The organism is Agrobacterium sp. 22-209-1, from assembly GCF_053522485.1.
In genome coordinates this window covers 624,712-735,782 of record NZ_JBNWCH010000001.1, presented here as the reverse complement: position 1 = coordinate 735,782, position 111,071 = coordinate 624,712, and the positions used below count along the sequence as shown (strand labels likewise).

General features: G+C 58.8%; 115 protein-coding genes, 3 tRNA genes, 1 other RNA gene and 1 pseudogene (2 of these 120 only partly in view). 79 read left to right on the top strand and 41 right to left on the bottom strand.

The annotated features are described in order from the left end of the window. Positions 1-1,547, bottom strand: the 5' portion of a protein-coding gene (tkt, locus tag ACQZ48_RS03465) for a transketolase (RefSeq protein ID WP_077985291.1). The gene continues 436 nt to the left of window position 1, outside the view; only the first 1,547 of its 1,983 coding nucleotides appear in the window; the start codon lies at positions 1,545-1,547; the stop codon falls past the left edge of the window. A gap of 324 nt (positions 1,548-1,871) precedes the next feature. Between tkt and ACQZ48_RS03460 the strand changes: the two genes are divergently transcribed. The 7 genes from ACQZ48_RS03460 to ACQZ48_RS03430 all read left to right on the top strand — a co-directional run bounded on the left by ACQZ48_RS03460 (position 1,872) and on the right by ACQZ48_RS03430 (position 6,736). Continuing rightward, positions 1,872-2,144 carry a DUF4164 domain-containing protein gene (locus ACQZ48_RS03460; RefSeq protein WP_035263131.1) on the top strand — a complete coding sequence of 91 codons (273 nt, stop codon included), beginning with the start codon at positions 1,872-1,874 and terminating at the stop codon, positions 2,142-2,144. Positions 2,145-2,154: 10 nt separating this feature from the next. Next, the gene (locus tag ACQZ48_RS03455; RefSeq protein WP_077985290.1) at positions 2,155-2,532 is read left to right on the top strand and encodes a cell division protein ZapA; all 378 of its coding nucleotides are present in this window, start codon (positions 2,155-2,157) and stop codon (positions 2,530-2,532) included. A gap of 79 nt (positions 2,533-2,611) precedes the next feature. Further along, positions 2,612-2,770: non-coding RNA, 6S RNA (ssrS, locus tag ACQZ48_RS03450), on the top strand. Between the two features lie 230 nt (positions 2,771-3,000). Beyond that, entirely contained in the window at positions 3,001-4,263 is a 1,263-nt protein-coding gene (locus tag ACQZ48_RS03445; RefSeq protein WP_162520614.1) for a hemolysin family protein, read from the top strand. Continuing rightward, the gene (locus tag ACQZ48_RS03440) at positions 4,263-4,880 is read left to right on the top strand and encodes a 5-formyltetrahydrofolate cyclo-ligase (RefSeq protein WP_269834075.1); all 618 of its coding nucleotides are present in this window, start codon (positions 4,263-4,265) and stop codon (positions 4,878-4,880) included. The genes ACQZ48_RS03445 and ACQZ48_RS03440 overlap by 1 nt, the downstream gene beginning before the upstream one ends. A 73-nt stretch (positions 4,881-4,953) precedes the next feature. Further along, positions 4,954-5,778: a TIGR00282 family metallophosphoesterase gene (locus ACQZ48_RS03435; RefSeq protein ID WP_077985287.1), complete on the top strand. Its 825-nt coding sequence runs from the start codon at positions 4,954-4,956 to the stop codon at positions 5,776-5,778. A 115-nt stretch (positions 5,779-5,893) separates the two neighbouring features. Next, complete coding sequence (locus ACQZ48_RS03430; protein ID WP_448728536.1) at positions 5,894-6,736, top strand: MBL fold metallo-hydrolase; 843 nt, start codon at positions 5,894-5,896, stop codon at positions 6,734-6,736. 37 nt (positions 6,737-6,773) lie between these two features. Here ACQZ48_RS03430 and ACQZ48_RS03425 read toward each other — a convergent pair whose 3' ends face one another. Further along, positions 6,774-7,277, bottom strand: coding sequence for a pyridoxamine 5'-phosphate oxidase family protein (locus ACQZ48_RS03425; protein ID WP_077985286.1), 504 nt, complete (start codon positions 7,275-7,277; stop codon positions 6,774-6,776). A 196-nt stretch (positions 7,278-7,473) separates the two neighbouring features. On the opposite strand from ACQZ48_RS03425, the gene ACQZ48_RS03420 reads away from it, so the two are divergent. Further along, the gene (locus ACQZ48_RS03420) at positions 7,474-8,220 is read left to right on the top strand and encodes a YebC/PmpR family DNA-binding transcriptional regulator (RefSeq protein ID WP_003523214.1); all 747 of its coding nucleotides are present in this window, start codon (positions 7,474-7,476) and stop codon (positions 8,218-8,220) included. A 53-nt stretch (positions 8,221-8,273) separates the two neighbouring features. Here the strand turns inward: ACQZ48_RS03420 and ACQZ48_RS03415 are convergent, their stop codons facing one another. Together ACQZ48_RS03415 and ACQZ48_RS03410 are read right to left on the bottom strand one after the other, a co-directional pair. Then, the gene (locus ACQZ48_RS03415) at positions 8,274-9,275 is read right to left on the bottom strand and encodes an LLM class flavin-dependent oxidoreductase (protein ID WP_080795015.1); all 1,002 of its coding nucleotides are present in this window, start codon (positions 9,273-9,275) and stop codon (positions 8,274-8,276) included. A gap of 143 nt (positions 9,276-9,418) precedes the next feature. Beyond that, positions 9,419-11,728, bottom strand: coding sequence for a methyl-accepting chemotaxis protein (locus ACQZ48_RS03410; RefSeq protein WP_191216817.1), 2,310 nt, complete (start codon positions 11,726-11,728; stop codon positions 9,419-9,421). Positions 11,729-11,976: 248 nt separating this feature from the next. Here ACQZ48_RS03410 and ruvC point away from each other — a divergent pair, with 248 nt between their 5' ends. The 17 genes from ruvC to glmM all read left to right on the top strand — a co-directional run bounded on the left by ruvC (position 11,977) and on the right by glmM (position 27,613). Next, complete coding sequence (gene ruvC / locus ACQZ48_RS03405) at positions 11,977-12,489, top strand: crossover junction endodeoxyribonuclease RuvC (RefSeq protein ID WP_191216816.1); 513 nt, start codon at positions 11,977-11,979, stop codon at positions 12,487-12,489. A 31-nt stretch (positions 12,490-12,520) separates the two neighbouring features. Then, a complete protein-coding gene (ruvA, locus tag ACQZ48_RS03400) occupies positions 12,521-13,138 on the top strand; it encodes a Holliday junction branch migration protein RuvA (protein ID WP_077985283.1) in 618 nt (205 codons plus the stop codon). Between the two features lie 126 nt (positions 13,139-13,264). After that, positions 13,265-14,305 carry a Holliday junction branch migration DNA helicase RuvB gene (gene ruvB, locus ACQZ48_RS03395; protein WP_080795023.1) on the top strand — a complete coding sequence of 347 codons (1,041 nt, stop codon included), beginning with the start codon at positions 13,265-13,267 and terminating at the stop codon, positions 14,303-14,305. Positions 14,306-14,356: 51 nt separating this feature from the next. After that, entirely contained in the window at positions 14,357-14,575 is a 219-nt protein-coding gene (locus tag ACQZ48_RS03390; protein WP_137411402.1) for a hypervirulence associated TUDOR domain-containing protein, read from the top strand. 36 nt (positions 14,576-14,611) lie between these two features. Next, positions 14,612-15,193 carry a DinB family protein gene (locus ACQZ48_RS03385; protein WP_191216815.1) on the top strand — a complete coding sequence of 194 codons (582 nt, stop codon included), beginning with the start codon at positions 14,612-14,614 and terminating at the stop codon, positions 15,191-15,193. After that, entirely contained in the window at positions 15,190-15,714 is a 525-nt protein-coding gene (locus ACQZ48_RS03380; protein WP_077985280.1) for an NUDIX hydrolase, read from the top strand. Before ACQZ48_RS03385 ends, ACQZ48_RS03380 begins: the two co-directional genes overlap by 4 nt. Further along, positions 15,711-16,247: an NUDIX hydrolase gene (locus ACQZ48_RS03375; protein ID WP_142914104.1), complete on the top strand. Its 537-nt coding sequence runs from the start codon at positions 15,711-15,713 to the stop codon at positions 16,245-16,247. The genes ACQZ48_RS03380 and ACQZ48_RS03375 overlap by 4 nt, the downstream gene beginning before the upstream one ends. Further along, on the top strand, positions 16,244-16,684 hold the full coding sequence (gene ybgC / locus ACQZ48_RS03370) for a tol-pal system-associated acyl-CoA thioesterase (RefSeq protein ID WP_077985278.1): 441 nt from the start codon (positions 16,244-16,246) through the stop codon (positions 16,682-16,684). Before ACQZ48_RS03375 ends, ybgC begins: the two co-directional genes overlap by 4 nt. A 261-nt stretch (positions 16,685-16,945) precedes the next feature. After that, entirely contained in the window at positions 16,946-17,665 is a 720-nt protein-coding gene (tolQ, locus tag ACQZ48_RS03365) for a protein TolQ (RefSeq protein ID WP_003497570.1), read from the top strand. 52 nt (positions 17,666-17,717) lie between these two features. After that, positions 17,718-18,173, top strand: coding sequence for a protein TolR (gene tolR / locus ACQZ48_RS03360; RefSeq protein ID WP_077985277.1), 456 nt, complete (start codon positions 17,718-17,720; stop codon positions 18,171-18,173). Positions 18,174-18,182: 9 nt separating this feature from the next. Then, entirely contained in the window at positions 18,183-19,352 is a 1,170-nt protein-coding gene (locus ACQZ48_RS03355) for a hypothetical protein (protein WP_077985276.1), read from the top strand. A 20-nt stretch (positions 19,353-19,372) separates the two neighbouring features. Beyond that, entirely contained in the window at positions 19,373-20,680 is a 1,308-nt protein-coding gene (gene tolB, locus ACQZ48_RS03350) for a Tol-Pal system beta propeller repeat protein TolB (RefSeq protein ID WP_137411405.1), read from the top strand. Positions 20,681-20,889: 209 nt separating this feature from the next. Next, positions 20,890-21,423, top strand: coding sequence for a peptidoglycan-associated lipoprotein Pal (gene pal, locus ACQZ48_RS03345; protein WP_077985275.1), 534 nt, complete (start codon positions 20,890-20,892; stop codon positions 21,421-21,423). 158 nt (positions 21,424-21,581) lie between these two features. Further along, positions 21,582-22,586: a tol-pal system protein YbgF gene (gene ybgF / locus ACQZ48_RS03340; protein WP_162520608.1), complete on the top strand. Its 1,005-nt coding sequence runs from the start codon at positions 21,582-21,584 to the stop codon at positions 22,584-22,586. 27 nt (positions 22,587-22,613) lie between these two features. Next, positions 22,614-23,951, top strand: a complete 1,338-nt coding sequence (gene tilS, locus ACQZ48_RS03335) for a tRNA lysidine(34) synthetase TilS (protein WP_191216814.1) — start codon at positions 22,614-22,616, stop codon at positions 23,949-23,951. A 154-nt stretch (positions 23,952-24,105) separates the two neighbouring features. Beyond that, positions 24,106-26,070, top strand: a complete 1,965-nt coding sequence (gene ftsH, locus ACQZ48_RS03330; RefSeq protein WP_137411406.1) for an ATP-dependent zinc metalloprotease FtsH — start codon at positions 24,106-24,108, stop codon at positions 26,068-26,070. A 190-nt stretch (positions 26,071-26,260) separates the two neighbouring features. Further along, positions 26,261-27,613, top strand: a complete 1,353-nt coding sequence (gene glmM / locus ACQZ48_RS03325; protein WP_077985273.1) for a phosphoglucosamine mutase — start codon at positions 26,261-26,263, stop codon at positions 27,611-27,613. A gap of 126 nt (positions 27,614-27,739) precedes the next feature. Here glmM and ACQZ48_RS03320 read toward each other — a convergent pair. The 3 genes and pseudogenes from ACQZ48_RS03320 to ACQZ48_RS03310 form a co-directional block, all read right to left on the bottom strand. Continuing rightward, positions 27,740-27,858, bottom strand: a pseudogene (locus ACQZ48_RS03320) (IS3 family transposase); the annotation flags it as partial. Positions 27,859-27,913: 55 nt separating this feature from the next. After that, on the bottom strand, positions 27,914-29,194 hold the full coding sequence (locus tag ACQZ48_RS03315) for a Zn-dependent hydrolase (RefSeq protein ID WP_191216813.1): 1,281 nt from the start codon (positions 29,192-29,194) through the stop codon (positions 27,914-27,916). Positions 29,195-29,207: 13 nt separating this feature from the next. Next, positions 29,208-30,050, bottom strand: coding sequence for a BtpA/SgcQ family protein (locus ACQZ48_RS03310; RefSeq protein ID WP_077985271.1), 843 nt, complete (start codon positions 30,048-30,050; stop codon positions 29,208-29,210). A gap of 24 nt (positions 30,051-30,074) precedes the next feature. Here ACQZ48_RS03310 and ACQZ48_RS03305 point away from each other — a divergent pair, with 24 nt between their 5' ends. Continuing rightward, the gene (locus tag ACQZ48_RS03305; RefSeq protein WP_191216812.1) at positions 30,075-30,971 is read left to right on the top strand and encodes a ribokinase; all 897 of its coding nucleotides are present in this window, start codon (positions 30,075-30,077) and stop codon (positions 30,969-30,971) included. A 9-nt stretch (positions 30,972-30,980) separates the two neighbouring features. Here the strand turns inward: ACQZ48_RS03305 and ACQZ48_RS03300 are convergent, their stop codons facing one another. From ACQZ48_RS03300 to ACQZ48_RS03225, 16 genes are all read right to left on the bottom strand, one after another. Further along, positions 30,981-31,751: a glutamine amidotransferase gene (locus tag ACQZ48_RS03300; protein WP_191216811.1), complete on the bottom strand. Its 771-nt coding sequence runs from the start codon at positions 31,749-31,751 to the stop codon at positions 30,981-30,983. 24 nt (positions 31,752-31,775) lie between these two features. Continuing rightward, a complete protein-coding gene (locus ACQZ48_RS03295; RefSeq protein ID WP_077985268.1) occupies positions 31,776-32,843 on the bottom strand; it encodes a phosphotriesterase family protein in 1,068 nt (355 codons plus the stop codon). Between the two features lie 4 nt (positions 32,844-32,847). Then, entirely contained in the window at positions 32,848-33,852 is a 1,005-nt protein-coding gene (locus ACQZ48_RS03290; protein WP_191216810.1) for an ABC transporter permease, read from the bottom strand. Beyond that, on the bottom strand, positions 33,849-34,652 hold the full coding sequence (locus ACQZ48_RS03285) for an ATP-binding cassette domain-containing protein (RefSeq protein ID WP_137411410.1): 804 nt from the start codon (positions 34,650-34,652) through the stop codon (positions 33,849-33,851). Before ACQZ48_RS03285 ends, ACQZ48_RS03290 begins: the two co-directional genes overlap by 4 nt. Beyond that, positions 34,649-35,602, bottom strand: a complete 954-nt coding sequence (locus ACQZ48_RS03280) for an ABC transporter substrate-binding protein (protein ID WP_173991062.1) — start codon at positions 35,600-35,602, stop codon at positions 34,649-34,651. The genes ACQZ48_RS03285 and ACQZ48_RS03280 overlap by 4 nt, the downstream gene beginning before the upstream one ends. A 32-nt stretch (positions 35,603-35,634) precedes the next feature. Beyond that, on the bottom strand, positions 35,635-36,663 hold the full coding sequence (locus ACQZ48_RS03275) for a LacI family DNA-binding transcriptional regulator (RefSeq protein WP_173991060.1): 1,029 nt from the start codon (positions 36,661-36,663) through the stop codon (positions 35,635-35,637). Between the two features lie 197 nt (positions 36,664-36,860). After that, positions 36,861-37,253 (bottom strand): GFA family protein, encoded by a 393-nt coding sequence (locus tag ACQZ48_RS03270; protein WP_077985350.1) that lies wholly within the window; start codon positions 37,251-37,253, stop codon positions 36,861-36,863. 156 nt (positions 37,254-37,409) lie between these two features. Next, positions 37,410-38,564, bottom strand: a complete 1,155-nt coding sequence (locus ACQZ48_RS03265; RefSeq protein ID WP_137411413.1) for an iron-containing alcohol dehydrogenase — start codon at positions 38,562-38,564, stop codon at positions 37,410-37,412. A 12-nt stretch (positions 38,565-38,576) separates the two neighbouring features. Next, a complete protein-coding gene (locus ACQZ48_RS03260) occupies positions 38,577-38,831 on the bottom strand; it encodes a carbon-nitrogen hydrolase family protein (protein ID WP_077985262.1) in 255 nt (84 codons plus the stop codon). An 88-nt stretch (positions 38,832-38,919) separates the two neighbouring features. Continuing rightward, positions 38,920-39,630 (bottom strand): anti-sigma factor, encoded by a 711-nt coding sequence (locus tag ACQZ48_RS03255; protein WP_191216809.1) that lies wholly within the window; start codon positions 39,628-39,630, stop codon positions 38,920-38,922. Further along, positions 39,627-40,169, bottom strand: coding sequence for a sigma-70 family RNA polymerase sigma factor (locus ACQZ48_RS03250; protein WP_077985260.1), 543 nt, complete (start codon positions 40,167-40,169; stop codon positions 39,627-39,629). Before ACQZ48_RS03250 ends, ACQZ48_RS03255 begins: the two co-directional genes overlap by 4 nt. A 134-nt stretch (positions 40,170-40,303) precedes the next feature. Then, the gene (locus ACQZ48_RS03245; RefSeq protein ID WP_137411416.1) at positions 40,304-40,732 is read right to left on the bottom strand and encodes a DUF2177 family protein; all 429 of its coding nucleotides are present in this window, start codon (positions 40,730-40,732) and stop codon (positions 40,304-40,306) included. Between the two features lie 69 nt (positions 40,733-40,801). Next, positions 40,802-41,179, bottom strand: coding sequence for a DUF2147 domain-containing protein (locus tag ACQZ48_RS03240; protein ID WP_142914094.1), 378 nt, complete (start codon positions 41,177-41,179; stop codon positions 40,802-40,804). A gap of 27 nt (positions 41,180-41,206) precedes the next feature. Continuing rightward, positions 41,207-42,439, bottom strand: a complete 1,233-nt coding sequence (locus ACQZ48_RS03235) for a class I SAM-dependent methyltransferase (protein WP_374637256.1) — start codon at positions 42,437-42,439, stop codon at positions 41,207-41,209. Next, entirely contained in the window at positions 42,426-43,244 is an 819-nt protein-coding gene (locus ACQZ48_RS03230; protein ID WP_448728535.1) for a DUF1365 domain-containing protein, read from the bottom strand. The genes ACQZ48_RS03235 and ACQZ48_RS03230 overlap by 14 nt, the downstream gene beginning before the upstream one ends. Continuing rightward, on the bottom strand, positions 43,241-44,614 hold the full coding sequence (locus ACQZ48_RS03225; RefSeq protein ID WP_448728534.1) for an NAD(P)/FAD-dependent oxidoreductase: 1,374 nt from the start codon (positions 44,612-44,614) through the stop codon (positions 43,241-43,243). Before ACQZ48_RS03225 ends, ACQZ48_RS03230 begins: the two co-directional genes overlap by 4 nt. Before the next feature lie 192 nt (positions 44,615-44,806). Between ACQZ48_RS03225 and ACQZ48_RS03220 the strand changes: the two genes are divergently transcribed. From ACQZ48_RS03220 to ACQZ48_RS03200, 5 genes are all read left to right on the top strand, one after another. Then, the gene (locus ACQZ48_RS03220) at positions 44,807-45,595 is read left to right on the top strand and encodes a DUF1295 domain-containing protein (RefSeq protein ID WP_142914123.1); all 789 of its coding nucleotides are present in this window, start codon (positions 44,807-44,809) and stop codon (positions 45,593-45,595) included. Further along, positions 45,592-46,617 (top strand): SAM-dependent methyltransferase, encoded by a 1,026-nt coding sequence (locus ACQZ48_RS03215; RefSeq protein ID WP_448728533.1) that lies wholly within the window; start codon positions 45,592-45,594, stop codon positions 46,615-46,617. The genes ACQZ48_RS03220 and ACQZ48_RS03215 overlap by 4 nt, the downstream gene beginning before the upstream one ends. A gap of 154 nt (positions 46,618-46,771) precedes the next feature. Beyond that, positions 46,772-48,982 (top strand): sensor histidine kinase, encoded by a 2,211-nt coding sequence (locus tag ACQZ48_RS03210; protein ID WP_191216805.1) that lies wholly within the window; start codon positions 46,772-46,774, stop codon positions 48,980-48,982. Continuing rightward, complete coding sequence (locus ACQZ48_RS03205; protein WP_077985254.1) at positions 48,975-49,430, top strand: response regulator; 456 nt, start codon at positions 48,975-48,977, stop codon at positions 49,428-49,430. The genes ACQZ48_RS03210 and ACQZ48_RS03205 overlap by 8 nt, the downstream gene beginning before the upstream one ends. Continuing rightward, a complete protein-coding gene (locus ACQZ48_RS03200; RefSeq protein WP_244634986.1) occupies positions 49,420-50,436 on the top strand; it encodes a sensor histidine kinase in 1,017 nt (338 codons plus the stop codon). Before ACQZ48_RS03205 ends, ACQZ48_RS03200 begins: the two co-directional genes overlap by 11 nt. Before the next feature lie 67 nt (positions 50,437-50,503). Here ACQZ48_RS03200 and ACQZ48_RS03195 read toward each other — a convergent pair whose 3' ends face one another. Further along, entirely contained in the window at positions 50,504-50,878 is a 375-nt protein-coding gene (locus ACQZ48_RS03195; protein WP_448728532.1) for a response regulator, read from the bottom strand. Positions 50,879-51,087: 209 nt separating this feature from the next. Between ACQZ48_RS03195 and ACQZ48_RS03190 the strand changes: the two genes are divergently transcribed. The 10 genes from ACQZ48_RS03190 to ACQZ48_RS03145 all read left to right on the top strand — a co-directional run bounded on the left by ACQZ48_RS03190 (position 51,088) and on the right by ACQZ48_RS03145 (position 62,937). Next, positions 51,088-52,542 (top strand): sensor histidine kinase, encoded by a 1,455-nt coding sequence (locus ACQZ48_RS03190; protein WP_077985251.1) that lies wholly within the window; start codon positions 51,088-51,090, stop codon positions 52,540-52,542. Next, a complete protein-coding gene (locus tag ACQZ48_RS03185; RefSeq protein ID WP_077985250.1) occupies positions 52,539-52,976 on the top strand; it encodes a response regulator in 438 nt (145 codons plus the stop codon). Before ACQZ48_RS03190 ends, ACQZ48_RS03185 begins: the two co-directional genes overlap by 4 nt. Positions 52,977-52,983: 7 nt before the next feature. Further along, entirely contained in the window at positions 52,984-54,018 is a 1,035-nt protein-coding gene (locus ACQZ48_RS03180) for a sensor histidine kinase (protein WP_142914090.1), read from the top strand. 413 nt (positions 54,019-54,431) lie between these two features. Beyond that, complete coding sequence (locus ACQZ48_RS03175) at positions 54,432-55,277, top strand: outer membrane protein (RefSeq protein WP_374637268.1); 846 nt, start codon at positions 54,432-54,434, stop codon at positions 55,275-55,277. Between the two features lie 212 nt (positions 55,278-55,489). Beyond that, complete coding sequence (locus ACQZ48_RS03170; protein WP_448728531.1) at positions 55,490-56,668, top strand: phosphoserine transaminase; 1,179 nt, start codon at positions 55,490-55,492, stop codon at positions 56,666-56,668. Positions 56,669-56,752: 84 nt separating this feature from the next. Next, on the top strand, positions 56,753-58,348 hold the full coding sequence (serA, locus tag ACQZ48_RS03165) for a phosphoglycerate dehydrogenase (protein WP_046799887.1): 1,596 nt from the start codon (positions 56,753-56,755) through the stop codon (positions 58,346-58,348). Positions 58,349-58,569: 221 nt separating this feature from the next. Continuing rightward, the gene (locus ACQZ48_RS03160; RefSeq protein ID WP_448728530.1) at positions 58,570-59,658 is read left to right on the top strand and encodes a Tim44 domain-containing protein; all 1,089 of its coding nucleotides are present in this window, start codon (positions 58,570-58,572) and stop codon (positions 59,656-59,658) included. 473 nt (positions 59,659-60,131) lie between these two features. After that, positions 60,132-61,322 (top strand): OpgC family protein, encoded by a 1,191-nt coding sequence (locus ACQZ48_RS03155; RefSeq protein ID WP_077985247.1) that lies wholly within the window; start codon positions 60,132-60,134, stop codon positions 61,320-61,322. Positions 61,323-61,528: 206 nt separating this feature from the next. Continuing rightward, a complete protein-coding gene (gene mnmA / locus ACQZ48_RS03150) occupies positions 61,529-62,725 on the top strand; it encodes a tRNA 2-thiouridine(34) synthase MnmA (RefSeq protein ID WP_077985344.1) in 1,197 nt (398 codons plus the stop codon). Positions 62,726-62,860: 135 nt separating this feature from the next. Then, a tRNA-Met gene (locus tag ACQZ48_RS03145) sits at positions 62,861-62,937 on the top strand. Between the two features lie 797 nt (positions 62,938-63,734). Here the strand turns inward: ACQZ48_RS03145 and ACQZ48_RS03140 are convergent. After that, positions 63,735-63,809, bottom strand: a tRNA-Gly gene (locus tag ACQZ48_RS03140). Between the two features lie 253 nt (positions 63,810-64,062). On the opposite strand from ACQZ48_RS03140, the gene ACQZ48_RS03135 reads away from it, so the two are divergent. The 6 genes from ACQZ48_RS03135 (at position 64,063) to pbpC (ending at position 74,186) form a co-directional block, all read left to right on the top strand. Continuing rightward, a complete protein-coding gene (locus ACQZ48_RS03135; protein WP_077985246.1) occupies positions 64,063-64,572 on the top strand; it encodes a prolyl-tRNA synthetase associated domain-containing protein in 510 nt (169 codons plus the stop codon). 54 nt (positions 64,573-64,626) lie between these two features. Then, positions 64,627-65,595: a thioredoxin gene (gene trxA / locus ACQZ48_RS03130; RefSeq protein ID WP_077985245.1), complete on the top strand. Its 969-nt coding sequence runs from the start codon at positions 64,627-64,629 to the stop codon at positions 65,593-65,595. A 70-nt stretch (positions 65,596-65,665) separates the two neighbouring features. Beyond that, complete coding sequence (locus tag ACQZ48_RS03125; RefSeq protein WP_162520637.1) at positions 65,666-66,337, top strand: LON peptidase substrate-binding domain-containing protein; 672 nt, start codon at positions 65,666-65,668, stop codon at positions 66,335-66,337. Positions 66,338-66,347: 10 nt separating this feature from the next. After that, positions 66,348-66,536, top strand: a complete 189-nt coding sequence (locus tag ACQZ48_RS03120) for a Trm112 family protein (protein WP_191216752.1) — start codon at positions 66,348-66,350, stop codon at positions 66,534-66,536. A gap of 118 nt (positions 66,537-66,654) precedes the next feature. Next, entirely contained in the window at positions 66,655-72,111 is a 5,457-nt protein-coding gene (locus ACQZ48_RS03115; RefSeq protein WP_191216751.1) for an alpha-2-macroglobulin family protein, read from the top strand. Beyond that, entirely contained in the window at positions 72,108-74,186 is a 2,079-nt protein-coding gene (pbpC, locus tag ACQZ48_RS03110) for a penicillin-binding protein 1C (protein WP_191216750.1), read from the top strand. The genes ACQZ48_RS03115 and pbpC overlap by 4 nt, the downstream gene beginning before the upstream one ends. Before the next feature lie 39 nt (positions 74,187-74,225). Here the strand turns inward: pbpC and ACQZ48_RS03105 are convergent, their stop codons facing one another. The 16 genes from ACQZ48_RS03105 to ACQZ48_RS03030 all read right to left on the bottom strand — a co-directional run bounded on the left by ACQZ48_RS03105 (position 74,226) and on the right by ACQZ48_RS03030 (position 85,527). Continuing rightward, on the bottom strand, positions 74,226-75,317 hold the full coding sequence (locus tag ACQZ48_RS03105; RefSeq protein WP_448728529.1) for a tyrosine-type recombinase/integrase: 1,092 nt from the start codon (positions 75,315-75,317) through the stop codon (positions 74,226-74,228). 177 nt (positions 75,318-75,494) lie between these two features. After that, positions 75,495-76,319: a hypothetical protein gene (locus ACQZ48_RS03100; protein WP_448728528.1), complete on the bottom strand. Its 825-nt coding sequence runs from the start codon at positions 76,317-76,319 to the stop codon at positions 75,495-75,497. Continuing rightward, positions 76,319-76,726: a Lar family restriction alleviation protein gene (locus ACQZ48_RS03095; protein WP_448728527.1), complete on the bottom strand. Its 408-nt coding sequence runs from the start codon at positions 76,724-76,726 to the stop codon at positions 76,319-76,321. Before ACQZ48_RS03095 ends, ACQZ48_RS03100 begins: the two co-directional genes overlap by 1 nt. After that, entirely contained in the window at positions 76,726-76,911 is a 186-nt protein-coding gene (locus tag ACQZ48_RS03090) for a hypothetical protein (RefSeq protein WP_448728526.1), read from the bottom strand. Before ACQZ48_RS03090 ends, ACQZ48_RS03095 begins: the two co-directional genes overlap by 1 nt. Then, entirely contained in the window at positions 76,908-77,630 is a 723-nt protein-coding gene (locus tag ACQZ48_RS03085) for a hypothetical protein (protein ID WP_448728525.1), read from the bottom strand. The genes ACQZ48_RS03090 and ACQZ48_RS03085 overlap by 4 nt, the downstream gene beginning before the upstream one ends. Continuing rightward, a complete protein-coding gene (locus ACQZ48_RS03080) occupies positions 77,627-78,214 on the bottom strand; it encodes a hypothetical protein (RefSeq protein ID WP_448728524.1) in 588 nt (195 codons plus the stop codon). The genes ACQZ48_RS03085 and ACQZ48_RS03080 overlap by 4 nt, the downstream gene beginning before the upstream one ends. After that, the gene (gene dnaN / locus ACQZ48_RS03075; RefSeq protein WP_448728523.1) at positions 78,214-79,347 is read right to left on the bottom strand and encodes a DNA polymerase III subunit beta; all 1,134 of its coding nucleotides are present in this window, start codon (positions 79,345-79,347) and stop codon (positions 78,214-78,216) included. Before dnaN ends, ACQZ48_RS03080 begins: the two co-directional genes overlap by 1 nt. A gap of 7 nt (positions 79,348-79,354) precedes the next feature. Next, positions 79,355-79,705, bottom strand: a complete 351-nt coding sequence (locus ACQZ48_RS03070) for a hypothetical protein (protein WP_448728522.1) — start codon at positions 79,703-79,705, stop codon at positions 79,355-79,357. After that, complete coding sequence (locus tag ACQZ48_RS03065; RefSeq protein WP_448728521.1) at positions 79,696-79,989, bottom strand: hypothetical protein; 294 nt, start codon at positions 79,987-79,989, stop codon at positions 79,696-79,698. Before ACQZ48_RS03065 ends, ACQZ48_RS03070 begins: the two co-directional genes overlap by 10 nt. Beyond that, positions 79,973-81,058 carry a reverse transcriptase domain-containing protein gene (locus ACQZ48_RS03060; RefSeq protein ID WP_448728520.1) on the bottom strand — a complete coding sequence of 362 codons (1,086 nt, stop codon included), beginning with the start codon at positions 81,056-81,058 and terminating at the stop codon, positions 79,973-79,975. The genes ACQZ48_RS03065 and ACQZ48_RS03060 overlap by 17 nt, the downstream gene beginning before the upstream one ends. Positions 81,059-81,303: 245 nt before the next feature. Next, positions 81,304-81,681: a diversity-generating retroelement protein Avd gene (gene avd / locus ACQZ48_RS03055; RefSeq protein WP_448728519.1), complete on the bottom strand. Its 378-nt coding sequence runs from the start codon at positions 81,679-81,681 to the stop codon at positions 81,304-81,306. 44 nt (positions 81,682-81,725) lie between these two features. Continuing rightward, entirely contained in the window at positions 81,726-82,655 is a 930-nt protein-coding gene (locus tag ACQZ48_RS03050) for a hypothetical protein (protein ID WP_448728518.1), read from the bottom strand. 51 nt (positions 82,656-82,706) lie between these two features. Further along, entirely contained in the window at positions 82,707-83,582 is an 876-nt protein-coding gene (locus ACQZ48_RS03045; RefSeq protein ID WP_448728517.1) for a phage major tropism determinant, read from the bottom strand. Positions 83,583-83,879: 297 nt separating this feature from the next. Next, positions 83,880-84,143 (bottom strand): hypothetical protein, encoded by a 264-nt coding sequence (locus tag ACQZ48_RS03040; RefSeq protein ID WP_448728516.1) that lies wholly within the window; start codon positions 84,141-84,143, stop codon positions 83,880-83,882. A 58-nt stretch (positions 84,144-84,201) separates the two neighbouring features. Continuing rightward, positions 84,202-84,396 (bottom strand): hypothetical protein, encoded by a 195-nt coding sequence (locus ACQZ48_RS03035; RefSeq protein WP_334154260.1) that lies wholly within the window; start codon positions 84,394-84,396, stop codon positions 84,202-84,204. 273 nt (positions 84,397-84,669) lie between these two features. Continuing rightward, on the bottom strand, positions 84,670-85,527 hold the full coding sequence (locus ACQZ48_RS03030; RefSeq protein ID WP_448728515.1) for an XRE family transcriptional regulator: 858 nt from the start codon (positions 85,525-85,527) through the stop codon (positions 84,670-84,672). 162 nt (positions 85,528-85,689) lie between these two features. On the opposite strand from ACQZ48_RS03030, the gene ACQZ48_RS03025 reads away from it, so the two are divergent. The 32 genes from ACQZ48_RS03025 to ACQZ48_RS02870 all read left to right on the top strand — a co-directional run. Further along, positions 85,690-85,765, top strand: a tRNA-Met gene (locus ACQZ48_RS03025). 324 nt (positions 85,766-86,089) lie between these two features. Next, positions 86,090-86,566 (top strand): phage regulatory CII family protein, encoded by a 477-nt coding sequence (locus ACQZ48_RS03020; protein ID WP_448728514.1) that lies wholly within the window; start codon positions 86,090-86,092, stop codon positions 86,564-86,566. Next, entirely contained in the window at positions 86,563-86,730 is a 168-nt protein-coding gene (locus ACQZ48_RS03015; protein ID WP_448728513.1) for a hypothetical protein, read from the top strand. The genes ACQZ48_RS03020 and ACQZ48_RS03015 overlap by 4 nt, the downstream gene beginning before the upstream one ends. Beyond that, on the top strand, positions 86,727-86,954 hold the full coding sequence (locus ACQZ48_RS03010; RefSeq protein ID WP_448728512.1) for a hypothetical protein: 228 nt from the start codon (positions 86,727-86,729) through the stop codon (positions 86,952-86,954). The genes ACQZ48_RS03015 and ACQZ48_RS03010 overlap by 4 nt, the downstream gene beginning before the upstream one ends. Continuing rightward, entirely contained in the window at positions 86,954-87,130 is a 177-nt protein-coding gene (locus tag ACQZ48_RS03005; protein ID WP_448728511.1) for a hypothetical protein, read from the top strand. The genes ACQZ48_RS03010 and ACQZ48_RS03005 overlap by 1 nt, the downstream gene beginning before the upstream one ends. Further along, positions 87,127-88,548, top strand: a complete 1,422-nt coding sequence (locus ACQZ48_RS03000; protein ID WP_448728510.1) for an MT-A70 family methyltransferase — start codon at positions 87,127-87,129, stop codon at positions 88,546-88,548. Before ACQZ48_RS03005 ends, ACQZ48_RS03000 begins: the two co-directional genes overlap by 4 nt. Further along, on the top strand, positions 88,538-90,775 hold the full coding sequence (locus tag ACQZ48_RS02995) for a DNA cytosine methyltransferase (protein ID WP_448728509.1): 2,238 nt from the start codon (positions 88,538-88,540) through the stop codon (positions 90,773-90,775). The genes ACQZ48_RS03000 and ACQZ48_RS02995 overlap by 11 nt, the downstream gene beginning before the upstream one ends. Then, complete coding sequence (locus ACQZ48_RS02990; RefSeq protein ID WP_448728508.1) at positions 90,772-91,335, top strand: hypothetical protein; 564 nt, start codon at positions 90,772-90,774, stop codon at positions 91,333-91,335. Before ACQZ48_RS02995 ends, ACQZ48_RS02990 begins: the two co-directional genes overlap by 4 nt. After that, positions 91,332-91,625: a hypothetical protein gene (locus tag ACQZ48_RS02985; RefSeq protein WP_448728507.1), complete on the top strand. Its 294-nt coding sequence runs from the start codon at positions 91,332-91,334 to the stop codon at positions 91,623-91,625. Before ACQZ48_RS02990 ends, ACQZ48_RS02985 begins: the two co-directional genes overlap by 4 nt. Further along, on the top strand, positions 91,622-92,836 hold the full coding sequence (locus tag ACQZ48_RS02980; RefSeq protein WP_448728506.1) for a helix-turn-helix domain-containing protein: 1,215 nt from the start codon (positions 91,622-91,624) through the stop codon (positions 92,834-92,836). The genes ACQZ48_RS02985 and ACQZ48_RS02980 overlap by 4 nt, the downstream gene beginning before the upstream one ends. Continuing rightward, positions 92,823-93,473 (top strand): transcription termination/antitermination protein NusG, encoded by a 651-nt coding sequence (gene nusG, locus ACQZ48_RS02975; RefSeq protein WP_448728505.1) that lies wholly within the window; start codon positions 92,823-92,825, stop codon positions 93,471-93,473. The genes ACQZ48_RS02980 and nusG overlap by 14 nt, the downstream gene beginning before the upstream one ends. A gap of 365 nt (positions 93,474-93,838) precedes the next feature. Continuing rightward, positions 93,839-94,462 carry a winged helix-turn-helix domain-containing protein gene (locus ACQZ48_RS02970; protein ID WP_448728504.1) on the top strand — a complete coding sequence of 208 codons (624 nt, stop codon included), beginning with the start codon at positions 93,839-93,841 and terminating at the stop codon, positions 94,460-94,462. Beyond that, complete coding sequence (locus ACQZ48_RS02965; protein WP_448728503.1) at positions 94,462-96,480, top strand: phage terminase large subunit family protein; 2,019 nt, start codon at positions 94,462-94,464, stop codon at positions 96,478-96,480. The genes ACQZ48_RS02970 and ACQZ48_RS02965 overlap by 1 nt, the downstream gene beginning before the upstream one ends. A 5-nt stretch (positions 96,481-96,485) precedes the next feature. After that, on the top strand, positions 96,486-96,686 hold the full coding sequence (locus ACQZ48_RS02960) for a phage head-tail joining protein (protein WP_077987822.1): 201 nt from the start codon (positions 96,486-96,488) through the stop codon (positions 96,684-96,686). After that, complete coding sequence (locus ACQZ48_RS02955) at positions 96,686-98,182, top strand: phage portal protein (protein WP_448728502.1); 1,497 nt, start codon at positions 96,686-96,688, stop codon at positions 98,180-98,182. Before ACQZ48_RS02960 ends, ACQZ48_RS02955 begins: the two co-directional genes overlap by 1 nt. Continuing rightward, entirely contained in the window at positions 98,175-98,804 is a 630-nt protein-coding gene (locus ACQZ48_RS02950; protein WP_448728501.1) for an HK97 family phage prohead protease, read from the top strand. The genes ACQZ48_RS02955 and ACQZ48_RS02950 overlap by 8 nt, the downstream gene beginning before the upstream one ends. An 83-nt stretch (positions 98,805-98,887) precedes the next feature. After that, complete coding sequence (locus tag ACQZ48_RS02945; protein WP_448728500.1) at positions 98,888-100,522, top strand: phage major capsid protein; 1,635 nt, start codon at positions 98,888-98,890, stop codon at positions 100,520-100,522. A gap of 65 nt (positions 100,523-100,587) precedes the next feature. Then, a complete protein-coding gene (locus tag ACQZ48_RS02940; protein ID WP_279657682.1) occupies positions 100,588-100,923 on the top strand; it encodes a DUF2190 family protein in 336 nt (111 codons plus the stop codon). A 4-nt stretch (positions 100,924-100,927) separates the two neighbouring features. Further along, positions 100,928-101,329, top strand: a complete 402-nt coding sequence (locus ACQZ48_RS02935; protein WP_448728499.1) for a hypothetical protein — start codon at positions 100,928-100,930, stop codon at positions 101,327-101,329. 15 nt (positions 101,330-101,344) lie between these two features. Further along, complete coding sequence (locus ACQZ48_RS02930) at positions 101,345-102,076, top strand: hypothetical protein (RefSeq protein WP_448728498.1); 732 nt, start codon at positions 101,345-101,347, stop codon at positions 102,074-102,076. A gap of 13 nt (positions 102,077-102,089) precedes the next feature. Further along, positions 102,090-102,272: a hypothetical protein gene (locus ACQZ48_RS02925; RefSeq protein WP_448728497.1), complete on the top strand. Its 183-nt coding sequence runs from the start codon at positions 102,090-102,092 to the stop codon at positions 102,270-102,272. 5 nt (positions 102,273-102,277) lie between these two features. Continuing rightward, entirely contained in the window at positions 102,278-103,756 is a 1,479-nt protein-coding gene (locus tag ACQZ48_RS02920) for a hypothetical protein (protein ID WP_448728496.1), read from the top strand. 49 nt (positions 103,757-103,805) lie between these two features. After that, positions 103,806-104,177, top strand: a complete 372-nt coding sequence (locus tag ACQZ48_RS02915; RefSeq protein WP_080819379.1) for a phage tail tube protein — start codon at positions 103,806-103,808, stop codon at positions 104,175-104,177. 9 nt (positions 104,178-104,186) lie between these two features. Next, on the top strand, positions 104,187-104,507 hold the full coding sequence (locus ACQZ48_RS02910; protein ID WP_448728495.1) for a hypothetical protein: 321 nt from the start codon (positions 104,187-104,189) through the stop codon (positions 104,505-104,507). Between the two features lie 112 nt (positions 104,508-104,619). Continuing rightward, entirely contained in the window at positions 104,620-105,174 is a 555-nt protein-coding gene (locus tag ACQZ48_RS02905) for a hypothetical protein (RefSeq protein WP_448728494.1), read from the top strand. A 9-nt stretch (positions 105,175-105,183) separates the two neighbouring features. Further along, the gene (locus ACQZ48_RS02900; protein ID WP_448728493.1) at positions 105,184-107,109 is read left to right on the top strand and encodes a phage tail tape measure protein; all 1,926 of its coding nucleotides are present in this window, start codon (positions 105,184-105,186) and stop codon (positions 107,107-107,109) included. Positions 107,110-107,124: 15 nt separating this feature from the next. Then, positions 107,125-107,583: a DNA circularization N-terminal domain-containing protein gene (locus ACQZ48_RS02895; protein ID WP_448728492.1), complete on the top strand. Its 459-nt coding sequence runs from the start codon at positions 107,125-107,127 to the stop codon at positions 107,581-107,583. Next, complete coding sequence (locus ACQZ48_RS02890) at positions 107,583-108,206, top strand: hypothetical protein (protein ID WP_448728491.1); 624 nt, start codon at positions 107,583-107,585, stop codon at positions 108,204-108,206. Before ACQZ48_RS02895 ends, ACQZ48_RS02890 begins: the two co-directional genes overlap by 1 nt. After that, the gene (locus ACQZ48_RS02885) at positions 108,206-109,270 is read left to right on the top strand and encodes a phage baseplate assembly protein (RefSeq protein WP_448728490.1); all 1,065 of its coding nucleotides are present in this window, start codon (positions 108,206-108,208) and stop codon (positions 109,268-109,270) included. Before ACQZ48_RS02890 ends, ACQZ48_RS02885 begins: the two co-directional genes overlap by 1 nt. Beyond that, a complete protein-coding gene (locus ACQZ48_RS02880; RefSeq protein WP_448728489.1) occupies positions 109,267-109,755 on the top strand; it encodes a phage baseplate assembly protein domain-containing protein in 489 nt (162 codons plus the stop codon). Before ACQZ48_RS02885 ends, ACQZ48_RS02880 begins: the two co-directional genes overlap by 4 nt. A 10-nt stretch (positions 109,756-109,765) precedes the next feature. Beyond that, positions 109,766-110,302: a phage GP46 family protein gene (locus ACQZ48_RS02875; protein ID WP_448728488.1), complete on the top strand. Its 537-nt coding sequence runs from the start codon at positions 109,766-109,768 to the stop codon at positions 110,300-110,302. Beyond that, positions 110,274-111,071, top strand: the 5' portion of a protein-coding gene (locus tag ACQZ48_RS02870) for a baseplate J/gp47 family protein (RefSeq protein WP_448728487.1). The gene runs 282 nt beyond the window's last position; only the first 798 of its 1,080 coding nucleotides appear in the window; it begins with the start codon at positions 110,274-110,276; the stop codon falls past the right edge of the window. The genes ACQZ48_RS02875 and ACQZ48_RS02870 overlap by 29 nt, the downstream gene beginning before the upstream one ends.

Sequence of the window (111,071 nt, the reverse complement as noted above, 5' to 3'; positions counted from 1 at the left end):
AGCGCCAGCGCCGAGGGACGGTGCTTCTGCTCGAGAGCCAGCTGCCAGCATTCCGCCGTCTCGGTTTCATCCGCCGGGCGGAAGACGAGCAGGTTCGGGATCGCGCGCAGAGCTGCGATCTGCTCGACCGGCTGGTGGGTCGGGCCGTCTTCGCCAACGCCGATGGAATCATGCGTCAGGACGTGGACGACGCGGATGCCCATGAGGGCAGCCAGACGGATCGACGGACGGCAGTAGTCCGAGAAGATCAGGAAGCCGCCGGCATAGGGAATGAGACCGCCATGCAGTGCGATACCGTTCATGGCAGCGGCCATGCCGTGTTCGCGGATGCCGTAATGCAGGTAACGACCGGAGAAATCCGTCGGGGTGATGGACTTCATCTGGCTGGTCTTGGTGTTGTTGGACGGCGTGAGGTCAGCAGAGCCGCCGATCATTTCTGGCAGCACGCCGTTGATGACTTCGAGCGAGTCTTCCGAGGCCTTGCGGGTCGCAACGGTCGGGTTGTTTTCGATGATCTTCTTCTTGAAGGCGTCGATCGAGCTGTCGAAGTTGCCCGTCAGGTCACCGGCGAAGCGGCGCTTGAACTCGGCCTTCTTGGCCGTCTCGGTTGCTTCGAGGCGAGCTTCCCAGTCCTGGCGGGTCTTGGTGGAGCGCAGGCCGGCGAGACGCCATGCGTCGAGCACATCTTCCGGAATGACGAAGGCTTCGGCTTCCCAGTTCAGGCTCTTGCGGGCGGCGGCGATTTCTTCTGCGCCGAGCGGGTTGCCGTGAACCTTGTGGGTGCCCTGCTTGTTGGGCGCGCCGAAACCGATGACGGTCTTGCAGGCGATGAAGGTCGGGCGGTCGGATTTCTGTGCGGCTTCGATGGCGGCGGCAATCGCGTCCGGATCGTGGCCATCGACGCGGATGGTGTTCCAGTGAACGGCCTGGAAGCGGGCGATCTGGTCGGTGCTGTCGGACAGGCCGACTTCGCCGTCGATGGTGATGTTGTTGTCATCCCAGAACAGAACGAGCTTGTTGAGCTTGAGATGGCCGGCAAGAGCGATGGCTTCGTGGCTGATGCCTTCCATGAGGCAGCCGTCGCCGCACAGGACATAGGTGAAGTGGCTCTGCAGGTCGGAGCCGAATTCCTCTTCCAGCTTGCGTTCGGCGATTGCCATGCCGACGGCGTTGGCGATGCCCTGGCCGAGCGGGCCGGTCGTCGTTTCAATGCCGGTCGCATGGCCATATTCGGGGTGGCCGGCGGTCTTGGAGCCGAACTGACGGAAACGCTTGATCTCGTCGATCGTCATGTCCTCGTAGCCCGTCAAATAGAGCAGCGAGTAAAGCAGCATCGAGCCATGCCCTGCCGATAGCACGAAGCGGTCGCGATCCGCCCAGAGCGGAGCCTTGGGATCGAATTTCAGGTAACGGGTGAAGAGAACGGTGGCGACATCGGCGGCGCCCATCGGCAGACCGGGATGGCCTGAATTGGCCTTCTCCACTGCATCCATGGCAAGAAAGCGGATCGCATTTGCCATCCGGTTGTGTTTGTCGCGAGAAATCATGGCTTTTCCGTCTGTTTCCGGGTGAAAGGAGATAGTTTTACGCAACTATCCAAAAAGCGGGTTGATCCATAGCAGGTGAGGCCGGCAAGTCAATAAATCCACGGGCGTTTGCGGTTCGTCCGAAGATAAAAATCGTTTAGAAAATCGGCTGTCACGATAAAATTCATGCGACAGAGGCTAGTGCTTCTTCGTTCATCCACAGAGCAAAACGCCTCAATGCACTGGTTTGATTGACGGGATGGTAAATCGGGTAATAACCTCTTGGATGTTGAAAAGGCCTGAAACCGGACGATTCGGCCGGTGGCGTGCGAGTTGGAAAAAACGATGTCGGCTGACAAGACCGTACAATCTGCGCTGACGGAGCTGAATGCTGCCATCACAAATCTCGAAAACGCCATCGATATGCGTATCGAGCGGCAAAGGGAGACGGGCGAAATCGACAATGAGGTCAAGCGGGTCCATGTCGACCGCGCCAGGCTCGCACACGAGCTTGATCAGGCCGAGTTTCGCGCCAACCGTCTTGAAGAAGTCAATCGCGAGGTTTCCCGCCGGCTGGTAACGGCCATGGAGACGATCCGCGCGGTGCTGGATCGATAGGAGCGGTTTCATGGCCCAAGTCACTGTTATGATCGACGGCAAGGCCTATCGCATGGCGTGCGAGGCGGGACAGGAAGACCACCTGACCGATCTTGCCACGCGCTTCGATCGTTATGTCGGGCATCTCAAGAGCCAGTTCGGTGAGATCGGCGATCTTCGCCTGACCGTCATGGCGGGCATCATGGTGATGGACGAGTTGTCCGAACTCAATCGCAAGATCGAGAAGCTGGAAGGGGAGGTTACATCCCTTTCTCTAAACCGCGACGGCATGGCCGAGCACCAAGCGAAATCGGACGAAATGGTGGCGCTCGCCATCGGCGATCTGGCCGACCGCCTGAACGGGATTACCGAAAAACTGCTGGCGCGGCCGAAGCCCGCCGCGCATTGATGGCCTGAAGGGTTCTGAGGCGACAAAATTTCGCGCGCTGCCCTCTGGCGGTTTTCTCCGATCCGTCCTATATCTGGGATGCGTTCTGCGCTTCCCGACAGGAACCACAATCCCTGGGGCCATACTCGATCCAAAGGGAGCTGTCCCTGGCCAGTCCCGTGGGGCTGGACACACGGTGCCCACCTACTTTTGTAGGCGCCCAGGATCGTAAATCTCCATCGGTCGCCGTGGATCGCGCTTGAAGTTTCGGATCAACCCCCCGGGCTTCCCTGTACTCTTGATATATTCGACAGTCATTTTTCATAACTGCCGGACGCGGCTTTTTTATATTGCCGTCATTGCAATGGCGGAACAATTCCCTATTATCCGGAATGGTATGTCTGTCATGCCCTTTAAAAAAGGGTGCTGCGGTCAAAACCGCGACGTGCCGTTCAACAGCCCAAAGAGCTAAACTTGTTTACTGAAATTATGATCGTGGTCCTGCTCACCGTATTGAACGGTGTGCTTGCCATGTCCGAGCTTGCCGTTGTCTCCTCCAGACCGGCGAGGCTTAAGGTGCTTGCCGCGCAAGGCAGCAGGGGCGCCACCATGGCGCTCGGCCTTTCCGAAAATCCCGGGCGGTTCCTTTCCACGGTGCAGATCGGCATCACGCTGGTCGGCGTTCTCTCCGGTGCGTTTTCCGGCGCCACGCTTGGCGCCAGGTTCACCGGATGGCTTCTGGAGCAGGGTGTTCCCGATCGTGCCGCCGATGCCATCGGTGTCGGCTCCGTGGTCGTTGCCATTACCTATCTGTCGCTGATCGTCGGCGAGCTGGTGCCAAAGCAGATCGCCCTGCGCGATCCTGAAAAGATCGCCGCCCGTGTCGCGCCCACGATGGTGATGCTTTCACGTGTCGGCGCGCCGCTCGTGTGGCTGCTGGATAAATCCGGCAAGGTGGTTCTGGCAATTCTTGGCCATAGCGGTGAGTCCAACGCTTCGGTGACGGACGATGAAATCCGCACTGTTCTGGCAGAAGCCCACAGCGCCGGCGTGATCGAGACCGAGGAATCGGCGATGATCACCAGCGTCATGCGCCTTGCCGACCGCAATGCGCGCGGCCTGATGACGCCGCGTCGCGATGTGGAAGTGGTCGATATCGAAGACAGCGCGGAGGAAATCCGCGAGCAGCTTCGCCAGACGCAGCGTTCGCGCCTGCCGGTGCGCAACGGCGCCTCCGATGAAATTCTCGGCGTGCTTTTCGCCAAGGACGCTTTCGATGCGCTGGCTTCCGGCAAGGAACTCAATATTCGCGAGCTTCTGCGCGAAGTTCCGGTCGTATCGGATCTGACGAGCGCGGTTGATGTCATCCAGTCCCTGCGTCGCTCCACCGTGCACATGGTGCTGGTCTACGACGAATACGGTCATTTCGAAGGCATCATCAGCTCCGGCGATGTGCTGGAAGCCATCACCGGAGCCTTCCAGGAAGATGATGACGAGGAGCCGGCCATGGTCGAGCGCGAGGATGGTTCGTTCCTCGTCGCTGGCTGGATGCCCGCCGATGAGTTCGCTGATCGTATGGGCTTCCAGATCGACGAAGATGCCGAGTTCGAAACCGTTGCCGGTCTGGTTCTGGACGAATTCCGGCGCCTTCCGGAACTGGGCGAACACGTCACCCGCAATGGCTGGCGTTTCGAGGTCATCGATCTCGATGGCCACCGTATTGACAAGGTTCTCGTGAGCAGGGCCGCCTGATGCCCGGTGACGTTGCCGAAAAAGCAAGGTTGCGCGGCGAAAGGCTCGCCGTGCGCGATGCTCTGACGCTCGCGGAACGGCAGCAGAAAAGCCAGTCCATTGCGGCCCATGGCTCCGCTGGCATCCCCTTCACGCCGGGCGTCGTGATTTCCGGTTTCATGCCGATCCGCTCCGAGGCCGATACCCGGCCGCTGATGGAAGCGTTGCGGACAAGGGGCGGGCGTCTTGTCCTGCCCGTTGTGCTGGATCGTGAAACCATTGTCTTCCGCGCCTTTGAAACGGATACGCCGCTGGTGAAAACCGGCTTCGGCACGACCGGGCCAGGCGAGGATGCGGCGGTTCTCGATCCGGACATTTTGCTCGTGCCTCTTTCTGTCTTCGATTGCAAAGGGCAGCGGGTCGGTTATGGCGCGGGTCATTATGACCGCGCCATCGCGCGGTTGCACGCCAGGGGCCGTCGGCCTGTTCTCATCGGCGTCGCCTTTGATTGTCAGGAAGTGCCGTCCGTCCCGGCCGAGCCGCATGATGTGCCGCTTCACGCCATTCTGACGGAAAGCGGCCTGCACTGGTTTTCCGCTCCGTCATCGATCTCCGATGGTGGGCAAAAGGTGCTTTAGCACTTTTTAAAAGATGGATTACCCGCTAGAGGGGACGGAATTTTTAAAACATGCGCAAGATCGGGGCGGGTGAATGAGGCTTCTTTTTCTCGGAGACATGGTTGGCAAGACCGGACGCACGGCTGTCTGGGAGCGATTGCCTGGGCTGATTTCCGATCTGAAGCTCGATTTCGTCATCGTCAATGGTGAAAACGCCGCCGGCGGTTTCGGCATTACCGAGGATATCTATCTCGAAACCATCAATGCCGGCGCCGATGTCGTGACCACCGGCAACCATGTCTGGGACCAGAAGGAAGCCGTTTCCTTCTGCGAGCGCCACGACCAGTTCCTGCGGCCGGCCAATTATCCGGATGGGACGCCGGGCAAGGGTTCGGGCATTTTTTATGCCCGCAACGGCGCGCGTATCCTCGTCGCCAACATCATGGGCCGGGTGTTCATGCATCCGGAATTGGACGATCCCTTCAAGTCGGCGGAAACCATTCTTGCCGCCTGCCCGCTGAAGGAACAGGCCGACGCCATCATCTTCGATTTCCATGCGGAAGCGACGAGTGAAAAACAGTGTTTCGGCCATTTTGTGGATGGCCGCGCGAGCTTCGTTGTCGGCACGCATACCCATGTCCCGACGGCGGATGCGCAGATATTGAATGGCGGCACGGCCTATATGTCTGATGCCGGCATGTGCGGCGATTACGACAGCTCGCTTGGCATGGAGAAGGAAGAGCCGATCAACCGCTTCATTTCCAAAATGCCGAAGGGCCGTTTCGAGGCTGCGAGCGGGCCGGCGACGATCTGCGGCGTTGGCGTTGAAATTTCCGACCGTACCGGGCTTGCCGAAAAGATCGCGCCGCTGCGCATCGGCCCGCGGCTTTCGGAAACACTGCCTTCCTTCTGGGCTTAAACTTCTGCGGTAAGCGTTCACAATGACGAGAGTCTGAGCCTTTCGCCGTTCTTGTAACTGGACGCCCCGCAAAACCTGCCTCATCCTCCAACCTTCGCAAGTTCAGGGGAGTGGCATGATGCTGCGCGTGCTAATGCTTGCAATGACCGGGCTGATCACCTGTGTGGGAGCCGCCTTTTCACAGACGGCGAGCCGGCCTCCTGTCAGCCAGTGCCAGGCGATTGCCCAAAATATCCCCGGCGTGATGTTCGCGAGCTTCAATATGCCCGGTGTCCAGCTGGCGCAGGCCATGGCTAAGGAAGAGGTGAAGATCAGCTTCATCGGCCATTCCACCTATCTGATCGAAAGCCCCGAGGGCGTGACGATCGCCACGGACTATAATGGCGTCTATCGACCTGCCGTCACGCCGACTGTCGTGACGATGAACCGGGCGCATTCAACGCATTTCACGCTCAATCCGGACCCGGCCATTCAATATGTGCTGCATGGCTGGAGTGATACGCCGGGAGAAAAAGCCGAGCACAGGGTTCTGGTGGGCGATGTCTATATCCGCAATGTCGCAACCGACATCCGCAACCGCTGGGGAGATTACGAGTCCTTCCAGGAGAACGGCAATTCCATTTTCATCTTCGAGGTTGCCGGGCTGTGCATCGGCCACCTCGGGCATCTGCATCATGAGTTGACGGATACGCATTATGCCGAGATCGGCCGTCTGGATGTTCTGATGGTGCCGGTGGATGGCGGCCTGACCATGGGGGCGGATAGCATGAGCCGGGTGGTCAAGCGCCTGCGCTCCGCCTTGATCTTGCCGATGCACCGCACCGGCCCGCCGCTGGAGCAGTTTCTGACGATGTTCGGGGAGAATTTCCAGATTGCCTACGCCACGGATCCGGTGATCCGGGTTTCGATGAGAAACCTTCCCCGCCAGCCGCAGATACTGGTGCCAAAAGGCATGTAGCATGGCGGCGGGCGAGGAAGGCCGGGGGAGCCGTTTCTCAGGCAAAGGTGAGATGCTGGCGAACGCCGACATCAGGCGTCTTGTCATCCGACATATTGGCCTTGGCGATTTCCCAGCCGAATTTCAGCGTGCTGTCGGTCGACGCCCAGATGTCGGCATCATCAACGTGAAGCGCCAGCATCGTCAGTTGGGGATCAGTTTTTCCATGCTCGTACCAGGCGGCGGTAACGGAATTCCAGTATTCGTCGATCTTCGCCTTGTCGTCTCGCGCCTCCAGAATACCGGAGAGACAGGCGTGGTAATCATGATCCTTGCCGACGACGCAGAAATGCGCGCGCGAGCCTGACTTCAGGGATTTTACGAGATCGGTATCCTTCTTGGAAAAAAACCAGATGGTGTTGGTCTTAGGGTCAGCATGAGGCGCCATGGGCTGCATGTGGTTGTGCAGACCTTCGAGACCGAGCATGCCGGCATGGACGGAATTGATCTCGTCCCAGAGCTGGCGGGCCGGGGCTTCTCGTGCTTCAGTCAGGCTGACCATATGTTTTCTCCTTCCGGTCTGTTGCTGCGATGGAGAGAAATCATGTGCCCTTCCGTCGCGTTCATGATCAGAACGAAGAGCGGATAAATCAGTTCCTTCTGATGTTGCGGCAAGAGAAAGCGCTTGCGGGGTTGAATGGCGCGGCTATCGCACTTATAAGGCCCGCAATCTCCAAATTACGACAATCAGGTTTTCCATGGCTGGTCATTCACAGTTCAAGAACATCATGCACCGCAAGGGCAAGCAGGACTCCGTACGGTCCAAAATGTTTTCCAAGCTTGCGCGCGAAATCACCGTTGCGGCAAAGACGGGCATGCCCGACCCGAACATGAACCCGCGCCTGCGTCTGGCGATCCAGAACGCCAAGGCCCAGTCCATGCCGAAGGACAATATCGAGCGTGCGATCAAGAAGGCGTCCGGTGCGGACGGCGAAAACTATGATGAAGTCCGCTATGAGGGTTACGGCCCGGGTGGCGTTGCCGTCATCGTCGAAGCCCTGACCGACAACCGCAACCGCACCGCCTCCAACGTTCGCTCCATCTTCACCAAGGCCGGCGGTGCGCTTGGCGAAACCGGTTCGGTCTCCTTCTCCTTCGACCGCGTCGGCGAAATCTCCTACAAGGCTGAAGTCGGCGATGCCGACAAGGTCATGGAAGCCGCCATCGAGGCCGGTGCCGACGATGTCGAATCTTCCGAAGACGGCCACACCATCATCTGCGGTTTCGAAGCGATGAACGAGGTTTCCAAGGCGCTGGAAGGCGTGCTGGGCGAAGCCGAAAGCGTCAAGGCCATCTGGAAGCCGCAAAACACGGTGCCGGTGGATGAAGAAAAGGCGCAGTCGCTAATGAAGCTCATCGACAATCTCGAAGACGATGACGACGTGCAGAACGTCTATTCCAACTTCGAAGTGTCCGAAGAAATTCTCGCCAAGCTTTCGGCCTGACGTCTCATGTTTCAAAAAAAGCCCCGATAGCGATCCGCTCCGGGGCTTTTTGTTTAGGCGGCCTTTTTTATGGAGGTTCGGACCTCTGCGAAAATCTCGACCGACCGCAGCCGCTTTTCGATGTCATGGATCGGCATCGAGACAATCAGCTCATCCGCCTGCGTTTCCGCCAGGAAACCGTCGAGATGGCGCTGGATCGTCTCAGGCGAGCCCACGGCTGCGAAACGTAGCGTGTGTTCGACAGAGAAACGCTCCATCTCGTTCCAGTAATCGTCCATGCTGTGCACCGGCTTCGGAAACTGCGTGCGCACGTTGCGGCGCAGGTTGACGAATTGCTGCTGCGACGAAGTGAAGAGGTGTTGCGCCTCCTCGTCCGTGTCGGCGCCGACCCCCATCACCCCCACCATCACATAGGGCTTGTCCAGTACTTCGGAAGGCTGGAAGCGCTCACGATAGATATGGATTGCTTCCATCAGCATATCGGGGGCGAAATGCGAGGCGAAGGAATAGGGCAGGCCTAGGGCTGCGGCGAGATGTGCGCTGTAGGTGCTGGAGCCGAGCAGCCAGAGGGGTACGTTGGAATTCATGCCCGGCACGGCAAGGATCGCCTGATCCGGCTGCGGCGGGCCGAGGTAACGCTGGAGTTCGACGATATCGTGCGGGAAGTTTTCCGCGCCGGCATCCAGGTTGCGGCGAAGCGCCCGTGCCGTGCGCATGTCAGTTCCGGGGGCGCGGCCGAGACCGAGATCGACACGGCCGGGAAGCAGCGCCGCAAGCGTGCCGAACTGCTCAGCGATGACGAGCGGGGAGTGGTTGGGCAACATGATGCCGCCGGAGCCGACGCGGATATGTTTCGTGGCCGCGCCCACATGGGCGATGACGAGCGATGTTGCCGCGCTGGCAATGCCCGGCATGCCGTGGTGCTCCGCCAGCCAGATGCGGTTATAGCCGTGCTCTTCAGCCTTGATCGCCATGCGGCGAGAGTTCTCGAGCGCCTCGCTGACGCTCTCGCCCTCGCCGATGGGCGAAAGGTCGAGAATGGAAAAGGGGATCATCCGACGCTCCTGCGAAATTGAAATCTTTGCTGCGGATGTAAGGCGCGTGTCCCGATTTACCAGAGAAGTCGCGCAGAATTGAAGGATGGTTCAAAAAAATTGGGGCCTCCGAAGAGGCCCCGGTCTTTTGCCTATCGACCGTCTCAGCCCGCCCGCCGGAATTGCCGGTTCGCGCGATGTCCAGCGGCCTCATTCTCCGGAGCCATTACGAACTGTCCGAGCCTGCCGTCCATTTCGCCCGCTTCGGAGGCGAGATTGTGAATGGCGGCCGTCGTTTCTTCCACCATGGCGGCATTCTGTTGGGTCATGGTGTCGAGGCTTGTGACGGTGCTGTTGATTTCCGAGAGCGTATGCGCCTCCTCGCGGGTGGATTCCATGATCTCCTCAATGCGCGCGCTGATGGTCTGGACATGCTTGCCGATGCCGGAGAGCGACGTGCCTGCTTTTTCCACCAGCGCCACGCCGGCGGAAACCTCGTCGGTGGAGCGTTTCAGCAGACTGGTGATTTCTTTTGCGGCCGCCGCGGATCGCTGCGCCAGTTCGCGCACTTCCTGCGCCACGACCGCAAAGCCCTTGCCGGCTTCGCCTGCGCGGGCTGCTTCCACGCCTGCATTGAGGGCGAGAAGATTGGTCTGGAAGGCAATTTCGTCGATAACGCCGATGATCTGGTTGATCTGGCGCGACGAGGTCTGGATCGCTTCCATGGCGGCGATTGTCTGCTCCATCACGCGGCTGGATGCCGTGGCCTCTGCACTGGCGTCGCGCGCGATCCGCGTTGCCTGTTCGGCGCGTTCGATCTGGTCGCGGACGGCTTCGGTGATCGCCTTGATAGCGCTTGCCGTTTCGGTGATGGAAGCTGCCTGCCGCTCGGTGCGTTCGGCGAGCTGGTCAGCGCCCACCCGCATTTCCTCGGAGCCGCCACGAACGGCGGCGGAATTGCCGCCAATGGCCTGCATGGTTTCGCTGAGCCGGGAAAGCGCCGTGTTGAAGTTATGGCGCAGGCTTTCCAGATCTTCGGGGAAGATGGTTTCGATACGATAGGCGAGGTTGCCGTTCGCCAGCCGGTCGAGCCCCTCATCCAGCGATTGCACGACCATCTGCAGGGTGCCTGCCTCGGCCTCACGCTCGGCAAGATGCGCGCGCCGCGCCGTTTCGGCTTCCTCCCGCGTGCGCGAAGCAGTCTCTTCCATTTCCCGTTGAAGGATGAGTTTTTCACGGAAACTTCCGAGCGCTCGTGCCATACGGCCAATCTCGTCCTTCCGGTCCTGATTGCCGATTTCGGCATCGAGACGGCCCGCTGCCACTTCGCCGGTCAATCCTGCAAGCTTTTCCAGCGGTGCGAACAGACGCCGCGCGAAGAAGGCCGTCGCCGCGCACATCGCGGCCAGAACACAAAGGCCGATCATGGCAAGCGTGCCGGCAATTGAAACCGAGCCCGCATTCAATTCACTGCGCAGCATGCTTTCCACCGCCAGATATTTTTCACCGGCGAAAGAGAAAGGGCGGGCATAGGCATTGGCCTCGCCATCCGCACGGTCAATCTTGGCAATCGTCATGCCTGTCGCATTCAACGCCTGCCCATGGAAGCCATAGATTGCCGGATCGAGGCCAACCAGCCTGTTGCCCTCCACGCCGATAACCTTGCCATCGGCGGACACGATTGCGGATTGTTCGGAACTGCCGGCCGTCACACCCTTCGTGAGGATCTGGCTGAAGACCTCTTCCTTGACCCGGAAGAGAACGACGCCCTTGAACGCGCCGAATTTGACGACCGGAACGCCGAAATAAACGCCGGCCTCTTTCGTGGCCGCATCGATGCGCAGGCCGGAGAAGCTGGTCTGTGCCATGTCGTTCACGGCCTTTTCGGCATTCGCAGCGCCGCGTGCGAAGGCCGCGCCGAGGCCGCTTTCCGTCCAGGCGCCGCCTGCGATGGTTTCCCCGAAGGCCGGTCCCTTCAGGTAGGAATAATAGACCGTGCCTGCCGGATCGATGAAGAGAACGTCGCTGAACGGCGTTTCCTGCAAATAACCGCCAATATCCGTCTGGGTCTTCTCGTGGGTCGAATAATAAAAGCCGCTCGGGCTTTCCGGCTTGATCAGCTTTTCCTTTTCGTTGAAGGGGTTTTCCCTGACGAAGACGCGCTGCAGTTCCGCCTTCGCGTCGCCGGAGTTCTTCTGCACGGTTGCCCAGCCGCTGCGCATGGAAACAACGGCCATCTGCAGCGATTCGATCTTGGCGATGGAATCTGCCTGCGTTTTCAGCTGCTCAAGACGCTCCTGGAGCATGTCGCCACGAAAGACGAGAATGCTCTCCATGGATTTCGACGCCTGTTCTTCGAGAACGCCGCTGCTGCTCTGATAGCCGAGAAGTGTCAGAGCCCCGGTCGAGATCGCCATAAGCGCCAGGAAAATCGCCAGCACTTTGGTGGATATGGAATGAAAACGGTTCAACATGGCCGATGCAGCCCTCAATGCCGGATCAGTTCCCGCGCCATGCATGCATGGCGCCATCGGACGGCTGATATGGCGAACATATTGCGCTGCGGATCGTCATGTCCGCAGCTCCCCTTTTTTGATTTTGTGGGGGAACAATGCGACACGCGGTTTAAGCAGAGGTAAATGCTGCACTGCAAATTTGACGAATGTTGTCGTTTTGTTCACTTATGGCTGGCAGGGTCGCAGCCGGAAAGATAAGGTGCCTCATGCAACAGACGATTCGAATCATCGGTATTGACCCCGGATTAAGGCGTACCGGCTGGGGGGTGATCGACACCCTCGGAAACAGCCTGCGGTTTGTCGCCTCCGGCACGGTGACGTCGGACGGTGATTTGGATTTGGCCTCCCGGCTCTGCCAGTTGCATGACGGGCTAGCGGATATCGTGCGCAGCCATCGGCCCGACGAGGCGGCGGTGGAGCAGACTTTCGTGAACAAGGATGCGGTTGCGACCTTGAAACTCGGTCAGGCGCGCGGCATCGCCATGCTGGTTCCGGCACGCGCAGGACTGCCGGTCTTCGAATATGCGCCGAACGCGGTCAAGAAGGCCGTGATCGGCGTCGGGCACGGCGAAAAGCAGCAAATTCACATGATGCTGAAAATCCTGATGCCGAAGGCCGAATTCAAGGGTAACGATGCGGCGGACGCGCTCGCCATCGCCATCTGCCACGCCCATAATCGCGGCGGTGACAGGATGCGGCGACTGCTGGCGGCCGGTTAATATTTAAAGTCTCATTGCAGCGGGCGGCATCATGATCGGAAAACTGAAAGGCAGCATCGAGGAAATCGGCGCGGACTATGTGCTGGTGGATGTGCACGGCGTCTGTTACGTGGCCTATTGTTCGGCGCGCACGCTGGCGAAAATCGGCTCCGTCGGCGAGGCGGTGGTGCTGTTTATCGAAACCTATGTGCGTGAGGACCAGCTGAAGCTTTTCGGCTTTCTTTCGGCGCTGGAGCGGGAATGGTTCAACCTGCTGCAGAGCGTGCAGGGGGTGGGCTCGAAAGTGGCCTTGGCCGTGCTTTCCACGCTGTCGCCCTCCGAATTGGCCAATGCCATTGCGCTACAGGACAAAACGATGATCTCACGCGCACCGGGCGTCGGGCCGAAGGTGGCGGTGCGTCTTGTGACCGAGCTTCGCAACAAGGCGCCTGCCTTCGCAGGAGAGGCTTCCGCCTCGATCGGCCTGAAGCAGGAGCTTGGCGAAGGCGTCGCATCCGCGCCGGTTGCGGATGCCGTCTCCGCGCTTACCAATCTCGGCTATTCGCGTGACCAGGCCGCCAATGCGGTTGCCGCCGCGCTGAAGAACGGCGGTGAGGGCGGCGACAGCGCCAAGCTAATCCGGCTCGGGCTGAAAGAGCTTTCGCGGTAAGGACGCCCGTCAAGCGGATATGGAGCCCGGTCTATCCTGAATTTCGTGAAGCGCTTTGAAGCGATAGTCGTGATATAGGGGCGACGACCACCTGATGAATTCGATTAGAACAATGGAATGCCCTGAATGAGCGATGCGGAGAGACTGATCACCCCCGAAAAGCGCGGTGAGGACATCGACACCACCCTGCGTCCGCAATCGTTGGACGATTTTACCGGCCAGGCGGAGGCCCGCGCCAATCTCAAGGTATTTATCGAGGCGGCCAAGAACCGTGGCGAAGCGCTGGATCATGTGCTGTTCGTCGGCCCGCCCGGTCTCGGCAAGACCACCCTGGCGCAGATCATGGCCAAGGAACTTGGCGTCAACTTCAAATCCACCTCCGGGCCTGTCATCGCCAAAGCGGGTGATCTCGCCGCACTTCTCACCAATCTGGAAGAGCGCGATGTGCTCTTCATCGATGAAATCCACCGCCTCAATCCGGCGGTGGAAGAAATTCTCTATCCGGCAATGGAGGATTTCCAGCTCGACCTCATCATCGGTGAAGGACCGGCGGCGCGCTCGGTGAAGATCGATCTTTCCAAATTCACCCTTGTGGCCGCGACGACCCGTCTGGGGCTTTTGACGACGCCGCTGCGCGACCGTTTCGGAATTCCCGTCCGGTTGGCTTTCTATACCGTCGATGAGCTGGAACTGATCGTCCGGCGCGGCGCGCGGCTGATGGGGCTGAACATGACCGACGAGGGCGCGCGCGAGGTCGCAAGGCGCGCCCGCGGCACGCCGCGTATCGCCGGGCGGCTATTGCGCCGCGTGCGCGATTTCGCCGAGGTGGCGCGGGCGGAAGCCGTTACCCGCGAGATCGCTGATGAGGCTTTGACGCGGCTTCTGGTCGACAATATGGGCCTCGACCAGCTGGACATGCGTTATCTGACCATGATCGCCGTCAACTTCGGCGGCGGTCCTGTCGGCATCGAGACCATCGCCGCGGGCCTTTCGGAACCGCGCGACGCCATCGAGGACATTATCGAACCCTATATGATCCAGCAGGGCTTCATCCAGCGCACGCCGCGCGGGCGTATCCTGACCGGGACAGCCTGGAAACATTTGGGCATGCAACCGCCGAAGGATCTCGAGGCGGCGCAGTTCCGGCTGACGCTGGAAGATGATTGAGGGAACAAAGCAGACTTGTCGGCCTTGATCGTCTTTTAAACGGAGATGATCATGTCGGCATATCGCAAGGGTACGAAGGTTCGCTGGAAATGGGGTAATGGAACCGGCGAAGGAAAAATCGTCGAGATCTTCACGGAAGATGTGGAGAAGACGATTTCCGGTTCCAAGATAAAGCGCAAGGCAAGCAAGGACGAACCCGCCTATTTCATCGAACAGAACGATGGTGCGAAGGTTCTCAAGAGCAAATCCGAGCTTGAACACGCCGATTGAAAGGCGCCGCATCAGGCGTCACAGGAAAGGACGCCCATGCCCTACGATCCGTTGCGGGTCTTCCGCAAACTCGCTCGCAACAACCGCCTGGCCAATTTCAGGCTGCATCACGCGTGTTTCCAGCTTCCGCAGGATGATTTCGTCGCGCACCGTGTCAGTTTCTTCCCGACGCTCAGGGCAACGCTCAATCATATCTACATTGTCGACCGGTTTTATATCGACGCCCTCAAGGGCGGCACGCTTGGCTATGCCGCTTTTGTCGATGAGGAACCCTTTGCCACCATCGCGGCGCTGCACGAGGCTCAGGTGGGGCTCGATGAGGTGTTGATCGCCTTTGTCGATGGCCTCGATGAAGACGGTCTTGCTGCGATTGTTGATATCCATCGTGGCACGCGTATTCAGCAGGATCGGTGCGACGATGTCCTGTCACATCTCTTCCAGCATCAGACTCACCACCGCGGGCAAGCGCATGCGATGTTGTCGGGAACAACCATCAAGCCGCCGCAACTGGATGAATTCATTGTGGGAGATGATTCAAAAGCGAGAAAAGACGACATGGATGCGTTAGGGTGGACGGAAACCGATTTGATGTTTCCAGTCCGCAGGCCAGTACCATGACGCACGATACCAAGCAGGACACTCGCATCCGCATGAAATTCAAGCCGAAGCGCATCTTCCAGATGCGTGTTGCGGGATTGGCGTTTCGCGATGGCCATGTGCTCGTGCACCGGGCAACGCATGAAAAATTCTGGACGTTTCCGGGTGGCCGCGCCGAAATGGGCGAGCGTTCCGACGAAACGCTGGCGCGTGAAATGGTCGAGGAACTTGGTGCCGAGGCCAAGGTCGGGCGGCTCCTCTGGGCAGTGGAGAATTTTTTCCACTACGAGGGCAAGGACTGGCACGAACTCGGGTTTTATTACCTGATGGATTTGCCGGACACACTCGCATTCCATCCCTCTGACATCATTCACCGCGTTCAGGACGGCGATAACGAACTCGAGTTCCGCTGGGTCGCGGCAACCCGGCAGGCATTGACGGCGCTCGATATTCCGCCCTATTTCATCGCCGACGAAATAGAGAACCTGCCGAAGGCCACACGACACCTCGTCTGGCATGACGGCGATCTGGACGATAAATGACCTCTGCGCCTGAACGCCACATGATCCGGCTGGAGCGGAAACCGCAGCTTTTCAGCATGCGGGTTGCGGCGCTTATTTTCCAGAATGATCATGTTCTCGTTCAGCGCGGTGTTGGCGACAGCTATTGGGCCCTGCCGGGTGGTCGGGCGGAAATCGGCGAAAGCTCTGAGGAAACCATTATCCGCGAAATCGGTGAGGAACTTGACCGGGATTGTTCGGTCGAACGCCTTCTCTGGTCGGCCGAGAATTTCTTCACCTTTGGCAAGTACGCAGCCCACGAGCTGGGATTTTATTATCTGATCTCACTTCACCAGCCTTTGCCGTTCCATGAAAGCGATATCGTGCATCGGGTGCTGGATGGAGTCGAAGTGGAATTCCGCTGGCTGGCCGCCCAGCGTGCTGCCCTACTGCAAAATGATCTCCGACCCCGGTTTATCGCGGAACGTATCGAGGCGCTGCCTCCGTTGCACGCGCATCTTATCGTTCGGGAAGGTCGGGCCCGTGTAGCCAAAATTCTCAAGGAGACACTATGAGCGAGCTTGTAGTTTCGCTTTCGGGCGAACTCATCGACCATGGCCACCGCCTGACACAACGCGTCTATTATGAGGATACGGATTTTTCCGGTCTCGTTTACCACGCCCGTTATCTGCATTTTCTCGAGCGCGGCCGCACCGATTACCTGCGGTGCCTGGGCTGCGAACAAAGCGCGCTTCTGACCGCCGATGAGGAGGGTCTGGTCTTCGTTGTTCACCGCATGGAGATCGATTTCAAGAGCCCGGCGCGGATGGATGACGTCTTGACCATCACCACCATCACCGAAAAGGCGGGCGGCGCGAAAATGGTGCTCAATCAGGAAATCCGACGCGGCGAAACGCTGCTTGTCGCCGCCAAGGTCATCATCGCCGTCATCAATGCCAATGGTCGGCCGAGGCGGCTTCCGGAGACGGTAGCGGAAAAATTCCTGAAGTAATCGGCGGCCCGGTCCAGTAAACTCGTCCTGCGTGGCCGGGCTGTAACACTCCTTTAACCATAATGGTGTCTTACTTTAGCAACTGGTATTTGTGCGGCGCACGCCTTCCTTTCACCAAATTTATTGGCAAGTAAGGCTTACTGGCAAGTATCGGGGTATGGCTAAGGGGTTGGCGGCTGCGGCCGCATAGCTTCGAGCGTTAACACGCGTTTGAATCGCCCGGTCCCGTACCGGGCGTTTGGATTCGGGGATTGGATATTTATGGAACAGGCAGGTTTGGCAGCGGCGACGCACGATGTAAGTCTCTGGGCGCTGTTTATGCAGGCGGGCCTCATCGTGAAGCTCGTGATGATCGGACTTATCGCCGCCTCGGTCTGGACGTGGGCGATCGTCTTCGACAAGTATGTGAGCTTCGGCAAGGCAAAACGCCAGTTCGACCAGTTCGAACAGGTGTTCTGGTCGGGCCAGTCGCTTGAAGAGCTTTACCGCACGCTGGCGGAACGCCAGAACGGCGGTCTTGCGGCGATTTTCGTTTCCGCCATGCGCGAATGGAAAAAGTCCTTCGAGCGCGGCGCACGCTCGCCCATCGGTCTGCAGATGCGTATCGACCGGGCGATGGACGTGACGATTGCGCGTGAAGGCGAACAATACGAGGCGCGCCTCGGTTCGCTCGCCACCATCGGTTCGGCCGGTCCCTTCATCGGTCTTTTCGGTACGGTCGTTGGTATCATGACCTCGTTCCAGGCGATTGCCGGTTCGAAGTCCACCAACCTTGCGGTCGTGGCGCCGGGTATCGCCGAAGCGCTTCTGGCGACAGCTATCGGTCTTGTCGCGGCTATTCCCGCGGTTATCGCCTACAACAAGTTCACGGCCGACGCGCATAAGCTTTCCGCCCGCATGGAAGGTTTTGCCGACGAGTTCTCCGCGATCCTGTCACGCCAGATCGATGAAAAACTTCAGACGCGGCAGGCCGCCCAATAAGCGGCCGCATGCTGTGCAGTAATTTGCCGCAAGGCAAAATGGAGTAGATGATATGGGTATGTCAGCAGGTGGCGGCGGCGGTTCCGGTGGACGCAGGGGGCGCGGCGGACGACGCAGGGGCGGTGCGATCAGCGAGATCAACGTGACGCCGTTGGTCGACGTCATGCTCGTGCTGCTCATCATCTTCATGGTGGCGGCGCCGATGATGACTGTCGGCGTGCCGATCGACCTGCCGCAGACATCCGCCAATGCGCTGAACTCGGACACGCAGCCGATCACGATTTCCGTCAATGCCAATGGCCAGATCCATTTGCAGGAAACCGAAATCCAGGCGGCCGAAGTGGCCGACAAGCTGCAGGCGATTGCCACGACAGGTTATAATGAACGCATCTTCGTGCGCGCGGATTCCGTTGCCGCATATGGCGTCGTTGCCGATGTGATGGCGCGTATCCAGGCGGCTGGTTTCAAGAATATCGGCCTCGTGACCCAGCAGAAACAGGACAATTGACGTAAAGCGATGAAGGGCAGCCTTACCACATCCGCGATCGTGCACGCGTCGCTTCTGGCTTTCGCCCTTGTTTCCCTGGGCTCGCCGGAGCCGCTTGACGTGTCGCAGGCAGAGGCCCTGCCGGTGGAACTGGTGCCTATCGAGGAGCTGAGCCAGATCCAGCAGGGCGACAAGAACGCGCCGAAAGCGGAAAAGTCAGCCCCGGTGCCGACTACGCGGCCGGATATTGTCGAGAACGCCCAGAATGTCGGCAACAACACGGCCGATATCGAAGCGCCGCCGACCCCGACCACCAAGCCCAACGACAATCTCAGCGCCGCCGCTCCGCCAAAGCAGGAAAAGCCGCAACCCGTCGTCGATACCAAGGCGAACGAGGTAAAGGAAATCGTCAAGGAAGAAACCTCGGCTCCGAAGCCGCAGGAAATGGCTGCCTTGCCGCAAACAAAGCCCGAGATCGCGCCGCAGCCGAAGCCGGAACCGCCGCCGCAGGAAACCAAGGCCGAAGAGCCGCCGCCCGCGCAGCAGGAACCGGCCGAAATCCCCGTGCCGCAGAACGTTCCTCGCCCGAATTCCCGCCCCGAGCCGCCGAAGCCGGAAGAGCCGAAGCAGGCTGAGACCAAGCCCGCAGAGCAGAAGCCCGCTGAAAAACCGGCCGAGACCAAGCCCGATCAGGCGAAGTCAACTGACAAGCCTTCCGACAAGAAACCCGGCGAGAAGAAGCAGGAGACTGCGAAATCGGCCTCTTCGAAGGAAAGCGATTTTAACGCTGACGATATCGCTGCGCTTTTGAACAAGCAGGCGCCTTCGGGCGGCGGCGCAAAGCGTTCCACCCAACAGGCCTCGCTTGGCGGCAAGAAGACGACGGGCGGTTCGACGCTCAGCCAGACGGAAATGGATGCGCTGCGCGGCGCGATCCAGAAGAACTGGCAGATCATTCCCGGCATGGCAGATGCCTCGGACGTTCGCGTCCGGGTCACCATGAAGCTCGACCGTGATGGGTCGATCATCGGTCGGCCCGAGATCGAGGCGACCGGCGGTTCCGAAGGGACGCGCCGTGCTCTTTCCGGCGGAGCGTATCGCGCCATCATGCGTTCTGCTCCTTTCACGAACCTTCCTGCCGATAAATATGACGCATGGAACGAAGTTGTCGTGAACTTCGATCCCAGTGAATTGCTATGAATGCTGAAAGGCCTGGCAACATGAAGATATTTTCGCCGATCCGGCTGGTGCTCGCTTTCGCGGCCCTCATGTCGGTTTTCTCCGCACCGGCTTTTGCGCGGGTGGAAATCAACATCAACAAGGGCAATGTCGAGCCGCTGCCCATTGCCATCACCGACTTCATGTCGAGCGACGGCATCGGCGCACAGGTTTCCGCGGTGATTGCCGCCGACCTGCAGCGCTCCGGCCTATTCGCGCCGGTCAACAAGAACGCTTTCATTGAAAAGATCAGCAATCCGGATCAGCAGCCGCGTTTCGAGGACTGGAAGGTCATCAACGCCCAGGCGCTCGTGACCGGCCGTGTCACGCGTGAAAGCGATGGCCGCCTGCGCGCCGAGTTCCGTCTGTGGGATACGTTCGCGGGCCAGCAGATGACCGGCCAGCAGTTCTTCACCCAGCCGGAAAATTGGCGGCGCGTCGCCCACATCATCGCCGACGCCATCTATGAGCGCATCACCGGTGAAAAGGGCTACTTCGATACCCGCGTCGTTTTCGTCTCCGAAAGCGGCCCGAAGACGGCCCGCAAGCGCCAGCTGTCGATCATGGATCAGGACGGTTTCAACGTCCGCAACCTCACCAATTCGAACGATATCGTTCTGACGCCGCGTTTTTCGCCGAACCGTCAGGAAGTGACCTACATGTCCTTCGAAGGCCAGCAGCCGCGCGTTTACCTGCTGCAGCTGGAAACCGGACAGCGTGAAGTTGTCGGCAATTTCCCCGGCATGACCTTCTCGCCGCGCTTTTCGCCGGATGGCCAGAAAGTTATCATGAGCCTGCAGCAGGATGGCAATGCCAATATCTACACCATGGACCTGCGTTCGCGCACCACAACGCGGCTGACGAATACAGCCGCTATCGATACCGCGCCGTCCTATTCGCCGGATGGTCAGCGTGTTGCCTTCGAAAGCGACCGTGGCGGCCGCCAGCAGATCTACATCATGAATGCCGATGGTTCCGGGCAACAGCGCGTTTCCTTTGGCGACGGTTCCTATTCCACGCCGGTATGGTCTCCGCGCGGCGATCTAATCGCCTTTACCAAGCAGTCGGGCGGCAAGTTTTCGATCGGCGTGATGAAGCCCGACGGTTCGGGCGAGCGCATCCTGACCAGCGGCTTCCATAATGAAGGTCCGACCTGGGCGCCCAACGGTCGCGTGCTGATGTTCTTCCGTCAGAACGCCGGCGCGGGCGGTCCGCAGCTCTATTCGATCGACCTGACGGGCTATAACGAACAGCTCATCAAGACGCCGACTTTCGCTTCGGATCCGGCATGGTCGCCGCTTCTGGACTGATATGACTGCCATGACGGCGTCGGTATGAACCGGCGCCGTCATGTTTTACTTGATACGATGGGGAAGTGCGCCTCTTTCTTGCCGCAAAGTGTTGTGAGGGAGCAAAAGGTGGGACATTTCCTTTCTGTTAACCATAAGCGTTTGCCGGCTATTAACCGCGATCAGTTAGTGTCCGGCAACGTTATTGAAATCCTAAGGAGAGACCGGCGATGAGCCGTACACACATTTCGGCACTCAGCCCCATGCAGAAACTGGCCCGTAACCCGGCTGTCATCGCCATGACGCTCGCGCTTGCTCTCGCAGGCTGCGCGAACAAGAAGAACATGCCGAACAGCGCCGGTGAACTCGGCCTCGGTGGCGCGGGCTCCGCAACGCCGGGCTCCCAGCAGGACTTCACGGTCAATGTCGGCGACCGTATCTTCTTCGACACCGACTCCACTTCGATCCGCGCCGACGCCCAGCAGACCCTGCAGCGTCAGGCCCAGTGGCTGGCCCGTTATCCGAACTACGCCATCACCGTTGAAGGCCATGCCGACGAACGCGGCACGCGTGAATACAACCTGGCGCTGGGCGCTCGTCGTGCGGCTGCAACCCGTGACTTCCTGGCTTCCCAGGGTGTTCCGGCAAGCCGCATGAAGACGATCTCCTACGGCAAGGAAAAGCCGGTCGCGGTTTGCGACGACATTTCCTGCTGGTCCCAGAACCGCCGCGCTGTGACGGTTCTCGGTGGCGCGGGCATGTAATGGCCTGACGTTATTGTGAACGAGAATGAAAGGCGGTCTTCGGGCCGCCTTTTGTTTTTTTCATAGTTTGGCCGAAGTTAAGTTGCTTTTTCGGTTGATATGGAAAAAATCCGGCTTGCGCCATTCCGGTGCAAATCAGTTAAGGCAGGACGAATGAGATGAAGAAACTTGTCGTGGCGGGAATGCTGGGGCTTGCAGCCTGCACCGGCTTGAGCGGCATCGCCGTTTCGGGTCCGCTGTTCGGTGCGGGGGGTAGCTTCGGCACGATCAACTCTCAGCAGCCCCCGGTCGTCCGGGTTCAGGCCAATGAAGCCTATCGGGTTCAGCAGCTTGAAGAACAGATCCGGCAGCTCAACGGCCGTATCGAGGAAATGAGCTTCCAGCTTCTGCAGATGCAGGAGACGATCCGCAAAGCACAGGAAGACAATGAGTTCCGCTTCCAGGAACTGGAAAGCGGCAAGGGTGCAAGCCCGACCGCTGCGCCGAAAAAGAAGGCTGAAGCCAGTCCGGTCAATCCGGCCACGCCGCCGACCGACGACGTTGCAACGATCATCGAAACGCCACCCGAGGGTGGCGCTTCCGTTTCTCCGTCTGCTCCCTCCAGTGCTCCGACAGGCGCGCCGGGTGAGACGACGCTCGGCTCGATTGAACTCGATTCCAAGGGAATGCCGGTTGGCGGCACGTTGAATCAGGGTGCAAACAATTCCTCCGCCAGCCTTCCAGGCGTCAACACGGGCAATAGCCAGCGCAAGACCGATCCGGTGAATACGGCCGCGCTTACCAGTGAAGGCGATATCTATCAGGCCGCTTACGGCCATGTTCTTTCGGGTGACTACAAGCTGGCGGAACAGGGGTTCCAGCAATATCTGCAGGGTTATCCCAAGGGCGCGAAGGCCGCGGATGCGAGCTTCTGGTTAGGCGAGGCGCAATATTCTCAGGGCAAATTCAATGAGGCCGCAAAAACCTTCCTGAACGGCCATCAGGCCTACGGCAAATCTCCGAAGGCGCCGGAAATGCTGATGAAGCTCGGCATGTCGCTTGCCGCTCTCGACAATACAGAAACCGCCTGCGCCACGCTGCGCGAGGTGCCGAAGCGTTATCCCAGTGCCTCGAAGACCGTGCTGAACAAGGTTGCCAGCGAACAGAAGCGCCTGAGCTGCTGATTTTTCCCTGTCATGGCGGGTATTTCCATGCCGGTTGACGCCCGCATTCTGAGCGAAAAGACTGTTGCGCCGCTCGCGGCGGCGAGGTCTTTTGTCAAAAATCTGCACACGCCCGCCCATATCCTTGTCGCAATCTCTGGAGGCAGTGATTCCTGCGGCCTGTTGCTGGCATTGCATGAGGCAGCGGCGGAGATGGGTCAGGAACGGTTACGCCTTTCCGCCGTCACAGTCGACCACGCGCTGAGAGCGGAATCCGCCGATGAGGCGCGCAAAGTGGCGACGCTCTGCGCCGAACTTGGCATCCCCCATTTCATCCGCCGATGGGGGGGCGACAAACCGGTCTCCGGCCTTTCCGAAGCCTCCCGGCTTGCCCGCTACCGCCTGATTGCCGAGGTCGCCCGCGAGACCGGCGCTGATCTTGTCGTGACTGGACATACAATCGGCGACCAGCGCGAAACCGTGGCGATGCGCGCCGCCCGGAACGGCGGTTCTGACAATCTTGGTCTCTCCGGCATGGCGGATGCGGTCTTATACGATGGCCGTCACTGGGTCATGCGGCCGTTCCTGAGGTGTGAGAGGCAGGCGATCCGCGACTATGTGTCTTCCCGCTCACGCGGCTGGTTTGACGATCCGAGCAATGAGAACACCCGATATGAGAGAGTGCGTGTACGGCAGACGCTTCTCGTCTCTCCCGTCCGGATCGATGCGGAAACCTCTTTCAAAAGGCAGGCGCTTTCCGAAACAACGGCCGCTTTCCTGCGCGGCCACACACAGGTCTTTCATGCTGCGCTCGCCAGATTGGCCGGCGATAGTGTCAATCCCGATCTTCCCGCGTTCCGGCATGGGCTGGCGACGCTGATCGCAACCCTTGGCGGAAGGGCATATTTTCCGGCCGCAAGCAGCTTCGAGCGCGTTTTGCGGTTCCTCGATAAGGCTGAAAACGGGCGGTTGACGGTTGGTCGCGTCCTGCTCGATCGCCGGCGGGACGGGCTTTATATGTTCCGCGAGCAGCGAAGCCTGCCAGAGCTACATATTGGCGCATACGAACTGATGCTGTGGGACGATCGTTTCTTCGTAAAGAACGGATCGGCTTTTCCAGTGCATGTCAAAGCGCGCAGAGCGAGCAATGCTGCGGAAGCCGCCGCACTTTTTCCGTCAGTACCTGTTGGCGTGGCGAAACAGGCAATGGCCGGCCTGCCGCAAATTGCCGCAGCGGCCGACGGGCCGGTTTCGTGGGTGGAGACTGTCACCATCACGCCGAGGCTTGCGCCTTTCGATCTTTTCCTACCGCGTTTCGACCTTGAGTTGGCGAACGCAATCGCCAATTTATTCGGGCGCGCCGCATATCCACAGCCCCCGGTTTAAATCCGGCCTCTTTTTCGTGAATTGCCATGGAATAGTTTTTACACCAAAACGCATCAGAAAATGCGCTTTGCCTTGGCAACGGCATATGTCGTCCTTATGTTAGGGGCACATAATGGCGGGCAGCAGATATGTCCGTGTGAGTTCGGGGAGTTCGATGAACCCAAATTTCAGAAATTTCGCCTTGTGGGCCGTGATCGCCCTGCTGCTGATCGCGTTGTTCAGCATGTTCCAGACGTCGCCGACGCAAACGGGTTCGCGGGAAATTCCGTATTCCCAGTTTCTTCGCGATGTGGATTCCGGGCGAGTTCGCGACGTGACCGTCACCGGTAACCGGGTTCTTGGAACCTACACCGAAAACGGCACGGCCTTTCAGACCTATTCCCCCGTCATCGACGACAGCCTGATGGAGCGCTTGCAGAGCAAGAACGTGACCATCGTGGCGCGTCCCGAAAGTGATGGTTCCTCCGGTTTCCTGAGCTATCTCGGCACGCTTCTGCCGATGTTCCTCATTCTTGGCGTCTGGCTGTTCTTCATGCGGCAGATGCAGGGCGGTTCGCGTGGTGCGATGGGCTTTGGCAAGTCCAAGGCCAAGCTCCTGACGGAAGCCCATGGCCGCGTGACGTTTGATGACGTTGCAGGTGTGGACGAAGCCAAGCAGGACCTCGAGGAAATTGTGGAATTTTTGCGTGATCCGCAGAAGTTCCAGCGTCTCGGCGGTAAAATTCCGCGCGGCGTGCTGCTCGTCGGACCTCCCGGTACGGGTAAGACGCTTCTCGCGCGTTCCGTCGCCGGTGAAGCCAACGTCCCGTTCTTCACGATTTCGGGTTCGGATTTCGTGGAAATGTTTGTCGGCGTCGGCGCGAGCCGTGTGCGTGACATGTTCGAACAGGCCAAGAAGAACGCACCCTGCATCATCTTCATCGACGAAATCGACGCCGTCGGCCGCCATCGCGGCGCTGGCCTCGGCGGCGGTAACGACGAGCGCGAACAGACACTGAACCAGCTGCTGGTCGAGATGGACGGTTTCGAGGCGAATGAGGGCATCATCCTGATCGCCGCCACCAACCGCCCCGACGTTCTCGACCCCGCACTTCTGCGTCCCGGCCGTTTCGACCGTCAGGTCGTCGTGCCGAACCCGGATATTGTCGGCCGCGAGCGCATTCTTAAGGTGCATATCCGCAACGTGCCGCTGGCGCCGAATGTCGACCTCAAGGTTCTGGCCCGCGGTACCCCCGGTTTCTCGGGTGCGGACCTGATGAACCTCGTCAACGAAGCCGCCCTCATGGCTGCCCGCCGCAACAAGCGCGTCGTCACCATGCAGGAATTCGAAGACGCCAAGGATAAGATCATGATGGGTGCGGAGCGCCGCTCTTCCGCCATGACCGAGGCCGAAAAGAAGCTGACCGCCTATCACGAAGCGGGCCATGCCATCACCGCACTCAAGGTTGCCGTGGCCGATCCGTTGCACAAGGCGACGATCATCCCGCGCGGCCGTGCGCTCGGCATGGTCATGCAGCTGCCGGAAGGCGACCGCTATTCCATGAGCTACAAGTGGATGGTGTCGCGTCTCGTCATCATGATGGGTGGCCGCGTTGCTGAAGAATTGACCTTCGGCAAGGAGAACATCACATCGGGCGCATCTTCCGATATCGAGCAGGCCACCAAGCTTGCCCGCGCGATGGTCACGCAATGGGGCTTCTCCGATGCTCTCGGCCAGGTGTCCTATGGTGAAAATCAGCAGGAAGTCTTCCTCGGCCATTCCGTCTCGCAGTCGAAGAACGTCTCCGAGGCGACGGCCCAGACCATCGATACGGAAGTCCGCCGCCTGATCGACGAGGCTTACACGGAAGCACGGCGTATCCTCACGGACAACCACGATGGCTTTGTCGCTATTGCCGAGGGTCTTCTCGAATATGAGACCCTGACGGGTGACGAGATCAAGGCGCTGCTGAGGGGTGAGAAGCCCGCGCGCGATCTGGGTGACGATTCTCCCGGCAGCCGTGGTTCGGCGGTGCCGAAAGCCGGCGCCAAGAAGGACGGTCCCAGCGAAGCGAAGCCCGATGGTGAAACAAAAGGCGACGGCGAGGCCGAAGGCGGCATGGAGCCGCAGCCGCATTGATCGTGCGCGCAAGCTGAGAATTGTAAAAGGCCATCCGGGTTTCCGGGTGGCCTTTTCATTTTGGTAACAAGATATAAGCCATTTTTGCGGTAATTTACGTGCTGTTTGTCGTGGTTTGTGGCATCTAGCCAAAAACGCTTCCGGCTGTTTTCAGCTTTTGCCGGAATGCTGGAAAAGATTTGGAGTTTAAATGGCACGCCGTTATTTCGGAACCGATGGTATCCGCGGACAATCGAACGTATTCCCCATGACGCCTGATCTGGCGATGCGTGTGGGCATTGCGGTCGGGACGATATTCCGTCGTGGCCATCACCGCCATCGCGTCGTTATCGGCAAGGATACGCGCCTTTCCGGCTACATGCTGGAGAACGCGCTGGTCGCCGGTTTCACCGCCGCCGGTCTCGATGTCTTCCTGCTCGGGCCCATTCCCACTCCGGCCGTCGCCATGTTGACCCGCTCGCTGCGCGCCGATATCGGCGTGATGATCTCGGCCTCGCACAATCCGTTCTCCGACAACGGCATCAAGCTTTTCGGACCGGATGGCTACAAGCTCTCCGATGAGCTGGAACTGGAGATAGAGGATCTTCTCGACAAGGATATCTATGCGCAGCTTGCCAAGCCGAGCGAGATCGGCCGTGCCAAGCGTGTGGACGGCGACATTTATCGTTATATCGAATTCGTCAAGCGCACCTTGCCACGCGACGTGACGCTAAGCGGTCTGCGGATCGCCATCGACTGCGCCAATGGCGCGGCCTACAAGGTGGCGCCCGCTGCGCTCTGGGAACTCGGCGCGGAAGTCGTCACTATCGGCAATGAGCCGAACGGCATCAATATCAATCTCGAATGCGGCTCCACTCATCCTGAAGCCCTGCAGAAAAAGGTGCACGAGGTGCGGGCCGATATCGGCATCGCGCTCGATGGCGATGCGGACCGCGTCATCATCGTCGACGAGCGCGGCGAGATCGTCGACGGCGATCAGCTCATGGCTGTCATCGCCGATAGCTGGGCTGCCGACAACATGCTGCGCGGCGGCGGCATTGTCGCGACCGTCATGTCTAACCTCGGGCTGGAACGCTTTCTGGGCGACAAGGGCCTTACCCTTGCCCGCACCAAGGTGGGCGACCGGTATGTCGTCGAGCACATGCGCAACCACAACTTCAACGTCGGCGGCGAGCAGTCCGGCCATATCGTCCTGTCGGACTATGGCACGACGGGCGATGGCCTTGTCGCGGCCTTGCAGGTTCTCGCCAAGGTCAAGCGCTCGGGCCGTACGGTCAGCGAAGTCTGTCGCAAGTTCGAGCCTGTACCGCAGCTTTTGAAGAATGTGCGGATTTCCGGCGGCAAACCGCTCGAAAACCCTGTTGTGCAGCAGGCAATTGCGGATGCGGAAAGCGCATTGGCCAATAATGGCCGTCTCGTTATTCGCCCTTCGGGTACGGAACCGCTGATCCGCGTCATGGCGGAAGGCGACGACAGTGCGAAGGTGGAACAGATCGTTAACGATCTCGTCGGCGTTATCGCCAACGCCCGCTCGGCGGCGTAAACGTCCGCTATGGTAACGTGTAAAAAAGCCGGCTCTGCAGCCGGCTTTTTATTGGGTATTTGTTGATAAATGGAGTGGACGGTCGTGGTTGTCATCGAAGCGATGGACTGTCTGAATAGATTCGAAGTTCGTTGCCGCCTTCGGCCTGCCGCCATAGATACCGGGACGGCGCTTGGAGCCAATCTGCGCCTTGACCTCGGCGAGCCGGATCAGACGGCAACGCGGTTCGGGCAGCACATCTCTCCTGATTTCCTCGGCCTGGTCGTTGTCCTTGGCGTTTGACGCAGCAAACTGATCGGGTCATGTGCACGTATCCTGCCCAGGGTCTTCGAAGGTGACCAATGGCAGGATTTGAAGAACCGAAGCTAAAAGCATGTCGCATCCCGCCATGCTATGTTCAGGTTCAACATGTTCTGCCTCGTTATGACTGAGACCATCGCGGCACGGAACAAAAATCATGGCTGATGGGGCGACCCTATTCATAAAAAGTGCATCGTGAAATGCGCCCGACAACATGCGTTCGGTCGGAAAACCACGCTCCCGCGCTGCGCGGTCCAATGCCGAGACGATGCTATCCTGGAAATTCGCAGGTGACATGTCGAATATCTGTTCAATCGTCGCGTCGCACTTTTGGCCCGTCGCAGCTTCGTGCACGATCGCGCGGATTTTGCTCTCCATCTTGGCGAGCGTTTCTGATGATGGATGCCTGATATCGACGGTAAAAGTCACGGATTGTGGAATGGCATTGACGGCGCCAGGTTGCAACGCCATTCGGCCGACGGTGAACCGGGCCGCAGGATCCTGCGGCATCATGGCGGGGAAAAGCGATCCCAGTGCATTGACCGCCGCATGAAAGGGATCGCGTCTGTATGCCAAGGCTGTTGTGCCTGCATGGGCGGTCTGGCCGGTGATTGACACCTTCAGCCAGCGTGTGCCCTGTATGCCCGTCACGATCCCGATGGGAATGCCCTGTTTTTCAAGGGATGGACCCTGCTCTATATGCACCTCGACAAAAGCAAAGACCGGAAAACCAAGATCGCGCATGGTCGCTTCCGGCAGGCTTTTAAGGGTTGCGTCAAGCTCACCTGCAAAACCGGCGCCGTCATCCGTTGCCACAAGATGAAGCCAGTTGTCGGGGATATTACCGGAAGCAAAAGCCATGGAACCCATGCAGCCGGGAGCGAAGCGGCAGCCTTCCTCATTCGTGAAGGCGACCACCTCAATGGGGCGCTCCGTATCGATTCCGAAATCTTCGAGCGTTTCGAGAACCTCGAATGCCGAAAGCGTTCCCAGCGCTCCATCAAACCGGCCGCCTGACGGCTGGCTATCCAGATGGCTGCCGATCAGAAGCGGTGCAAGGCTCTCGTCACGGCCACTTCTGCGAATGAAAAGATTGGCAAGGGGATCCTGAAACACGGAAAACCCCCGATCAATGGCGAGTTTCGCCAGCAGTCGTCTCGCCTCTCGATCCAGTCCGGTCAATGCCTGCCGGTTGACGCCGCCCTTTTCAGTCGCGCCGATCGCCGCAAATCGATCAAGATTTGCCAGCAGTCTCTCGCCGTTGATCGAAAGTTTTGCCATTGCTGTCTCCTTTTCAGCCATCGAGGCCGCTCTGAGCCGCTGCAACGAAAGAACGTACCCGGGACAGTTCGACCGGGTTCCACCAGACACCGCCTTCCTTCAGCGATGAGGCTACGATCACGCCGCTGGTGCGTTTGAGGATGTCGACGATATTGCCTTCATTGACACCCGACCCGACCAGCAGCGGCAAATGTGTTGCCGCACCGATTTCCTCGATTTCTTCCAGGGTCGCGCTGTTGCCGGTGCGCTGGCCCGTGGCGATGACCCCGTCGGCGTCGAAGAAGGCAAGGTCGCGAGTCAGTTCATCAATGCTGCGATCCGCCGTTATGGCGTGGGCGCCATGCTTGACATGGCTGTCGGCAAAAACCTTTATGTGCTCTGCCCGCAGCAACGAACGGTAGCGCATCGCCTCGGCTGCACGCCCCTCCATGAAACCCTCATTGGCCACATAGGCATTGGCCCATTGATTGACACGGATGAACTTTGCCCCGCCCGCCATGGCGATGGCGAAGGCAGGAATGGGGGCATTGGCCAGCACGTTGACGCCAACGGGAACGCCGGCGGCGCGAACGATACGGTCTGTCACAACGCTCATGAAAGCCGAGGTTTCCGGCCCGATATCGTCGGGCTTGGAAAACGGCACGTCGCCATGGTTTTCGATCATCAGACCGTGCATGCCACCTTCGACAAGCCGTTCGGCATCGCGCATGCACGCATCGTAGATGGCATCCATGCTCGCGTTGCGATAACGCGGCGCTCCGGGAAAGGCCGGGCAATGGATCATGCCGATCAGCGCCTTGCTTCGACCGAAAATTTCCTTGATAGCATTGGCCGCATTGTCGGATATGGTCTGCATTTCAGTCCCTTTCGAAAGTTCTCCATGCGCGCCTTTGTTATCGGCAATATCGCACTTGATGAAACCTATTCCATTGCCGCGCTGCCCGAGGCAGGCGCTTCAATCTTCGGCGAGCAAGCCTCGCGCAGTCTGGGTGGCAAAGGCTGCAACCAGGCCATCGTTCTTTCGCGGTGCGGCGTCGAAACCACGCTGGTCGCCGCCGTCGGCAGGGATGACCGCGCCGTTGCGATCAGAGAAGCGCTTGCCCGCGAACGCCTGACACCAAAACTCATTCCCGTCGACAGCACCAGTAGCGATATTTCCATCATTCTGACGACCCCGGACGGCGAAAACTCGATCATCACCACCCGGTCGGCAGCCGCAGCGCTTGATAAAGACGCGGCCCTGGAGGCACTCGGTGATGCCGTATCGGGTGACCTCGTTGTCCTGCAGGGCAATCTATCGGAAGAAACAACCCTCGCCATTCTCCATGCGGCGAGATCAAAGGGGCTGACGACTGCCTTCAATCCTTCGCCCCTACAACCCTGGTTCGCAAGCGTCCTGCCGCTCATCGATATCGCCGTCCTCAATCGCATCGAGGCAGAGGTGCTATCAGGCACGAGCGGCGCTGCGGCCGGCGCTTTTCTGCTGCGGGCCGGCGTCGGCCTCGTTGTCGTCACACTCGGCGGACAGGGCTGCGTGCTCGTGTCTGCCAATGGTGCAATCGAGGTGCTGGCCGCGCCCGCCACGATTGTCGACACCACGGGTGCCGGCGATTGCTTCGCGGGTGTTGCGCTCGCCTCCGCCACGCGTCGCGGCGTCGCGGTGGATGCGCGTGCCCTTGAGGATGCCGCGAGGGCCGCAGCCATCACGGTCGGCCGCCGTGGCACGCAGGACGCCTTTCCCAGCCATGAAGAACTGACAACCATCCTGCGGGCCTGAGCCTGCCGATCACGGCTTTTCCGTCAGCCAGCCGAGAATGTTCTTCCACAGGCGCCCATAGCCGTCCCACTCGCAGAAGGCGGGAGAGAGCCAGTGCGGGCCGATGTCCGAGGTCCATGCGGCCGTGCGGCCCTGGCCAAAACGTCCGGTGACGAGCAAAGGATGGGAACCCTGATCTTCCGGCAGACGGGCAACCACCTCGACATCGGCGCGGTCACGCACCTCGACCTCGTTCACCCCCAGCAGAAGCGGCCATTCGCCGGAAAGGCCTGCGACGGTCGGATGGTCGGGTTTAAGAATATCGGCTGTCGAGCCCTCCGGAATTTCCACACGGTCGTCCCACGGAAGGCAGGTAACGGGAAGGGTGTCTTCCACCGGCGTGCGACGCCAGCGCGCCTTGCCGTCGATGCCCTGGAAGGAAAAATAGCCGCCGACCATCAGCAGGCCGCCGCCCTTTTCCACCCATGCCTTGATGAGCTTCAACCGGTTCGGCGCGGTCTTGGATTGCAGCCAGACGGCGGGTGGCAGCAGGAGCGAATTCGCACCGATATCCGAGAGAATGATGACGTCATACGCGTCTAGCCCGGCCATCTCGAAGGGGAACTTTTCCACCGCATCATGGGCTGTCATGTAAGTCAGCTCATATTCGCTGCCGTCTAGCGCTTTCACCAGCGGCTCGGCACCGAGGTGAAACGTCACGCTGCCAAATTGATCGAAGCCCTTGTAGTGGGTGGCGGAACTGACCCAGCTTTCACCGACGAGGAGCACTTTTTTTGTCATGATCTTTCCATTTCCATAGTTTCGTCAGGTCTTCGCCTGGAAGACCGAGCGCGGATTATCCCGCATGAGGGTTTGAAGGGTGGCATCGTCGAGCCCGTGCCGCTTCAGGCGCGGCAGGAAGTGCTTGAGAATATAGGCGTAGCCATTGCCGCCATATCGCGTCAGCATCATTTTCAGGAAGACGTCGTGGGAAAGCAGAATGCGGTCGAGGTAACCGCCCTCCGCCAGCGTGACAATCGAACGGGCGGCATCCTCGTCGCTGGGGCACTGCACCTGCTGGTCGGCATAGAAAAAATCCATGCCGATCATGTCATATTCGATAAAGGCGCCGCGGCCTGCGAGTTCGCTCTGGTAGGTAATATCCGCGTGGGAAGGGTTCATATGGCAAAGAACGGTGTGGTTCAGATCCGCACCTTGCTCCGCGACGATGTCGAGAACCTTATGCCCCAGCCGCAGCCATCCCGGCAGATGAACCATCAGGGGCAGGCCGGTGCGAACATGCGCCTGCGCCGCTCCCCGCAGGGATTTTTCCTCCGCTGCCGTGAAATCCGCGGAAACACCGATTTCGCCGATCAGGCCGATGCGGACATCGGTCCCATCGACACCGTGGAGCGCCTCGTGCACGATCTCGTCGGCTATGGCTTCGACCGTCAGCCCGGCCACCTTTTCGGGGTGAGAGGACGCAAGGTAATAACCCGCCCCCATGACGATATTGAGCCGGGTTGCCTCTGAAATCCTGCGCAGCGCCAAGGGATTTCTGCCGATACCCTGACAGGTCGGCTCAACAACCGTCTGTCCACCGGCCGTGGCGAAATCCTTCAGTTCCGCAATCGCCAGCGGTTCGTCGTCAAGCGTGATATTGTGCTTGTTGACGAAGGGATCCTGACGCAGCTCACCGAGGATTTCCATGCAGACGAATCCCTCGGCAAGATATTGCCGCTCCGGTGTCTTGGGGGCGTGCCACCAGCAACGGCAATCGTTGAGGATGTGTTCGTGCATCAGCGTGACGCCGAGTTGATCCGCAGCGATTGCGCCGCGCACGGTCATGACCTTTCCCGACCGGATATGTCCTTCAGACAGTTCCGCGGTCATCGCATCAGCCCTTTCTCTTCGCGCCCAGGCGGAAGTTCGCGGTGAAGATGCGCGTATTGAGCCAGATTGCGGCAAGGATGATGGCGCCCGTCACGATCTGGGTGAAGAAGGGAGAGATGTGCATGAGGATCAGACCGTTGCCGATCACGGCGATGGTCATGGTGCCCAGCACCGTGCCGAGAATGGTGCCTCGGCCGCCCATCAGCGATGTGCCGCCCAGAACCACGGCCGCCACCACCTGAAGCTCGAACCCGACTGCCGCATTCGAGGATCCAGACCCCAGCCGCGCCGCAATCATCAGGCCGGCAATGGCCGAGGCCACGCCCGCAGCCAGATAGACGGAGGCGAGAATCCATTTGGCGGGCATTCCCACACGGCGCGCAGCTTCGGGATTGGAGCCGACGGCCACGACGCGACGACCATATCGGGTGCTCGAAAGAACGATATAGGCAATCACGGTGACGACGACGCCGATCAGGGCGGGCACAGGCATGCCGAGGAAATCACCCCGCCCGAGGTAAAAGAAACCGGGTGCTTCCGGTATCGGCACGGAATAACCCTGCGTGATATAGAGGGCAACGCCGCGCAGGATGGAGAGGCCGGCAAGCGTGACGATGAAGGCTGGAATGCCCTGATAGGCAATGAACCAGCCCTGCACGAGGCCAAGGCCGCCGCCGAGCATGAGCATGGCGACGACAACCAGCGGCCAGGGGTAACCGGCTGCAAGCAGGATCGCCCCGACGGCATTGATCAGGGCAACCATGGAGCCGACGGACAGATCGATACCGCCGGTGATGATGACGAATGTCATCGCGACGGAGACGATCAGGATAGGTGCGGCCTGACGGACGACGTTCAGAAGATTGCCGGCCGTCAGAAACGTATCCGTCGTCGCGGAAAAGAACACCAGGCAGAGGGCAAAAAAGGCCGCGATGGAAAGCACCTGCGCATTTTCGGCAAAAAAGTCCGAAAGCGGTGAGCCTTTGGCGCGTTCAGTATAGACGGTCAATGACGTTGCCCTCCCACGATCAGCCTTACGAGATCCTCAAGGCTGGTGTCGTTGATCTGGCGCTCCGCCACCTTGGTGCCCTCATACATGACGGCGATGCGGTCACAGACTCGAAAGAGATCCTGAAGGCGGTGGGTGATGAGAATGACCGACACGCCCTTCGCCTTGACGCGATTGATGAGCGAAAGCACCGCTTCCACCTCCGCAACGGCGAGCGCGGATGTCGGCTCGTCCATGATCAGGACCTTGGGATTGAAAGAGGCCGCCCGCGCGATGGCGATTGCCTGCCGCTGGCCACCGGACAGTTTTTCCACCTTCGCGGTGAGACGCGGAATGCGGATTTCCAGCGCATCCAGCATCTTGCGGGCTTCCGAAAGCATGGTTGGCCGGTCGAGAAACGGCCCCCTGGTAATCTCGCGTCCGAGGAAGAGATTGCCGACGACGTCGATATGGTCGCAGAGGCTCAGATCCTGAAAGACCATTTCAATGTTGCGGTTACGAGCATCGGCGGGGCCTGAAAAGCGAATGGCTTCGCCTTCCATCGTGATCGTGCCTTCATCGGGTATGTAGGTGCCGGAAATCACCTTGGTGAGGGTGGATTTACCGGCCGCATTGTCGCCGACGAGACCGAGGCACTCGCCGGGGAAGATATCGAGATCGACACCGCGAAGCGCCTGATGCGAGCCGAATGTCTTGCGGATATTGCGCAGGGAGATACGCGCTTCACGGTCGGGCTGCCGGGAGAGAAGATCTCCCCCGGCGCCGTCGACAGCGCCTGTGTGCTGTCCGGCCGCAATCATTTGAAGACCGCGCGGTAGGGTTCGACGTTGGCCTTGGTGACGATGGTAACCGGCACGGCGATAGTCTTTTCAACGGTGCCGCCGTCGGAGACGGTCTTGAGCGCCTTGACCGCCGCTGCACCCATGGCGGAAGGATCCTGCTGGATGACGCCTGCGACATAACCCGCATCGATGCCGGCAATCGCCTGTTTGGTCAGGTCCCAGCCAAACACCTTGATGTCTTTCTGCTTGCTCTGGCTTTCAACGGCGGCGACCGCTCCAAGAAGAGCCGGTTCACCCGTGGCATAAATTGCGGTCATATCAGGATTGCCGGTGATGAGGTTTTCCGCTGCCGACAGAGCGGTGTCCTGAACGTTCTGGCCATCGACGACGCCAGCCGTCGTGATGCCGGACTTATCCTTGATCGTGTCTTCAAAGCCCTTCTGGCGGATGTTCTGGATGAAGGAGTTCAGCGCGCCGACGACGCCGATCTTTGCCTTGTCGCCCATGTCCGACTTCACGTAGTCGAGGAAAAATTGCCCCATGTCGGCGCCCGCCTTGCCATTGTCGACGCCGATCTGGGCTTTTTGCGGCCCTTCCGGCAAAATGGCGTCAATCGCGACGACGGGAATATTGGCGGCAGCAGCCTGCTTTACGGCCGGCATGATACCGTTGACATCGATGGCGACCACGGCAATGCCGTCCACCTTCTGCTGGATATAGGTCTCGATCGCGCTGTTCTGGGCGGCGGGATCATTGTTGGCGTTGAAGATCACCAGCTTGACGCCGGCTTCCGTGGCGGCCTTTTCCGCGCCTTCATTCATCTGGTTGAAAAACAGCGCCTGCTGGTTGATCTGCACCAAGGCGATTGTTTTTTCGGCGGCGGTGGCAAGACCGGCAGACAGGGTCGCGCCGGCAAGAACGGTCGCAGCGAGCGCTGCGGAAAAATATCGACGTTTAAAATTCAGCATTATCGTTCTTCCTCTGTTGGTTTCGTTGCTTTTTATTTGATCGCGGGCGGCGCAACGGATTCACGCACGACGATTTCGACGGGCAATAGCTCCTCTGACAGCAAAGGAGGTTCCTGGTCCCAATTGGTTTCGAGCAAAAGCGACAGGGCGCGTTGGCCAATGGCGCTGACAGGCTGGCGAATGGCGGTGAGCGGCGGGGCAAACAGATGCAGCGGTCCGACATCATCGAAACCGATCATCGACACATCTTGCGGGATACGCACGCCTTCGGATCGCAGAACTTCGATGAAGCCGATGGCGATTTCGTCCGAACTGGCGAAAACAGCCGTTGCCGGGCGCCCCTCATCCAGAAAGCGGCGCGCGGCAGCCCGGCCAAATTCCACTGTATATGCGCCGCAATATCTGGAAATCGAAAGCTCTGCCTCCGCCACCCGCTCGGTGAGAGCAGATTTTAGACCGCGAAAACGACGCTCCGTACTGATCATCTCCTCTGGTCCTCCGACATAAAGGACATGTTTATGCCCATGCATAGCCAGATGCGCGCCAGCCAGACGACCGCCCTGCTCATTGTCGCAGAAGAGTTTCGGCACGGTAGCGCCGGGCACGTCTTCATCGACCACCACGACCTTTCCGGTGGTATTGATCAGTTCCGCCAGTTCATCGGTATTGGGGTGGTTCGTGATGAAAACGAGCCCATCGACATGATTGCGGGCAAGCAGACGAAGATAGGACAATTCCCGACCCGTACGGTTCAGCGTGGCGAAAAGCGAAAGGGCAAGTCCTCGCCTGTCGGCTTCTTCTTCCACGGCCGCAACGAGCATGCCGAAAAACGGGTTTCCAATATCAGGAACGACAAGGCCGATCGTGTCCGAGCGCCCTCGGCTCAAACGTCTGGCATGGGGATTGGGCACGTAATTGAGTTCACGGATCGCGGCCTCGATGCGCGCTTTCGTTTCTGGCGGCAGCTCCAGCGTGCCGTTCAGAAGCCGCGATACGGTCGCAACTGAAACGCCTGCCGCCAAGGCGACATCTTTGAGGCTGGTCGCAGGGTTTCGCGCCATCACACTCCCGCTTTCTGTTCCACTCTACCGGGTCTTTTCGACCTCTGTTTGGCTTGTAAAGCGATTTACTAAACCGCTTTACAAAAAAGTCTAAAAGCTGGGCCGAGTCAACACGGTTTTATAGCCTCTTTAAAATTTGTCTGTTTCACCGGAGCCGTATCAGGGGACCTGAAAACCCATGGCGGAGCCTTGCAGCTTCATTTTTCTCCAGAATCTCGAATAGATAGAGACACCCAGGCATGGCGGGTCTCCTCATAAACGCTCTGCGTTGGTTCCATGGCGCTTGAATCTTCAAAACAGCCCAAGGCGATGGCGACGAGCCTGGGCCGAAATTCCGGTAACCAATAAACCGTGGATCCGCAGGCGGGGCAGAAGCGGAACTCCAGGTTCTTTCCGCTATCTCCGGGCCGCATGTAGGTTTTGTATTCTCCCGACGCAGTGACTTGATCGGCTTCATAAAACACTGCGACGCCGAACGCTGAGCCGGTGCGATGCTGGCACGCACGACAGTGACAAACGGATACCTTGCGGGGTTCTCCGTTTGTCACGACAGTTAGCTGACGACATGAGCAATGGGCCAAGCGCACAATGTTGCTCCCAGTTCTGAACCCGGATTTTTTGGCTCCGAATAGCCCCGCCACAACCGTATCGGAGCAGTGGACTTTGATAAAGGTAACAGTCGGGAAGAATATCAGAACTTTTGCGCCGACATGTCGAAGTGGAGATATGGAGGCGCTGACCCTTGCCTACCAAGCATCTTCGTAGATTCTGGCGGCATCGGACAGCAACACCGTGCGTGGATTGTTAACCAGCAGGCGGGTCTGTTCCATCGCATTTTCCGCCAGCAAGGCAAGCCCGTCTTTTGGTATTCCAACATCTCTCAGTCGCACCGGCAGGTTCAGGCGCACGGGAAGCAAGGCCAGCCCTTCCAGGAAGCCGGCAAGTCGTCCTGACCTGTCGGCAGGCTCCAGCTGAGGAAAAAGACATGGCGCCAGTTCCGCATAGGCATCGCCGCACACCGTTGCGTTGAAATGCAACACATGCGGCAGGACCAGGCTGTTGGAGAGCCCGTGTGGAACATGATAGAGGCCGCCAATCGGGTAGGCGAGAGCATGAACGGCCGCCACCGGCGAGTTGGCAAAGGCCTGACCGGCCAACATCGCACCAAGCAGCATGGCCTGTCTGGCAACCATGTCGGCCCCGTTCTTTACGGCGGCCTCGATATTTGCTCCAAGTAGCCGGAGCGCCTCTTTGGCAAGTGTGCGGGAAACAGGATTGTTGTTTGCGCTTGCGGAGGTGAAAGCCTCGATGGCGTGGACCATCGCATCAATTCCCGTCGCCGCCGTTACCGCCGGAGGAAGGCCGACTGTCAGACTTGCGTCCAGGATGGCCGCATCCGGCAGCAGGGTTGGCGACACGACACCCTTTTTCTGGTGTGCATCCGTGGTAACGATGGAAATCGGTGTGACTTCCGATCCGGTGCCGGCCGTCGTCGGCGCCAGCACCAATGGCAGGCGTTCACCGGTCACCTTGCCGACCCCGTAAATATCGCAGAGCGCTTCACCGCTCCTTGCCAACAGCGCCACGAGTTTCGCGACATCAAGCGATGAGCCGCCGCCGATGCCCAGTATGCCGGTGGCCCCGAATTCGATTGCACGCGCCACAGCGTCGTGGATGACGGCTTCCGGAGGATCAGCGACAACGCCGGTGAAGATCGACGTTTCGGCCCCGCCCTCCGAAAGACTTGCAAGGGCGGGCTGAACAAGCCCAGCCCTGACGACGCCATCGTCGGAAATTACCAGAATACGCGACCCAAGTCCGGTCTTCAGCTCCGAAAGTCTTGAGATACTACCGGGACCTGCGATTATCTGCGGGACGGTTGCGAATGTGAATGTGGACATCTTGTCGGTCTCTCACTCATGCCATTTGACGAGAAGCCGATAGTGATGCGGCTGGCGCATAAGGACAAGACCATTTCGCCGGACAATGTTCGTGGGATAGGGTGCATCGGAGTTGGTGGTGTCGGCTGATGCGGCCGCAATCCCGTCCTCGTCCACAATTGCCGGTTTCTGGCGCGGAAAGCTGCGGAAACCCGGCCGCAACACAGCATTTTTGCCCAAATATACCCGTTGTGCATCCAGCATGTCGTTCACCGAAATCAAGGGCATCGTCGGTTTCGGAGACTGACCGTTACAACCCATCTCCTATCGTGACGCGTCATCGGGACTCGCCTCGAAATCGGGAAGCGCTAGACCTTCATCCCCATCGCGCAGTGCCGACAGCGATAACAGGGCCGGTTGCCTGACCAGTCGGCGAGCCGCCGAAAGGTTCGACGCTGATGGCGAAGGTTGTGCCTTCGGTGATGCTGTTGCGCATGTCGGCGGGGATGATGAGGTCGCCATTCGTTCCGGGCTGGAAAACGCCGAGCGAGCGGGTCTTGCCGCCGTCCATCACCAGCCACAATTCCAGTGATTTTTCGTCGGTCTTGCCGGTTGCAACAGGCACAATCCGCATCCGTCCGGATTCCGCGTCGTAGGAGGCAAGGAGATTGACTTGGCTGTCCGTCGTTGCAAGTTCGGCCACCAGCGGTGCGGTGCCCTGCCGCTTGTCGGGGAAGGCGGCGTAAACGACGGCGGCAACGGCGGTTGCGCTGGTGGCAACCGAAATCCAGCGCCACAAGGATGCGGAATTCCACAGGCTGCCATTGGTATTGATGGCCTTGCTTCCGAAAAGTCGTTGTTCGATACGCTCAAGAACAGTGGCGCTCGGTACGTGCTCTTCGTAATCGGCATTGAAGTCGGAAAATTCCGCTTCCCAACGCTGTACCAGCTGTGCGAAGGCCGCGTCGTCCTGCATGCGTCGTTCCAGTTCCCGACGCTTTTCAAGCGGCAGGACGCCCAGAACATATTCACCGGCGAGGATATCGTCGCGCGAATGCTTGCCGCCGCTCTGTTCGCCCGTGGTCATCGCTGCATGCACTCTCTGAGTTTGAGGAGACTGCGTCGTAGCCAGGTTCTGACCGTGTTGAGCGGCACGCGCAATTCCTCGGCGAGTTCGAGATAACTCAAGCCCTCGACATAGGCCCGGCGCACCGCCTGCGCGTGTACGGTCTCAAGTTCGCGCATGCAGTCTTCGATCCTGCGGCCTTCATCGGCGAGAACGATCTGCTGCTCAGGATCGCGGACGCTCTCGTCGGCAAGATCGTAGGCTTCCTCGATGTCATCGGTTATGGGCTTGCGCGCCCGGATCGTGTCGATGGCATGGTTGCGGGCAATGGCGGCAAGCCATGTGGCGGGTTTTCCGGCACTGGCGGCGAATGTTCGGGCCCGCTGCCAGACCTTGATATAGATTTCCTGCAGCGCCTCTTCGGCTTCCGTTCTGTCACGCAGGATTTTCAGGCAGATTGCGAAGAGCTTCGGACTGGTCGCCTGGTAAAGCGAGACGAATGCTGAACGATCACCCATGCCGACGCGGTTTATAAGGCTTGCGATCTCTGTGGCCTGCATTCGAACCTTCCTTGCTGCGTCTCCTTTATAGAGCCGTCTTTCGCAGGAAGACAAGAGATGTATGCCGGGAACCCGGCAACGGATACGCTGCAGGGGTATCGGAACGAAGCTGCCGGTAAGAGAGGATGTCGTCATCACAGGCCCGCCGGATTTTCCAGCGGGCCGACGAGCCGCGCCGTTATGAGATAGCCGATTGTGGCCGCCGCTGCGGAGACGAAGGTTCCCCATAAAAGATCGGCGACGGTCAAGGTCGTGGACCAGCTTTTCAACGTCGCCTGATTGGTCAGGTCGTAAGTGGCGTAGGCCATGAAGCCGACCACCGCGCCATAAAGCAGCGCGGTCGTCCATTCCCCCGTCTGAAAGGCCGGGCGAACCGCAAGAAAGGTCAGGCCGGCGGCATAGATGAGGTAAAAGACGACCGCTGGAGCAAGCCTGAAATTGTCCGCCAGAAGATCGCCGATAGCCGGGCGGTAAAGGCGCGACGCCATCGTACTCAACCAGATGAAATCGATCACCAGAAAGGCGACGAGGGTAACAAGGTATGCCGCGAAATAGGTCTTCATCGGTGTTTTCCTTTGCAGGACATTGATGCGGAAGCGAAGATGCGAGGGCAAAGCAATGTGGAGATGTGGCTAGTCGATCCTTGTCCAGTTTATGCCCTTGCACAGCAGACCGGCGACGATACAGCCTTTCGTGGTCATGCCGTTGCCGTTCACTGTCACTGTTATACTGTAGGACTTGTCACGCTGGGGGTCGAAAGCGGTGCCGGAATAGCTGCCCGCCTCTGTCTGCTTTATGTCCATGATCAGCTGGTCCCCGGTTTTTTCCTTCGGGGTTCCCGGCTTGATCCAGGTATTTGTGGCGCAGATATTTTCGCCGCAGGGCGCGATCATTACTTTCGCCTTGCCGTCTCCGCGCGCCCAGTTGCCGTCGATATCGGCCGCCATGGCGCTGGATGCAACCAGCAGTGGCCACAGGACGGAAGCAGCTGTCAATCCATTGATCATCATTGTCTCACTCCGTAGTTTGGTCCCGCCTTATCCGTGTTCGATGGTGTAGAACCCGACGTTTATGGTCCCCTCGGCAAAACCTGCCTCGCAATAGCAAAGGTAATAATCCCAAAGCCGCCGGAAGCGGTCATCGAAACCGAGCAGGGAAATCGTCTGCCACCGCGCATGAAAACGCTGACGCCATTCGGCGAGCGTGAGCGCATAGGACTGGCCAAAAAGCTCCTTATCCGTGAGCTTCAGGCCGGCCTTGCCGACCGCCTTTTCGAGCGCGTCATTCGAGGGCAAAAAACCGCCGGGAAAGATGTATTTCTGGATGAAATCCGCCTTACGCCGATATGTATCGAAGCGGCTTTCTTCAATCGAAATGATTTGCAGCACAGCGCGGCCGCCGGGTTTCAGGCATCTTTTCAGCGTTTCGAAATAGCTTGGCCAATAGGCTTCGCCGACTGCTTCGAACATTTCGACGGAGACGATCCTGTCGAATTGGCCGTTCAGGTCACGATAATCCTGCAGCCTCAGATCGATGCGGCCTGTCCTTTTCGTTTTTTCCGCTGCATTTTTTGCCCATTTCAACTGGGAGGGGGAAAGGGTGATGCCGGTGACGTTGGCTTTGGCCTGGGTGGCAAGGTGAATGGCGAGTGCGCCCCAGCCGCAGCCGATCTCCAATATGTTTTCGCCGCCACTCAATTGCAGTTTATCGACGATACGTTCCAGTTTTTTCAGTTGGGCGGCCTCGAGCGTAGACGCCGTGTCATCGAAGATCGCCGATGAATACAGCATCGAAGGATCGAGCCATTGCCGGTAGAACTCGTTGCCGAGATCATAATGTGCTTCGATATTACGGCGGCTGCCCCGTCTGGTATTGGCATTCAACCTGTGCGCAGTGCGGTGGAGAAGGCGCATGGGCAGGCTGCCGCGCATCGACCTTGTGAACGCCTCGCGATTTTGGGCCGCGAAGCGAATAAGCGCCGTCAGATCCGGTGTTGTCCAGTCGCCTTCGATGAACCCCTCGGCAAAGCCGATGTCGCCGTTCAGCAGCATTCGCCGGAGCGCGCGCCAGCTATGCAGGACAATGGTCGCCTCGCTGCCATTTGTTGCGCCGGATTTTTCAATGAAACCGCCGCTGGGAAGAATAACATGTAATCTTCCTCGGTCGATATTGCTCAACAGCCGGCTGATGAGCCACATGCCAGGGCTGATGCGGCGGTCAAGACGCGTATTTTTCACCGATGATTCCGTGAGATTGTCAAACGGGGTCATGAATTTTGGCCTCGGTTTGCGACGATGAAGGATGAAGGAAGGAGACTGGACTGGCAGGCGGCAGCGGACGTTTTCTGAAACGCACACCCTTCAGCCAAATTTTCAGCGCCTCCCAATGAATGCCCAGAATAACTCTGAGCGTCAGGAGGGGGATGGCGAAGAAAGCTTTCACAAGTGCGCTGTCCGTCAACTCGACACGTCGGGCCAGATGGCGGGCGGTCAGGACCAGGCCGTCATCGTCGAAAGTCTCGATGACGATTTTCAGCCTGTCGCCGGGTGGGGTGACGCGGAAAACATAACGGAGATCCATGTCCATGAAAGGCGAGACATAAAAGGCCTTTTCGCATCGCTGGACGATCTCGGTCGATTTGCCGGCTTCCACGGGGATCAGGTATGCGTGTCTCTCGCCAAACGTGTTGTCCACTTCCCAGAGGATAGCTTTGAGCGACAAGTCGCGCCCGTAACAGAAGAAGACACTGAGTGGGTTGAAGGCCCAGCCGAGCACACGCGGCATGGTGAGCAGACGTATCGGTCCTCCGTCCACCGGCATGCCTGCCGCCGTCATGGCTGTTTCGATCTGCTGGCGCAGCCCGATGGCGCTGCGGCTGCCGCGGTCTCTGCTGTGGAATGAGAAAAGGTTGAACCGGTCTACGGAGAAAAACCGCAATTTTCGGTCGAGCACATTCAACTCATCGAGATCGAGGAGCAGCGAATAAATCCGGTAGGCGAGTTTATGGGTTTTCGGCTTGAAACGCGCATGCGTTACATGGCCGGGAAAAAGCGCGGAGTTGAGGGGGGACGTCATGCCATCACCTCCATAACTTCCGTGCCTGCCGCAACTGTCGCCAAATTCAGGCGAATGATCCGGCCATTGTCATCGGCAACCTTCCATGGGCGGGATACGCCGCCAAGATCTTCGGCGACGGCGAGGCCGGCCTGGAGGCCGTCCTCGTGGAAACCGGATCCGAAATAAGCGCCGCAGAACCAGGTGTTTCGCAGGCCCTGCAAGGCCCATAGCTCCTGACGCATCTGTTCGGTGCCAGCGTCAAAAACCGGATGGTGATAGGTTTCCTCGGCGATGATTTTTCCTTGATCCGGTTCCCGCGCCGGGTTCAGCGTTACGAAAACGTCCGGGATTTCGCCCAGCGGCTGAAGCCTGTTCATCCAGTAGGTAATGCTCGGCTGGCCCGTTTTAATGCGTGTGTCGGCCACATAGTTCCAGCTTGACCAGGCAGCGCGGCGGCGCGGCATGAAGCTGCTGTCGGTGTGAAGCACGGCGCGGTTTTGGGTATAGGTAAAAGCGCCGAGAATGCGCCGTTCGGCGCGTGTTGCGTCGGCAAGGATGTCGAGCGCCTGATCCGCATGGGTTGCGATCACCACCTCATCGAAGCGCACGGCTTCGCCGTCCGCAGTAGTGATTTCGACGCCGTCCGGCAGGCGGTGGATGCGCTTCACTGGTGTCGAGAGGCGAATTCGATCCGCAAAAGGCGCCGTGATGCGTTTCACATATTCGCGCGAGCCACCGACGACGGTGCGCCAGACCGGCCGATTGCGCAGCAACAGCAGGCCGTGATTGCGGCAGAATTTGATGAAATGCGCCGCCGGATAACGGCCGACCTCCATGGCCGGCGTGGACCAGATGGCCGCAGCCATGGGATAAAGATGATCGTCGCGAAACGCTGAACCATACCGATTGCGGGAGAGATATTCATCGAGAGACATATCGCCCATCACATGCAGGTCGCGTGGGGCGTTGCGGTAAAAGCGCAAAAGGTCCGCAAGCATCGCCCAGAAACGTGGCCTCAGGATATTGGACTTCTGGGCCAGCAGGCCAAGGCCGGTTCCGCCGGAATATTCGAAACCGCCATCATCCAGAGAAACAGCGAAAGACATGTTCGAAGCCGCCGTGGCCACGTCCAGTGTTCGAAAAAGAGCGGTGAGATTGGGATAGGTCTGCTCGTTGTAGACAATGAATCCGGTGTCGACATGGACTTGTCCGTGGTCCGTCCTGAACGTCACCGTATTGGTGTGGCCGCCGATGCGATCAGCAGCTTCGAAAACAGTTACATCGTGCCGTTGCGACAAAAGCCAGGCCGCCGACAAACCGGAAATTCCCGTTCCGACCACGGCGATGCGGCGCCGGCTTTGTTGTTTTTTCGCTTCGGTGTCGACCATTTTTCCTCGCTATCGCATTGCCAATCCAGTCTTGGGGTCTGCGACATGTACGAGGAAGGCGCCCGATCAGTTTCACCGGCGCATTGATTTTCTGAAATTTTGTTCGACGCCTGAAACTCTTTTGCCGGTTCGGTCGTATTTCCCATCACGAAACCCGACCTCAAACTGTTCACAAGGGCGAGCAAAGTGGTGATATTTTCTGTTGTCCTGGCGCTGGCCATTCTTATGTCGCTTCTGATGGCAGGCGCCTGGGCGTTGCAGAGAGCAACCGGTTCAAGCGGCTGGATCGACACGGTGTGGGCGGCGAGCGTCGGGCTTGGCGGAATTTTCGCTGTTGTTTTCGCCGGCGGAGACGGCTGGCGGCGCGGCGCTACACTTTTCCTGGTCGTTGTCTGGTCCCTGCGGCTTGCCGGCCATATCGGCATGCGCACGCGAGGAGGCGGGGAAGATCCCCGTTATGCAAAGCTTATGGAGCAATGGGGGAGCGCTGCCGCGCTGCGGCTCTTCATCTTCCTGCAAATACAGGCAATCGCTGCTTTTGTGCTCGTTCTCGCGGTCTATCTCGCCGCAAGCAACACCCATGGTTTTCCGCGTATCGTTGACGTGATCGCCATGGTGCTTGCCCTTGGCGCGCTGGCAGGCGAAGCGCTCTCCGACGCCCAGCTCTCGAAATTCAGAAAGACCGCAGCGGCAAAAAACAGTGTCTGCGAAACCGGCCTGTGGCGTTATTCCCGCCATCCCAATTATTTTTTCGAATGGCTTTTCTGGTGCAGTTTTCCGCTGCTGGCCATTCAGGGGCCGGCCTTGTCATGGGCGTCGCTCGCCGCACCGGCGATGATGTACTGGCTGCTTGTCCATGTCTCCGGCATTCCGCCGCTTGAAGACCATATGCTGCAATCGCGCGGGGAAAAATTCCGCGCCCTTCAACAACGCGTCAACGCCTTTTTCCCGGGGCCGCGCAAGAACGAGGACAGGCCATGAACATGCTCGCACTCGCCATCAACGCCGCCGAGCGCACGCCGCTTAGCGATAGCGTGACGCTTGCCGGAATAGATATGCTCTGCGGACGGACGAAGCGGCGGCTTGCCGCCATCCCAGCCGATGCGGAAGAGGTTTTCGCGGCGGATATGGTGAAATTTCCCGTCGCCAGCCATACCGATGACGCGAACAAACAGCATTATGAAGTGCCAGCGGCATTTTTCGCGCTCGTTCTGGGAGAGCATCGCAAATATTCCTGCTGTTATTATGATGATTCAACGGCGACGCTGGATGAAGCTGAAAATGTTGCTTTGGCCAAGACCTCGGCCCATGCCGGCCTTGAAGACGGGATGGAGATTCTGGAACTTGGCTGCGGATGGGGTTCGTTATCACTTTATATGGCCGGCCGTTTTCCCAATGCGCGTATCACGTCAGTCTCGAATTCCGTGTCGCAGCGCGAATATATAATCGGTCGTGCGCGAGAATCTGGGTTTTCAAACCTCTCTGTAATAACGGCCGATATGAATGATTTCACGACGAGCGATCGCTTCGACCGTGTCGTATCGGTGGAAATGTTCGAGCACATGTCGAATTGGCGCGTGTTGTTTGAGCGTGTTCACGCGTGGCTAAAGCCGGACGGCAGGTTTTTCTTGCATGTGTTTAACCACCGCGACCGATCCTATCGTTTCGACCATAACAATCCTGCCGACTGGATCGCCCGGCATTTCTTCACCGGCGGCATCATGCCGGCCTTTGACCTTCCCCATCGTTTCAACCAGCTTTTCACCGTCGAGCGGGAGTGGCGCTGGTCAGGGTCGCACTATCGTCGGACAGCTCTCGATTGGCTCGAAAACTTCGACAGAAAAATTGACCGCATCCGACCCATTCTGCAACAAACCTATGGCGCCGATGCGCGGCTTTGGGAAAGGCGGTGGCGATTGTTCTTCCTGGCCACCGCGGGGCTTTTTGGGCATGATGGTGGTGACGTGTGGGGGGTGGGGCACTACCTCCTGAAGGCGGTTTAGTGTTAGCGCCCCGCAATCGGCATGGGCGCGTTTCAAAAACCGCTCTCGAAACGTTTGCCGAAACGAACGTTTACATCCCCGCAATAATGAATAGGCTGGCCGCATCTTTTGAGCAGGTCGAACGTTCTTGCACAAGGAGCAGCTGGAGAAAGTTATGAGTTCAGTTACGCCGAAACTGGATAGTTGCGGCGCCGAGCCCATCCATATCCCCGGCGCTATTCAGGAGCATGGGGCTCTTCTGGTCTTGTCTGCGCGGGAATTTTCCGTGGTGCAGACCAGTGATAATTTCGCTGACTATATTGGCGGAGCAGTGCCGATCGGTGCCGTTGCAAGCGAGGTGGCGTTGCCGTTTCTCGCAGCATTGTCCGCCTGGTATTCCAGTGAAGAGAGCATTTTCCGATATGTTTGGGCCGAAAAGAAACTCGATGTTTCGGCGCATCGATCCGGCCCTCTGATTATCGTTGAGGTGGAAAAGACGAGGGAGGGCGAATCGGCTGAAAGGCTGATGGGCGAACTCACCCGTCTGGCGCAATATCTGAATAGCGCGCCGTCGCTGGAAGATGCGCTTTCTCGGACAGCGCAACTGGTCTCCGCAATCAGTGAGTATGATCGCACCCTGATTTACGACTTCGGGCCGGACTGGAGCGGCCACGTCGTGGCGGAAGCCGGTAGCGGGGCTTTGCCGTCTTATCTTGGACTACGTTTTCCGGCGGGTGATATCCCGCCGCAGGCGCGGCAACTCTATACCATCAACCGTTTGCGAATGATCCCCGATGCCAATTATCGGCCCGTCCCGGTGAGACCGCAGGTGAATGCGGAAACGGGGGCGGTACTCGATATGAGCTTTTCACAGCTGCGCAGCGTGTCTCCGGTTCATCTTGAGTATATGCGCAACATGGGCACGGCCGCTTCCATGTCGGTGTCGATCATCGTTAACGGCGCCCTGTGGGGCCTGATCGCCTGCCACCACGCTACACCTCATGCGGTGCCCCTTGCCGTGCGAGAAGCCTGTGATTTTGCGGCGCAGCTGCTGTCGATGCGGATAGCGATGGAGCAGAGTTCTCAGGATGCATCCCGCCGCGTGGAGCTTGGCCACGTTCAGTCGCGTCTGCTGAAGCGGATGGCGACTGCCGAAAAATGGGTTGACGGTCTGATTGCAGGCGACGACGAAAGAGAAGACCTGCTGAAACAGGTGGGAGCCGATGGTGCTGCGCTTATTCTTGGCGACAAATATGAACTGGTCGGCAAGACGCCTTCACGGCAGCAGGTTGAAGAGCTTGTCCTGTGGCTTGGTGAGCAGGATGTCACCGATGTTCTTGCAACCGACAATCTGGCAGGCGATTACCCTGCTGCGTCGGCCTATGCATCCGCCGCCAGCGGGATTATCGCGATGCGGGTTTCGGAACTGTATGGAAGCTGGCTGATCTGGTTTCGGCCGGAGGTCATAAAGACGGTGCGATGGGGCGGCGATCCGCACAAGACGGTGCAGGAAAGCGGACGCATCCATCCGCGCAAGTCCTTCGAAATCTGGAAGGAGCAATTGCGCGGCACGGCGTCTGCGTGGTCGGAGCCCGAGCTTGCAGCCGCAAGGGAGCTGCGCAGCGCGATCATCGGTATTGTCCTGCGCAAGGCGGAGGAAATGGCGGATCTGACGCGGGAACTGCAACGGACCAACAAGGAACTGGAGGCTTTTTCCTATTCCGTTTCGCACGACCTGCGCGCGCCTTTCCGCCATATCGTCGGTTTTGCGCAATTATTGCGTGAGCGCAGCAACGCCTTGGACGAGAAATCCCTGCATTATCTTCAGATGATATCCGAGGCGGCGCTCGGCGCTGGCAGGCTGGTGGACGATCTTCTGAATTTTTCTCAGCTTGGCCGCACGCAGATTACCATGAAGCCGGTCGATATGCAGAAGGTGGTGAGCGAAGTCCGCCGTTCTCTCGATCCGGCGGTCGCTGGCCGCCAGATCGAATGGCGGATCGGAAAACTGCCGGTGATATTCGGAGATCCGACCCTGTTGCGGCAGGTCTGGTACAATCTGATCGAAAACGCCATCAAATATTCCTCCCGGGAGCCGATTTCGATCATCAGCATTTCAGCGGTTGAAGGCGAAGACGACATCACCTATTCCGTCGAAGACAATGGTGTCGGCTTCGATATGGCCTATTACGGCAAGCTTTTCGGCGTGTTTCAGCGGCTTCAGCGTGTCGAGGATTTCGAGGGCACGGGCATTGGACTTGCGTTGGTGAGACGAATTGTCGAGCGCCATCACGGTTCGGTCGGCGCTGAGGGAACTGTCGGTGAGGGAGCCACGTTCTCCTTCCGATTGCCGATTGTGAAGATTAAAGAGGACGACATTGCCTGAACTCAGACCTATTCTGCTGGTGGAAGATAATCCGCGCGATCTGGAATTAACGCTGACCGCTCTCGAAAAATGCCAGCTGGCGAATGAGGTGGTGGTGGCGCGCGACGGCGCCGAGGCGCTCGACTATCTCACTGTCACTGGCAGCTATCACAACCGGCCTGCCGGCGATCCGGCTGTCGTCCTTCTCGATCTCAAACTCCCGAAAGTGGACGGGCTTGAGGTTTTGCAGAGGGTAAAGGGCGCTGATCATCTGCGGCACATTCCGGTCGTCATGCTGACGTCATCTCGAGAGGAGCAGGACCTGGTGCGGAGCTACGAACTGGGCGTTAACGCCTTTGTCGTCAAGCCCGTGGAATTCACACAGTTTTTTAAGGCTATACAGGATCTCGGAGTTTTCTGGGCTCTCCTGAACGAGCCGCCACCCGGTGCACGTCGCAATGGTGGATGAGGCGGTGCGGCGAATGGAAGCAGGCAAGCTTCTTCTCCTTGAGGACAGCTCGGTCGATGCAGAACTGATTGAGGACCAGCTGTCGCGTATTTCACCACCTCCGCTGGTGACCAGGGCGGTCGGCAAGGCGTCGTTCATAGAGGCTTTGGAAAAACAGCCGTTTGATATCATTCTTGCGGATTTCTCCCTGCCGGACTTCGACGGCATGGCGGCGCTTGACGTCGTCATGCAGACCCGACCCGATACGCCGTTTATCTTCGTGTCCGGAGTTTTGGGCGAGGATGCTGCGATCGACGCATTCCGGCGCGGCGCCACGGATTACGTACTGAAGCAGCGGTTGGTGAGATTGCCGTCCGCCGTCGAGCGCGCGCTGGCTGAAGCGCGGGAAAAACAGGAGCGGAAACGGGCGGAGCTGCACAAGGAACTTCTTGTTCGTGAGCTGAGCCATCGCGTCAAGAACACCATGGCGATGGTCATATCCATTATCCGCAGAACGGCAAAAGGCAGCACCTCGATCGAGGATTATCAGGAACGGCTTGTGGCCCGCGTGAGTTCACTGGCGGAGAGCCATGCCCTGCTTTTTCAGAGCAATTGGGGCGAGACTGACCTCAGAGACGTCGTGAAGCGCGCGATCGAGCCGCATAATGTCTTTGCGAGCAGGGTCGAACTTGACGGTCCGGATGGCGTGCATGTGTCGCCAAAATCAGCTTTGGCGCTGGGAATGATCCTGCATGAACTGGCGACGAACGCGCAGAAATACGGTTCTCTGTCCGGCGCAAACGGAAAGGTCGAGGTTTTCTGGAAGAAGTTGCGTGACGGAGATGGGCGCAACCGTGTTGACCTAAGGTGGCAGGAAAGCGGAGGCCCGCCTGTTTCCGCGCCGAAGGAAACCGGCTTTGGAACGACCCTGATAACAAAAGGCGCGCAATACGAATTGCAGGCTGAAAGTGAAATTCGCTACGATCGCGGCGGCCTGAAATATCAGGTCCTCTTTCCCCTGGATTGAATCGCCGGATGAAAAGATGCCGGATGAAAAGATGAAGATGAGGCGCCACGCCGCGATCGGCTCGGCCCTAGTCGATCAGTGAAAACTCTTTGGCCAGAACACGTGAGAGATTGTCGAAATCGCAAGGCTTGGAAACGACTGTCAGGCCGTCCAGCTGAGCCCGGACACCGGGTACTTCCGCATATCCGCTGCAGATGACGAAGGGAATGTTCGCCGCCTTGAGCTCTTCGATGACGGGGAAGGACAATTCTCCCCTCAGATTGAGATCAATGACCGCGCCGTCGAGATCGGTGACGTTTATTTTTTCGAGCGCGGCGTCAACATGGGAAACCGGCCCGACAACATTGACGCCGAGGTCGGAGAGAAAATCTTCCATATCCATCGCGAGAAGTGCGTCATCTTCCAATACGAGGATCTGTTTTCCCTGGAAATCGTAGCTCATTGTCACCGTATTCTCATTACTTCGGCCCCGCAGGCCGCTTTCAATCAACATTGCAAAACCCCTGAACCCCGCGCTGGTTCCACGGATCGATAAAAAGAAAACAGTCGCCTCCGGTGTTGTCATACTCTAGCTTGCACAACTAATTTAGCGCCTACCGGGAATGTATTGCTGTGACTGGTTTTTCACCGTTTGCCAAACGAAGCCTTTTGATGCTGGCCGTGGGTGTTGCGATTTTGATTGGCATGGTCTCCGTGTCTTTATGGCTCGTCCAGGTGAACAACAGGTACTCACAGGAGACTGCGGAACTCCGACGTTTTCGTGCCGCGGTTTTCGATGTGCTGACGGCGATGCAGGACATTGAGACCGGGCAACGAGGATATCTGCTTGCCAACAACTCGGAATATCTAGCGCCTTATGAAGAGGCTCTGCGTACATTGCCGCAACGCCAGTCGAGACTCTTCGACCTGCTGAAGGAACAGCCTCAATATGCGCAGTCTCTTTCCGGTTTGAGGCGGGCGATTGAAGCCAAGCTGGCGGAGACAAGCGAAACCATTGAGCTGCAGCGCACGGGTCGAATCACGGAGGCAATTGAGATCGTTCGCAACAATGACGGCAAGCGCTTAATGAGCGAGATCAGAGGCATCTTGTCCAATCTGCAATCGAATGTCGACGATCGTTTGCGTGTCATTGTTAATGATCAGCTCGATGCCGCCAATACACTCCGATGGGTAACCGTGGGCGGCGCGCTTGCAATTCTCCTTGTCGTCGGCGGTTCGATCTTCCTTGTCTTCACCTATATCAAGGCTCTGACCCGGTCTCGGGAGGACGTTGACGAGCTTAACCGGAATCTGGAGGAACGTGTAGAAGGCAGGACACGCGATCTCCGCCGCGCCAATCAGGAAATCCAGCGCTTCGCCTACATCGTTACACACGACCTGCGGGCGCCGCTGGTAAATATAATGGGCTTTCTCTCCGAGTTCGACACCTCGCTGAAGTCGGTGAATGCTTATGTCCTTGCGGATGGGAAAACCCTGGCCGACGACGTCGTCCGCGAGGCGCGGTTGGCGGTGGAAGAGGATATTCCCGAGGCTATCGGCTTTATCCGCTCATCCACCCGCAAAATGGATCAGCTGATCAACGCGATCCTTAAAATATCCCGCGACGGCCAGCGCAAGCTGCAGCCCGAGAAGGTCGACGTAGAAACATTGCTCTTGTCACTTTCCGAGACGGTACGCCACCAGATCACGGCGAACGGCGGCGAGATCGATGTCGACACGCCGAAGCTGACGATCGTGACCGACCGCATATCCCTCGATCAGATTCTCGGAAATCTGTTCGACAATGCGGTGAAATACCAGATGCCTGGTCGTCCGCTGCGGCTGACGGCGCGCGCCTATCCGGCCGGGCGTGGTGCGATCTGTATCGAAGTCGGCGACAATGGGCGCGGTATCGGTGAAAAGGATCTCGAAAGGGTTTTCGAACTCTTTCGCCGGGCGGGCAATCAGGACCAGCCGGGAGAGGGTATTGGCCTTGCCCATGTTCGTTCGCTAATCAGAAATTTAGGAGGTGACATTAGAGTTGAGTCCAAACTCGGTGAGGGCAGCACGTTTTTCCTGCTGCTGCCGAGTGACCTCAGACGAGTGACGAAGGAAGGCGACACATGAAAGCGACCGGTCAGGAAGTGACGATCGTGATGATCGAAGACGACGAGGGCCATGCGCGGCTGATCGAAAAGAACGTGCGGCGGGCCGGCGTGAACAACGAGATCGTGCCGTTTACGCTCGGAGCTGAGGCGCTTGACTATATACTGGGCGAAAGTCGAGATGGCCTTGTCAGCAAAGACCGCTATCTTCTTGTCCTGCTCGACCTCAATCTTCCTGACATGTCGGGCATCAACATTCTCGAGCAGATCAAAAGCAACGAATACACCCGTCGTTTGCCCGTCGTGGTTTTGACAACTACCGATGACGAGACTGAAATTCAGAAATGCTATGATCTGGGCGCGAATGTTTACATAACCAAGCCGGTCGATTATGAGGGCTTCGCGACTGCCATCAAAAATCTTGGCCTGTTCTTTTCCGTAATTCAGATACCTTGAAGGCACGATGGCTCTGCGCGTTTTATATGTCGATGACGACCCGGCTCTGGCCCGGCTTTCGAGCCGCGTTCTTGGTCGCCACGGAATGGAGGTGGTTCATGCCGCCTCCGTGGCGTCCGGACTCGAGCTTTTTCAAAACGGGCAGTTCGATATCGTCGTTCTCGACCATTATTTCCAAACCGCGACGGGCATGGAATTTCTCGCCGCTATCGAGACGATACCGGCGCGTGTTCCCATTCTTTATGTGACGGGGTCCAACGAGGCGCAGATCGCCATGGATGCGCTCAGGGCAGGTGCCGCCGACTACGTCATCAAGAATGTCGGAGATGATTTCTTCCCGCTTCTGCTCACAGCCATTAATCAGGCATTGGAAAACCATCGCCTGCGCCAGACGAAGGAGGAGGCCGACCGTTTGCTGGTGAAGGCCAAAGAGCACGCGGAAATGATGGTGAAAGAGATGAACCATCGTGTCGCGAACAGTCTCTCACTGGTTTCCGCCATGATCCGACTGCAAATAAATACCCTGAAGTCGCAGGAAGCAGAAACCGCGTTGCTGGAAACGCAGAGCAGGATTTCGGCAATCGCCGGCGTTCACCGCAGCCTCTATAACACCGCGAATGTGGGCCTGGTCTCTCTCAATTCCTATCTGACCTCGATCATCGGTGATCTGTTTCAGGCCGTGCCCGGCTCTTCCTCCATCACTGTTGAAACGTCGCTGTGTGAGGTCGATTTGAATGCGGACCATGCCGTTGCGCTTGGCGTCATCATCACAGAACTTCTGACCAACGCGCTCAAATATGCCTACCCCGATCAAACCGGCGCCGTCCGGGTCAATCTCTCTGAAGAGAATGGGCAATTCATTCTGGTTGTGGAAGATGACGGGATAGGGTCGAACCCGCACATATCGCCGAAGGGCACAGGGTTGGGCACGAAACTGATCATGGCGATGGCGCAGAACATCGGCGCCCGTGTCGATCAGACACATACCCACCCGGACCGGAAGGTGGGTACGCGTTATACGATGAGTTGGAGCGAGAGATAGGGGCGGCGTTCTCGCCGGCTGTCCCAAGGTTCGCTTCCGTCATCGTGCCGTCCGGCGCATTCAGCACGCCAACCTGGCGGAGCTTTGTCACGATCCCTTCTGCCTTGCGCGGCTTTTCGCTGCCATTTTGTCACGGGGCCGTCTGCCTTCCGTGCAAAGAGAGATGCCGAATTTTGTAAGGCTTCCATCCATAACCGGATCAGCGCAATAGCTTTTGCACTTCCTTAACCTATGCGTTTTAGGGTTAAGAAAGCGCAAACCGTATCAGTGTGTTTACCATTTTCAGTAACGATTGTTGTAATACAGGTTTCCATTTTAATCGGGACTTAACCATTTTACGACAATCTTCATGACTGAAGAATTCACTGGCATCTGACGCCGAAACCGCATGTGTCTCTTCTGGAGTGGAAGTCATGAAAAACGCCCTGGCCGGATTTCTGGCCGTCCTGCTGACCGGTACCAGCGCCATCGCTGCCGATCTCTATCAAGCCGAGCCTGCCCCTGCTTATGTCGATGCACCCGAAGTGACCGTCACCCAGGCGAGTGGCTGGTACCTGCGCGGCGACGTCGGTTATTCCTTCAACAAGCTGCGCGGCGCCCATTATTATCAGGGTGGCCCCGGCGGCTATCTCGCGGATTTTGACACCGCGACGATCAAGGACAGCTATGTCATTGGCGCCGGCGTCGGTTATCAGTTCAACAACTATTTCCGTAGCGACGTGACCTTTGACTATATGGGTAAGTCGGATTTCCGCGGCTCCACGAGTGGCTCCTGCGGTTCCGTTCCCGGTCGCTGCGTCTCAGAGGACCTTAGCTCACTTCGCGCCTATACTCTGATGGCGAATGCCTATGTCGATCTCGGCACTTATGGGCGGGTGACGCCTTATGTCGGTGGCGGTATCGGCGGCTCCTACGTCAAGTGGGATAAGCTGCGCAACACATCCTGCAGCGTCAACGGCCTGGGTTGCGACCCGACCACTGAACATGGCGGCAAGGGCAAATGGCGCTTCGCCTACGCCCTGATGGCCGGCGCATCCATCGATGTAACCTGTAACCTGAAGGCCGATATCGGCTATCGTTTCCGCCACATCAACAAGGGCGATATGTTCGCTTATGAAAATGGCGGCGGTCCGGGCCGTGACAAGGGCCTTTATTCGCACGAAGTGCGCGTCGGCGGCCGTTATGTCTTCAACGGCTGCGATACCGCGCAATACATGCCGCCCGCCGATATTCCGCTGCAGCCTGCCGTTTATAAATAAACGTCACGCCCTGCTGGTAGTTTCAGACCGTCCGCATCCTCCGGGTGCGGGCGGTTTTGTTTTACCGGGACCTGACGCGGCGCATGACGCATATGGACCAAGATTCTTCTGCGTAGCGACATATTCCGCTTGACTGGGATGGGCGACAGGAATAGCAACGGCGTCAGGACACTCCACCCTAACGTGGAGCGCCTATCTGGAAGGGTAGTCAAATGACAGATATCGTGAAACCGGACGTCCGTCCGGGCAATACGCATTTTTCCTCTGGTCCCTGCTCGAAGCGTCCCGGTTGGTCGCTAGATGCTCTCTCCGATGCGCCGCTCGGTCGCTCGCATCGCGCCAAGGTTGGCAAAGCCAAGCTGAAGCAGGCCATCGATCTCACCCGTGAAGTTCTGAACGTTCCTGCCGATTATCGCATCGGTATCGTTCCCGCATCCGACACCGGCGCCGTTGAAATGGCGCTATGGTCGCTGCTCGGTGAACGCGGCGTCGATATGCTCGCCTGGGAAAGCTTTGGCGCTGGCTGGGTCACTGACGTCGTCAAGCAGCTGAAGCTGAAGGACGTCCGCAAATTGGAGGCCGATTACGGCCTGCTGCCGAACCTTGCCGAAGTCGATTTCGACCGTGACGTCGTCTTCACCTGGAACGGCACGACATCAGGCGTTCGCGTTCCCAACGCCGATTTCATTCCCGCCGACCGCAAGGGTCTGACCATCTGCGACGCCACTTCGGCAGCCTTCGCGCAGGACATGGATTTTACGAAACTCGACGTCGTCACTTTCTCCTGGCAGAAGGTTTTGGGCGGCGAGGGTGGCCATGGCGTCATCATCCTTTCGCCCCGTGCCGTCGAGCGTCTCTTGAACTACGCACCCGCATGGCCGCTGCCGAAAATCTTCCGCATGGTCTCCGGCGGCAAGCTGATCGAGGGCATCTTCACCGGCGAAACCATCAACACGCCGTCCATGCTCTGCGTTGAAGATTATATCGACGCGCTGCTGTGGGCGAAAAGCCTCGGTGGCCTCAAGGCGCTGATCGGCCGTGCCGATGCCAATGCCAAGGTTATCTACGACTTCATCGAGAAGAATAACTGGATCGCCAATCTGGCCCTCAAGCCGGAAACCCGCTCCAACACCTCCGTCTGCCTGAAGATCGTCGATCCCGAGGTGCAGGCATTGGATGCGGCTGCACAGGCCGATTTCGCCAAGGGCATCGTCGCCCTGCTCGAAAAGGAAAATGTCGCCCTCGATATCGGCGCTTACCGCGACGCTCCGTCCGGTCTGCGCATCTGGGCCGGCGCGACCATCGAGACGGCCGATATGGAAGCCGTCATGCCCTGGCTCGCCTGGGCTTACCAGACGCAGAAGGCAACACTTTCCAAGGCTGCCGCCTGATTTCGATACCGGCCCTGCGTTGATGCAGGGCCGCCGATTTCCCGTTCTCAAAAACCACACCCCTTTTCAAGGAGCCCGTGAACCATGGCACCTCGCGTACTTGTATCCGACGAACTGTCGGAAACCGCCGTCCAGATTTTCCGTGATCGTGGCGTCGAAGTCGATTTCCAGCCGAAACTCGGCAAGGACAAGGACAAGCTGGCTGAAATCATCGGCAATTACGATGGTCTTGCCATTCGTTCGGCGACGAAGGCGACCGAAAAGCTGATCGAAGCCGCGACCAACCTCAAGGTCATCGGCCGCGCCGGCATCGGCGTCGATAACGTCGATATCCCGGCCGCCTCGCGCCGCGGTATCATCGTCATGAACACGCCCTTCGGCAACTCCATCACCACTGCCGAACATGCTATTGCGCTGATGTTCGCAGTTGCCCGCCAGCTTCCGGCAGCCGACAGCTCCACGCAGGCCGGAAAGTGGGAAAAATCTAAGTTCATGGGTGTCGAAATCACCGGCAAGACGCTCGGCGTCATCGGTGCCGGCAATATCGGCTCCATCGTCTGCTCGCGTGCACTTGGCCTCAAGATGCATGTTCTTGCCTATGACCCCTTCCTGTCGCCGGAACGCGCGCAGGAAATGGGTGTGACCAAGGTTGAGCTGGACGAACTTCTGGCCCAGGCCGATTTCATCACCCTGCACGTGCCGATGACCGACAAGACGCGCGGCATCCTGAACGCTGAAAACCTCGCCAAGACCAAAAAGGGCGTGCGTATCGTTAACTGCGCCCGTGGCGGTCTGGTGGATGAAGCGGCCCTTGCCGAAGCCATCAAGTCCGGCCACGTCGCCGGCGCCGGTTTTGACGTGTTCGAAGTCGAGCCCGCCACCGAGAGCCCGCTTTTCGGCCTGCCGAATGTCGTCTGCACGCCGCATCTCGGTGCTTCCACCACGGAAGCGCAGGAAAACGTCGCCCTTCAGGTTGCCGAGCAGATGTCGGATTACCTCGTCAAGGGTGCGGTTTCCAACGCCATCAACATGCCGTCGATCACGGCTGAGGAAGCGCCGCGCCTGAAGCCCTTCATCCGTCTGGCGGATGTTCTCGGCTCCTTTGTCGGCCAGGTGCAGGAAAGCGCCACCAAGGAAATCGAAATCCTTTATGATGGCGCAACCGCCAACATGAACACCAAGGCACTGACCAGTGCCCTGCTGGCCGGCCTGATCCGCAGCCAGGTGGCCGATGTGAACATGGTTTCGGCCCCGGTGATGATCAAGGAAAAGGGTATCATCCTTTCCGAGGTCAAGCGCGACAAGACCGGCGTTTATGACGGCTATATCAAGCTGACGGTCAAGACGGAAAACCAGATCCGCTCGGTTGCCGGCACGGTCTTCTCGGATGGCAAGCCGCGCTTCATCCAGATCAAGAACATCAATATGGATGCGGATGTCGGATCGCACATGATCTACATCACCAATACCGACGTTCCCGGCATGATCGGCTTCATGGGCACCACGCTCGGCGAGGCTGGCGTCAACATCGCCAACTTCCAGCTCGGCCGTGAAAAGGAAGCCGGCGACGCCATCGCGCTGCTTTATGTCGACGGTCCGGTTTCCGAAACCGTGCTCGACAAGCTGCGCGCCAACCCGGCGATCCGCCAGGTCAAGCCGCTGACCTTCAACGTCGACTGATATCGTTCCTCCCAAGGGGACAATAAGGCCCGGCGCAGGGGAGACCCTGTGCCGGGTTTTTCGTTTATCCAGTGTCTGTTTCGTCGCAGAATATATGTGACTATCGCATTGGTTGCATATCACAAAAAATTTAAGGCAACTGCTCTAAAAATGATGATCATGAGTTGCTATATCGCCTGCTGACATGCCGCTCATGGGAGGGCGGCCAACAGGAGATAACGATGTTTGCTGCCTTTCGGCGCTTCAAGGGTTTGTTCGCAGTCGCCGCGCTTGGTATCGCGGTGTCTTTCGTGGCGGTTGATATGGCGGAAGCGCGTCGCGCCAGCGGCGGTTTCGGCAGCCGCGGCACGCGGACCTATTCCGCTCCGCCTTCGACCAGCACGGCACCCGGCCAGACCGCGCCGATAAACCGCAGCATGACTCCCAATACCAATCAGGCAGCACCGAGCGCTGCTCAGCCGGCCCGTCCCGGCGCGCAGGCGCCGCAGCAGAGCCGCGGCCTGTTCGGCGGCATGATGGGTGGTTTGATGGGCGGCCTCTTGATGGGCGGTCTGTTCGGAATGCTGCTGGGCGGCGGTTTTGGCGGCATGGCCGGTTTCTTCGGTATGCTGTTGCAGGTGGCTCTGATCGGCCTTCTGGTGATGCTCGCCATGCGTTTCTTCGCCTCGCGCCGTCAGGGCCAGCCCGCTTACGGCGCGGCCGGTGGATCGCAGCGTAGGGATCATTCCGGTTCTTCCTATAATGGCGGTTCGCAGCCGGGTTCTGCCGCATCCTCCTTCAAGATTCCGAAGATCGGCGCGCTGGCCGGCGCTGCGGGCGGCGTGGCCGCCAATGCCGCAACGGCAAAGCCTGCGCCTCCTGCCCCCGCGCCTCATGCCAATGCCGTGTCGGAAGGCGATGAAATCGGCATTACCCAAGGCGATCTCGAAACTTTCCAGAAAATGCTGGAAGACGTGCAGGCCGCCTATGCCGCCGAAGATTATGGCACATTGCGCAAGTTGACGACGCCGGAAGCCATGTCGTATCTCGCCGAAGAACTGAGCGACAACGCGACCAGCGGCGTGAAAAACGACGTGCGCGATGTGACGCTGCTACAGGGCGATGTTGCCGAAGCATGGCACGAAGAGGGCCAGGATTATGCAACGGTGGCTATGCGCTACTCCGCCATCGACGTGATGCGCGACCGTACCTCCGGCAAGGTGATCGAAGGTGACGAGCACCAGCCTTCTGAGGCGGTGGAAATGTGGACCTTCGTCCGCCGCCCCGGAAACGATAACTGGCAGGTCGCCGCTATTCAGGCGGCCGCCTGACGAATCGTAGCTTATTTAACAAATAAAGGCCCGGCGGTTCTCGTTACCGCCGGGCCTTTGCTCGTCACGCTCGCGGAAAACATGGTCACGCCGACGCTCGCTCGGCTAAGGGACAACAAGATGCGGTCAAAAAAACGACTGATAAATCTAACGGGTGATATCTCACGCGGCCATCGGCGGTGAACTCCGCTTCGTCCTGCTATGCAACGTTTTTAGCCCTGTTTGTCGCGACATGTTACCCGCGCATGGCTCTTCCGCTTCACGCAATTGCCTTTTTTCATTCATCCGGCATTCAGTCCCGGCGTCCTAACCACAGGGCACACACATCGATGTGACTTTTCGCGCCGGTTCTACACCGCTTTGGAAAGGGAACCTGAGGCGCGAAACAGCGTTGACAATCCATACCCGGCCCCTCCCAAGCCGGGCTGGATGGCCGGGCAATGCAGGCCCTGCGAGAACGGAGAGCTATCGAGATGAAACGCTTTGACCTGATCGACGGGATGCGTGGTTACTTCCTCGTCTTCATGCTGATCAACCATCTGGTGTTTGCTGGCGGCTTCTGGCTGGTGGAAATCAATCACCGGCAGTTTGCTTTTGTCGAGGACGCGCAGGGCTTCGTGTTCCTGTCCGGCCTGCTGATCGGCATGGTTTATGCGCGCAAGATGATGAAATATGGCTATGACGCCGGCAAACAGATGATCTGGAACCGGGCGATGGAGCTTTATCGTTATGCCATGGGCCTTGTCATCGCCGTGCTGTTTTTCCGCATGGTCATCCCGCATGCGCCTTATATCTGGTACAACTGGCTTGGCATGACGTCGTTCGACGATCCGCTGCGTCTCGCGGCGATTGCGACATTCCTCTTCCAGCCGACCTTCATGGATATTCTGCCGCAATATATCGTCTACATGATCTTTGCGCCGGTTCTGGTGAAGCTTTGTCTGGATGGCAAGTGGGCCTATGTCATGGCCGGCTCCCTGCTGGTCTGGATGGCGGGCCAGCTTGGCCTGCAGCAAATTGTGACGACCCCGCTCAACGAACTCGTCAAGGGGGCGGATGAGCAAGGTATCCGTGTCAGCTTCAACCTGCTCGGCTGGCAGCTGGTATTCTATTCGGCGCTGGTAATGGGCGCGATGACGGCGCAGAACCGCATTCCGTGGAAGGCGATCTTCTCGCCTGAGCGTACATGGTTGCCGAAAGCGGCGCTCGCCATCTGCCTGTTCTTCATGCCGCTGCGCATCGCCACTGCCTGGGGCCTGATGCCGGATTTCATGATGGGCAAATTCTCTACCATGGAAATCCGCGCCGATTTCGGCCCGGTCTATCTCATCAACTTCCTCGCCGTCGGCGTCGGCTTGACTTGGCTGGTGATTGCCGGTCCGAAGCACCACCGTCCGCTCGTGCGTTCCATCGCCGAAGGCGTCATCTGGGTGCTGTCGCTGAAGTTCCTGCAATTGCTCGGCCGCCATTCGCTGCAGGTCTATGTCTGGCATGTGGCGATCGTCTACGGCGTCTATTATCTCGACGGCCGCACGGCAGAACTGTCGCAGCTCAACAAGACGCTGATCGCCGTCACGGCGATTGGATTGCTGGCCTTGCCAGCCCTGTGGCGGGAGCGCGACAAGTGGTTCGGCAGCAGCGGCCAGAAGACGGCTGGCGCCTGAGGGCCGGGTCCCAGCCCGAATCTGACGGCTTTGCGGGGCGGTTTTCCGCCCCGTACTTGCGTGCGCGGCCATTCCTTTCTATATGCAGCCCTTAAATCCGCAGGATGATGAGACAGGACGGCCAACGAATGGCCAGGTTTCTCGCGACGGATGACCGACAGGCGGCGGGGCCTTTACCCCCGTTATGACTGACGATGGGAAAAAACGTGAATACGCTCGATTTTGACAAGAGGCCGGAAGATACCCGGATCGTTGTCGCCATGTCCGGTGGCGTCGATTCTTCTGTGGTGGCCGGTATCCTCAAGCGTGAGGGCTATGATGTCCTCGGCATAACTCTCCAGCTTTACGACCACGGTGCCGCTGTGCACCGCGCCGGCTCCTGTTGCGCCGGGCAGGATATCGACGATGCGCGCCGGGTCTGCGAAACGCTCGGCATTCCCCACTACGTGCTGGATTACGAAGCGCGGTTCCGCGAAACCGTCATCAACCCCTTTGCCGAAGCCTATGCGATGGGCGAAACGCCGATCCCCTGCGTGGCCTGCAACCAGACGGTAAAATTCGCCGATCTGCTCGCCACCGCGCAGGAACTGGGCGCCGATGCGCTGGCGACCGGTCATTACATTCGATCGCGCCCCAATCCCGTTGCCGGCCAGCCGGGGCGGCGTGCGCTCTATCGGCCGATCGACAGCGACCGTGACCAGAGCTGGTTCCTGTTTGCAACCACGCAGGAGCAGATCGATTATCTGCGCTTTCCGCTCGGCGGCCTCTCCAAGGCCGAAACACGGGCGCTGGCGGAAGAGATGGGGCTTGTCGTCGCCAAGAAGGCCGACAGCCAGGACATCTGTTTCGTGCCGCAGGGCAAATATACCGATATCATCAACAAGCTGAAGCCGAATGCGGCATTGGCGGGCGATATCGTTCATCTCGACGGCCGTGTGCTCGGCCGCCACGATGGTATCGTGCATTATACGATCGGCCAGCGCCGTGGTATCGGTGTCGCGACGGGGGAGCCGCTTTATGTCGTGCATCTCGATGCGCGCGGCCGCCGGGTCATCGTTGGCCCGCGTGAGGCGCTGGAAACCCGCCGGGTCTATCTGCGTGACATGAACTGGCTGGGTGACGGCGAACTGGCCGTCGACGCCGGGCAGGGCTTTGCCTGTTTCGCCAAGGTGCGCTCCACCCGCCCGCCGACGGAAGCGGTGCTGCATGCGGACGAAAACGGCATCTATGTCGATCTGATGACCGGGGAGGCCGGTGTCGCTCCTGGACAGGCCTGCGTGCTTTATTCCGCGCCGGGGGCCGATGCCCGCGTTTACGGCGGCGGTTTCATCGAACGGTCGGAACGCTCAGTGGATGCCGAGGCGTCGCTCAAGGCGCTTCTCGAAAAACCGGTTGCCGCCTGAAACCATTCGCTTTTTGCCATGATGCGGAAAGCGAATTTTTTGCGCATCTTGCGCTTGACACTTTGGGGAGCGGCACCTTATAAGCCGCTCATCCTGATGGAACGGCCGGTCACATGACTGTCACGTTTCCCCTGTGGCGGGGTAGCTCAGGTGGTTAGAGCAGCGGAATCATAATCCGCGTGTCGGGGGTTCAAGTCCCTCTCCCGCTACCATTTTCCTTGATCTGAAAAATCCAGACCGCGCCGTTCTGCGCCCGTGTTTCGTTGCTTTTCCGAGGCGGAGAAGCGATTGATTCTGCCAGCAAGTTTCGCCCAAAAAAAGGGAAACCCGCTTACTGCAAAAATGCAGCCAGCGGGTCTCAACCTCTACCCCCTCCCACAAGGGCGGCTGCACAAAAGCACATTGAAAGAATTATGGCAAGATCAAGGCGACCATATTGTTGCTGTTGACGGTCCTGTTCGCCAATTTAGCGGCGGATGGCAGAGCGTGACCTGTTCCGTGTGCCGTTCGTAAGGGGAGCGATAGGACACGATATTTTCGGTGCAGTTCATTTGTACGGGATTGGAAGAGGTATTTTCGTTCCGCTGCGGTTGATGATGTGTTTTGTGCGGTAAAACCCGTTCCGCACGATAAACCGTGGTATCGGCGGCATGCGATGTGCCGGGTATCGACGAGGCGGCGAATGCGGCGATCAAGAGAATTCTTCTGGGATATGCGGACATGGCTCTTCCCCACGTTGAACAACGCAGGAGAACCTGCTGTTCACATAAGCTGTTCCAGCGACATCGGCAAAAAAATGCCCGCTCAAGGCGGGCAATCAGAGGGGAACTGAGGTTAGGAGCCTCGCGTTTGAAACGGACATCTTCCGCATAAGTTCCGCTTGCGGAATAATTTCCGTCGCGCTCTGCGGATAGGCGGCTGCGAAGGCCAAATTTCAAGCCGCACGACACGGAACGATTCGCCGCGCGAACGACTATATTTAGAATACAATTCTATCTTTAGGGAAATTTGGAGCGGGCGAAGGGATTTGAACCCTCGACCCCAACCTTGGCAAGGTTGTGCTCTACCCCTGAGCTACACCCGCTCAAATCCACCGGTCCGGGGTAGTTCGCTGAACCGTGGGCCGCCAAGCGGCGACGGGCGCTATATCGCTCAATCGATTCTGGAATGCAACAGGGAAATGACAAAAACGCGAAAATTTCTTTGAGAAATGCGACAAGCGGCGGAAATGATTGAGAATTTTTCATCTCGCTGTTTTTTCCTGCGTTGCCAAGCGTCGGTTGCCCGCTTAATCAGGAAACAAGGATTGTGGAATCGGCAGAGACAGGCGGCAGGATATGGCGGAAAATTCCCGGAAGACGGCAACGGAGCTGTTCGAGTTTCTCGACGGACTCGGCATTTCCCACAGCACGAAGCAGCACGAACCGGTGTTTACCGTTGCCGAATCCCAGTCGCTGCGCGACCTCATTCCTGGCGGCCATACAAAGAACCTCTTTGTAAAGGACAAGAAGGATCAGTATTTCGTTCTGACCGTTGAGGAAAACGCGGTCGTCGATCTGAAAAGCGTTCACAAGACCATCGGTGCGGCAAGCCGTGTGTCCTTTGGCAGACCGGAAAAGATGCTTGAATATCTGGGCGTCGTGCCGGGCTCGGTGACAGTGTTCGGCGCCATCAACGACACGGACAGGCAGGTCACCTTCGTGCTCGACAGCGATCTTCTGGAAAACGAGTTGGTGAACGGCCATCCGCTTTCCAACGACCAGACGACAACGATCGCGTCCAAAGATCTCATTCGCTTTCTCGAGGCAACCGGACATGCGCCGCTTGTCTTGAAAGTCAGCGAGTGAGATACGATCTTTGCTTCAAATAAGCCAGATGACAGAAGTTTACGGGAGACCGGCATGAGCGGCGACAATAATCCTTACGGCGGTTCCTATAGCGGGCAGATGACTGCAAGTGCCCATCATAATGGCGAGCTGAACGGTGCGGCCTCCGGCCACATCAAGGACACCACGACGGCGGCTTTCTCCAGGGACGTTCTAGAGGAATCGCGTCGCCAGCCGGTACTGGTGGATTTCTGGGCGCCCTGGTGTGGCCCGTGCAAGCAACTGACGCCGGTGCTCGAGAAGGTCATCAACGAGGCGAATGGCCGCGTGAAGCTGGTGAAGCTGAACATTGACGATCACCCTTCGATTCCCGGCCAGCTCGGTATCCAGTCCATTCCGGCAATCGTCGCCTTTGCCGACGGCCGGCCCGTGGACGGCTTCATGGGCGCCGTGCCGGAAAGCCAGATCAAGCAGTTCATCGAGAAGATCGCCGGGCCTGACGCGGGCGACCCCAAGGCCGAGATCGAGGCTGTTCTGACAGAGGCCAAGCAGCTTCTGGCGGATGGCGATTTTAATGGTGCTGCGCAGCTTTTCGGCGCCGTCATGCAAGCCGATCCGGAAAATCCGGCAGCGATTGCCGGTATTGCCGAATGCATGATCGCTGCCGGTCAATATGAGCGGGCAAGCGAACTGCTCTCTTCGCTGCCTGCGGAACTCAACGAAGATGCGGGCATTCAGCTCGTTTCGAAAAAGATCGCGCAATATGAGGAAGCCCGCAAGATCGGCGACCCGGTGGCGCTGGAGCGCGAGCTCGCGCTCGATCCTGATCGTCACGAGGCGCGGGTGAAGCTTGCCAAGGTGCTGAATGCTCAAGGCCGGCGCGACGAGGCCGCGGACCATCTGCTATACGTCATGCGCAAGGACCGGACCTTCGACGATGACGGCGCGCGCCGCCAGCTTCTGGAGTTCTTCGAGGCCTGGGGCTTCAAGGACCCGGCAACCGTTGCCGGCCGCAGGAAGCTTTCGGCGATACTGTTTTCGTAGTGCGGGCATATCCCGGCTGTGGCGGTCGATCCGCCGGCCGGGCAGCAGTGAACAGGGGGGCGTGATTCCCATGCATGTCGGAAATGCGAGATATGTGAAGAACGACGATCTGCCGGAAACCGTGCCGGTGTTTCCATTGCCGGGCGCGCTTCTTCTACCGGAAGGCCATCTTCCGCTCAATATTTTCGAGCCCCGATATCTCGCGATGATCGACTGGGCATTGTCCGGCCATCGCATCATCGGCATGGTGCAGCCCGCCCTGCATGTCATCGAGGCGGGGCTTGAGGGCGGTCCGCTGAGCGCGGTCGGATGCCTCGGCCGCATTACATCCTTTTCTGAAACCGGTGATGGCCGTTATATCATCTCGCTCACCGGCGTGTGCCGCTTCCGTCTGTTGGAAGAGGTGGAGGCGGGCAAACCCTATCGCAGCTTCCGGCATGCGCCTTTCATCGCCGATCTTTCCGGCGAATACGATGAGGATGCGGTGGACCGTGAAAACCTGCTGCGGGTATTCCGCTCGTTTCTGGAGGCCAACCAGCTGGAGGCGGATTGGGAAAGCGTGGAAAGGGCGGGCAATCGCGTTCTCGTCAATTCGCTTTCCATGATGTCTCCCTTCGGACCGGCTGAAAAACAGGCACTGCTGGAAGCGCCTGACCTGAAGACACGGGCCGAAACATTGATCGCCATCACCGAGATCGTCCTCGCCCAGGGATCGGGCGAGGGCGGCAACGTGCTGCAATAGGATCGCCGCCATGGACGACAGGATGAGCAATGTCGATCCCAGGCTCCTGGAGCTTCTGGTCTGCCCTTTGACGAAAGGGCGCCTTTCCTATGACCGCGCCCGCAATGAGCTTATCTCCGAAAGCGCCAGGCTTGCTTATCCGATCCGTGACGGTGTGCCGATCATGCTGATTTCGGAAGCGCGAAAAATAGAAGACTGACCTTCCCGCTTACCCGCCTTCGCACATTGCGCGTCGCGAATTGACGAAGATGCGTTGACAACCATGCGTGGATTTGACCAGAGTCCTGCCCGACATGTCTGTTGCGGGGAGAAAACTGATGTCGTTGCGCGCGCTCGTCCGGATTTCGCTGGTTGCGGTTTCCACCGCCCTGTTTTTCCCGCCAGCCATGGCGGCGGAGCCCTCCCGCAAGGTCGTTACGACCCAAAATGGCGATTATTTCGGCTTCGATCTGAGGACGGAGCAGAATGTCTCGCTGGAGCAATGCGGCGACATTTGCGTCGGCGATACCGCCTGCAAGGCCTTCACCTACAATCCCAAGGTGAAATGGTGCTTCCTCAAATCGGATTTCAATCAGCTGAACGCCTTCCCCGGCGCAGTGGCCGGGAAGATCGTGGAAGTGGCCACGGAAGCCGATATCGGCGCGCCGCAGCGCCTGTCCTTCGTGACCGACAGCCTGCAGCAGGAAGCGCGCCGGCTGAAATCCGGCCTTGCGGCAAATGAGGGCGAGGGCGAACAGGGCCTGGAAGCCCTTGTGCAGATCGCGCGGCAGCAGGCAGCAGCAGGCAATATTCCCGATGCCGTCACGACCTACAAACAGGCCCTTGCGATCACGCCTGACGATGGCGCGCTCTGGGCGGAATTGTCGGAAAAGGCGGCGCAGGTTACTGATAATTATTCCATTGCCGGGCAGGCGGCGTCTGCCGCCATCAATGCCTATCAGCTGAGCCGCACGGTCAGCGCCCGCACCGAGGCCCTGAACCGGCTGGCGAAGGCTTTTGCGCGAACCCAGAATTATCGCGCGGCGCTCAGTGCTTATAAGGAGAGCCTTGCACTTACCGACAATGCGCAGACAAAGGCGGCCTATGCCGATCTGCGCACGCGTCAGGGTTTCCGCGTCATCAACAATACCGTGGATACGGACAGTATCAGCCCGCGCGCCTGCGTGCAATTTTCCGAGCCGCTGGTGAAGAACGGTGTCGATTATTCCTCGTTCGTCACGCTGGACGGGGCCGCTCCCAAGGCCATCGAGGCGAAGGGAAGCGAGATTTGCGTGGAAGGCCTGACCCATGGTCAGCGTTACAAGATCGCGCTTCGCGCCGGCTTGCCGTCTTCAGTGGAAGAGCCACTGGAAAAGCAGGTCGATCTCGATATTTATGTGCGTGACCGCGCCGCCAGCGTTCGCTTTACCGGCGAGAATTTCGTGCTGCCGGGCACGGCCCGCCGCGGCATTCCAATCGTTTCTGTCAATGCCGACAAGGCGGACCTGAAGCTTTATCGCGTCGGCGACCGCAATATCACCTCGCTTCTTTCAAACTCGCAGTTTCTGACGCAAATGGACGGCTATAATGCCGACCGCATTGAAAACGAGATCGGCGAACTCGTCTGGCAGGGCTCGATCGATATCCAGCCCGATCTCAACAAGGACGTGGTTACAAGTTTCCCGGTGGATGAGGCCCTGCCGGAGCGCAAACCCGGCATCTATGTGCTGACCGCCGTGCCGCCGGGCGTAGCACCTGAAACCTGGGATTCCCGCGCCACGCAATGGTTCCTGGTGTCGGATACCGGCATTACCACCTATGCCGGCACTGACGGCCTGAATGTCTTCGTCCGCGCCCTCGGCAGCGCCAAGCCGCTTGCGGATGTGGATTTGCAGCTGCTTGCCAAGAATAACGAGGTGCTGGGCACGGCAAAGACCGACGCGGAGGGCCGCGCGGTATTCTCGGCCGGCCTGATGCGCGGTACCGCGGCACAGGCGCCGGCAATCCTGACGGCGCGCAACGGCGACAAGGATTACGTCTTCCTGGACATGACCCGCGCCGGCTTCGATCTTTCGGATCGTGGCGTGACGGGCCGTGCAGCCCCCGGCGCCATCGACGTGTTCAGCTGGACCGAGCGCGGCATTTACCGCGCCGGCGAGACCGTGCACGCCGCAGCGCTTGCCCGCGACGTCGACGGCAAGGCAATCGAGGATCTTCCGCTCACCTTCATCTTCTCGCGCCCTGATGGCGTCGAGGACCGACGTTTCGTCAGCGATGGTAAGGCACTGGGCGGCCATACTGTCGATCTGCCATTGCAGGCAAATGCGATGCGCGGCACCTGGACTTTGCGCATCCACACCGACCCGAAAACGGCTGCGATCAGCGAAAAGAGTTTCCTCGTCGATGATTTCGTGCCTGACCGGGCGGAATTCGACCTCTCCAGCAAGGCGAAACAGATCGATCCGGGCGCGGAAACGGCCATCGACGTCGATGGCCGTTATCTCTATGGCGCGCCCGCCGCCGGCCTGACGCTGGAAGGTGAGATCGCCATCAAGCCGACGCGCACCAGCGCCGATTTCGAAGGTTATTTCTTCGGTCTGGCCGATGAGGAAAGCGAAGAGGAAAACCGCACCACGCTTGCCGATCTGCCTGATCTGGATGAAGAGGGCAAGGCTAGCTTCAATGTCGATCTGACCGATCTGCCTTCCACTACCCAGCTTCTTTCGGCCAACATCACCGTGCGCATGCAAGAGGCCGGGGGCCGTGCCGTCGAGCGCTCGCTGACGCTGCCTATCAAGGCGGATGCGCCTGTCATCGGCATCAAACCGCAATTTTCCGGCGATCTCGCTCAAAATTCCGTTGGTCGTTTCCACATCATTGGCGTCAGTGCCGACGGCGCCAGACAGGCGATGAATGGCCTGACCTGGAAACTCATCAAGGTAGAGCGGAACTATCAATGGTATCGTCAGGGTAACTCCTGGCGTTACGAGCCGGTGGAATATACCAAGCAGCAGGAAACCGGCACCCTGTCCGTCGATGCCAATGGTGGCGAGATTTCCGTGCCTGTCACCTGGGGCCGCTACCGGCTGGAAGTGGAGGGCGCCGGCAATGGCGCGCCGGTTTCCAGCGTTGAATTCGATGCCGGTTTTTATGTCGAGGCAAGCTCGACGGAAACGCCGGATGCGCTGGAAATCGCTCTCGACAAACAGAGCTACAAGATCGGCGATACGGCCAAACTCAAGATTTCGTCGCGTTTTGCCGGCGAGTTGATGGTGACATCAGGTTCGGAGAAGCTGATTTCCGTTCAGAATGCCGAGATCGGCGCGGATGGCGGCGAGATCGATATTCCGGTCACCGAGGAATGGGGCGCGGGCGCTTATGTCACGGCCACGCTGTTCCGCCCGGGCGATGCGCAGGAAAGCCGCATGCCGATGCGCGCCATCGGCATCAAGTGGCTCGCCGTCGATCCGGCCGAGCGCAAACTTGCCGTCACGCTTGGCGCGCCGCAGAAAACGCTGCCGCGCCAGCCGCTTGAAATTCCGATCACGGTCGCCGGCGCTGACGTGGGCGAAAAGGCTTATGCCATCGTTGCGGCAGTCGATGTCGGCATATTGAACCTTACCCGCTACGAGCCGCCGAAGCCGGATGAATGGTACTTTGGCCAGCGTCGGCTGGGACTGGAAATCCGCGACCTTTACGGCCGCCTGATCGACGGTTCACTTGGCGCCACCGGCCGGCTGCGCACTGGCGGTGACGGCGGACAGGTTGCTCTTCAGGGCAGCCCACCCACGGAAAAGCTCGTGGCCTTCTTTGCCGGTCCGGTCGAACTTGACGCGGACGGCAAGGCGACAGTCAGCTTCGATATTCCGCAGTTCAACGGCACGGCCCGCATCATGGCGGTGGCCTGGACGAAGACAGGCGTGGGACATGCGGTTTCCGATGCCGTCATTCGCGATCCTCTCGTTGTCACGGCTAGCGCGCCGAAATTCCTCGCACCCGGCGATGTGTCGCAATTGCGGCTCAATATCGCCAATACGGATGGCGAGGCCGGTGATTACCGGCTGGATGTGACCAGTAATACGGCGCTGACGGTCGATCAGGGCGAGATGTCGCAAACTCTCGCGCTTCAGAAAGGCGGCAAGTCGTCGCTGACAGTGCCGCTGACGGGCGAACAGCCCGGCAATGGTGCGATCACCATCAAGGTCTCCAATGCATCGGGTGTCTCGCTGGAGCAGGTGCTGAATGTTCCGGTGCGCCCGGCCGTTCTGCCCGTTACGACGCGGCGCGAAATCAAGATCGCGCCAAATAGTAGCCTGACCATCAATGGCGATTTATTGGCTGACAGCATGCTGCTCGGTTCTTCGGTCGCGATCAATGTCACCCGCTCGCCTGCCTTCGATATTCCGGCGCTGGTGATGATGCTGGACAAATATCCTTATGGCTGCGCCGAACAGACGACGAGCCGGGCGTTGCCGCTGCTTTACGTTTCGGAACTGACGAAGGATAGCGGCATGGTCGAGGACCCGGATACCCGCAAGCGGGTGCAGGAGGCGATCTACCGCGTGCTGTCCTTCCAGTCGAGTTCTGGCAGCTTCGGCCTCTGGTCGCCGGGCTACGGCGATCTGTGGCTCGATGCCTATATCACCGACTTCCTGACCCGCGCCCGCGAACAGAATTACGATGTTCCCGAAACGGCCATGGTGCAGGCGCTGAACAACCTGCAGAACGGTCTTTCCTATGACAGCAATGTCAAGGATCGCGGCAACGAGATCGCCTATTCGCTTTATGTCCTGGCGCGCAACCGCAAGGCGGCGATCAATGATCTCAGATATTACGCGGATACGGCGCTGGCCGATTTCGCCACGCCGCTCGCCAAGGCGCAGGTTGCTGCCGCCCTTTCGCTTTATGGCGATCAGGCCCGTTCGAAGGCCGTATTCGGCGCTTCGCTCGACATGGCAAGCCGCACCACCAATGTCAGCTTCGCCCGCGCCGATTATGGCTCGGCCCTGCGTGACGGGGCGGCGACGCTGGCGCTTGCGGCGGAAAGCCGTCCGGTTCCGGCCGTCGTGCCGCAGCTTGCCGGTGCCGTGGCCAAGGAATGGGAAAAGAAGCCTTATACCAGCACCCAGGAACAGGCATGGATGCTGCTGGCCGCCCGCGCCGTGAAAGGCGAGGACAGGGATATTCGCCTGGATGTGAACGGTGACTTGCAGACCGGCGGCTTCGGCAAGCGGATGAGCGGCGATGAATTGCTGGCCGCCCCCTTGAAGATCGCCAATGCCTCGGCCGATCCGGTCACGGCTGTCGTCACCACGGTGGCGCCGCCGGCGCAGCCGCTTGCCGCAGGCGGCGAAGGCTTCACCATTACCCGCACCTATTATTCCATGGATGGCGAGGAGGTGAACCCGAGCGAGGTGATCCAGAACGAGCGTTATGTCGTGGTGCTGAATGTGGTGCCGCAGAATAACTGGCAGTCGCGCATTCTGGTGACTGACCTGTTGCCCTCCGGTTTCGAAATCGACAATCCGAGCCTCGTCAATTCTGCGCAACTGTCGAATTTCGACTGGTTGCCGGAAACGGAAGCGGCGCATACCGAATTCCGCTACGACCGTTTCGTGGCGGCCTTCGACCGCTCGGCCGGTGACAGTTCGGAGATTGCGCTCGCTTATGTGGTGCGCGCCGTCACCCCAGGAACCTATGACCACCCGGCAGCCTCGGTTGAGGATATGTACCGGCCGCAATTTGCCGCCCGCACGGCAACCGGCCGCATGGAGGTGCGCTCGGCAAACCCATGAGGCGACGCAAGGCGATCATTGTCGGCATCATGACGGCCGCTCTGCTTATGGGCGGCGCGGCCTTCGGTCTCGATGCGCTGGACAAGGCCTATCCGCCGCCGCTGGACGCTGCGCAGCAACGCTCCTTCGAGGTTCTGGACCGCGACGGCAAGCTTTTGCGCGCCTTTGCGACACCCGATGGCCGCTGGCGACTGAAAACCACGGCGGCCGAAGTCGACCCACTGTTCCTACGCATGCTGGTGGCCTATGAAGACCAGCGTTTCTATGAGCATCACGGCGTCGATCCCTTCGCGCTTTTGCGCTCCGCCTGGCAATTGGTCAGCAACGGCCGGATCGTTTCCGGCGCATCGACGCTTTCCATGCAGGTGGCGCGGCTGATCGAGCCGCGCGCCGATCGGTCATTTTCGGCGAAATTCCTGCAGGCCGCGCGCGCGCTCCAGATTGAGAGGCGACTCACCAAGGCGGAAATCCTCGATCTCTATCTGAATATCGCGCCCTATGGCGGCAATCTCGAAGGCGTTCGCGCCGCAAGCCTCGCCTGGTTCGGCAAGGAACCGGGCCGGCTCGATACGGCGGAGGCGGCCCTATTGGTGGCGCTGCCGCAATTGCCGGAAAAGCGACGCCCGGATCGTTTTCCAGAGACGGCGAAACAGGCGCGCGAGCGCGTATTGCAACGGCTTGCCGTCGAGCGCGTCGTGGGTGAGGGGGAGGCGGAACGTGCGGCTCTTGCGAGTACGCCTTCCAGCCGGCGCGATCTTCCGGCCTATGCGCCGCATATGGCCGTCGCCGCGCGGGTGAAATTCCCAAATACTGCCGCGGTGCGCTCCACGCTGAAACTGCCGATCCAGCGGGAGCTGGAGGGTGTCGCCCGCCATGCTGCGGAAAAGCTCGGCGACAGGGTCTCCGTCGCCATCGTCATGGCGGATGCGCAGAACGGCGATATTCTGGCGGAAGTGGGGTCGGCGGACTATCTCGATACGGCAAGACGCGGTTTCGTGGAGATGAGCCGGGCCATTCGCTCGCCGGGCTCCACCCTCAAGCCATTCATCTACGGCCTTGCCTTCGAAGACGGTCTTGTCGGACAGGAAACCATCATCGAAGATCGCCCGGCCGACTTTTCCGGCTACAGGCCGCGCAATTTCGACATGCATTATCAAGGCGATGTCAGCATCCGGCAGGCGCTGCAACTGTCGCTTAATGTTCCTGCCGTCAAGCTGCTCGATGCGGTCAGCCCCTCGGCGCTGATGGTGCGGTTCCGGCGGGTGGGCGTCAAACTCGCACTTCCCGCCAATGAAGCGCCCGGCCTTGCCATCGCCCTTGGCGGCGCGGGTATTTCGCTGGTCGATCTGGTGCAGCTTTATGCGGGGCTTGCCGGCGGCGGCGATCCCGTGCGGCTTGGAGACGGTGTCCGCGCCGCCCCGGAACGGCTGGAGAGCGACCGTTTATTCTCCGATGCGGCGATCTGGAACATCTCCGACATCCTGTCCGGCGTGCTGCCGCCGCTCGGCATGAAACAGCGCGGCATCGCCTACAAGACCGGCACCAGCTATGGCTATCGCGATGCCTGGTCGGTGGGTTATGACGGGCGGCATGTAGTTGGTGTCTGGGTCGGCCGGGCCGACAATGGCGCGGTGCCGGGCATTGCCGGTTATGCAACGGCCGCCCCGATCCTGTTCGAGGCCTTCGAGAAATCCGGCGTGGCGATCACGCCGATGCCGGCCGCACCTTCCGGTGTCGCGCGGGTGGCGGTCAATGACCTCCCCGCCAATCAGCGGCGTTTCACCACGACGGCCAGCGGCCTGCTTTCCGCTTCAAGACGTGAAAGCGCCCCGCGCATCGTTTACCCGCCCGAGGGCGCGCGTGTGGAGCTTTCCGGTCAGTCAGGCATCTCGCCGCTGGTGCTGAAGCTGCAGGGCGGGCGGGCACCTTTTCGCTGGCTCGCCAACGGTTTGCCTTTGCCGAATGCATCCCATCGCCGCAACAGCGAATGGCGGCCCGAAGGTCAGGGATTTTCCACACTCACGGTGATCGACGCCGACGGACGTGCCTCGAGCGTGCGGGTTTTCGTCGAGTAATTCGCAGGAAAATTTGGTGTCCACGAGAGGTGCGTCACCTTATTTCTTAGTATTTGATTTTGTTTCGCTTTCTGCGCTCGTTCCCTCACCTGAAACAGGGTGAGGGGCGGCTATGTTCCCGATCTGATCCGCCACGATGCGGCTTGTCTCGATCCCAAGGCGGCGCCGATCGATACCCCGCGTGTAGATTTCTGCGGTCGCGAGGTTCGTCCACCCGTACTGAGCAAGGAGGTGATGTGACGCTGCGCCACCTTCAGCGGCAAGCGTCGCGCTGAGCTTCCTTAGGCCATGCGCGGACTTATAGACCTTCGCGTCATTGCACTGGTCGCGAAACCAATTCCCGAACCCCTCCTTAACGAAAGGCTTGCCGCGAGATGTCTCGACCAGGTGCAAGCCTTTGCGAGGCGTAGCATTGATGACAGTAATCAGATCATCCGAAAGTTCGACCGTGATCCGCGCGCCTGTCTTCTCTGTATCCATAGAAAGGATCTTGCCGCTGATGTGCTGGCGGCCGGCTCTCACCACATCAGATCGGCGCAAACCAGCCAAAAGCATAAGCTCCATCGCCAACCGCGCCGTCGTGCCGATCTCGTGTTTCTGACGGAATGCCTTAACCTCGTCGATTGTCCAAGCGGGGAAGCCGCCCTTCTTGTAGTCGGGCGCCTCGACGCCAAGCGATGGATCTACGGCGACGAGTCGCATCTTCTTTGCCCAGCCGAACATGCCGCGCATTACCTTGAGGAAATTCCCGGCCATCGCCGGCGTCTCATGCCGCTTATCGACGCCCTCTTGGATGACGTCCTGGGTGATGACCTTTAGAGATGACTTTGCTGCGGTCTTAAGCACCTTCACCATGATCAAACGCTGCTGCTTTTGCGTGGCGGGGCTGTACCCTGCCCACTTTGCGCTTTCTGTCGTATATCTCTCCCACAACCAGCCCAGTGTTCCTTCGTGCGCCGTTTCCACCTTGACCGGAGAACCGTTTAGCGCTGCCATGTATGCCGCCTTGAACTCGGGGTCATTGGGATTGGGCAAGCGGATCCGCTTCCCTTTTCCGAGACGAAAATAAAAGACCCACTTGTTATGGCGGGTCTTCTGCTTGTGCACATGTGGGTAGAGTTTCCTGGGCATGCCCGAGATTTCACAGTACGGGACGCGAGTAGTCAATTCCCTTACCCTTTTCGTTCTCGGAACTCGGTATGACGGTGATGACGGTATCGCCCACCTTTATCTCGATCCGGCACCCTGAATTGTTAGCAACCTCGGCGGCTCGCATCATGTCTTGTTTTCGTAGAATCGCCGGCTGGGTCACTGGGAATGATCCCCCCCGAGTTTCGGAGGTTCGATCATTTCAACGATTGCTTCGATCTCGTCGGCAGCTGCACGTAGTCGCTGCGCAAGCGGCTTGTGACCGTAGCCGCTCACGTTGCATTCGCTCAACGCTTTGGCGGCTCTGCCGAGACGCACGAAATCGTCCTTCCATGCATTTGCCGGATCGACGCCAAAGGCTGCTGCGAATAGCTCGATGTTTTTTGCTGCCGTCTCAAACGTGGCTGTTCTATTCTGGACTGCCCGCTCCAGTTCGTCTTTATAGCGCTGGCGGTTTCTCTCTATTTCTTCATCAACCCGCGCCCGCGCTTCTTTGGTCGCCTCGTTGACAAGTAGTCGCATCGCGCCATCGGCTCGACGCAAAATGCTTGCAAGGAAGCCGCGCGATATCGGAGCTGGGCTGTTCTTCTCTGCCTCGCGGATCGTTTTCCATGACCGGCCATCGAATTCGCGCAACCCCCACTGGGGCGGTAGATCGGACAGATCATCCACGACGCCAGGCGCGGTGTGTATCCACCAGAGATCGCAGTATTGCGCGACCGATTCCGCTTTTCTCGGATCTGCGGCCTCACGCTTCCAATCGGAACGGGTGACTTTGATCTCTACGCCGTGCAACTCCAGACCGCGAGACGGCCAAAGCGACATGATGACGGCGTCCGCATAACGGCGAGATCCCGATCCAGTCGCGTCGGCAACTTCCCACATGATGGCATATTCAGGTTCCGCCCAGCGCTTTGACATTCCGTTGCGGATGTCTGTCGATGTGAGCTTGATAGGCTTGGATTTTGAGAAAAGGTCCGTCATCAAGCACCTCTTTCCCGCCCGATACGCAACATCTGACGCCAGGCATTCGCAAGGCCGTTCGACACGTTTCCAAAACTACGCATAGCCCTCAGCCCTACTGCGATCATCGCATCATCTGCTTCAACAGGCACAACAACGAAGCCTTCGGGGACAGCAATGCTTTCTATGGGGCTGTTAGATCGACCATTCCAGCGGTCAATCAAATACGACAAGCGATCTTCGTCATCCAGCTGAGGTGTATCGGCTGCGCACATGGTCATGACTGCGTCACATGATGTGCAGTATATTGCGGCCTGATGATCGAGGTTGCCGCTAGTGAGCTTTCTGTAGGACTGGCTGGAATCCGTTTCGGGAGCGCCGCCGCAGAAAGGGCAAGGCTTGAGGGACTGCTTCGTAGTACCTGACATCAATTCACCTCGCTCTTAGCGCGAAGTGGGCGGTCACCCTCATCATGCTCTACGTATTCCGACAGGTCGCATCCGCAGCGCTGAAAATCTAGGATCTCCTTTGCGCGCTCCAGATTGTCATTGCATCCCCATTCGTCCAGCGCGTCGAGGAAGTCGGCGAGTTTTTGCTCAAGAGGATCACTCACTCGCTGTCCTCCTGCTTTGCCAGCGCTGCGGCGCGGATAAGCCGGTCGAGCTCGGCAACGATAAGCGCCCCAGCCTTTTCAAGATCGCGTACACGGGTAGTGGGCTTCCAGAAGTGGCGCTCCCAAGGCCATATCGACAGAAAAGCCGCCCAGCCCTCGATATCCTGGCCGTTCTTTGTCAGGCTTCCCGGAAGTTGCGTTGAGCCGCGTGCGTTATCGCTGACGGCAGCGAACATCGCATAGCATGCCGCTGCGATGGCAATGCTCCCGTCGCCATGGGCGTCATCATGATGGGCCGTCCAGCCCTCTTGCTCGATCTGTCGGCTGCGTTCGGCTGCAATCGCCTTCAGGCCGTCGCTATCCAACACTGGGTGGCGTCGAAGTGGCTGAACGAAAACTTCGTTGATGTGCCTCGCAATCAGGTCGTACTGCTCGTCGGTGATATCGGTCGCAGCGTCACTATTAACACCGAACACGATTTCCCAAAGCTCCGATCCATCAAGCTTTACATATGAGACGTGTCCTTTGCCGTCGCACACCTCGCACAGCAAGGACGGAGTGCCGATAGGGCAAGTTTCGTCATGTTCAATTTTGGTGCATTCGCAGGCTTGGGTTTCGAGGGTTGTTTCCGCCACGGACAGTGCAGCGCGCTTACCGTCCTCGTATCCGCGACGATAAGTGGCCTCACGTCGGCACTGACGACTGTTTAACCGTGTCATTGCCCATTCCTCCGCAACAGATGATAAGTTTCAAGGAATGTCTCGGCGGCAACGTGCGGATTTTCCCAAGGGAATATTTCGGCCTCAAAAGGGCGGCGCCCTTCAACCGTTGCCCATGTATGACCGTTGCTCGGCATGAGGTCCCGCTGCTCGGTCGCAAGCATGCATAGATCCAGATGCTTGATGTACGAGGGGAATAGTATCTTGACCCTGAAGCGGGAAAGGCCGGCGGCCTCGCATCGTTTCTCGACTGCTTTGAAGTCCGGGCATTTTAATTTCAGGGGCGAACTCATGTCGCCGCAGGTCGCCTCGCCAACCTCATGCATTAGCGCCGCCATCTTGCTTCCCGGCTCGGCGTGACCGGCCATGATGATGCAGTGCTGGGCTACGGAATAATAAACCCGTTTGCCTGTGCGACGGCTGACACATTGACCAGAGAAGCGTGACTGGAATGCGAGACCATAAGCAACATCCTCAATCGTCAACTGCGATCCTTCCGGATTATCGAAGTCAAAATAGGTGCCGGATCCGAGAAGGATCGTCGGTCCGATGATGTGATGGACAGGTGCGGTAAGCTCAGTCATCAGGAAACCCTCATAGGCATAACGATGTAATCTTCGTCGGCGTCGCCATCCGGCGTGAAATGTCCCGGCGCGCCGGGGTCCGTGCCGTGGAGACAAAAGGATGTGGTGGAGATGCTGGACAGTGTTTCGTTGACGAATGTCGGATTGAACCCCCGCAGATGGCTGTCGCCGTCGAATTCGATATCGACCGGCTCGGATGCATTCTGACCGTCACGCGCCACCAGTTCGATCTGCATGACGCCGCTCTGGATATCGAGGCGGACGGAAGATTTGCTGATGTCGCCGGCAATGACGCTCACGCGGGTGATGGCCTTGCTGACCGTTGCGCGGTCGGCACGAAGGAAGATGCTGCTGCGCGCCGGGATGATGCGCTTGTAATCCGGGAACGTGCCGTCCACGAGTTTGGAGACCAGCGAGATATCTTCGCATTCCATCACCAACTTGCGGTCATTGATGAAAAACGAGCAAACGGCCTTGCTGTGGCCGACGAGCTTGCGGATCGCCTGTACCGTCTTGATCGGGATGATCGGCGGATCGAACGCATTCAATTCACTCGGCGAGATCCGCGAGGCCGCCATTTTCAGGCCATCGGTCGCGACAACGGCAAGTCTGCCGTTTTCCAGTCCCTCGACGAAGGTGCCGGAAAGATACGGGCGATCCTTCATCGTCGTATTCATGGCATAGGCCACCCTGCCGAGCGCATCGGTCAGGAGGTTCGCCTGCACGGTAAAAGCCAACGGCGGGCGATCCGTGCCGATGGACGGGAAATCGGATACGGGCAGGGTGTGCAGATTAAACCGCGACCGGCCGCCGCTGACCGCCGCTTGACTTGGAAACTTGCCGGGGGCGACGGTGATTTCCGCCGACTCCGGCATGTTCTTCACGATCCGATAGAATTCATCGGCCGCAATCGTCAGGCCCTCGCCGGCGGATGGCTCCAGCAGCTCGCAGCGCGTTTCGATCTCAAGATCAAGATTGGTGCCGCGCAACAGCAGGCGGTCACCGTCCGGCTGCAACAGAACGTTTTCAAGGATCGGGATATTGTCCTTGGCGGGTACGGCCTCGGTCACGGCGGCAAGTGCCGTCAGAAGCTCGGATCGATGGGCGCGGAAATGGATAGGGTCTTTGCTCATGTGGCCCTCAGTTCCGTTTTCCGGTGAGGAGGTCGGCAATCCCACGCTCGTGGGAGGGGGGGGCAAGATCAAAGTGACGCGACAGGATTTCCATCGCCTCATCAATGTTGCCTTCTGCCATACGCCGGTATGCCTCGCCGACATGATAAAGGTCGCTGTCGTCGAGCTTATGCATTTGATCGTAGGCGTCGATTATGTCGTCTTCGTCCAGGTCGCCGATTTCAACCTGTACCTTCGCATTGAAAGTCAGATCAGAAACAATCGCAGGGCGAAGACAATGCTTCTTGAGCCATGCGGCGATACGCTCGTCATTGTGATCGTCTGAAAAATTGATCGTGATTTCCTGATTTACAAACATTTGCGGCTCTCCAGAATTTTCGCGTACATGCTGGGGCAGGGCAGCGTGATGCTGCTGCCGAAGCGGCGGATGACAACTGTGGTGAAATCAAACCTTGCCTGTTCCCAGGTGTTGCCGTTTATCGGGGCCACAAGGCCAAGCTCCTTGCATCGCGTTGTGACGCGGCTGAAGCTGGCGCCGTAGTGGTCGGCAATCTGGTTTCGGCCCATGCCGCGTTGAACGCAGCGCGCCAGCATGACGGGTGACGGCAATTTACTGCCGCCGCGCTTATCGGTGTGCCGCATGATTGACACTCCTTTCGTGGACGTTGAGAGATTTGAGAAGATTGCGGCTGTCGGCCCACGTGGCGTGGCCGACCCATGCGGCAAGGAATTTCTCCAGCCGCTGATGATCGCCGCCGGCGCGATAGGCGCGGATCTTGCGCTTCGCCCGTGTGACGCTGTCGCGGCGCAAAAGCTTGTGGGTGGGCCAGATGCGATACCCGACGAAGTTGGCACCCCGGCTGACGGGCTGGATGCTCCATTTGGAGAATCTGAGACCCAGCCGCTCGCGGGACAGTTCCTCAATCGAGGCGCGTACCTTGCGCAGATGCTCCGACGATTGCCCGAGAACCACGATATCGTCCATGTAACGATACCAGTAGCGCTCGCCGAGATCCTGTTGCAGATGCCGATCAACCACGCCGCCGTAGATGTTGGCGAAGATCTGCGACAAAAGATTGCCGATTGGCAGGCCGATACCGTCACGCGGCAGCATGGTCTCGATCAAGCGCAGCGTGGCACGGCAGGAAATCTTCGCCTCGATCAGCTGCCAGAGCGCGCTGTGCTCGATGCTGGCGAAGTATCGGGAGAAATCGGTCTTGAGGATATAGAGCGGTTCCGCGTCACAGGTCAGCCGTCGCATATCGGCCTGCAATGCAGTCGCAGCTGCATGCGTTCCTTTGCCCGGACGGCAGGCGTAGGTGCGCGGAAGCAGCGTCGCCTGAAATATCGGCTCGATGACGGCGCAAAGCGCATGCTGCGCCACACGATCCTCGAAGGGTAGCGCCGATATCATCCGCTCCTTCGGATCGAAGATCTTGAAATTGTGCGGCTGGCCGGGACGATAGCTGCCATCGCGCATAGCCTGCGCCAGATCCTCCAGATTGAGGATCGAGAATTCGTTGAACTCCAGAAAGCCGGTCGTCAGGCGCTTGCCAAGGGCGGTACGCCTGAAGGCATAACGCATGTTGGCGTCTGCCGTGATCTTTCCGATAAGGTTCCGGTATTTCTTTCCCATGATAATCGCTCCGGATTGCCGGTCGCGGGTTTCGACGGCATAGCCGCTACTCCCCGCTTTACCGGACCCTGTCATGTGTTCGCCGAAGCCGGACGATCGGGCCGACCACCCTGACGGCGTGGCATAAACCGCCGTGCCGACCGTGGAAGATGACCGGCGTGGCCGTGGCCTGCGCCGAGTCGTGAATGGATCGTCGCTCGCGCCGCGCGCCCCGATGTTCTCGTTCGAGTTCTCGGGCCAGTAGTCCAAGTTCGCGTACCGGGAGCCGGCGTTGTCGCCGTTGATCCAGGAGCCGCCAAAGATGGACGGGCGCAACAGCATCATGACCCCGACCGCCCGTTGCCTTTTGCGTTCCGGATCCACTGGCCGAGCATCGATCCCGTTTCAGCAATATGGCGCAGCGCCACCTTGTGCTGATGATGGGAAAGGAATTTCAGCTTCGGATCGGAGGCAAAGCGCAACCAGAAGCGCAGCGTTGCCAGATTGGCGTCTGCTGCGTAGAGCTTTGAGGCCTGTTTCGACTTCGCTGCCTGATAGAGAAAGCCGACCTGGTCAAACAGCAGTCCGATCAGCCGATCCCGCAGCACGCCATGGCTGCGAGGGCATTTCTGGAAGATCGGATAGAGGTAGGCCACGGCTTTCTCGAATTTCTCGACGATCGCCAGATCCTGCGGATTTACATATTCATCTCGTGTCATGGCTGGCGATCATCCGTTTCAGGGGACCCGCGCTTTCGCGCGTGTCAGGCATGGTTCAGGTGGTCGCTCGCGCCGCGCGCCCCGAGGCTCACGAACGAGAGCTCGGGCCAGCAGTCCAAGTGCGCGCACCGGGAGCCGGCGTCGTCGCCGCTGACCCAGGAGCCGCCAAAGATGGACGGGCGCGGGTTGTCCGGATCGCCGTCCGTGCCCCACTGCCACATGGTGCCGGTGATATCGAAAAGGCCCCACTTGCTGATGAAGTTGATGGCGTTCTCGTCGAGCGCGCCGGTTACGGTCGGCTCACTGTCACGGGATGTGCGCTCCTTCACGCCATAGGCGGCAGCAAAGAATTCTTCCGCGCCGAGAAGGCGCTTGCCGTGACCGGTGTAGATCTCCACAGCCGTCGCATAGTCGAGCGTCTTGAAACGGTTCTGGCCGTCGAGCTTCATCGGCAGGTCGCGGCCATCGGCGATGATCGCCCTGGCGCGGCTGGTGCCCTGTTCGTGGTGGTCGGCATCCAGAAGGTAGATGTCCGCCCAGAACAATTTGCCTCCCAAGGTCTCGACCAGCGCCATGCCACGCGGATCCGGGCACGAAGGGCGAAACCCGATATCCCAGATGGAATAAGGGTTGATCGCAGGCGCGCTGTCGCCGCCTTCGCGGGCCTTCGCGTTGCCGCCCGGGGCGAAATGGAAACCGGCAAACAACGGCTCTTCTGTCGGCGACGATTGCAGAACCCTGCAGAACAGGTTGCCGCTTTCATCGATGCCGACGCCATAATCGCGACCGGGGAGAAGTTCGCCGGTCGGAACGGGCGTATCGTCGTCGAAGCGGACCGGGCGATTATCGGTCACGACAATGGTTCCTGCCTTGACGATAATATCGGTGCGGCCGATGGCCGCCAGAACCGGGCTTGAAAGATCACGACGCGTCATTCCGAGCGTGTGTTTGGTGAGGTTGGCTGTTGCCGTCATGGTGATAATCCTGATTGAAGGGAGAGAAAGAGACCCGCGCTTTCGCGCGCGTCAGGCAGGCGTCAGGTGGTCGCTCGCGCCGCGCGCCCCGATGCGCTCGATCGAGTACTCGGGCCAGGAGCCCAAGCCCGCGAACCGGGAGCCGGCGTTGTCGCCGTTGAGCCAGGAGCCGCCAAAGATGGACGGGCGCGGGTCGTCGATGTCGCCGTCTGTTCCCCAGACCCAGAGATTGCCGGTTGCCTGCATGAGGCCGTAGAGGCTGGTGCGTGCTGCATCGAGACCGGTAGTGCGCGGGCGATTGGTGGCGCTGGAGCGTTCGGTCACGCCATGGGCGGCGGTTCGGAATTCGTCAAAGGTCAGCAGGCGCTTGCCGTGGCCTTCGAGGATGGATTTCGCGGTCGGGTAATCGAGAAGATCCAGCGTGCTGCCGGTGGCTGGCGTCACGCCAAAGCGGCTGGTGCCGTGCACGGCGTGATCGACGCCGAGAAGATAGATATCGACCCAAACGATGTTTCCGGCGATGACGCGCACCATGCCGCGCGGATCCGGGCAGGCGGGGCGATACTCGATATCCCAGAGGGAATGCGGATTGATGGCCGGCGTGCTGTCGCCGCCCTTGCGTTCGGTCGCATTGCCGCCGGGGGCGAAATGGAAACCGGCGAAGAAGTCTGCTTTCAGGGGATTGTCGTTGGCGACGGTGGCGAACAGATCGCCCATGGCATTGATGCCGACAGCATAGTCGCTACCGGGCACCAAGTCGTCGAGCGCAATCGCGGTTTCGCGATCATAGGAATACGTGCGGTCGCCGATCTCGACCAGCGCCCCGGCCTTGATGGAGATCGAGGTCGGGCCGGTGGCGAGCAGGATCGGCCCGCTTGGGCTGGGATTGTGAATGCTGATTGTCTGCGGTTCGGCAGTCGTTGTCATGGGTTGGTCCTTTTTGGTTTGGGCTGGACGTGGTCAGACGCGTGCCGCTGCGGCGTGCATGCGTTCGATTTCGGAGAGACGGGGCGCAGAGTGCCACGCCACCGATGCAGCCGAGCAGAAGCACGGCAGTGATGCATGCAAGAAAGAAGCGGCCATAAGGAACGGCGCTGTCCTTGCGGAAGGTGCCGAGGTCATGGCGGGTCTGCGGGATCATGGGGGAAATGTGGATCAAAGCTGCCTCCATCCGTTTCGGATGCCGCCTCGCGGGAGAGGCGGACACCGAAACCGGACGTGGCGTCACGCAGGCAACGGCGTCATTCGACGGCCGATGCGCAAATCCTTCCGTGCGTGCAACAGGGTGATGTAAGAAATGCGAAGCGCATCGGACGCCCGCACATCGCCTGTCTGGTAACGTTTGCGGATCTCGGACGCTGCCCGAAGGCGAGCGAATGCCGAGATGATGTGCGCGGCACCTGCGCGCCAGCCGTCATCAATGTAAGACTGCCGGAATGCAGGTCCGCAATGTGCTTTGCGGCGCTGTGCTGGTGAGAATTTCGCCATGTTAATCTCCGTCCGTTCGGGAAACCGCCTCTGGTGAGGCGGAAACCGGAGCGGACGATCAGGCGGCAGCGCGCTTTTCGAGAACGCGCTTGTCATAGGCGCGGATGGCGGCAGCTCCGCCGCAGCGCTTGATCTCGGAATCCGTGAAGTATTCGCGAAGCGGCGTGACCATGCAGAGGTCACCCTGGCGCAGAATGGCGTCGGACATCGCGTCAATCAGTTCTTCGTCGTTGTTGGTCTTGATGTGCAGCATTGCGGTCTCCATCCGTTGAGATTGGACCGGGCGGCGCGAGGTTGAGAGGGGCTAGGGTCGCCGCCCGGTCTTTCTCCGAGCCGTGAGGTCAAAGCGGCTTGGATGGAGAGGATTATTTGCCAAATAGGCACATTTCGTCAATATAGATTTTGCCTATTTGGCAAATTATTTTTGACAGATAGGCAAAATATTGAATCTCAAACATTTTTCTCGGGCAACAAAAAAGCCCGCCGTGTGAATGGCAGGCTTTTTATGAAGGTCGCATCTGGATATTTATCCCGACGCTGTCATCTTTTGTACTAGGCGTTGCCGAGCGGCCGGCGTTAGTTTTTTCCATTGACCGCTTCTAATGACAGACTGGATGGCGGCGACCCAGACGATTTGTACTCCTCGGATGGGCGGGGCGTTGTGGCTTTCCAAATCAAACGTGCCTTTCTCCGAGCCTCTCAACACCCGCTTAAGGTACCGCTGACCAGTAGAGGTTTTAACCGCCGCTTCCCATCCTAAGACTTCTTCAACAACCACGCCCTGTCTCCAGCAGATTATGATGTCGCCATCGTCATATCGTGGCCACATAGATTCGCCGTAGACCTCAAATGCCAGGGCATCTTCCGGTAACGGGAAGGGCGTTTCTATTTCGTAGAGGCCTTCCGGCGGGATCTGCTCTTCGTCGGGTGATATTTCTGCTCCTGCTCCGATTCGCCCCATGATTGCCACCACGTTTGATGTGCGCGGGTTTGTGGTCGGCAACAAATCTTGTGGCTCGACCGCCAAAGCTGCAGCAAATAAATCCATATGATGAACGGACAGCCTTCGCTCGCCCTTCTCCAATCGTCCAGTGAACGACACCGAAAGGCCTGTCTCTTCAGCAAGTTCCTCGATTGTGAGGCCTTTGCTTTTCCGAATTTCGCGTATGCGGTTGGGATAGTTTTTGTCCATGAGGCAAATTTCCATTTGCTGATGAAACGCGCCAGAGCCTAATAGGCAAAAAATGTGCTTGACGAAAATTTGCCTATTTGGCACATTTCGCCGCATGGACGCTCTATCAACATTCTTAAGTGAAACAGGTGAGAAGCTTTCGACCTTTGCTGTGCGCATCGGTCGCTCGCCCAGCACCTTGTCTCGCGCCATATCGGGTCGCAGAGATCCAAGTATTGACTTGGCGAGGGATGTTGAGAGGGGCACACGCGGGCGCGTCTCCGCTATCCAGTTCATTGAGGTGTGCCTCAATGCGCAGAACCCGGAAAGCGCATCACTTCAGGAGGCCGCAGAATGACGGCGCTCCAGTTTTTCCGCAGCGTAGGGAAGTGGTCATCCCGCGTGGCTCATAACCACGATGTCGCAGGTTCGAATCCTGCCGCTGCAACCAATCCCGTCGCTTTCCTGGCAGAGCGCGCACGGGATGCCGGACGGAAGAGGCTTTGCACGCCTGCGGACCCTTCCGTCCGGATCGCCTTTCCTGTTGCGCGAGGGTTACTCCTTTCCCCTCCGCGCACCCGCCGTGACGCCTTTCCTCCCGGCTCCGGCGGCCCTTTTCTTTCGTTGTTCCCATCTTTGTCTCTCCAGCTTGTGCCGCCGCTGATGTGGCGGGGCTGTGGTTGATCTGATGGGCAACGAATAGGCCGCGCCTGCGCGGGCTTCACCGAATCCTTTTCCGATTTTCTTTCCTTGACGCGTTTTCAGGGGTGTTTTCGTGCGCACTATTTCCGAAGAAGAAATCCGCAGCCTGAAGGGTGCGACAGACGCCAGCTACAAGCTGGGCGGCGGCGTGACCGATTTTCCGCTGCTGACCCGCGTCAACGTTTCGACGCTCTCCAAGTATGCCAGCTTCAATGACGAGAATGGCGAAGCGCTGATCCCCGTCGATGTCGCCATTGAGGCAGACCGCCGCGCGAAAAGTCCCGTCATCGTAACCGCCATGGCGCGAAAGCTCGGTTACCGGCTCGTCGTCGATGACGAGCGCCAGCCCGAAGCGCGGCCGATCAATGAGGCCGACATGATGGACCTGATGTCGGAGTTTGCCGATGTCATCAAGGTTGTCCAGGAGGCGAGCCGCACTGGGACGCTCGGCACTGCTGCCGTAACCAAGCGCATCACCAAGGAAGTGCACGAGCTTATTCGTGAACTGAAAGAGCTGATGGTCAACGCGCCGCAGAGGCCGGACCGATGACGCTCGCCATGGCCGAAACCAGCCGCCCAAAACTCGTCAAGGAGGCCCGCGCTGCGCGGGTTCTCGCCCTTTGGCGGATTGGCCGCTCCACCCATGAAATCTCAACAACGCTTGGCCTCGCGGAATGCGAGGTCTGCCGCATTATCGAGGAGGCAGGACATTGAGTGCAGCCGTTTCTCTCTTTGCGCAACCGCTTTCGGATCGTGACCGGGGTTTTCTGCGCCATGTTGCTCACGCAGACGGCTGGCGCGACATCCGTCATGGCGAGATGCCGTCCGCCGTGCAGTGCATGCGCGCCGGATATGTCCGCCTCTCGAATGACAAGCGGCAGGTAATCATCACCAGCAGCGGGCAGACTTACCTCCGCCAGTTGAGAGGTGTGCACTGATGGAGCTGTTCGATGCACTTCCAGCCCCGATCCGCACGGCGATAAATGACGCTGGTTTCGAGTTTGTACCGCGCTTTGCTGCAAGGCTGCTGGCACGGGGTGTCTCGGCTGATCGTGCCGCCGAGATCATCCGTGAAACCGACCTGCGCCTGATGCGCAAAGGCGGTGTGGCATGACGCTCATTGGCGAACGCAGACAATTCATTCTCGGCGAAGCCTGCCGGCAAGGTTACTTCGACATTGGAAGCGAGGGAGACCGCAAGTCTGCCGTATCGCTGCACATGGCGGGTTTTCTTGCGCGGGATCCGAAGGTGTCAGGCCGGTTTTATCCGACAAGTGCCGCGAGAGACGAGACCGGCATCATTGAGGATGAGGGTCGTGAAGAGCGCGTTGCACTGGCAATGGGACCATACCAGCTTCTGCCGCCACTCACGAAAGACGAATTCGCTGGGCTCGAAGAGGATATCCTTGCCAACGGCGTGCTGGTTCCTGTCGAATATGATGAAAACGGCAATATTCTCGATGGTCATCACCGTGTCGCCATCTGCGAAAAGCACGGTATCAAGGATTGGCCGCGTTTCGTGCGCAAGGGTCTTTCGGAAGACCGGAAGCGCTCATTCGCCCGTTCGCTGAACCTTCGCCGCCGCCATCTGTCGACGGCACAAAAGCGCATCGTCATCGAAGAACAGTTGCGAGAAACACCGTCCCTGTCATCGCGGGCGATCGGCGATCAGCTTGGCGTCGATCACAAAACCGTTTCCGCCGCCCGTAAGCGGATGGCCGATGGTGGGGAAATTCCCCACCAGTCCGAGATTATAGGTCGGGACGGCATTGCGCAGCCCGCCTTTAAGCCGATCCGCACCATGTTCCTGCCGGAACCTGCGAATTTCAAGGAACTGACGAAGGTCGCCAAGATCAAGCGGGCCGAAGATCAGAAAATCCGGCACGCCGTCCGCACCGATCTCGCCGTCCAGATCGCGGCACGTCAGAACGTTGCGCCCTGGTGGAAGGGCGTTGGGCAGGATGAAAGCAGGGCGTTCCCGATCATCTATGTTGACCCGCCGTGGCGCTTCAAAACCTATTCGGAAGTGACCGGCGGCGAAAAAAGCGCCGAGAACCATTATCCGACAATGTCTCTTGAGGAGATAATGGATCTCGGTTGCCCCGGCGCTCACAACTCGGCGGTGCTTATGTGGGTGACCGACCTGTCGAACGGCGTGAAAACGCTGGAGCGATGGGGTTACACCTATAAAAGCTTCTGGGGCTGGAAGAAGGTTTATCCCGGCGAGCAGACCGGGACCGGTTACTGGAGCTTCGATAACCTTGAGCTTCTTCTGATCGGCACGCGCGGCGATTTCCCGGCGCCCATTCCCGGCACGCAGCCCATCAAATGCACCGACCATCCAGTCGGCCGCCACAGCGAAAAGCCGGTGTGGTTCGCTGAACAGATCGACCGGCTTTATCCGACCATGCCCAAACTCGAAATGTTCCAGCGCCGCGAAAGTCTCGCGGATGGCGACGTGCGCCTGAATGGAAAGTGGGAGTTCTGGGGAAATCAGGCAGGCACCCAAGAAGGGGACACCGATGTACGCTGAAACGCTCCTCAATCATCTTGCGCCACCCCCGCAGTTCAACAGCAAGAAGCGCTGGAACCACGGCCTGCCGCTCATCATCGACAGTTTCGCGGGAGGCGGCGGCGCATCGACCGGGATTGAGTTGGCGCTGGGTCGCTCGCCGGATCTCGCCATCAACCACAATCCACAGGCCCTTGCCCTGCATGCCGCCAACCACCCTGATACGCTGCATATCTCTGAAAACATCTACAAGGTCGATCCGCTCGATTACGTGGCAGGGCAGCACATCGGCCTTGCCTGGTTCTCTCCTGATTGCAAGCATTTCAGCAAAGCCAAAGGCGGCAAGCCGGTGGAGCGCAATATCCGCGATCTTGCCCATGTAATTCCGTTCTGGGTCGAGCGTGTCCAGAAAAGCGGCGGCAAGATCGACGTCATCATCATGGAAAACGTCGAGGAATTTGCGACGTGGGGACCACTCGTCCAGACCGACCGGGGATTGATGCCAGATCCGGAGCGGAAAGGGGAAACCTTCCAGCAATGGTGCAAGAAGCTTCGTCGTCTCGGTGGCAAACTGGAAAAACGGGAATTGCGCGCATGCGATTTTGGTGCACCGACGATACGCAAGCGCCTTTTCGTCATCATCCGTTTTGATGGTCAAAAGATCGTCTGGCCGCAGCCAACGCACGGCGCGCCCGATGATGCGGATGTGATTGCCGGTCGTAAACTGCCATGGCGCACTGCGGCGGAATGCATCGACTGGTCAATCCCGTGCCCGTCGATCTTCGATAGCTCCGCCGATATCGCCGAGAAACACGGTCTGAAGGCTATCAGGCCTCTGGCGGACAATACCATGGCTCGCGTGGCGCGCGGCATGAAGCGCTACGTTCTCGATGCTGAGCGGCCTTTCATCGTCAACCTGACGCATGGCGCGCGCTGCGAGGATATTGATGAACCTGTCAAAACGGTGACCGGGGCGAACCGTGGCGAGAAGGCGATTGTTTCGCCTTCTCTGATTTCGGTTGCTCATGGTGACAGCGGCGGACGGCGGGAATATCCGATCGACGAACCGCATGGTGTCGTCACTGCTGGCGGTATCAGTCACGGTCTCATCGCGCCATCGGTCATTCGTTTTAATACCGGGGCGACGGGTAGTGATATGCGCGAGCCTGCGCCCACGGTCACGGCGAACAGCTACATCAAGAAGCCAGGCGGCGCAGCGCCGATTGGCATGATCGCGCCGCACTTGATGACGATGCGCAACGCCGGCAAGCCGTTTAACGGCGCTGATGAGCCTACGCATACCATCACCGCCGGCGGCGCGGGTCTTTCCCTGGTGGCGCCTGTTCTCACAGCTGCACAGCATGGCGGGTCCAATCGATCCGTCGAAGATCCGCATCATACGATTACGGCGAGCAAGAAGGACCAGAACAGCGTCATCTTTCCGACGCTCATACAGACCGGATACGGCGAGCGGGACGGGCAGTCACCGCGATGCCTCGATATAGACAAGCCTTTGGGAACGGTTGTTGCTGGCGGTGTCAAACATGCTGCCACCGTTGCCTTTGTCGCGCAGCACAATAATGACAGCCGTCGCGAAGGTGGCGTCAATCCGGGCAGGCCTGCCGATGCGCCGATGTCCACCGCAACGCAAAGCGGATCACAGCAAGGCGTTGTCTCCGCCTTCGTGGCACGCCAGTTCGGCACTTCTACCGGCCACGAGATCGACCGTCCGTCTGCGACGGTGATGGCTGATGGTGCTGGTAAATCGCAACTGGTGACGCCATTCCTTCAGGCCTATTACGGCACGGGTGACGGCGGCGAAGAAAATCAGCCAGCGCGCACCATTACCACGAAAGACCGGCACGGCCATGTCGAGGCGGCGCTTTATATTCCGCCATTTACCGAAGCGCAGGCCGCCCGCGCCCGTGAAGTCGCGGCCTTTTTGCGGTCGCACGGGTTCTGGGATGAGCGCGAGTTCGTAACCCTCGAAATTGACGGGCACACCTTCGTCATCGTCGATATCGGCATGCGGATGCTCACGCCGCGCGAATTGTTCAATGCGCAGGGCTTTCCCGGCGGATACCAAATCGATGGCGTCTGGGTATCTGAAAACGGCAAGGAAACGTGGATAGCATTTCCCAAGTCCGTACAGGTCTCCTGCGTCGGGAACAGCGTCAGCCCGCCCGTGGCGGAAGCGCTGGTCGGGGCGAATTGTTCGCACCTCATTGCGGAGACTATGGCCGAATGACGGGGCGCGAGCAGGAAAACCGCCAGCGTGAAAAGGCTCGTGTCGCGCGGCTGGAGGATATAACCCGACGCTGCAAGGGCGACAGGTGGCGGTTCGACTCCGATGGAGATCAGACGCATATCATCGCGCGGCGCTCGACGGGTGAGAGCGTCATTCTTGGCACGCTCTATGCGGAAGCCTTGCCGGATGAAATCGAGCTACTGACCGGGGCGCTGGAAAACACCATCTTGTTCCTGACCCTGCGGGATCGCGCCAAGATTGCCTTTCGAAGCGGTCAAAGCCCGCCACCAGAACGGCAGCCAGCCAACCGCTTGCGCGATGGTGACTTCGCCGCAAACGCGGCCATCCTCTGCGCGGATCAGCTGTTTCATCGATTTCTTGAGCAGCGGCAGCATCCCGCCGAGTCGCGCACCATCCACAACAAGGATCATGCCGACGCGGTCCTGAAAACCCTGATCGGCATCACCAGCAAGACACAACTCAATCGTGAGGAACGGGCGCAGGCGGCGTTTATCGACCTGCGCACGGACTTCGAAGTATGGAAAGGGGGCCGGTCATGACGGGGATGTCGCCGGTTATCGAACAGCTACAGGATTGCAGGACGGATGCGGAGCGGGCGCGGTGGCTGCTCAACATCCCGACGTTCATCTTCTATCGCGAGCAGACGGCCATCTATCGCGTCCTGCGGCAGGCTGGTTTCGTTCGCGGCACGCAACTCGTCGATCTTGAGATCTCGGCGCTGGTGACGGTGCGGGATCGCTTTGGGCGACTGCCGACCGACGTGCAGGACGTTCTCAACGCGGCTCGCACCTTCATGGAGACGTTGGCGCGGAAAGGCGGTGTGAAATGAGCACTGAAGCAACGATCCGGCGCGGCGTCCGCAACGCAAGCTATTCCGTTGTTCCTAATCACGTTTTTGAGGACGTTCGGCTGTCAATGGAGGCGCGGTGGCTTCTGGGCTACCTGCTATCAAAGCCGGACAATTGGACTGTGGTTATAGGTGACATCATTAACAAGGGAGGTTGCGGGCGCGATAAAGCTCGCAAGATGATCGCTGAGCTGGTCGAGTATGGTTATGCTGAACGCGAACAGGCGCGCGAGGACGGCAAATTCGGATCGTCTGTCCTTGTAATCTACGATGAGCCGCGCCGGTCGAGCACTCAGGAAATCAGCCACTTGAGGATGTCCAATGCGGAAAGTGTTGCAACTTTACCGCAGACGGATTTACCGGCGACGGCAAAACCGGCGACGGATTCGCCGTCGCCGGTAAAATCGGCACATAGTAATAACTCAAATCTAGCAATTACTGACTCTCAAGGCGCCAGCGCCGAAGAGGGAGATTTGAAAAAGGTTGATCGGAAAAAGATTAGCCGCGAATTCACGCTCTGGTATGCGACCTGGAAGAAGGGCGAGGAAGAGTATGCCCGCAATGCCTGGTTTGCACTTTCGGACGATGAGCGGACCGAATGTATCGAGCGTACGCCAGCCTATCTGCGATGGGCAAAGCCTTCCGACATCATGGCCGCCTCAGTCTATCTCAAAAACCGCCATTGGCGTGACATGCCTGACAGCGCGAGAGATGAGCCAGCAAAAACGCACGGCATTGCCAAGGTATGCGGCAAACTCTGGATGGGCGTCTGGCTGGATACGGTGAATAAGGCTCCGGATGTGGCCCCTCGATTTACTCTCGTTGACGATCAAGAGATCGCCGATGGCAAGGTCACTCGTGACCAGCTGCTACGACATAAGCGGATAGCGTATGGATGGAGCCAGATTGCCCGAATGACTGACAAAGCCCGCAAATCGGAGCCGTTTGTCACCTCTCTGGAACTGCTGCCGTATGTCGAAAGCTTTCGACAGGTTGAGCGCGGCAGCGACCTATACCTTGCATGGCAGCGCCTGCATGAGCGCCGAGGGCTGCCTTTCCCAGAAGGTCTACGGGATTGGTTCTGGATGCCGCCCGTCGATGACGGCGAGACCGACATTGATGCGGCTGTCGAGGCAGCTCTTTCCCAATTTCTGAAATCCATCAATGAGGGACGGCACGATGATGCAGCATAAGTTTGAAGGCATTTCCGGCGTATCCCTCAAAGGGCTTATGAAGCTGGACAAGATCGCTCAGGAGGCGGCAAGGGTCGCTCATGAACGCGAATCGGCGTCGAAAGAGAGGGCGCACAGCGTGTCTGATTCGGCTTGGGTGATAGCGCGCGTCGAGTATGGACGCGAAAAGGCTGTTGAAAATGCCATGATCGGAGCCGGTATAGAGGCGTGCGTCATTATGCGAATGGGGCCTGAAAGGAAGCGCCACGGAAGGCGACTGCCTGCATCCAGACTGCCCGTCTTCAACGGAATTGTGTTCGTCTACTGCCTCCCAGACAACCACGCTTTGCGTGGCATCCTGTCGTTCGACGGCGTCAAAAGCATCGTGATGGGCGGAGAGAAGGCGGTCAAGGTCAGCGTCGAAACGATAAATGAGTTCAAGGAATTGGCCGCAGATGGTGCATATGATTACGGACGTCGCTCGGATGCAATCAAGAAGGGCGACAAGGTCAGGATCACAAGTGGTCCGTTCGTCGGTTACGAGGTATCGGTCGATGCGTTTGGCGAGGGTGGGCACGGAGACGCAGTGGTAACCATTGTCATCTTCGGAAAGCCATCCGTGTTCAACATGCCCCTTGCAATGCTTGAAAAAGTGTGAGTACAAATCTGCCCACGGTCGATGCGGTTCTTAGTGGCGATTACGTTTCACGCCCGCACCCAGTCCTGACAGTCTCCAAACCGAGACACCGACTCAGGGCCAGTGCTACAGCTATGCGATGATGAATGACAGGGCGGCCAGATGGTCGCCTTTTTGCATTGTAGGTATAGGCAAAGATTCGCCGACCATCGGTCGCCATCGCTCCTTAGGCCTTCGAACCTCTCCGGTCGGACCCCCCACCCCCTCTTGGGTCCTCCCTCGATCCCCTCCCCATGCGGGCCGGGACGACCCCGAAAGTTCGCTAGTTACGGCGCGCAAAAAACTGACCTGACTCACCTGACTCGAAAGCTGACGACCTGACTCAAATGGCAACAGATGCACAGCACAGCCTGCCGATGGATGGCGGCCTCTGGATTACCGTTGCTGAACTTGCCCGCCGGAAGGGGGTGAGTAAGCAGACGGCTGCCGAGAAGGTGAACCGACTGGAGACCGAGGGAAGGATTTCGACCCGCAAAGAGGGTCGGTCCCGGCTTGTCGAGTTGGCGGCGTATGATCGCGCCGTCGGTACGTTTGGGGATGCTGCTAAGGAGATCGGCGCGCAGACGAAGCGTGATGACGCTTCTGGTGAGAACTCCGCATTGCGAGACGCCCAGACGGACCGGGCGAAGTATGAGGCTCGACTGAAGGCGCTCGATTTCGCTGAGCGCAGTGGTTTGGTTATTCCGCTCAAAGGCGAGCACGGCATTGAGGGCGCATTGGTTAAGATCTGCGACCAGGTGCTTCGAGATCTTGGCGCGCCGATGCAATGGGTTGATGACCTGATGGAAGCAAGCCGGAAGGGGGAGCCTCACTTTCGACGCGTGATGCGTGGGAAGGTCGGGGATTTACGGAAGCTGGTTGCTGAACACTTGCTGGCGCTTTCGGGTGAGGCGGCGAAGGCAGAAGCGGACGGCATCAACATCAACATCCATTTCGACGGCGACGAGTAATGCAAATTTCTCTTAAGCGTTCTGCGCTCGCGGTTATCGCGGCGACGCTGGCGGCTGCGATCATGCCGCCCGAACGGCTTGATGCCGTCGAGTATGCCCGAACCATTGTTGTTCCGGATGGGCCTCGTGCGCTCGATACCTGGGATGACAGCCTGACACCGCACATCCGCGAACCGTTGTTGATGACGATGGTCGAGAGCGGACACAACGAAATCGCGGTTCGGAAATCTGCGCAGACGGGTTTCACGACCCTAATGCTCTGCTCGGCAGCTTATTCGATTGCGCAGGACCCTTGCCGAATGATGATCGTCCAGCCGACGACCAACGCACTCGCGGAGTTCAACCGCGAGAAGCTCTCTGTCATGCTGCAGCAGACAGAGGGATTACGGAAGCTGGTTCGTGACCAGACCAGCAGGTCCGGTGAAGGCTCAACGGCGCTGGCAAAGCGCTTCCCGGGCGGTTCACTGAAACTTGCTATCGCGAATTCTGCCGCTGATCTTCGTTCGTCCACGATTCGAAAGGCGTTCCTCGACGAGATCGACGAGTACCCCGATGACCTAGATGGGCAGGGCGATCCGTTCGCCATGATCGAGGCCCGTCAGGAATCATTCCTCACCTCTGGCGACTGGCTGCGGACTTACGTATCCACTCCGACCGTGAAAGGGTCGTCGAAGATCGACGACAAATTCATGGCTGGCGATCAGCGCTATTGGAACATGCCGTGCCCTGGCTGCGGATCGCATTTCAAATTCGTATTCGACCGGAAATACTTCCGGTTCAATGACGAGTTTCCTTACGATCCCTATTACGCAACACCATGTTGCGGCACCATCATCCAGAGCCACGAAAAGGTATCTCTGTATCGCAAGGGGAAGTGGATACCGGAGGCCTCGCGTCCAGGGGCATATCCGTCCTACCATTTCGATGCCCTGACATCGCCGTTTGTGCCGTGGGAGAAGATCGCTGAGCGCTTTATCGGCTGCAATGGCGATCCGCAAAAGCTCAAAGCTTTCTTCAATCTGACCCTCGGTCTCGCTTTCGACATGAAGGGCGACGCTCCCGACCACGTCAGACTGATGGAGCGCCGGGTGAAGGATCTGAAGCGAGGTAGGATTCCTGCGGGCGGCATCGTCTTTGTAGGCACCGCGGACGTGCAGATGAAGGGCATCTGGTATCTGTTTAAGGCTTATGGGCCTGATCGGCAGAGCTGGCGTGTGGATGCCGGCTATATTGAAGGTGATACGGATGATCCGCATGGTGGCGCCTTCCTCAAGCTTGAGGAGCTGCGCCAGAAACATTGGCCGGATGCTTTCGGGAGAACCCGTCAGGTTGATGTTTTCGGGATCGACTCCGGTTACCGCGCCCATGTCGTTTACACTTGGGCGCGCGGTAAGGCTGGCGTTTTTTGCCTCAAGGGTCTCGACGGATGGTCGCGTCCACCTATGGGCCAGCCGACCCCGCAGGACATCAACTGGAATGGCAAGCGTATACGGGACGGCGTGATGGTCTGGGGTGTTGGAACGTGGTCTTTGAAGGGGGCCTTTTATTCCAATCTCCGTAAGGAGGGCAGGGCCGCCGGGCACGAAGTTGATCCGCCCGGTTATTGTCATTTCGGCGACTGGATGGACGAGGAATATTTCAAGCAGATCACGTCCGAATATCTTGGCGTCGAGAGCCGCAAAGGCAAAAGCAAAGGTAGAGGCAAGGGGCAAACCCAGCAGAAGTGGATTCCTCGTATTGGATACGAAAACCATCTGCTCGACTGCGAGATCTACGGCGATGCGCTTGGGGACTATCTCGGTATTTCGCGCATGACGCCGGAAGAATGGCAACGACTTGTCGCAATGCGTGGCGTTCCCGAAGAGGTATTCCGGGCAGACATGTTCGCTCCAGCCCCGCTCTCTGTACAGCAGGCAATTGTCGAGACCGTCTCGGATGTTCCGGAAGTAACCGGAACGTATGACGCGGACGAAAAAGAGGGGGGTGACTGGCACCAGCCCGTATCATTCTGGGATTGACGTTCATGGCTTTCACACAGGCGGACCTCGACGCAATCAACAATGCGATTGCCACTGGCGCCAAAAAGGTTCGGTTCCAGACGCATGAGGTGGAATATCCGAGCGTTAGCGAGATGCTGAAGGTACGGCAATTGATCAAGGATGAACTTGAGGGGGCTGGCGAACCCGATGGCGCGATGTTCGCCGAGTACCGAGGTGGATACTGATGAACGTCCTCGACAAGGTCATATCATTCTTCAATCCCGTGTCCGGCGTAAGCCGTGCCGCAGCGCGGCAGATGCTCACTTCATTTGAGAAGCGGGAATATTCTGCTGCCCAGTTTGGTCGCCGAAACAAAGGGTGGCGATCACGGGGGACTTCCGCAACGACCGAGGTTGCGGCAGCAATGTCCACATTGCGCGACAGGTCGCGTGACTTCGTTCGGAACGGTTGGGCGGGGCAGCGTATTCTGGATGTTCTGACGTCTCACGTCATTGGCACTGGTATTCTGTCGATCCCGAACACCGGATCTGATCGGATCGACAATCGCTATCGGCTTCTTCGTGAGGAGTGGGAACAAAGCTCTGACGTGGAGCGGGTTCTGGATTATGGCGGTCAACAGGCATTGGTCCTGCGATCCATGGCGGAAGGCGGTGACAGCGTCTTGCGGTTGCTTCCAATCAAGTTGGAAGATGCCGGGAAAACAGTCCCCCTGCGGCTTCTTGGACTTGAGGGCGATCTGATAGATACGTCTCGCGACAGCGTCATGGTTGGTGAAAACAATGTCCGCCTCGGAGTCAAACTTGGAGACTGGAACGCGCGTGAGGGCCTTTACCTCCATCCTTCGCATCCCGGGGATAGCGGGTTTTCGTTCGGAAATGAGATGTCCAGCCTCGTCCCCTGGGATGATCTTTGTCACCTATACCGTCCACTGAGGCTGGGGCAGCTGCGTGGCATTTCATGGTTCGCGCCGATTCTTTTGAGCGCAAAGGAAATACAGGATCTGATGGAGGCGGCCATTGTCCAGCAAAGGACGCAGGCCAGCTTCGCCGGCTTTCTGAAGCGCCAGCCAGGATCTGCAAACCCACTTGCTCCAAAAAAGGATGTTGACGGATCGAAGGTTACACGCATCGAACCGGGACAGATTCAGGATATTGGTGATGCTGATATCGTTTTCGCCAACCCGTCATCGCAGTCGGTGTTTGGCGAGGCGTACAAGGCCGGGCTATGGGCGATGGCGGCAGGCGCCGGCATCACCTACGATCAGCTGACGGGTGATCTTACACAAGCCAATTACTCCTCGCTTCGTGCGGGAAAGATCGAATTTCGGCGCCTCGTCGAGCAGATCCAGTGGCATATATTTGTCCCCTCCGTTTGTCGGAAGGTTGATCGCCGGTTTGAAGATCTAGCGGTTATGTCGGGAAAGCTGCCAGCGCGACGCGACGGGTATCGCGTTGATCACGTCATGCCCGCCATCGAACCTATCGACCCGAAGAAGGATCTTGAAGCTGATATCCTTGCTGTCCGCGCCGGGCGAATGTCGCCCCAATCGTTCATCTCAGCGTGGGGGCACGATTGGCGGAAAGTTGTGAGTGACTTCGACGCGTTCTTCAAATTTGCAGACGCAAATAACGTGCTGCTCGACATCGATCCACGGAGGCCCGCTGCTGGGGCAAAATCAAGCGCCGCGCCACCTGCGGCGGAAGGAGCGCAAAATGAGTAACATTATCCGGTTGCCCCAGCTTCTCCGCGATGCGGAGGTTAGGGCGGCCTCATTCAACGAGGCTGACAATACAATTGATGTCGTGTGGACAACGGGTGCCCCGGTCCGGCGGGTCAGCTGGATCGATGGTGAATTTGACGAAGAGCTTGTCGTTTCATCGAACGCAATCCGGCTTGATCGGCTTAACGCCGGCGCTCCGTTCCTTGATACGCACGGAACATGGAGTCTCGCTGACGTTATCGGATCGGTCGTAAAAGGTTCGGCCAGAATAGAGGGCGGCGTTGGTGTCGCAAAGGTTCGCCTTTCTACTGCGGCCGATGCTGTCGATCGGGTCGCGAAGATCAAGGAAGGCAGCGTTTCCAATATCTCGGTCGGCTATCGCATTCATGCGGTGGAAAAAACCGAACGCGAAGGACGTATTCCTGTGCATCGGGTCATTGACTGGGAGCCGTGGGAGATTTCAGCTGTCCCGATCCCGGCGGATCCCGGAGCGCATGTGCGCAGCGGAAAAGATGACGCGCCACTCTATGCGTGCCGCGTTGAGCCAGATCTTTCGACAGCAAACAGTATTCGACGCATCCGCATGCAAATGCAAATGCGACAACAGCAATTGGCAGGCTAGCGCAGGCTACCGCATGCCATGGCCGTAATTGCGGTCTCGCCCTTCCTCGCCTTTGGGCAAGGCATTCCTCAAGGAAAATATCGATGATGAAGAAAAACGTTCTGGCGGTAGCCTGCACGCTCGCTATCGCAATGGTTCTTGTCGGAGTCGGTCTTTCGACCGATGCCTTCGCGGCCGTGCCGGACACGCCGTTGCATGTAGCCGGGCTTGTGGTTGATGGCATCCGTGATCTCACCTCTTACATGGCTATCCCGCTGGTTGCCATGCGCGCCAATCTGGAAGACCTGCAAAAACGGGCGGCGGAAAAACTGCTTGAGCTGAAGGACGATACGGCTCCCGATGCTGCACGCACCATTGAGGCCGATCACAAGAAGCTGCTCGAAGAAATCGAGAAGCTGAAAGGCGATATTCGTCAGGCCGAGGTCGAAGAGGAAACCCAGCAGGGGGATCGCAATAATCCCCCCAACAACACGGAAGGTGCTCGGGCAGCAGATATTCTGGATCTCGGGACCCGCGCAGGCATGCAGATCGACGCAATTCAGGCCGCGCTGCGCAATGGCGTTTCCGTCGAAGCCTTCCGGTCCCAGGCTTTCGATTTCATGGCGCAGCAGGCATCGCGTTCGCCGTCCAGTTCGATCCACGTTGTCCGCGATGAAGCCGAGGCCCGCCGTTCCGGCATGGTGACCGCGATGGCATTTCGCCTGGGCGGAATGGATCAGCCTACCGGTGATGAGGCGACGCGCGCGCGCAGCTTCATGGACAATCATGACGTTGTCGAATTCGCCGCGGCAGCCATCGGTCACCGTGGTGCGGCCCGTACCGTTCGCGAGCGGGAAGATATTCTCGTGCGCGCGTTCCATAGCACGAGCGACTTTCCGGCGATCTTCTCCAACGCCATCAACACCGTCCTCGAACGTCGCTACGCTCTGGCACAGCCGACCTATCGACGTATTTCGAGGCGCCGCGACTTCGTCGACTTCCGACCGCATTATGCGGTTTCGGTCGGCGAGTTCCCAATGCTGGAGAAGCTCACGGAAGCGGGCGAGATCAAGTTCGGAACCTTCGGCGAGGGTAAAGAACAGATCGCCGTCGCGCCCTACGCTAAGGGTATCAGGGTCACCCGCCAGATGATGGTCAATGATCGGCTGAATGCTCTCGGTGAAGTCCTCGGCGGCTACGGCCGAACGGTCGCCCGTTTCGAGGAACTGACTTTCTATACGATGATGTTGTCCGCAAATACGAAGCTCGCGGACGGCAAAGCGGTATTCCATACCGACCATGCGAACCTTGCCGGATCGGGTTCTGCGATCAGCGTCGCCAGCATCGGCGCCGGCAAGGCAGCGATGCGCAAACAGAAGGGCCTCGATGACGCCATTCTGAACCTGCAGCCTTCCATCCTTCTTGTTTCTCCCGACAAGGAAACGGAAGCGCTGCAATATCTGGCGCCGATCTCCGCCAACGACTCCGTGAAGGTGAACCCGCACGTCGGTACGCTGGAGCCGGTTGTATCGGCCCAGCTGACCGGAAACGCCTGGTATCTTTTTGCCAGCCCGGATGAAGCGGCAGTCTACCAGTGGGGCCTGCTTGATGGTTACGGCGCGCCGCGCATTCGTTTCGACGAGCCTTTCGGCACGCAGGGTTTGGCCATGACCGTCGAGCACGATTTCGGCGTGGGTGCCATCGACTTCCGTGGCGGGTACAAGAACCCCGGCGAATAAGCCGGGGTTCTTCCTCTCCGTTGTTTGCGCCTGAGTGCGCTTGGTGAAGCAAGGATTTTATCACTATGAAAAACTACGTTCAGCCGGGTAAGGCTATCGACATTACAGCGCCGACCGGCGGCGTTGTGTCTGGCCAGATTGTCGTTATCGGATCCCTGATCGGGGTTTCCAACTTGACGGCCGCCGAAGGTGAGCCCTCTGTCATCGATACCGAGGGCGTGTTCGAAGTACCGAAGACTTCTGCCCTCGCAATCGCTGTTGGCGATAAGCTCTACTGGGATGCGACAAACAAGGTCGTCAATAAAACCGCAAGCGGCAACACGCTGGTTGGTATTGCTGTTGCCGCCTCTGCAAATCCGTCGCCCACCGCCAAGCTCAAGCTCGGCGCGACGACCGTCTGACGACATGGTATCGCTGTTTGAGCGGCTGGCGAAAACCAGCCGCTCCACCGTTGAGCGTGTCCATGGTGCCGATGTCACCGTCTTTCCGATCAGCAATCATGATCCGAACGCAGGCACCAAGCTGGACGGCTCCAATCCTCCCTATCCAACGGTTGCTTGCTTCTTCGAGAATACGGAATTCAAGGGGGAGCAAAGGGCGCAGCCATCGGCAGACGGGCGGAAGATCCTGCATCGTGCTCCGCAGCGTCAGGCGTCTATTCGGCTCATCGACGGGAAGCCGTTCAAGACGGATTTTTATCTTCGCCGGGAAAGCGATCAGAAGCTTTTCACGATAACGCAATTCGACCCGGACGGGTCCGGCAACGTCATGGCATTGCTTGCCGTCGCCGCGTCTCTCCCGACTTGATAAACTGGAAACATCATGCTGGCTCCGGAAGCGCTGAGGCTGATCACCGTCGAGGTTCTGCGCCCCACGGCGTCGCTGACGTCAGGGGTATTCCCTACGGTCGCCGGCCGTCTCGTATATGACAGCCGCGAAATCGCGGTGCAGGATATTTCGACGGAACGGCCATATACGCCGGTGCTTGCCCTGCACAGTTCGACTGCTGCTCTGAAACCTCGGGGTGAGCCTGCCGCCCTTGACGACCTTGAACATGAGGCGGTTCTCGATATCGTCGCTGAACTCGCTGTCGTCGCTGGCGATGAGGCAGGGGCTTATGCTGATGCTCTTGCCGGAACTGACCCGAACGCTCGCCTTGTCCTGGCGGCGCTATGTTCCAAGGTTCGCTTTCTGCTGGAGAGATCATCTTCCGGTGCGCCGTGGCGCAAGCTCGTCAAGCGTATTGTCTCCGTCGAGGCGATCCCTTTCGCGATCCCTGATCTCGGCTGGCGTTACCAGCGCACCACGTTGCGGTACACCGTAGAACTGGCGGCGGACGTTTTTAATGTCGAGGAAGGTGGGTTGCCCGAACCGATACGATCTGTGTTCAACACCCTGCCCGCCGAATCCTACGCGAAGGCAAAACTTGCCGAACTGGCTGGCTATTTCAGTGCCGAGTCCGTTGAAAAGCTCGAAGAAATTGCCGGGTCCGTATCGGCTCCCGGCGGCGTTACCCTTCAGGTCGGTCGCAACGATCTGAACCCCACCCCCTGACCGGAGACTTTCAATGTCCAAGATTTATGTGGCGGCCGAAGGGTGCGCCATTCCCGGCGGCTGGCCGGAAGGTGGTCGCCCCATCGATCCGCTCTCGCGCCAGCATCGCCGCATGATCGAGACCGGTGATCTGGTCGAAAAAGAACAGGCCGAAGAACCGCCGATCGAACCCGCAAAACCGTCCAGGAAGGATTGACCCCGATGGTGAACAACATTCCCGACAATATCGTCGCCCCGCTGCTCGCCTTCGACATCGAGTCCGGCGGGCAGTTCTCGTCCGAACTGAACGAAATCCTGCTCGGCTTCGGCACCGCCGACGGCGCCCTTGCCGAAGGTGAGATCGCCATTTGCAGCACCGTGAATGAAGCCCGCCGTCTTGCTGGTCGCGGCTCGATGCTGGAGAGCATGTTCATCCGTACCCGCAAGAATGCGCCCGCCCAGGTCATCTATCTTGGCCGCGTCGCCGATACCGGCACGGCGGAAGTCCGGACATTGACTGTCGGCGCCATTCCTGCGGCGGGCGGACAGGCCGTGGTTCAGATCGCTGGCGAAAGCGTATCGATCGATATCGCCGCCGGGACCTCGGCGAGCGATACGGCCTCGACGCTTGCGGCGGCGATCAACGCCTATTTCAATGCGCTCACGAAGAAGAGCCTGCCTTTCACCGCGACCGTGGCGACGAACGTTGTCACGCTGACGGCACGCCACAAGGGCGCTTATGCGGGCAGGCTCGATATTTTCATTCCCATTCTGGAGGGCGGCAACGTCTTTACCAGCGCCAACCTGACGGCGGCAACGACAACGGCAGGAGCGGGCAGCCCTGACCTTTCCACCATCCTTGCGGCGATGGGCGATGATCCTTTCGAGGCGATCGTTTCCGCATTCAGCGACGATGCCGCCGTGGCGCTGCTCGATGCGTTCGTGACGTCTCGCTGGGGATATGATCAGCAGCTGTATGGCCACGCGTTTTATCCCTTCACCGGTACGGACAGCCAGGTGAACACGAAGGGTTTGGCGCGCGACACCTGGCATCTGTCGCTGATCCCGATCCTTTCTGGCGGCGGCAATGGCACCCCCGACTATGAGGCCGTCAGCGCCGTTGTGTCGCGTACGCTGCCCATGCTCGGCTCCGGCTCTGATGGTCGCGTTTCCGCAAACCAGTCCGGCCTTGTCGTCAGCGGTGTGATCGCCCCACGTGATCGCAATTACTGGCCGGATTATCCCACGCGCAATGCATGGCTCCAGAACGGCGTTTCGGCATGGAAGGTGGACCGCAGCGGCGACGTGATCATCGACAAGATCATCACCCAGCAGCAGACGACGAACGGCGTTCCGGATACGGCTCTGCGCGATATTCAGGCGGTCTACCAGTTGACCTATGCCCTGAAATTCATCCGCGCGAAACTGGCCTACGAGCACTCCAACAAGGCGATTGCCGACGACAATCCGGCCAATCTGCCCACCTTGGTCACGGTTCTTGATATCAAGGCGACGCTGGTACATGCCTGCATCGACCTTTCTCGGCGCGGGGTTCTGGAGTTCGGCAACGATATCGCGGCGCAGATTACCGTCACCCGCAATCTCGACAATCCGAACCGTGTGGACATCGTTCTGCCGATGGATCGCGTCAACCCGCTCGATATCTTCGCCGGCCTTGCCCGCGTCTACGCTCAGCTTTGAGGCGGTCTCCGCCTCTCCCTCTTTTTGATCCTTTCTGCGGAGAACACCCATGGCAGGCAATGATTTTGGCGGGCGCATGACCGCCCGTCTCGCGAGCGGCTCCCTTCTGTCGTTGCGCGGCAATTTTACCGTGATGTCGGCAGGGCAGTCGAATGAAGCCGTCACCAACCAAGACGGCTCGACGGACCGCGTCGGCACGCCGACCGCGCCGCGCGCCGAGGTGACTTTCAAAGACGCAAGCGATGTCGACTTCAATGCACTGATGACTGCCCCGCGCCAGAATTTCACGGTGCATGAGGAGTTTACCGGCGTGACGCATTATTTCTTCAATGCGTTTTTCAGCGGCGAGCCGAGTTCGAACCGGCTCAACGGTGAACTCTCTGGCCTCCAGATCGTCGCTGAAACCTACCGGCGCGGATAAGGGGCGGTCATGGCAGAAAGGATCATAACGCTTTCCCGGAAATACGAGTTTCTGGGCGTCGAGCCGTTCTCGGAGGTTCGGCTTCGGGCGCCGACATACAAAGAGATTTTCATGGATGGAATCGGCGAGCCGCGCGAAACTCATGTGGTTGCCGGTCAGCCGATGGTGGTGACGCATTACGAGGCGATTGACCGTCATCTCCTGAATATCTGCCGATCGCCATCCTATGACGCCCTTTCGGTGTTGGAAGCGCATGACGCGATCGAGGTCGCTGAGGCGGTGTGCGATTTTTTTATGCGGCAGCCGGAGTTGCCGAAGCCGTCGACCTGATGGTGTTCCAGCTTGGCTGGGACCCGATGCGAGTGCAGGAAATGACGGCCGCTGAAATCGTGCACTGGTGCAATCGTGCTGTCATTTTTGCCGAACGAAAACGGAGCCAGTCATGAGACTGGAAATGAACAGCAAGGATTTCGAGGAGCTGGAGCGCGCCTTCCGGCGGCTCCCCGGCGAAATCCGCACCAAGGCAATGCGCAGGGCAATGACGCGCGTCGCCCAGACGGCGCGATCCCGCATCGTTGCCCGCCTAGGACCGCATACGCAAATGCCGCGCGAGCTGGTGGCGTCGCTGACGACGGCGCATTTCAGCGCCGGCGGCAACACCTCCAAGGTGGTTGCCGAGTCCGGCTGGATACCCTTGCAGCGTCTCGGCGCAGTGCAGAATGCATCTGGCGTCTATGCGAAGCTTCGCGGCTCGTATCGCCACGCCTTCATCGCCGCCATGAAAAGCGGCCATGTCGGCGCATTTCGTCGGGTGCCGGGCACGCAAATGTCGTCTGCGACCGGCAAGCGCGAGCAGATCCGAGAATTGTTCGCAGCGAACCCGGCCCATGCCATCACCAACAATCCGGATGTCTATCTGGATGTCCTTGCTGGCGTAATCGAAGATTACTTCTTCCCGCGCGTCGTTCACGAAATCGAACGCCTCTTACCTCGATAGGATGTATCCATGGCCAATCGGAAAATCCGGGCGGAGCTTGAGATTGATGGCAAGGACAGTACCAGCCCAGCTTTTCGATCCGTCGCCACCCGTATGGGCCAGATCGAGCGCCAGATGTCGCGGTTCAATAAGACCGCTTCCGACTTCGACCGCAAGGTTGCGTCGATCAATCGACATTCGGCTGGAATGCAGCGCGCCGCCGAAGGCTTTAACAAGGCCGGAACGATGTTGCGAACCGGTATCGCCGGCTACGGTGCCTATGAAGTAGGCCGCGCGATTGCGGGTACGGTCAAGGATTTCGCTGCGCTCGAACGCCAGATGACCCGTATCGGCATCACGGCCGATGCCTCGGCCACGCAGACAAAAGAGGCTTTCGCGCAGGCGCAGCAGATCGCCAAGGATCTGAACTACGATAGCGTTCAGCCCGCCATTGAGGCGATTGATACCCTTGTTGCCTCCGGCAAGTCGCTGGACGAGGCGATGGCGTTTCTGCCTTCCGTACTCGCCACGGCGCAGGCCACGGGTGCGGCAACGCAGGACATCGCCAACACCGGTCTCAAGGCCGCCGACGCCCTGCAAATCGAAACGAAGAATATGCAGCGCGCCTTCGATATCATGGTCATGGGCGGTAAAGCCGGCCAGTTCGAATTGAAGGATATGGCGCAGTACATCCCGGGACTGGCGAACAGCTTCGCCACGCTCGGTTACAAGGGTGAGGGCGGCCTGAAGAAACTTGTCGCCATCCTTCAGACGATCCGTGAGGACACTGGCGATGCCAGCAGCGCCGCCACACAGGCGCAGAACATCTTCGGCAAGATGTATTCTGAAGAAACGGGGAAAAAGTTTGCCAAGTTCGGCATTGATCTTCGGAAAGAAATGGAGGCCGCAAAGAAAACCGGAGAAGATGCCGTCACCGCGTTCATCCGGCTTTCGAATGAAGCGATCAAGGGCGATCTTTCAAAGTTGCCGCTGTTGTTCAGCGATCAGGAATTCCGCCTCGGCATGCAGTCCCTTATGACCAGCAGTGACAGCCTGAAGCGGTTCATTGATACGATGAATTCCGCAGACGTAGATGGCACGGTTTTTCGCGATGTGAACCGCGTATTTTCGGATACGCAGGCGACGATTGACAGAATGTCGAGCAGTTGGGAAAAGCTCAAAACCTCCCTCGGCGAGAATGTCGCTACAAGCGGCGCTACAGATCTTATGGATTGGGGGACGAAGAACCTCGACTATGCGACCGCTGTCAATAAGGGGTTGGAGGACAGCGGAGTCAAAGGTTGGTGGGCCAGAACGGGGTTTGGCGTAACCAGTTCTCAGCTTGAAAAGGATGAGATGGCCGTGAAAGGCGGTTATAAAGACCCTGCTTTTTTGGCTGATTTTCAAGCTCGAAGATATGAGGCTGGAAAGATAAAGGCCTCGGTAGGACGGCAGGGTCGACCTGTTGTTATCGCCGATTTTCCAGGTGGTGGAACTGGCAAGATACCGGTGCCAGGCAGCAGGCCCGAAAATCTTCCCCCCATGCGAAGCCTTCCTGCGGGGATTGTTCCGCCCGAACTTCGCGTCGGCGCTATTCCTAAGGTTCCAAACTTCGGTCCTGGAAAGGTATCTATGCCGTCACAGGAAGAGTTCAAGAAGGCTCTCCGTATTGACATCGATAGCTTGAAAGATTCCGGTCATGAGGCCGGACAAAAAGTTGCCGAAGGAGGCCGTGAGGCTGGTAAAGCTGTAGAGGACAGCGCTGCATTTCTCAAAGTGGCAGGCGTGGACGTCGGCGCTCAGATCAGTGCTGCCGCCGAAAGGCTGCTGGAGGCGGCGCGCAGCTTCAATCGTATGCAAGCATCAGCGACGTCACTACCGAGATCGGCCGTTAACGCCGATACAGGAAGAACCTTTCCGCCGGAAATCAGCAAACCGGCAGGGGGTGGATGGTAACCGAAAGTTGGAAACATGAGAGACTGGGCATCAACGCTCCGGCCCGCCAGTTTTCGCGGGGTCCGCTTCTGGGTGGAATTCGATGATTTGTCTGGAGGAAAGCGTCTGGCGCGGCATGAATATGCTGGCGGCAGGCGTACGCGGATGGAGGAGATGGGTCTCAAGACGCCGTCCTTCAGCGTCACGGCATACCTCCTTGGCGATGCCAGCGATGTTTCGGCAGCATTCCTTTCGTCGGCCTGTCTAGCGGCGGGTCCCGGAAGGCTGGTTCTTCCTATGGATGCTGGCCAGCTTGCCTATGTCGAGGATTTTCACCGGTCACGGGAGCGGGATCGTCGTGGGTATGTCGCATTCGAATTCACGGCGATACCGGCCTCAGGCGAGGTTCTGCCGTCACTCAGCCTTGCTGATGTCGATACGACGTTTCTCACCGCGTTGTCGGTGGCTGCTTCTGCATTCGGAAGGTTGTTTTAATGGCTGCTGACAAACGGGCAATATGCGAATGGCTTAGCAGTCTCGCAACGACCATCGTCACCGATATGCTCGACGCGGATAGTATCGCCGCGCGCCTTGATGCGGCTCCCGTATTGTCCGCCGATGATTTCGCGATCGAAAGCCTGTCGATTATGCGGGTCGTCGCCGAGAGTGTTTCATCGGCCTCCGGCTTCGATACTCTCAGATCCGGGCAATTCGAGGATGCGGAGACCACAAACGCCGCCTCTGTCTTGCTTGCCGTTGGACTTGCGATTGCAGGCGGGCGCGCGGACTGGATTTCGCGGCCGCAGGCGCGCGCCGGCAGAGACAGGATTGCTTCGGCGGGCGACGCTGCCCTGAGTGTGGTTTCGGCCATGGGTGCAAACGGCGTCGATCTTTATGTCTGGCTCTCTGCCCTGACGAACATCGCTGTGCGCCTGGTGTCCGAGCAGGCGGCTGACGCCGTTCCCGTGGTCCGCGTCGAGACGGGTATATCGCTGCCTTCGACGTTTCTGGCTTACCAACTTTACGGCGATGCCAGCAGGGCTGAAAGCCTTGTCGAGATTGCCGGTGTTTCCACGCCGATGCTCATGCCATCGGCCTTCAGTGCTCTGGAAGAATGATGCAGGAAAATTCGACAGGACCATTCGAGACGGTCGTCTGCGACGGTCTGCCGCCGATCATCCGCATCAATATCAGAGTGTCAGCAGAAGAGGCCGCTCGCAGCGCGAAAGCCGATTTTGTCATCACGGGATCCGGTCTGCCCGTCATGCCGGGCAAGCCGACGAAGATTACGGCGAGCGGCGATCTGTTGCTTACTGGCTACGTCCGCGATGTCGACACCGGTTACGATGAAGAAAGCCGGTCGCTCTCCTGCGGCATCGTCTCTCGGACCGTGGATTTCGTTGAATGCTCGGCCGAGCATGCGAGCGGTGAAATTCTCGACAAGAGCCTAGACGATATTGCCAAGGATCTGGATAGCCACGGAATCGGCATTGAGACGGATGGCAGCGAATTGCCGAAGGAAGCGCGCCACAAACTCATGGTCGGGGAGAGTGCGTTTTCCAGCATTGAGCGTCGTTCGCGAGGCCGTGGTGTTCTGATCCACGACACGCCGGAAGGTCGCGTCAAGTTGGCGACGAAACCTGCCGGAAAGCATGCGGGCAGGCTGAAACGGGGTGTCAACATCCTGCCGGGATCCAGTGCCAGCTTTACGGAAAAGGGCCGGTACAGCGATATCAAGGTTCGCGGGCAGGCCACGGAAGGAAGCGATAAACAGCAGTTTCGCGGCCAGTCATCGGCGAAGGATAACGGCATCAGCCGCAAGCGGACGCTGATCCTGCGGCACGAAGGCGAAGCATCTACTGGCCGCATGAAAAAGCGCGCCGCATGGCACGCCAGACGGGCGGCAGGCAACGGCACTACCGCAAACATTGTCGTAAGCGGCTGGCGTGATGAGACGGACAAACTCTGGCAGCCGAACTACCTTGTTTATGTTCATGATGACTGGCTTGGTCTCGATGGCTGGATGGTCATCAAGGGTATCGATTTCGAACAGGGCGATATGACGAAGGCGACGCTTTCTCTCGCCGACCCTCGTGCACTCGGCGGCGAAAACCCGCGAGGCAAGACGGCATCCGGCTATTCCGCTGCGGCGGTCGATGAAGGGGATTTTGAGGACGAATGAGCGGCTTCATACGTTTCGACTTCGATGGCCGCCTTGAAGAAAAGGCTGGTCAGCAGTTTGTCTCGGGGCGGGGCATGTTCAATGACGGCTACACCCGTATCCATCGCCCGGAGCCACATGGCTTTGCTTCTTCACCGCCGGCGGGGTCGAAAGGTCTTCTGCTGCCGTCGCCGGGCAATCCGGATTTCGCGGTTGTTCTCGGGCTAGAGCATCCGGGCCATCGACCAACTGACATACCGGGTGGCGGCTCGGCGCTCTACGATGCCTCCGGCAATATCATCAAGGTCGTCATGGGTGACGGCATCGTGGTGGATGTCACGGGTACGGCATTCCAGATCCGCAAGGGTGGGGTGACGCTCACAGTTTCCGCCGCCGGCGTCGATATTCAGGGCGGGACCGTCAAGCACAACGGCAAGGATATCGGCGACACACACCGCCACACCGGCGTGGTTCACGGCAGCGATCAAACGGGCGTGCCTGCATAGGAAAACACACATGCTTCGTATCATACCTCTCGACGAGGCGGACGAAATCTATCGTTCGCCCGATCTCGGCTGGGATGGTTTAGTTGGCGATCTAGTTCTCAATCCGCCCGACCACCCGAACGCTCCCGGTGACTTTCGTGCAGAGCAGGGCCTTGCAACGCAGGTCTTGATCCATCTCATGACGGATCGGCGCGTCGAAGAAAGTGAACTGCGTGACGGGGAAGAAAACCGCGGCTGGTTTGGCGACAGCTTTGACCGAATGGACGGGGAGGATCTTCTCGGATCGAGATGGTGGTTGCTTCGAAGGCGCTCGCTTTATGATGGCATTGAGACTGATGCACAGGATTATGCCCTGGAAGCCTTACAGCCTTTGATCGATCAGGGTGCCGTCACGCGAGTAGATGCAGTGGCCACCGTTGACCGGTCAGCCAACACTCTGGAATGCGTAGTCACTCTTTATGGCAAAGACGGTGCGCGCATCTATCAAAGAAAATTCGAAAATCTCTGGAGGCAGATCGATGGCGTGGACAGTTCGCTCGTTGGATGAGCTCTCGTCACGGGCGCGTGGATACTTCCGCAAATATATGCCCGGCACCGACGCTAGTCTGAAAAACAACTTCGTCACCGTCGTGGTTAAGGTGCTGGCCGGTTTAGGCCACGAGATGGAGCTGCGCCTTGCGTACCTGGCGAAGCAGTTGTTCGGTCGTACGGCCAGTGTTGCTGTCCTGAGGCTCCATGCCGCCGACGTGAATATTTTCCAAAAGCAGGCCTCTTCATCAATCGGCGTTATCATAGGCTCTGGTGAGCCCAACAGGGTTTACCCTGCCGGGATTCGTTTCGGCTCCGGATCCCAGATCTATATCTCAATTAATCCTGCGCAGGCGACCCCGCTAGGTGCTGTCAGTTTTACTGTTGCTTCTGAGGAAAAGGGCGCTGCGGGAAACCGTGATGCCGGGGGAATTCTTATACTTTCCGACCCAGGGCTATATCCCAGCCTTGCGACGGAATTTTTAGTAGACAACGACGGTATCGGTGGTGGCGCAGATGTCGAAGATATTGACGCATTTCGCGGCCGCTATCTTTTTCGTAAGGCAAATCCGCCTGGTGCCGGTAAACTGACGGACTATGAGCGCATCGTTTCCGATGTCCCTGGTGTTTTGAGGGCATGGGCTTATCGAGACGGTATTACACCCTCTTTTGTTGTTGTGTTCTTCCTCTTCAGGGGGCGCCCCGACAATATACCAACAGCAGGGGATGTTACTGTCGTCCAAGCTGCGGTGGATGCCGCGCGGATGATCAGAGTTAATGACAGCGTA

What these genes read in the sequence shown, in the direction of transcription:
- tolB (WP_137411405.1), top strand. Translation starts at nt 19,373, where the DNA reads ATGAAGATATTTTCGCCGATCCGGCTGGTGCTCGCTTTCGCGGCCCTC.
- ACQZ48_RS03300 (WP_191216811.1), bottom strand. Translation starts at nt 31,751, where the DNA reads ATGACAAAAAAAGTGCTCCTCGTCGGTGAAAGCTGGGTCAGTTCCGCC.
- ACQZ48_RS02935 (WP_448728499.1), top strand. Translation starts at nt 100,928, where the DNA reads ATGGTATCGCTGTTTGAGCGGCTGGCGAAAACCAGCCGCTCCACCGTT.
- ruvA (WP_077985283.1), top strand. Translation starts at nt 12,521, where the DNA reads ATGATCGGAAAACTGAAAGGCAGCATCGAGGAAATCGGCGCGGACTAT.
- ACQZ48_RS03210 (WP_191216805.1), top strand. Translation starts at nt 46,772, where the DNA reads ATGAGTTCAGTTACGCCGAAACTGGATAGTTGCGGCGCCGAGCCCATC.
- ACQZ48_RS03005 (WP_448728511.1), top strand. Translation starts at nt 86,954, where the DNA reads ATGGAGCTGTTCGATGCACTTCCAGCCCCGATCCGCACGGCGATAAAT.
- pbpC (WP_191216750.1), top strand. Translation starts at nt 72,108, where the DNA reads ATGAGGCGACGCAAGGCGATCATTGTCGGCATCATGACGGCCGCTCTG.
- ACQZ48_RS03100 (WP_448728528.1), bottom strand. Translation starts at nt 76,319, where the DNA reads ATGACGGACCTTTTCTCAAAATCCAAGCCTATCAAGCTCACATCGACA.
- ACQZ48_RS03460 (WP_035263131.1), top strand. Translation starts at nt 1,872, where the DNA reads ATGTCGGCTGACAAGACCGTACAATCTGCGCTGACGGAGCTGAATGCT.
- ACQZ48_RS03285 (WP_137411410.1), bottom strand. Translation starts at nt 34,652, where the DNA reads ATGATTGCGGCCGGACAGCACACAGGCGCTGTCGACGGCGCCGGGGGA.
- ACQZ48_RS03160 (WP_448728530.1), top strand. Translation starts at nt 58,570, where the DNA reads ATGTTTGCTGCCTTTCGGCGCTTCAAGGGTTTGTTCGCAGTCGCCGCG.
- ACQZ48_RS03445 (WP_162520614.1), top strand. Translation starts at nt 3,001, where the DNA reads ATGATCGTGGTCCTGCTCACCGTATTGAACGGTGTGCTTGCCATGTCC.
- ACQZ48_RS03155 (WP_077985247.1), top strand. Translation starts at nt 60,132, where the DNA reads ATGAAACGCTTTGACCTGATCGACGGGATGCGTGGTTACTTCCTCGTC.
- ACQZ48_RS03355 (WP_077985276.1), top strand. Translation starts at nt 18,183, where the DNA reads ATGAAGGGCAGCCTTACCACATCCGCGATCGTGCACGCGTCGCTTCTG.
- dnaN (WP_448728523.1), bottom strand. Translation starts at nt 79,347, where the DNA reads ATGAGCAAAGACCCTATCCATTTCCGCGCCCATCGATCCGAGCTTCTG.
- glmM (WP_077985273.1), top strand. Translation starts at nt 26,261, where the DNA reads ATGGCACGCCGTTATTTCGGAACCGATGGTATCCGCGGACAATCGAAC.
- ACQZ48_RS03175 (WP_374637268.1), top strand. Translation starts at nt 54,432, where the DNA reads ATGAAAAACGCCCTGGCCGGATTTCTGGCCGTCCTGCTGACCGGTACC.
- ACQZ48_RS03050 (WP_448728518.1), bottom strand. Translation starts at nt 82,655, where the DNA reads ATGACGGCAACAGCCAACCTCACCAAACACACGCTCGGAATGACGCGT.
- ACQZ48_RS03085 (WP_448728525.1), bottom strand. Translation starts at nt 77,630, where the DNA reads ATGACACGGTTAAACAGTCGTCAGTGCCGACGTGAGGCCACTTATCGT.
- ACQZ48_RS02980 (WP_448728506.1), top strand. Translation starts at nt 91,622, where the DNA reads ATGAGCACTGAAGCAACGATCCGGCGCGGCGTCCGCAACGCAAGCTAT.
- ACQZ48_RS03245 (WP_137411416.1), bottom strand. Translation starts at nt 40,732, where the DNA reads ATGAAGACCTATTTCGCGGCATACCTTGTTACCCTCGTCGCCTTTCTG.
- ACQZ48_RS03305 (WP_191216812.1), top strand. Translation starts at nt 30,075, where the DNA reads ATGCGCGCCTTTGTTATCGGCAATATCGCACTTGATGAAACCTATTCC.
- ACQZ48_RS03440 (WP_269834075.1), top strand. Translation starts at nt 4,263, where the DNA reads ATGCCCGGTGACGTTGCCGAAAAAGCAAGGTTGCGCGGCGAAAGGCTC.
- ACQZ48_RS03225 (WP_448728534.1), bottom strand. Translation starts at nt 44,614, where the DNA reads ATGGTCGACACCGAAGCGAAAAAACAACAAAGCCGGCGCCGCATCGCC.
- ACQZ48_RS03455 (WP_077985290.1), top strand. Translation starts at nt 2,155, where the DNA reads ATGGCCCAAGTCACTGTTATGATCGACGGCAAGGCCTATCGCATGGCG.
- ACQZ48_RS03295 (WP_077985268.1), bottom strand. Translation starts at nt 32,843, where the DNA reads ATGACCGCGGAACTGTCTGAAGGACATATCCGGTCGGGAAAGGTCATG.
- ACQZ48_RS02965 (WP_448728503.1), top strand. Translation starts at nt 94,462, where the DNA reads ATGCAAATTTCTCTTAAGCGTTCTGCGCTCGCGGTTATCGCGGCGACG.
- ACQZ48_RS02920 (WP_448728496.1), top strand. Translation starts at nt 102,278, where the DNA reads ATGGTGAACAACATTCCCGACAATATCGTCGCCCCGCTGCTCGCCTTC.
- ACQZ48_RS03280 (WP_173991062.1), bottom strand. Translation starts at nt 35,602, where the DNA reads ATGCTGAATTTTAAACGTCGATATTTTTCCGCAGCGCTCGCTGCGACC.
- ACQZ48_RS03045 (WP_448728517.1), bottom strand. Translation starts at nt 83,582, where the DNA reads ATGACAACGACTGCCGAACCGCAGACAATCAGCATTCACAATCCCAGC.
- ACQZ48_RS02905 (WP_448728494.1), top strand. Translation starts at nt 104,620, where the DNA reads ATGAGACTGGAAATGAACAGCAAGGATTTCGAGGAGCTGGAGCGCGCC.
- ACQZ48_RS03375 (WP_142914104.1), top strand. Translation starts at nt 15,711, where the DNA reads ATGACCTCTGCGCCTGAACGCCACATGATCCGGCTGGAGCGGAAACCG.
- trxA (WP_077985245.1), top strand. Translation starts at nt 64,627, where the DNA reads ATGAGCGGCGACAATAATCCTTACGGCGGTTCCTATAGCGGGCAGATG.
- ACQZ48_RS03310 (WP_077985271.1), bottom strand. Translation starts at nt 30,050, where the DNA reads ATGCAGACCATATCCGACAATGCGGCCAATGCTATCAAGGAAATTTTC.
- ACQZ48_RS03070 (WP_448728522.1), bottom strand. Translation starts at nt 79,705, where the DNA reads ATGTTTGTAAATCAGGAAATCACGATCAATTTTTCAGACGATCACAAT.
- ACQZ48_RS02875 (WP_448728488.1), top strand. Translation starts at nt 109,766, where the DNA reads ATGCTTCGTATCATACCTCTCGACGAGGCGGACGAAATCTATCGTTCG.
- tolR (WP_077985277.1), top strand. Translation starts at nt 17,718, where the DNA reads ATGGGTATGTCAGCAGGTGGCGGCGGCGGTTCCGGTGGACGCAGGGGG.
- ybgC (WP_077985278.1), top strand. Translation starts at nt 16,244, where the DNA reads ATGAGCGAGCTTGTAGTTTCGCTTTCGGGCGAACTCATCGACCATGGC.
- ACQZ48_RS02940 (WP_279657682.1), top strand. Translation starts at nt 100,588, where the DNA reads ATGAAAAACTACGTTCAGCCGGGTAAGGCTATCGACATTACAGCGCCG.
- ACQZ48_RS03420 (WP_003523214.1), top strand. Translation starts at nt 7,474, where the DNA reads ATGGCTGGTCATTCACAGTTCAAGAACATCATGCACCGCAAGGGCAAG.
- ACQZ48_RS03235 (WP_374637256.1), bottom strand. Translation starts at nt 42,439, where the DNA reads ATGACCCCGTTTGACAATCTCACGGAATCATCGGTGAAAAATACGCGT.
- ACQZ48_RS03065 (WP_448728521.1), bottom strand. Translation starts at nt 79,989, where the DNA reads ATGCGGCACACCGATAAGCGCGGCGGCAGTAAATTGCCGTCACCCGTC.
- ACQZ48_RS03240 (WP_142914094.1), bottom strand. Translation starts at nt 41,179, where the DNA reads ATGATGATCAATGGATTGACAGCTGCTTCCGTCCTGTGGCCACTGCTG.
- ACQZ48_RS02880 (WP_448728489.1), top strand. Translation starts at nt 109,267, where the DNA reads ATGAGCGGCTTCATACGTTTCGACTTCGATGGCCGCCTTGAAGAAAAG.
- ACQZ48_RS03380 (WP_077985280.1), top strand. Translation starts at nt 15,190, where the DNA reads ATGACGCACGATACCAAGCAGGACACTCGCATCCGCATGAAATTCAAG.
- ACQZ48_RS03385 (WP_191216815.1), top strand. Translation starts at nt 14,612, where the DNA reads ATGCCCTACGATCCGTTGCGGGTCTTCCGCAAACTCGCTCGCAACAAC.
- ACQZ48_RS02960 (WP_077987822.1), top strand. Translation starts at nt 96,486, where the DNA reads ATGGCTTTCACACAGGCGGACCTCGACGCAATCAACAATGCGATTGCC.
- ACQZ48_RS03190 (WP_077985251.1), top strand. Translation starts at nt 51,088, where the DNA reads ATGCTGGCCGTGGGTGTTGCGATTTTGATTGGCATGGTCTCCGTGTCT.
- tolQ (WP_003497570.1), top strand. Translation starts at nt 16,946, where the DNA reads ATGGAACAGGCAGGTTTGGCAGCGGCGACGCACGATGTAAGTCTCTGG.
- avd (WP_448728519.1), bottom strand. Translation starts at nt 81,681, where the DNA reads ATGACACGAGATGAATATGTAAATCCGCAGGATCTGGCGATCGTCGAG.
- ACQZ48_RS03410 (WP_191216817.1), bottom strand. Translation starts at nt 11,728, where the DNA reads ATGTTGAACCGTTTTCATTCCATATCCACCAAAGTGCTGGCGATTTTC.
- ACQZ48_RS03060 (WP_448728520.1), bottom strand. Translation starts at nt 81,058, where the DNA reads ATGACAGGGTCCGGTAAAGCGGGGAGTAGCGGCTATGCCGTCGAAACC.
- ACQZ48_RS02950 (WP_448728501.1), top strand. Translation starts at nt 98,175, where the DNA reads ATGAGTAACATTATCCGGTTGCCCCAGCTTCTCCGCGATGCGGAGGTT.
- ACQZ48_RS02955 (WP_448728502.1), top strand. Translation starts at nt 96,686, where the DNA reads ATGAACGTCCTCGACAAGGTCATATCATTCTTCAATCCCGTGTCCGGC.
- ACQZ48_RS03000 (WP_448728510.1), top strand. Translation starts at nt 87,127, where the DNA reads ATGACGCTCATTGGCGAACGCAGACAATTCATTCTCGGCGAAGCCTGC.
- ACQZ48_RS02985 (WP_448728507.1), top strand. Translation starts at nt 91,332, where the DNA reads ATGACGGGGATGTCGCCGGTTATCGAACAGCTACAGGATTGCAGGACG.
- ruvC (WP_191216816.1), top strand. Translation starts at nt 11,977, where the DNA reads ATGCAACAGACGATTCGAATCATCGGTATTGACCCCGGATTAAGGCGT.
- pal (WP_077985275.1), top strand. Translation starts at nt 20,890, where the DNA reads ATGAGCCGTACACACATTTCGGCACTCAGCCCCATGCAGAAACTGGCC.
- nusG (WP_448728505.1), top strand. Translation starts at nt 92,823, where the DNA reads ATGATGCAGCATAAGTTTGAAGGCATTTCCGGCGTATCCCTCAAAGGG.
- ACQZ48_RS03425 (WP_077985286.1), bottom strand. Translation starts at nt 7,277, where the DNA reads ATGGTCAGCCTGACTGAAGCACGAGAAGCCCCGGCCCGCCAGCTCTGG.
- ACQZ48_RS03435 (WP_077985287.1), top strand. Translation starts at nt 4,954, where the DNA reads ATGAGGCTTCTTTTTCTCGGAGACATGGTTGGCAAGACCGGACGCACG.
- ACQZ48_RS03115 (WP_191216751.1), top strand. Translation starts at nt 66,655, where the DNA reads ATGTCGTTGCGCGCGCTCGTCCGGATTTCGCTGGTTGCGGTTTCCACC.
- ACQZ48_RS03120 (WP_191216752.1), top strand. Translation starts at nt 66,348, where the DNA reads ATGGACGACAGGATGAGCAATGTCGATCCCAGGCTCCTGGAGCTTCTG.
- ACQZ48_RS03040 (WP_448728516.1), bottom strand. Translation starts at nt 84,143, where the DNA reads ATGGCGAAATTCTCACCAGCACAGCGCCGCAAAGCACATTGCGGACCT.
- ftsH (WP_137411406.1), top strand. Translation starts at nt 24,106, where the DNA reads ATGAACCCAAATTTCAGAAATTTCGCCTTGTGGGCCGTGATCGCCCTG.
- ACQZ48_RS03200 (WP_244634986.1), top strand. Translation starts at nt 49,420, where the DNA reads ATGGTGGATGAGGCGGTGCGGCGAATGGAAGCAGGCAAGCTTCTTCTC.
- ACQZ48_RS02945 (WP_448728500.1), top strand. Translation starts at nt 98,888, where the DNA reads ATGATGAAGAAAAACGTTCTGGCGGTAGCCTGCACGCTCGCTATCGCA.
- ACQZ48_RS02915 (WP_080819379.1), top strand. Translation starts at nt 103,806, where the DNA reads ATGGCAGGCAATGATTTTGGCGGGCGCATGACCGCCCGTCTCGCGAGC.
- ACQZ48_RS03215 (WP_448728533.1), top strand. Translation starts at nt 45,592, where the DNA reads ATGAACATGCTCGCACTCGCCATCAACGCCGCCGAGCGCACGCCGCTT.
- ACQZ48_RS03195 (WP_448728532.1), bottom strand. Translation starts at nt 50,878, where the DNA reads ATGAGCTACGATTTCCAGGGAAAACAGATCCTCGTATTGGAAGATGAC.
- tilS (WP_191216814.1), top strand. Translation starts at nt 22,614, where the DNA reads ATGCCGGTTGACGCCCGCATTCTGAGCGAAAAGACTGTTGCGCCGCTC.
- ACQZ48_RS03415 (WP_080795015.1), bottom strand. Translation starts at nt 9,275, where the DNA reads ATGATCCCCTTTTCCATTCTCGACCTTTCGCCCATCGGCGAGGGCGAG.
- ACQZ48_RS02990 (WP_448728508.1), top strand. Translation starts at nt 90,772, where the DNA reads ATGACGGGGCGCGAGCAGGAAAACCGCCAGCGTGAAAAGGCTCGTGTC.
- ACQZ48_RS03260 (WP_077985262.1), bottom strand. Translation starts at nt 38,831, where the DNA reads ATGCCCTTGATTTCGGTGAACGACATGCTGGATGCACAACGGGTATAT.
- ACQZ48_RS03135 (WP_077985246.1), top strand. Translation starts at nt 64,063, where the DNA reads ATGGCGGAAAATTCCCGGAAGACGGCAACGGAGCTGTTCGAGTTTCTC.
- ACQZ48_RS02995 (WP_448728509.1), top strand. Translation starts at nt 88,538, where the DNA reads ATGTACGCTGAAACGCTCCTCAATCATCTTGCGCCACCCCCGCAGTTC.
- ACQZ48_RS03275 (WP_173991060.1), bottom strand. Translation starts at nt 36,663, where the DNA reads ATGGCGCGAAACCCTGCGACCAGCCTCAAAGATGTCGCCTTGGCGGCA.
- ACQZ48_RS03250 (WP_077985260.1), bottom strand. Translation starts at nt 40,169, where the DNA reads ATGCAGGCCACAGAGATCGCAAGCCTTATAAACCGCGTCGGCATGGGT.
- ACQZ48_RS03315 (WP_191216813.1), bottom strand. Translation starts at nt 29,194, where the DNA reads ATGGCAAAACTTTCGATCAACGGCGAGAGACTGCTGGCAAATCTTGAT.
- ruvB (WP_080795023.1), top strand. Translation starts at nt 13,265, where the DNA reads ATGAGCGATGCGGAGAGACTGATCACCCCCGAAAAGCGCGGTGAGGAC.
- ACQZ48_RS02900 (WP_448728493.1), top strand. Translation starts at nt 105,184, where the DNA reads ATGGCCAATCGGAAAATCCGGGCGGAGCTTGAGATTGATGGCAAGGAC.
- ACQZ48_RS03390 (WP_137411402.1), top strand. Translation starts at nt 14,357, where the DNA reads ATGTCGGCATATCGCAAGGGTACGAAGGTTCGCTGGAAATGGGGTAAT.
- ACQZ48_RS02910 (WP_448728495.1), top strand. Translation starts at nt 104,187, where the DNA reads ATGGCAGAAAGGATCATAACGCTTTCCCGGAAATACGAGTTTCTGGGC.
- ACQZ48_RS02925 (WP_448728497.1), top strand. Translation starts at nt 102,090, where the DNA reads ATGTCCAAGATTTATGTGGCGGCCGAAGGGTGCGCCATTCCCGGCGGC.
- ACQZ48_RS03430 (WP_448728536.1), top strand. Translation starts at nt 5,894, where the DNA reads ATGATGCTGCGCGTGCTAATGCTTGCAATGACCGGGCTGATCACCTGT.
- ACQZ48_RS02890 (WP_448728491.1), top strand. Translation starts at nt 107,583, where the DNA reads ATGGCTGCTGACAAACGGGCAATATGCGAATGGCTTAGCAGTCTCGCA.
- ACQZ48_RS03030 (WP_448728515.1), bottom strand. Translation starts at nt 85,527, where the DNA reads ATGGCGCGAGACAAGGTGCTGGGCGAGCGACCGATGCGCACAGCAAAG.
- ACQZ48_RS02970 (WP_448728504.1), top strand. Translation starts at nt 93,839, where the DNA reads ATGGCAACAGATGCACAGCACAGCCTGCCGATGGATGGCGGCCTCTGG.
- ACQZ48_RS03015 (WP_448728513.1), top strand. Translation starts at nt 86,563, where the DNA reads ATGACGCTCGCCATGGCCGAAACCAGCCGCCCAAAACTCGTCAAGGAG.
- ybgF (WP_162520608.1), top strand. Translation starts at nt 21,582, where the DNA reads ATGAAGAAACTTGTCGTGGCGGGAATGCTGGGGCTTGCAGCCTGCACC.
- ACQZ48_RS03125 (WP_162520637.1), top strand. Translation starts at nt 65,666, where the DNA reads ATGCATGTCGGAAATGCGAGATATGTGAAGAACGACGATCTGCCGGAA.
- ACQZ48_RS03255 (WP_191216809.1), bottom strand. Translation starts at nt 39,630, where the DNA reads ATGACCACGGGCGAACAGAGCGGCGGCAAGCATTCGCGCGACGATATC.
- ACQZ48_RS03095 (WP_448728527.1), bottom strand. Translation starts at nt 76,726, where the DNA reads ATGTCAGGTACTACGAAGCAGTCCCTCAAGCCTTGCCCTTTCTGCGGC.
- ACQZ48_RS03265 (WP_137411413.1), bottom strand. Translation starts at nt 38,564, where the DNA reads ATGTCCACATTCACATTCGCAACCGTCCCGCAGATAATCGCAGGTCCC.
- serA (WP_046799887.1), top strand. Translation starts at nt 56,753, where the DNA reads ATGGCACCTCGCGTACTTGTATCCGACGAACTGTCGGAAACCGCCGTC.
- ACQZ48_RS03170 (WP_448728531.1), top strand. Translation starts at nt 55,490, where the DNA reads ATGACAGATATCGTGAAACCGGACGTCCGTCCGGGCAATACGCATTTT.
- ACQZ48_RS03230 (WP_448728535.1), bottom strand. Translation starts at nt 43,244, where the DNA reads ATGACGTCCCCCCTCAACTCCGCGCTTTTTCCCGGCCATGTAACGCAT.
- ACQZ48_RS03180 (WP_142914090.1), top strand. Translation starts at nt 52,984, where the DNA reads ATGGCTCTGCGCGTTTTATATGTCGATGACGACCCGGCTCTGGCCCGG.
- ACQZ48_RS03080 (WP_448728524.1), bottom strand. Translation starts at nt 78,214, where the DNA reads ATGACTGAGCTTACCGCACCTGTCCATCACATCATCGGACCGACGATC.
- ACQZ48_RS03185 (WP_077985250.1), top strand. Translation starts at nt 52,539, where the DNA reads ATGAAAGCGACCGGTCAGGAAGTGACGATCGTGATGATCGAAGACGAC.
- ACQZ48_RS02930 (WP_448728498.1), top strand. Translation starts at nt 101,345, where the DNA reads ATGCTGGCTCCGGAAGCGCTGAGGCTGATCACCGTCGAGGTTCTGCGC.
- ACQZ48_RS03035 (WP_334154260.1), bottom strand. Translation starts at nt 84,396, where the DNA reads ATGCTGCACATCAAGACCAACAACGACGAAGAACTGATTGACGCGATG.
- ACQZ48_RS03105 (WP_448728529.1), bottom strand. Translation starts at nt 75,317, where the DNA reads ATGCCCAGGAAACTCTACCCACATGTGCACAAGCAGAAGACCCGCCAT.
- ACQZ48_RS02885 (WP_448728490.1), top strand. Translation starts at nt 108,206, where the DNA reads ATGCAGGAAAATTCGACAGGACCATTCGAGACGGTCGTCTGCGACGGT.
- ACQZ48_RS02895 (WP_448728492.1), top strand. Translation starts at nt 107,125, where the DNA reads ATGAGAGACTGGGCATCAACGCTCCGGCCCGCCAGTTTTCGCGGGGTC.